The sequence below is a fragment of the Streptomyces sp. NPDC002994 genome, from assembly GCF_040611155.1.
GTDB lineage: Bacteria > Actinomycetota > Actinomycetes > Streptomycetales > Streptomycetaceae > Streptomyces.
In genome coordinates, this window is the sequence record NZ_JBEXNQ010000003.1 from 56,007 (window position 1) to 171,349 (window position 115,343).

Here is a 115,343-nt window from a genome sequence, read left to right on the forward strand (position 1 = left end):
AATCCCGGGTACGTCCGCACCCCGCTCGTGGAGCGGCAGATCGCCGACCAGGCGGCCGCCCACGGGCTGCCGGAGGAACGCGTACTCACCGACGTACTGCTCAAGGACAGCGCGATCAAGCGCCTCCTCGAACCGCAGGAGGTCGCCGAGGCCGTGCTGTACCTGTGCGGTCCCCAGGCATCGTTCATCACGGGAACTTCGCTGCCCCTCGACGGCGGCTGGACCGCTCACTAGCTGGTTGAGTGTGTCCATGTCCCACGATCAGCCACAGAGCGGCAGCGAAGTCCCGTACCTGGAACTTCTCGCGCGGGGGGCCGCCGCCGACGCCTACGAGCGGCCGGTGCTGGTCGCCCGAGCGGACGGCGCGACGCCCGAGACACTCGCCGCACTCGAAACCGCGAAGCTGCACGCCCTTCGGGTACGGGCCGAACTGGAGGGGCGGCGACGGCGTGAGGCCGAGCTGTCCGCGCTCTACGAGACCGCCCACGACCTCGCCGGGCTGCGCGACCTCGACGCCGTACTGGCGGCGATCGTCCAGCGGGCGCGGTCGCTCCTGGGCACGGAGGTCGCGTACCTGAGCCTCAACGACCCGGTCGCGGGCGACACGTACATGCGGGTCACCGAAGGGTCGGTGTCGGCACGCTTCCAGCAGCTGCGGCTCGGCATGGGGGAGGGGCTCGGCGGACTCGTCGCGCAGACCGCCCGCCCCTACGCGACCGAGAGCTACTTCGACGACCCCCGTTTCCAGCACACCTGGACCATCGATTCGGGCGTACGCGACGAAGGGCTCGTCGCGATCCTCGGCGTACCGCTCACCCTGGGCAGCCAGGTGATCGGGGTGCTCTTCGCAGCCGACCGCCGCGCCCGTGTCTTCGAACGCGAACAGATCGCGCTGCTCGGTTCGTTCGCCGCGCATGCCGCTGTCGCGATCGACACCGCGAACCTGCTGGCGGAAACACGGTCGGCGCTCGCCGAGCTGGAGAAGGCCAACGAGATCATCCGGGACCGCAGCGGTGTCATCGAGCGTGCCTCAGACGTGCACGACCGGCTCACCGAACTGGTGCTGCGCGGGGGCGGCGTCCACGATGTGGCGAGCGCGGTGTCCGAAGTGCTGGACGGCGCCGTCGAGTTCAGGGAAGCCGCCGACGGGGAACCCGCCGGGGCGGACGGACACGCGGTACGGCGCGGCGACGACTGGGTGGTCAGCGTCTCGGCCGGAGGTGAACTCCTCGGCGCGCTCGTCCTGCGCGGTCACCCCGCCCTGGACCCCGTCGACCAGCGCACGCTCGAACGCGCCGCCATGGTGACGTCGTTGCTGCTGCTGGCCAGGCGCTCGGCCGGCGAGGCGGAGCAGCGCGTACGGGGTGAACTCCTCGACGACCTCCTCGATGCCCCCGACCGCGACCCCCGCCTGCTGCGCGAACGCGCCGCGCGGCTGCGCGCCGACCTCGACGCCGCTCACGTGGTGCTGGCCGCCCGTATCGAAGCGCCGCGGGAGGCCAGCGTCGAGCGCGAGAGCGCGGACCGCAGGCGGCTCTGGTCCGCGGCCTCGCATCTGGCGGCCACCGGGCACGGCCTGGCGGCGGCCCGTGACGGCGGCACCGTACTGCTGCTGCCCCTGGACAGTGGCGACAGCGCCGCTGCCCTCGCCCGGCGGACGGCGAAGCACCTGGGCGGCGCCCTGCGCGAGCCTGTGACGGTCGGCGCGTCGGGGCCGGTGGAAGCGCCCGCGGCCCACCCGGGCGCGGTCGCGGGCGCGTACGAGGAAGCACGCCGGTGCGTCGACGCGCTGCGGCTGCTCGGCCGTTGCGGGGAAGGCGCGGCGGCGGAGGACTTCGGCTTCCTGGGCCTGCTCCTCGCGGACAGCCGGGACGGACGTTCCGGGGGCGCCATCGAAGGGTTCGTACGCCGCACCATCGGTGAGGTCGTCGCATACGACCGGCGCCGGGGAACCGACTTGGTGCGCACCCTGGACGCGTACTTCGCGTGCGGGATGAGCCCTGCCCGTACGAAGGACGCACTGCACGTTCACGTGAACACGGTGGCGCAGCGCCTGGAGCGGATCGGCAGACTGCTGGGCGCCGACTGGCAGTCGCCGGAGCGCGCACTTGAGGTGCAGCTGGCGCTGCGGCTGCACGGACTGTCGTCGGCTGTGACGCGCTGAAACCGCGTACGGGAAGCCCCGAAGAGCGTTCCCGTACGCGGTTGGATGCGTGCCGCGCGTCCGCTCAGACGGTGCGAGCACCGGCGGCCCGCATCGCGGAACCTTCCTCCTGGCCCAGCTCCGCGTCGATGTCTTCCAGGTCCCGGTGCCGGGTCTCCTTCGCGCAAGCGACCGCCACGACCGTGATCAGTACGGCGGCGATGACGTACAGGGAGATCAGGGTGGAAGTGCCGTGTTCGGCGAAGAGAGCGGTGGCGATCAGCGGCGCCGGGGCGCCGGCCGCCACCGACGAGAACTGCGCGCCGATGGAAGCGCCGGAGTAGCGCATGCGGGTCGCGAACATCTCCGAGAAGAAGGCCGCCTGCGGCGCGTACATCGCCCCATGGAAGACCAGTCCGACCGTCACGGCGAGGAGCAGGTTCCCGAACGACTTCGTATCGATGAGCATGAAGAACGGGAACATCCAGAGCCCCACCCCGACCGCGCCGAGCAGATACACGGGCCGGCGCCCGATCCGGTCCGACAGGGCGCCCCACGCGGGGATCACGGCGAAGTGGACGGCCGAGGCGATGAGTACCGCGTTGAGCGCCGTCTGCTTGCTCAGCTCCGCCGCCGTCGTCGCGTAGACAAGGATGAAGGCGGTGATCACGTAGTAGCTGATGTTCTCCGCCATACGGGCGCCCATCGCGATCAGCACATCGCGCCAGTGGTAACGGAGAACGGCGACGAGGGGCATCTTCTCGGCGACGGCCGAATCGCCCTTACGGGCCTCAGCCCGCGCCAACGCGGCTTTGAAGACCGGAGATTCATCGACAGAGAGACGAATCCACAGACCGACGATCACGAGCACACCCGACAGCAGGAACGGTATGCGCCAGCCCCATGCGAGGAAGGCGGAGTCCGAAAGGAGGGCGGTCAGCGCGGACAGCACCCCGGTGGCGAGCAACTGCCCGGCCGGCGCTCCGGTCTGCGGCCAGGAGGCCCAGAAACCGCGCCGCTTCGCGTCCCCGTGCTCCGACACCAGCAGCACCGCACCGCCCCACTCGCCACCGAGCGCGAAGCCCTGGACGAGGCGCAGCACGGTGAGCAGAGCGGGTGCGGCGAAACCGATCGAGGCATGTGTCGGCAGCAGACCGATGGCGAAGGTGGCGCCGCCCATCATCAGCAGGCTCAGCACCAACAGCTTCTTACGGCCGAGCCGATCGCCATAATGCCCGAAGACAAGCGCCCCGAGCGGCCTGGCGGCGAAGCCGACCGCGTAGGTGAGGAAGGCCAGCAGGGTCCCGACGAGGGGATCGGAGTCGGGGAAGAAGAGCTTGTTGAACACCAGAGCGGCGGCGGCTCCGTACAAGAAGAAGTCGTACCACTCAATAGTGGTCCCGATGAGGCTCGCGGCGACAATGCGCTTGAGTGAACTGGGCGTTGGCGGAGCGGTTGCTGGGGCGGCCATGAGTACCACTTCCGGACAGTTGGCGGGGACGTTTCCGTGTCGCCACACCGTAGGAACGCGCAGGTCAACGTCCCATGTGGCGGGACACCATAGTTCCGGGGGCAGCTGTACGCGCGACCACCATGACAGGCCCTTGGACGCTGCTCCGAGCACCGCGTGGAAGGCCAGCAGGTGCCTGTCTGAGTTGCACCTTTCGGCATGTTTCGGCGGCCCGGTGCTGACTCCCGTGCTGGTTTGGTGCTCACCAGAGGACGCTCGCCGTCCAACGTGCGGACATGGGGTGCCCGAGATCTATGGCGAGTACCTGAGCTGTCTGTCAGCCGCTCGGAATACCTTCCGAGGGCTCGCGCTCCGCCCGGCGGCGAGTGATGCAAGCCGCACGCTCGACGGTCGCGGCCGTGCGTGCCATCAGCGTGTTGAACAGGTGGCGTGCCTCGGCGTGCCTCGGCGAGCGTCATGGCGACCAGCCCGGCCTGGGGCGAGGCTGCTTCGTTCATCACCAGGGCGAGGACGGTGAGGAAGGCGTGGGCCGGCATCGCGAGGGTGGTCCGCCGGTGCCAGGAGGGAGCCTTCTGCCGGCGCCCGATCCGATTGACTGCAACGATCACAGGTGGGTCGGGGCGCCGATCGCAGGTCCCTACGATTGCGTAATCCGGTCGCGCAGCCAGGAGTCGACGCCGCTGAGCGCCGTCCTGGCCATTGCCGTGGGGTGGCCCGTGAAGCCGTGGGGTGACTCGGGGTAGACCCGGACCTCGACGTCATTGCCGGCCGTTGACAACCGACCTGCCAGCGCCAGGTTGTCTTCCAGCAACACGTCTGCGCTTCCGACGATCAACAGCGTTGGGGGAAGCCCGCTAAGGACGCCGTAGAGGGGAGAGATGTCGGGAACAGTGCGGTCTTCCACATGGCCGGCGTAGGCCTGGATGAAGTATTCGTCCGCGATGCAGCGACCGGCCGGGGTTCGTGCGCTCAAGTCGTAGGTGCCGAATTGGAGTGCAGCGCCGGTGAATCGGCCAACGGCACCTCTGTCTCTCAGCCGGAGCAGGGTCGCCAGGGCGAGTGTGGCTCCCGCGGAGCTCCCGCCGATAGCGAGTCGGGACGTTCCGAAGCGGGCATCGGCTTCTTCGACGAGCCAGAGCGCCGCTGCTTCACAGTCGTCGGGTGCCGCCGGCCAGGGGTGCTCAGGCGCCAGCCGGTAGTCGACGCTGACAACGGCGAGGTGCAGGGCGTCTGCGAGCTCGCGGTTGCGTGTGTCTCCTCGCGCCGCGGAGTCCATGTAGAAGCCGCCGCCGTGTATGTCCAGGTAGACGCCCCGCGGCGGACCGTCGACAGGCGTGAAGATCCTGACAGGGACGCGCGCCTCCGCGGCATCGATCGTCTCTTCGATGGCAGGCGGATCGGCGGCACGAGGAGCAGACCTCTTCGCTCGTGCCTCCTTGAGCTCCTCCAGTGTGCTGGGGCCACGGCCTGCCGCCCTCGACTTGTAGAAGTCATGAGCTTCATCGACCTGTTCCGCGGGCACGTCAGCGAACAGTGCGTCCAGCGCGAATCGCACGCGCCCTCCTCATCACTCGGGTCTCAACTCCACGCTATCGCCGACCTGGGGCGCCGGATCCGCCGCAGGCCAGGAGGCACCGCGCGTTCACCTACGCGTCTTCGGACGGACCTGACGTGGTGGCCGCGCCGCGCCCACCACACCCGAGGTGCCAGCCCAGGTCACGACCCAATCTGCGGCTGTAGTGCCAGGACCTGCGGGTGTGGGGAACATCGGCGTACGGATCGTAGTACCCGGGGCGGTGTCCCACACGCCGGCGGCGAGTGCCTGCGCGCCCGCCGCCTCCCCGCCTCGGCCATGTCCAGGCAGTCGGACAGCAACGTCACCTGGTGCGGGATTCGACACCTGCCCAAGGGCCTCATGACACGACGCGACGATCGGCCTCGATTCCGCCGCAGGGCGCCGACAGGGACAGGAGCCTCGGCTGCGTTCAGCTCCCGCATGACCTGCGCGGGTGGCACCCATGTCAGTGGCATGCCCTCGCGTCGGCGTACGGCCCAGGCAGGCGGACGGTACCCCGCGTGGGCGCGAAGGGCACCTGGGTGGGAGCAAATTTCACCGACCTCTGGTCAACGGGGTTCCATGGCGCTTAACGTGCCTCAACTCATCACCACCCCCCTCGGTTCTTACTTCCGAATGACGTGAAAGGACTTCCATGCCCTCACGCCGTATAGCCGCGGCCACCGCAACCCTGGTGGCCGCAGCACTGGTTTCTCCGCTCCTGTCCGCCGGGTCGGCCACCGCCGGCAGTGCGACGGGATCCGCCCCCCACCGGGGTGATGCGCTGGCTCGCAAGCTGGTGAAGGAGTCCACGGCCAAGGACGCCTACCGGCACCTTCGGGTGCTGCAGAAGATCGCCGACCACAACGACGGCAACCGGGTGGCCGGTTCGCAGGGGCACGAGCGGTCTGCCCAGTACGTCGAAGCCCTGATGAGACAGGCCGGCTTCCAGGTCTCCAGACACGAGTTCGACTTCGTGTACGTCGAGACGATCAAGGAGAGCCTCAAGGTCGTCTCGCCCGCGCCGCGCGATGTGCCCATCAAGCTCATGACGTACACCGCGAGTTCGCCGGCAGGCGGTGTCACCGCGCCGCTCGCCGTTACCCCCGTCGACGCCGACGGTACGAACGGCTGCGAGGCCGGCGACTTCGCCTCCGGCACCTTCACCGGGAAGATCGCCCTGATCAAGCGCGGCGGCTGCACCTTCGCGACCAAGCAGGCCAACGCCGCCGGCGCCGGCGCGGTCGGCGCGGTCATCTACAACAACACCGCAGGAGCCCTCAACGGCACCATCGGCGACCCGACGCTCGGCAAGATCCCCACCGGCGGTGTCACCCAGGCGGACGGTGAGGCGCTCGCCGCGGAGGCGGCCAAGGGGCCGGTCAATGTCACGCTGGACATCCGTGAGCTGCGCGAGAACCGCACGACGTACAACGTGGTGGCGGAGACCCGCGGCGGGGACGCGGACGACACCGTCTTCCTCGGCGCTCACCTCGACTCGGTCGCCGCGGGCCCCGGCATCAACGACAACGGTTCCGGCTCGGCCGGCATCCTCCAGGTCGCCCTGGAGCTCGCCAAGACCCACGCCAAGCCCAAGAACAAGGTGAAGTTCGCCTGGTGGTCTGCCGAGGAGTTCGGCCTGCTGGGTTCCGAGGCGTACGTCGCCTCGCTGACGGAGGAACAGAAGAAGCAGATCAAGCTGTACCTGAACTTCGACATGATCGCCTCCCCGAACGCCGGCTACTTCGTGTACGACGGCGACGACTCGGACGGCGTCGGAGCGGGCCCGGGCCCGGAGGGCTCCGCCCAGATCGAGAAGGGCATCAACGACTTCCTTGATGCCCAGCAGATCCCGCACGAGGGCACCGACTTCACCGGCCGCTCCGACTACGGACCGTTCATCGAGGTGGGTATCCCCTCCGGCGGCACCTTCACCGGCGCCGAGGGCATCAAGACCGCGGGCCAGGCGGCCAAGTTCGGTGGCACGGCGGGCGTCGCGTACGACCCGAATTACCACGCCGCCGGCGACACCATCGAGAACATCGACATGAAGGCGTTCGACGTCAACATCGACATCATCGCCGACGCCGTGGGCCACTACGCCCACGACCTCAGCCCGCTGTCCGTCCCGGTCGAGTCGGTCCCGACCGACGGCGATGCGGGCAGCGGCGGCGGCCTGCACGACGGGCACGGGCACGATGTGACCGAGTAGCCGTCGCGGATCGCAACCGCCGCGCATCGCACGAGGCCCTGGCCGTGGGCGCGTTCCTGCCCGCGGCCAGCGGGGAGGCATCACGCCGCCGTTGGGCCCGGCCGGTGATGCTGAAACACCCCCACGCCAGCGGATGCACTCAGATGTTTGCACGTGTGACCATCAGGTGGGTTCTCGTCAGCTTCGGCGTGTCCGGCTTCTGTCCTCTTCCCGGCGGCAGCGTGGGATCGCGATGGCGGCGGTGATGGCTGCCGTCCTGGCCGTGGGCGGCACACTGCCCTCTTGCTTAGGCTGCCCAGGCGTCGGAGTACGGCTCGGGTGATGTCGTACGCACGGGTCTGGACTGCCTGCTGAAGGGACGACCAGTACCCCGCCGCCCTCGCCGTCACCATCGGCCGCGACGGTCGCACCCGCAACTACACCTCCGGCGTCGCGGACCTGAAGACCGGGGCGAAGGTACCGGTCGACGCGGCCGCACGCAGCGCAACCCCGAGCGTCTTCGGCGCACCGAAGCGGCCGGGTCTTGCCGATCCCCGCCGATCCCTCCACCGCCACGACCGTGCCCGCCCCGGCCCGCGCGCCGGCCATCGCCGCCCCGAGGCGCCACAGCTCGTCCTAGCAACTGCCCGGCACCGACCCGGCCCCGTCCGGTCCCTCAGCCACCCACGGGTGGGGGCCGGCTTCGGTGTCGCGGTCGCGGCCGGACAGCTTCACGATGGCGAAGGCTTTCTCTCGGTCTCCGGGCGGCGGTCCCAGCCGCCCGCCAGGCCCACTTTCACCGTACGGCCGTGGGCAGGCCGGGCTCCACGCAGAGCGATGCGGACAGCGCGCGGGATGCCCGAAAGGCCCCGTCGGCCATCGTTGGATACCGCGCTGAGCAGGCAGAACGAACCCGGACAGCCGGACGGCGACTGCGTCAGTCCGTGCTCCTGGCCCTCGATCAGCGATTCGCTCGGTGTGCGACCGTACGACGACGTGCGTGCCCTACTGGGCCATGTTTTGCGGGTGATGAGGTGCACCGCTGGAGCGCTCGGTATGACGGGGGACAGTCTCCACCGCGTCGTACGCGTCATCCGCGGCATGCCCGGCACCCACCTTGGACGGATGCTCGCCCTGGCCGCAGCGCATGAGTACGCAGGGACGAACGAACTGAGTACGTCGCCCGATGTCCCCCCGCGCCGCCGCTGCTGGAATGAGGACCATGAGTCCTGACGCACCGCGGCGTGTGAGCATGCACCACGTCACCACCACCGGCACGGCCCTCGCCGTGGCCTTGCTGCCGCTGGCGGTCGGCGTACTACTGGCCAAGACGATGGCCGGTGATCCTTTGGCGCCGGTAAACGCGCTGATGACCAGCGGTGGGCAACGTGCGCGCATCTCACCGTCGGAATGGCGGAGATGCGGCAGGGCGGCGCTGTCCAAGTGGAAGGACGGCATACAGGCCAACGGGGCTGACACCCCGAGTCGGGATTGGTGCCGTACGTCCCCGGCGGAAGCGAAGGCGGACGACCACGCCGTATCGGACGTCTGAGAGCCGAACTGCGGAAGGCGCAAGCGGCGGTGCCCTCAACCGAGTTGTGAGGCGACGTATACCGATGGGTGCACGAGCGGCCACGGACGGCAGTAGCGAACCCGGCCTTCCGCAGCGGGAGGCTTGCAGCGTGCGGGATGCATGCGCTGGCGCAACCAGCCACAGGCCGGTGATGGGTCCCGCGCTCCTTGCATGGGATTGATGCCGTAGACCGGGTATCGGCTGCGATCAATGCAGCGGCCCAGGTTCCGCGGTCGGTTTCGATTCCGAGCACCACATCCCCAGGGGTGGCATCTTCGGGAAGGTGCTCTGCGATCAGGCTGTGCAACCGACGAACAGCACCTGGTCCCCTCTCTCCCCGCCAACCGGCGGGGGCACGGTCTGACCCTCGGCCTCGCCTCGCGGGCCTGGCGCTCGTAGTGCTCACCCACCGGTCGGCTTCTTCGGGTACCGATCTTCCACCGTTCTGGGGCTGACCGGTACACCGCCATTAAGCGCTCCAGTCGATGCCGTTCCTGCTCGGGCCCCGCAACGTGTTCGGCTGCCTCAGGACACTCAAACACCGCAGCTGTCGCGTCCGCCCCTTCACGACGGGCGACTGGGATCAGACGGCTCTGACGGCGTCCCCGCTTGGCGCGGTCGAGGGCGTTTCATCAGCTCCTCGCGGCTTCGACCTGCCCGGCACGTCCTGGTCCGTCGCCCGTTGGTACAACCCGACCTTCCTCAGCTGCCGCAGCTCACGTCGTCTGATAGACCGTCACATCACCTTCCAAGGTCGGGGTTCGGGGTTCATGGTGCAGGGAGCGGGCGGCGGCCGTGCTCTCGAGCAGGTGCTCCGAATGTCATCAGCCGTGCAGACAAACCCCGTGCGAAGCAAGATCACTGCATCGAGGTAATACCACCGCCTTATAGGGCGAGCCAGGCGCACCGGTCGTTACTGTTCCCGGGGATCTGGACGGATTCCCAGAGATTGCTCCTCTTTCTCCTCTATCACCGGTTGGCGAGCTTGTACGCCGATCAACACCATTGCGAAGGAGAGCTCGCCCGATGACCGTTGAGACCAGCCCGGCAGCACAGACGGAGCCGGACCGGCAGAGCCTGAGCACTGCGGCTGCCCGCAAACTTGCCACGACGACCAAGTCCGCCCCGCAGATGCAGGAGATCACCTCCCGCTGGCTGCTCCGGATGCTCCCCTGGGTGGAGACCAAGGGCGGCACCTACCGGGTGAACCGCCGGCTGAATTACACCGTCGGCGACGGGCAGATCGAGTTCGTCCAGGACGGTGCCGACGTCCGGGTGATCCCCCGTGAGCTCGGCGAACTGGCCCTGCTGCAGGGCTTCGAAGACGTGGAGGTGCTGACCGAGATCGCCGGCCGGTGCGTCCAGCGTGACTTCCGAGCCGGCGAGGTGCTGGTCGAGCGCGGTACTTCCGCCGAGCAGATCCACCTGATCGCCCACGGCCGGGTCAACCAGGCGTCCGTCGGCAAGTACGGCGACAAGGTCACCGTCGCCGTGCTTGCCGACGGCGACCGGTTCGGTGAGAACGCCCTTCTGGACGCCGACGGCACGTGGGACTACACCGCCACTGCCGAGACCGCCGGCACCCTGCTCACCCTGTCCCGCGCCGACTTCGCCGCCGTGCTGTCCGCGGCACCGGGGCTCCAGGCCCACATTCAGCAGTTCAGCTCGCTTGCCCTTCAGCGTCAGAACCGTCACGGCGAGGCCGAGATCGCGATGTCGGCCGGCCACACCGGCGAAGTCGAGCTGCCGGGTGCCTTCGTCGACTACGAACTCAGCCCGCGCGAGTACGAACTCTCCGTCGCGCAAACCGTTCTGCGGGTCCACACGAGGGTCGCCGACCTCTACAACGGGCCGATGAACCAGACCGAGGAGCAGCTCAGGCTCACCATCGAGGCGCTGCGTGAGCGCCAGGAGCACGAGCTGATCAACAACCGGGAGTTCGGTCTGCTCCACAACGCCGCCTTCAAGCAGCGGATCCAGACCCACTCCGGCCCGCCCACCCCGGACGACCTCGACGAGCTGCTCTGCCGCCGCCGCGGCACCAAGCTCTTCCTCGCCCACCCCAGGACGATCGCGGCGATCGGGCGTGAGTGGAACGCCCGTGGGCTCTACCCGGATCACGTCGACTTGGGCGGGCAGCATGTCCCGGCCTGGCGCGGGGTCCCGATCCTGCCCTGCAACAAGATCCCCATCAGCAAGGAGCGCACCAGCTCGATCCTCGCCATGCGAACGGGCGAGGACAACCAGGGCGTCATCGGTCTGCGCCAGACCGGCCTGCCGGAGGAGTACGAGCCGGGCCTGTCGGTGCGCTTCATGAGCATCAGCGAGCAGGCGATCATCTCGTACCTGGTCACCACCTACTACTCCGCCGCCATCCTGGTGCCCGACGCACTCGGTGTGCTGGAGAACGTGGAGATCGCCCGCAGGCGCGACTAGAGGACCCGTCCGACGGCCACGACACGGGGCCACTCCCGGCCGCGCGAGCACGCCCGGGATCCGGAAAGCCAACCCACCTCACCAAGGAGCTACGGATGCCCGATCCTGGGCTTTCCCCTCTGCAGTCGAGCCTGCCTGCCGCTGCGGACCGTTTCGGGGACCACGTCCTCGACCAGGCCCACACCGCCGGCGTCGAGGCCGATGCCGACGCCCGGCCCGCCCTGCCCGGCCCGCCCTCCGTGCCTGCCGCAGGCGCCGGGCCCGTTGCCGAGTCCGTACGTGACGACGCCCCGGGGTACGACCTGATCCCTCAGCACGTGCGGGAAGGCGCTGCCACGGTGAGGCAACCGAACCCTGCCCTGGAAAGGATCCTGCGCGGCCCCAGTGGTCTGGGCACGGAGGGCCTGTCCCTGGTCCGGCGCGAGGAGCCACCGGCGCCTCCGGCGCCCGAGGCACCGGTGGAGGGCAAGCCGATCCCCGGCCTCTACCACCACCCGGTGCCTGAGCCCGATCCGGTGCGCGTGGCCGAGGTCAGCCGCAGGATCAAGGCATGGGCGGTGGACGAGGTCCAGGCGTACCCCCCGGAGTGGGAGGATCAATTCGACGGCTTCTCCGTCGGCCGCTACATGGTCGCCTGTCATCCGGACGCGCCCACCGTCGACCACCTGATGATCGCCACGCGGCTGATGGTCGCCGAGAACGCGGTCGACGACTGCTACTGCGAAGACCACGGCGGATCACCCATCGGTCTCGGCAGTCGCCTTCTGCTGGCGCACACGGCTCTCGACCCGCTGCACACGACGAAGGAGTATGTGTCCGAGTGGGCGCAGTCGCTCCAGTCGGACGCCCCTCGGCGCGCCTACCGCTCCGCCATGGAGTACTTCTCCCAACAGGCCACCTCCTCCCAGGCCGACCGGTTCAGGCACGACATGGCCCGTCTGCACATGGGGTACGTCGCCGAGGCCGCATGGGCCGAGACGGATCACGTCCCCGAGGTGTGGGAGTACCTGGCGATGCGCCAGTTCAACAACTTCCGCCCCTGCCCCACCATCACCGACACCGTCGGCGGATACGAACTGCCGGCGGACCTGCATGCGCAGCCCGCCATGCAGCGGGTGATCGCGCTCGCCGGAAACGCGACCACCATCGTCAACGACCTGTACTCGTACACCAAGGAACTCGCCAGCCCCGGTCGGCACCTGAACCTGCCCGTGGTGATCGCCGAACGCGAGGACTGCTCCGAGCAAGACGCCTACCTGAAGGCTGTCGAGGTCCACAACGACCTCATGCACGCCTTCGAAGCCGAAGCCGCCGCGTTGGCCGCCGCCTGCCCCGTCCCGAGCGTGCTGCGCTTCCTGCGGGGAGTGGCCGTGTGGGTCGACGGCAACCACTACTGGCACCGGACTAACACCTATCGATACAGCCTGCCCGATTTCTGGTAAGAGGAGTTATCTGTGACCAGCACCGAACTCAACACCGTCAACGGCACCTCCGCGTTCGTCCCCACCCCGGCGTCTCCCTATCAGGGTGACATCGCCCGCTACTGGGACCAGGAGGCAAGGCCCGTGAACCTGCGTCTCGGTGACGTCGACGGGCTGTACCACCATCACTACGGCATCGGTGACGTCGACCACGCCGCCCTCGGGGACACCGAGGACAGCGAGTACCAGAAGAAGCTGATCGCCGAGCTGCACCGCCTGGAGTCGGCACAGGCCGAAGTCCTCCTGGACCACCTTGGCTCCATCGGGCGTGACGACACGCTTCTGGATGCCGGCTGCGGCCGGGGCGGTTCCATGGTCATGGCCCACCAGCGATTCGGATGCAAGGTCGAGGGCGTCACCCTGTCGGCCAAGCAGGCCGACTTCGCCAACCAGCGCGCCCACGAACTCGGCATCGAGGACCATGTCCGTGCTCGTGTGTGCAACATGCTCGACACGCCCCTCGAGACGGGGCAGGCCGCGGCCTCATGGAACAACGAGTCGAGCATGTACGTCGACCTGCACGACCTTTTCGCCGAGCACTCCCGAATCCTCGCGGTCGGCGGCCGCTACGTGACCATCACAGGCTGCTGGAACCCGCGTTACGGCCAGCCCTCGAAGTGGGTCTCCCAGATCAACGCGCACTTCGAGTGCAACATCCACTCCCGTCGGGAGTACCTGCGCGCCATGGCCGACAACCGTCTCGTACCGCAGGCCGTCATCGACCTGACTGCGGCGACTCTGCCCTACTGGGAGCTGCGGGCCACTTCTTCCCTGGTCACCGGCATCGAAGAGGCGTTCATCAACTCTTACAAGGACGGCTCCTTCCAGTACCTCCTGATTGCGGCCGACCGCGTCTGACCCACCTGCCGACCGCGAGGGCCGGGCCCGTCATTCGACGGACCCGGCCACCATGTTCGGACTGCCTCGACATGGAGATCTTGGGCACGACGGCCTGAGTGACCCAACATCGCCGGCTCGCTGCTCATCGGCCGGCGACGCGCGCCTGCGAACGTCGCTCGTAGAACGGCGCGGTGGAGGTGAGGCAGGCACCAGACGAACAACCCGGCGATGAGCCGGTCCGGGCGACATCGATGTGGAAGCTGCTGGGCCCTTTCGTGCGCTTCCGTGGAAGCAGCGGGGGAGCGTGACGCTCGGCTCGCAGGCGAGTTGTTCAGCGGGGGATACCGTGGCAGGCAGTCGTAAGCCCGGGGGCACTCACTGCCTGTCAGCTCCGGGACGGGGCGGCCACGGGTATGGGCTCCAGCGTTGCCGTGCGCGGGTTGGTGGCGGGGTTCAAGCGGCTGACGGCCGGGGAGGTGACGGCTGTCGTGATCAGGGCCATCAGAACCAGCATGGTGAACAACTCCGGTCCGATCACCCCGAGTTCCAGACCGATGTTCAGGACCACCAGCTCGGTCAGCCCCCGGCAGTTCATCAGCGCGCCGATGGACAATGCCTCCCGCCAGGGCCGCCCGCAGGCACGGGCCGCCCCCGCCGCGCCGCCCCATTTGCCCAGCACCGCGACACCGAGGACCGCACCCGCCCACAGCCACTGCACCGGGTCCGCCGCCAGGGCCTCGATATCCGTGCGCAGGCCCGTGTGGACGAAGAACAGTGGCAGTAGTACGGGCACGGCGACGGCGCGCAGCCGGGCGGCCGAGACTTCGATGCGCCGGGCACCGCGCGGGGTGACCACGCCGAAGAGGAAGGCCCCGAACAGGGCGTGCACCCCGATCGCGTCGGTGGCCAGCGCGGACAGACTCAGTCCGCTGAACAGCGCCACCAGGACCATCGCGTCGTTCGCCTTGCCGGCCCGGGCCTCCCACCGGGCGAGGAGCGGGCGTACCGCGTACAGCATGAACGCCGCGAAGGCGAGGGCGAGTGCGGCGGTGGTGGCCGCGTCCAGCGGGGAGCCGGCCGACGCGAGGGCGACCACTACGGCCAGCAGACACCAGGCGGTCACGTCGTCCACGGCGGCGCAGGCCATCGCGAGAGCGCCGAGCGGAGTGCCGTACAGGCCCCGGTCGATGAGGATCCTGGCCAGCACGGGAAAGGCCGTGATGCTCATCGCCACCGCGATGAACAGGACGAAAGGCAGCCTGCCGACCCCGTCCGGGGCGAGTTGCCCGTACATGCCGAGCGCCAGCAGGGCGCCGAGAGCCAGCGGCAGCAACATGCCGCCCTGGCTCACGGCGAGCGCGATCCGGCTGTGACCGCGCAGCGTGCCCAGGTCCAGTTCCAGACCGACCAGGAACATGAAGGAGAGCAGGCCGAGCTGGCCGAGTACGGAGGTGAACGGGAGTACGGCGTCCGGGAAGAGCCAGCTCTGCGCCCCCGGGGACACCCAGCCCAGCAGTGACGGCCCGAGCACGATGCCGGTGACGATCTCGCCGACCACGGGCGGCTGCCCGAACCGGCGGAAGACCGCCCCGGCCGCCTGGCAGGCGAGGATCACCACCGGTACGGCGATCAAGAGTGCGGGCAGCGGATCAGCGGCGGACACGGGCGGCTCCTTCGGACGGTATCGGCCCCGGGGCGGGCTGGGCGAAGGGCGCGGTCGCGGCGGGCGGAGCCGCCGCGGCCGCGTCGGACCAGCGGGCGTAGCGGCGCCGGCCGTAGAGCAGCGGCTGCGCCGTTTCCCGTACCGTCACCCGGCTCACCTCGGCGAACACCGCCGTGTGGTCCCCGAAGACCGCCGTCGTCACGACCGCGCAGTCCGCGACGGCGTGCGCGTCGGCGGTCAGATGCGGACCGCCCGCGCCCAGGGGCAGCCGCCACTCGGTCCGTTCGAAGCGGTCGGGTGCCCCCGACGCGAAGAGGTCCGAGGTGGGCCGCGCCCGTTCGTGGAGCAGGTTGAGGGCGAACTGGCCTTGGGCGAGCAGGGCATCGAGCGTCGGACTGGCGGTCCGTATGCACACCATCAGCGTGGGCGGTACGAGCGCGACGCTCGTCAGGGAGCTGCACGTCAGGCCGCGCGGGGAGTCCCCGGCGTCGAGCGTGGTGACAACCGAGACCCCGGAGGGGAAGGCCGCCATGAAGGGGCGGAGATCGGCCGGCTGAACGGGGGCGGCGCCGGTTGTCTCGGTCATGTCGGTGGTTCCGGCGGTTCCGGTGGTGGTGGCTCCGGGGCTACCGGTGGCCGGGGCTCCGGAGATGCCGGCGGTGCCGGTGGTCTCCGCGGTCACGACTGAGCGGTTGGCCCCTGAGGCCCCGCCGTTCTCTGCGGTTCCTGGAGACACGGGGTGCGGCCCGGACTTGGGCATGTCTGACTCCTGTGGGGTGGCTGGAGCACGGCGGCCCGGCAGCCGGCGGGAGCCGGGCTGCCGGGCCGTGGGAGCGGTGGCGGGCCGCCCCGAGGTGACGGGGCCGGCCGCGTGCGCGGGAGGCGCGACGGGGCCTGGGACGCGGACCGCCCGCACGTGACGAAGCGGTACGGACGGGGGCGCGGGCGGCGTGGCCGGCGGGGTCCCTACGCGCCGTGCAACTGCCGCAGGTAGTCGTACGCGCTGGGCAGGGTCTCCAGCAGGTTCTGCTGCTGGCGCTTGACCGTGTCGAACAGCGGCTCGGCGCCGGCCACCGAGTCCGGCTTGTGCGCGAGCGCCGGAAGCGGCGCGTCCGGAACCAGGCCGAGACCGGCGAAGATGCAGTAGTAGCTGCCGTTCGTCCAGAAGTTGCGGAACTCCGCCTCGAAGTTCCCGTAGTACGTCGACTCGTCCGTGATCGGCGAGTTGATGGGCAGACCGGCCTTGTACGCCGAGATCTTCTGCTGGATGTTGTCCGGGAGCGTCAGCTTCTTGTTGGCCTGCCAGAACGGCGTGTCGTTGCGCGGCGCGTAGAAGAAGTGCGCCTGGATGAAGTCGCGGGTGTCGTCGAACATCACCTCGATCTCGTGGTTGAAGCTGTCGATCAGCCCGTCGTTGAATGTCTTGTCCGGGAAGTGCTTGGCCAGTTGGTAGATCGCCGCGGTGATGAAGTAGATGCCGGTCGACTCCAGCGGCTCCAGGAAGCAGGACGACAGACCGATGCTGACGACGTTCTTGACCCACGCACGGCGGTTGCGCCCGACGCGGAAGCGCACGTGGTTGAACTTGGTCTCCTCGGGGTCCAGCCCCCACATCTCGGAGAACTCACGCGTGGCCTCGTCCTGGTCGGTGAACTTGCTGGAGTACACGTAGCCGGTGCCGAAGCGGCCCAGCATCGGGATCTTCCAGGCCCAGCCGGACGACATCGCGATCGCCGAGGTGTACGGCTCCACACCGTTCGCCTCGTCGTCGTGAGGGACGGCGGTGGCCACCGCGCTGTCGCACAGCAGGTGGTCGCTCATGTCGATGAACGGCTCCGCCATCGCCTTGTTGATCAGCAGCCCCCGGAAGCCCGAGCAGTCCACGAAGAAATCGGCTTCCAGAACGCGGCCCTCCTTGGTCCGCAGGGCGGTGACGTAGCCGCGTTCGTCCTGGAGGACGCGCGTCATCTCGTCCTGGACATGGTTCACACCCTGCTTCTCGGTGGCGAAGCGGCGCAGGAAGTCGGCGACGAGCTGGGCGTCGAAGTGCCAGGCGTAGCGCGTCGCCGACCGGCCGTCGAGCCAGCGCGGCGCCTTCATGGCATCCATCACCGGGGGCTCGCGGAAGCAGGCGTAGTCGAACGGCTCGGTGGTGCGGCCCTCGTACTTGCGCTTGAACCAGTAGTGCGAGAGCGGGGTCTGGTCGTAGTCCGGGAGCAGGCCGAACGGGTGGTAGAAGTGGTCCGGCCGGCCGTCGGGAAGCTCGCGTGCCCCGGCCTCGCCCTGCCCCTCAGTGCGCCAGTTCACGAACCGTACGGCCATCTTGAAGCTGGCGTTGCACTCCCGCATCCACTCGTCCTCGGCGATGCCCAGGTAGTCGAAGAAGGAGCGCTGGAGGTTGGGTACGGTCGCCTCGCCGACGCCGATGCGCGGAATCGCCGGCGACTCGAGCACGGTGATGTCGACGGTGCCCTGCAGTGCCTTGCCGAGGTACGCGGCGGTCATCCAGCCGGCCGTGCCGCCGCCCAGGATGACGACCTTCTGAAGCCGGGTGTCGGTGCTGGTCATGTAACAGCCCTCATTTCGGAATTGGCGGCAGGGGAGGCGGAGCGAGCCGGATACGTCGCCGGTCGGGGTGGGGTCGAGGCTCAGTGTGTGAAGCCGTCCTATTACGGACCTACACAGGGACGGCCCGACCGATGTAGGGCGCGCGTAGAGGCCCGGAACACACTCGCCGCAGGCACACCGGCAGCGACGGACCTCCGGGAGGAAGCGATGACCACCGCGGTGACCGAGGAAGCGCAGGCGGTTCGGATCCGCTTCCTGGGCGACTTCGAACTGACTGTGAACGGCAGTCCCGTCGAACGGTGGCGGGCCGGAAAGGCGCGCGGCCTCTTCCAGTACCTGGTGACGCACCGCGGACAGACGCTCACCCGTGAGCGGCTGTACGAGGCCCTGTGGCCCGGTTCGGACGGCGCTGCCGGCGACAGTTCCCTGAAGGTCGCGGCGCACGCGCTGCGCCGGGTCCTCGACGCACACCCCGAGCGCCCCGGCGCGTCCGGGATCCGGCTGCTCTTCCGCGACTTCGGCTACGTCCTGGACGTGGCCGACCTGTGGTCCGACGTGGACCGGTTCCAGGAACTGGTGCACGCCGGGCTGCGGGCCGCAGCCGACCACGACGCCGCCCTCGCCCGCACCCGGCTGCGGGCCGCCATCGCCCTGTACGGCGGTGACTTCCTCCGGGGCGAGAGCGCCGACTGGGTCGCCGAGCAGCGCGAGTACCTCCGGTCCCTGGCGCTGCGCGCGCTGGTCGTCCTGCGTACTGACGCCGAGGCTCGTGCGGACTTCTCCGAGCTGATCGAGATCTGCCGGCGCACGCTGGAGATCGACCGTCACCACGAGGAGACCTATCGCGCGCTGATGACGGCGCACGGCGAGCGCGGCGAACTGGCGGGCGTACGCAGCTGGTACGAGCTGTGCGCGCGCCGCCTGCGCGAGGAGCTGGCCGTGGCACCCGCGCGGGAGACCGAACTGCTGCTGCGCGCGATGCTGCCGACTGCCCGGCCCGGCGCCGCCGCGGTGCGGACGGCTTCGCCCAGGACGGGCACGGCCGTCCGCACGGCCACCTCCGTCCTGGGCGGTGCGGAGCTCCTTCCCGGCGCCCGGATCCGGCCGGTACGGCGAGCCAGGCCGGACGCCCGCGCCGCCGCCCCGGCCCGGATGGCCGGTTAGCCGTCCCGCCGAACGTCCGCCGCACACGATTCAGCGATTCAGTGAGGACCCCACCGTGACCGTGCTGACCATGCCGCAGGATTCCGGCGCACCACAGGCCGGGCCGTACGTGGCCCCCTTGCCGCCCCGTTACGACGACCAGTGGATCGGCGGCCGCTGGACCGCCTCCGACGCCGACGCCCGCCTCGTCGTGACCGACCCGAACACCGAGCGGCCCCTGGCCACCGTGCCCGCCGGAACCGCCCGGGACGCCGACGTGGCGGCCCGCGCCGCCGCGGCGGCCTTCACCGGCTGGGCGTCCACTCCCGTACGCGAACGGGCCACCCTCCTGCGCCGGGTCGTCGAAGGCATGGAGCGGCGGGCCGAACGGTTCGCCGAGGTGATCACCGCCGAGGTCGGAGCGCCCGCCCGGATGGCGCGGCAGACCCATGTCGGACTGTCCATCGGCATGGCGGCCCACTGCGTCGAGACCGCCGCCTCCTACGCCTTCGAGGAGCGCGTGGGCCACTCGCTCGTGGTGCGCGAACCCGCCGGGGTCGCCGCCTGCATCACCCCGTGGAACACCCCGCTGCTGCTCACCGTGCAGAAGATCCTCCCCGCGCTGGCGGCGGGTTGCACCGTCGTGCACAAGCCCAGCGAGATCACCCCGCTGCACGCCCGGCTGCTCGCCGAGGTGATGGCCGAGGCCGATCTGCCGCCCGGCGTCTTCAACATGGTGGTCGGCACCGGCGGCGCGGTCGGCGCCTCCCTCGTCACCCACCCGCTGGTCGACGTGGTCTCGCTGACCGGCTCCACCCGGGCCGGCCGCGAGGTGTCCGCGCTGGCCGCCGACGGCGTCAAGCGCGTCCATCTGGAGCTGGGCGGCAAGAACGCCAGCCTGGTCCTGGACGATGCCGACCTGGACGCGGCGGTACGCGCCACCGTCGACCAGATGCTCTTCAACTCCGGCCAGACCTGCCTCCAGTGGAGCCGGCTGCTGATACCCCGCGGCCGCCAGGAGGAGGCGATACGCATCGCCGGCGACGCGATGGACGGGTATGTGACCGGCGACCCGCGCGACCCGGCGACCGACCTCGGACCGCTGGTGTCGGCGGCCGCCCACGACCGCGTGACCGGCTACATCCGGCGTGGCGCTACGGAGGGCGGTGCCCGCCTTGTACGCGGCGGCCCCGAGCGCCCGGCGGGACTGGAGACCGGCTACTACGTCCGGCCCACGATCTTCGCCGACGTGGACCCGCTGACGACGATCGCCCAGGAGGAGATCTTCGGCCCGGTGCTGTGCGTCATGCCGTACGACGACGAGGACGACGCACTGCGGATCGTCAACGGGACCCGCTACGGCCTCCACGGCGCGGTCTGGTCGGGCAGCGACGCCCGTGCCGTGCGGATCGCGCGCCGGTTCCGCACCGGTCTGGTCGACGTGAACGGCGGGCAGTTCAACCCGGCCGCGCCGTTCGGCGGGTTCAAGCAGTCCGGGATCGGCCGCGAGTGCGGGACCGCCGGCCTGGCGGCGTTCCTGGAGACCAAGTCCATGCAGCTGCCGCAGGGTTGTGGCGGGCAGGTGGTCGGTCCCCGGCTGCGGGCTACCGCCCCCACCGGGCCCTCGGCGACGGAGAGGAACGAGGCATGACCGCCCCGCACACCGCACCCGCGTCCGCACCCAGCATGGGCCCCGGAGCGCCGGCCGGCGGACGGGGCGCGCTTTCGCCCCTGTTCGCGGCCCTCGACCGGTGGACCCGCGAGCGCCCGGACGAGACCGCCGTCAGCGCGGCCGACGGTGCCCTCACCTGGGCGGAGCTCACCGCCCGTACCGCCGGGATCGCAGCCGCGCTCGCCGACGGCGGCGCCGGCCCCGAAACCGCCGTCGGACTGCTGCTGGGCCGGTCCCGGGAGAGTGTGCCCGCTCTCCTCGCCGTCTGGAGTCTGGGTGCCACCGCCGTGCCGCTGGACGCCGGGCATCCCGTCGAGCGGCTCGGGCACGTGCTGCGGGACGCCGAAGTCTCCGTACTCGTGGCCGCGGACGTACCCGACGGGCTCGACCTCACCGGGATCCGCACCCTGCACCCGGCACGGGGCCACTGTGCCGACGGAGCGCTCGCGGTGACCGTGCCCGGCCCCGGCACCTGCGCCTACGTCATCTACACCTCCGGAACCACCGGCCGCCCCAAGGGAGTCGAGGTCACCTACCGCGGCCTGCTGGACACCTTCACCGGCGCGCTGGCCGGACTCGGGCTGACCCCCGGCGGACTCGGACTCAACGCCGTCTCACCCGCGTTCGACGGCTGGCTGTGGTGCACGCTGCTCTACCTCGTGCACGGCCAGGGTGTCGCACTGGTCGACCTGTCGCTCGCCGGACTGCGTGACGCCGTCGCCGAGGGCCGTGAGGCGCTGCCCGCCGGACTGCGCACGGCCTGCCTCACGCCGTCCCTCCTGGCCGCGCACGGGGACCGACTCGATTCCGCCGAGGTCGTCGTGGTGGCCGGAGAGGCCTGCCCGGCCGCGCTCGCCGAGCGGTTCGCGCGGGGCCGGCGGCTGCTCAATGTGTACGGGCCGACGGAAGTGACCATCGCGGCGACCTGGGCCGACAGCGAGCGGGGTGACGATGTGAGCGCCATCGGACGGCCACTGCCCGACTACCGGGCGTACGTACTGGACGACGAACTGCGGCCGGTGCCCCAGGGATCCGAGGGGGAGCTGTACCTCGGCGGCCCCGCCGTCGCCCGGGGCTACCGCCGAAGGCCCGGGCTGACCGCCTCCCGCTTCCTGCCGGACCCGTTCCAGGGCGGCGGAACCCGGATGTACCGTACGGGCGACCTGGTGGTGCGGCGCGCCGGCGGCGAACTGGAGTACCGGGGGCGCCGCGACGACCAGGTGAAGATCCGCGGTCACCGCATCGAACTGGGTGAGGTGGAGCGCATCGCCGCCGAGCTGCCCGAGGTGGTCGCCGCGGCCTGCTGCCCGCTGTCGTCCGGGCAGACGCTGGGCCTCGCCGTGGTGGCCGCCCCGGGAACCGATCCGGTGACGCTGGCCGGCCGTGTCACGGACCGCTGCCGCAAGCTGCTGCCGGAGGCGGCCGTCCCGGCTGTGGTGCGGGTACTCGGCCGGGTGCCGACGCTGACAACCGGCAAGGCCGACCGGGAGGCACTCGCCCGCGAACTGACCTCCACCGGGGAACAGCCCGTCCCGACGGCCGGCGCCACCGTGCGTGAGCGGGAGGTGATGGCCGTGTGGGCCGAGGTGCTGGAGCTCGAAGTACCCGGCCCGCAGGCCGACTTCTTCGAGCTGGGCGGCCACTCCCTCGCCGCCGCCCGGGCGGTGGCGGAACTGCGCCGCCGCACCGGCCTGCGGCTGACCCTCGGCAAGCTCCTGGCCCGCCCGACGGTGTCGGACCTCGCCGCCGAACTCGACCGCCTCGCCTCGGCGGACGCGTCCGCGCCCGCCGCCGAAGGAGCCTGACCCATGGGCAACTGGATCTCCACCTGGCCGGGCGGCCCCGAGGACACCGCCCTGCCCGCGCTGCTCTGCCTGCCCCCGGCGGGCGCCGGCTGCCAGCAGTTCCGCGCCTGGCAGCCGGCGCTGGCCGGTATCGCCCAGGTGTACGGAGTGCAACTGCCGGGCCGGGAGAACCGCTGGCGCGAGCCCATGCCGGACACCTTCGCCGAGGCCGTCGAGGCGATCGCGGACGCAGTGGCCCGCACCGTCGGCCCCGGCCGGCGGCTGGTCGTCTTCGGCCACAGCTTCGGCGGGCTGCTCGGCTACGAGCTGGCCCGCAGGGTCACGCCGAGGGCCCTGGTGGTGAGCGCCTGCCGGGCGCCCTGGTACTGGGACGGCGCGGGCCGGGGCATCGTGGACGACGACGGTGAGCTGGACAAGCTCTTCGACACCGCCGGACTCGACCCCGCCTTCCTGGACGAGGACACCCGGGCTCTGATGGTCGAGATGCTCCGCAAGGACGCCCAGCTCTCGCTCAGTTACGTCCACGAGCCCGGCGCCCGCTTCGACGTCCCCGTGCACGCCTGGGGCGCCGACGGCGACGAGACCGTCACGTCCGGGGAGCTGGACGACTGGGCAACCGTGACCACGGCCGGATTCCACCGCCACCGCACCGCGGGCGGCCACCACGCCGTACTGCGACGCCCCGAACCCGTACTGGCGCACCTGGCCGGACTACTCAGGGGCGACGACGCCCTGCTCTCCCGCACTTCCTGAAGCCCGGCCCGAACCACCCGCCCGAGCCCGGAGGACACCGTGCCCACCACCTATCAGGTCCTGGTCAACCACGAGGAGCAGTACGCGCTTTTCCCGGCCGCGCGCGATCTGCCCGACGGCTGGACGCCGGCCGGCTTCACCGGCACCGAGGACGAGTGCGCCGCCCATGTGGACGCGCACTGGAGCGACACCCGCCCGCTGAGCGTGCGCGCCGCCGCGGCCGGCCGGGGAGCCTGACATGCGGATCGATCTGCTCGACCCGGCCCCCTTCGGCCGCAACGACTTCTGGTCCGCCTTCACCTGGCTGCGCGCCAACGACCCCGTCCACTGGCATCCCGAACCGGGCGGCGACGGTTTCTGGGTGCTCAGCAAGCACCGCGACATCGTGAAGGTCTACGCGGACAGCGACACCTTCAGTTCGGGGGAGGGCATGCGGCTGGGCAGTGACCCGGCCGCCGTCGCCGCCGTGACGCAGCGCATGCTGATCGTCTCCGACGCGCCCCACCACACCCGTCTCAAACGGGCGCTGTACCAGGCTTTCGGGCCGCAGCAGATGCCCCGTCTTGAGGCCCTGGTCGAGATGGTCGTCGGTGAGCTGGTGACCGAGGCAGCCGAGCGCGACGAGCTCGACTTCATCGACCTCGCCAAGCAGCTGCCCAACCGTGTGGTCTGCGCGATGATGGGCATTCCGAGGGCCGACTGGGCCTGGATCGGCGCTCTCACCACGGATGCCTTCGACTCCCCGGACGAGACGGTACGCAGCAGTGCGCACTCGGAAATCTTCCTCTACTTCATCGAACTGCTCGGCGAACGCCGGGCCGTGCCCGGGGACGACCTGATCAGCCAGATCGCCCACGACACGCTCGTCGACGACGGCGACGGAACCGAACGCCCGCTCAGCGACGAGGAGATCGTGTTCAACCTCAACGGCGTGCTCTCCGGCGCCAATGAGACCACCCGCTACTCCGCCGCCGGCGCGGTCCACATGTTCGCCGAGCACCCGGATCAGTGGGAGCTGTTGCGCCGCATGGGCCCCGACGGCATCTCCCCGGCGGTCGAGGAGATCCTGCGCTGGACCACCCCCGGTGTGCACGCGCTGCGTACCGCCGTGCGCGACACCGAGATCAACGGTGTCCCTGTCGCGAAAGGCGACCGGGTGACCCTGTGGAACGTCTCGGCCAACCGCGACGAGGACGTCTTCACCGACCCGCACAGCTTCCGGGTCGACCGCCGCCCCAACCGGCACGTCGCCTTCGGCCACGGACGCCATCTCTGCCTGGGCGCCCGGCTCGCCCGTTTCGAACTCGGCGCCCTGCTGACCGAGATGCTCGCCGTGCTGGACGGTTTCGAACTCACCGGTCCGGCCGTTTTCAACTCGTCCAACTTCACGTGGGGGATCAAGAGTCTCCCGGTGCGGCTGCTGCGCAGCCGAGCCTTCGCAGAAGCAGAAAGGGCCGCGCTGTGACCACCGCACTCGTCGACTTCAACCGTACGGACACCACTTTCCCCGCCACCGGATACCCGGAGCTGTTCGCCCGGCAGGCGGCCCGCACCCCGCGGGCCCCCGCCCTCGTACAGGGCGACCGGTCCTGGACGTACGCGGAACTCGAGGCCGCCACCAACCGCCTGGCGCACGCGCTGATCGCCCACGGCGCGGGACCCGGCGAGCGGATCGGGCTGTGCTATCCGCGCAGCGCCGACTACGTCATCGGCTCGCTCGCGATCCTCAAGACGGGCGCCGCCATCGTCGCCCTCGACCCCGTCAACCCCGACGACCGGCTCGCCGCGATGATCGGCGACGCCGGGCCGCTGCTGGTCCTCACCCCCGCCGAACTCGGCGCGCGGATACCCGGGGGCGTGGTGCGGGCGGAGGTCGCCACGGCGGGCCGCGGCCAGTCCGAGGCACCCACCGGGGTCCGCACCGGCCCGGACACCGTCAGCCACCTCATCTACACCTCCGGTTCCACGGGCACCCCCAAGGCCGTACTGGAGCGCCACGGCGCACTCACCAACCTGGTGCACTGGACCGAGCGCGCATACGGGGTCCGGGCGGGCGACCGCGCCTCGTGGATGTCGACACCGGGATTCGCCGTACAGATCATGGAGTGGCTGCCCTATCTGCCGACGGGCGCCGCGATCCACATCCCGGAGGCCGGGCAGGCGCAGACCCCGGAGCAGATCCGCGACTGGCTCGTCCGGGAGCGGATCACGCACACCATGCTCGTCGCCGCGCTCGCCGAGCCGGTGTGGGGCCTCGACTGGCCGGCCGCGAGCGCGCTGCGGATCCTGGTGACCACGGCCGAACGGGTGCACAGCTGGCCGCCCACCGACACGCCGTTCCGTGTGGTGATGACGTACGGCACGACCGAGACCACCAACGTGCTGTCCTGCCTCGACCTCGGCGCCGGCGTCGACTTCACCAGCCAGGCCACACCCGAGGAGATCCGCGCCTCCCGGCAGGTGCCGGTCGGTGTGCCCATCGCCAACTTCCGGGTCCACCTGCTGGACGACGACGACCAGGAAGTCGCGCCCGGCGAGGTCGGTCGCCTGCACGTGTCCGGCGCCGGAGTCGCCGCCGGATACCACGGCAGGCCCGAGCTGACCGCGGCGAAGTTCCGCCGCAACGTGGTCCAGGGTGACCCGCATCCGGTGCTGTACGACACGGGGGACCTGGCCCGCCGCCGTGACGACGGCGCCGTGGAACTCCTCGGCCGCTCCGACTCCCAGGTGAAGATCCGCGGCTTCCGGGTCGAGCTGGGCGAGGTCGAGAACCACGTGGCACGGCTGGACGGCGTCGCCGAGGCCGTCGTCGTCACCCAGGAGCGCGGCCCCAACGACAAGCGGCTCATCGCCTACGTGTCACCGGAAGCCGGCGCCGAGCCGGACTCCGGGACGGTGCGCGCACAGGTGGCCCGTACGCTGCCCTACTACATGGTGCCCGGCACCGTCGTCGTCCTGCCCGCCCTGCCCCGGCTGCCCAACGGCAAGGTCGACCGGCGCCGGCTGCCCGAGCCCCCGGAGACCCGCGAGGGTGTCAGCGCCGGGTACGAGGCCCCGCGCGACGAGGTCGAGGACGGACTCGTCCGCCTGTGGGCCGACGCGTTCCGTACCGGCGGCATCGGCATCCACGACAACTTCTTCGAGCTGGGCGGCCACTCCCTGCTGGCCTTCCAGCTGATCGACGAGATCCGCCGCCGGTACGCCGTCGAGCTAAGCCTCTCCGACCTGTCCACCCGCCCGACCGTCGCCGAACTCGCCACCCTCATCACCACCGAACGCGTCGGCGGAAGGGGCGAGTTCGGCGGTCTTCCGGCCATCGTCCCGGATCCCGCCCGTCGCTTCGAGCCGTTCCCGCTCACCGAGAGCCAGCAGGCCCTGTGGATCGGGCGCGGCGGACTCGTGGAACTGGGCAACGTCGGCTGTCACGGGTACTTCGAGTGGGAGAGCGAGCGACTCGACGTACCCCGCTTCGAAGGTGCCTGGCGACGGCTCGTCGAGCGTCACGACGCACTGCGCACCCGCATCCTGCCCGACGGAACGCAGCAGGTGTACGAGGAGATCCCGGCGTACGACATCCCGGTCACCGACTTCGGCGGCCTCGACGACGAGACACGGGACACCGAACTCGCCGCCCTGCGGGAGCAGTTGTCGCACCAGGTGCTCGACGCGGACAGCTGGCCGCTGTTCGACGTACGGATCAGCCTGCTCGGCGGCGGCCGGGCCCGGATCCACCTGTCGCTGGACTTCCTGGTCGCCGACGCCTGGAGCTACTTCCAGGTCCTCATCCCGGACCTCGTCACCTTCTACACGGAGCCGGACTCCGACCCCGCGCCGCTGGAGCTGACCTTCCGCGACTACGTGCTCGCCGTCGGGAACTCGCTGCGCGACAGCGAGCTGTACCGCCGTTCCGAGTGGTACTGGCGCGACCGCCTCGCCACCCTGCCGCCCGCCCCCGAGCTGCCCGGGCGTCCGGTGGGCGCGCCGGAACTGCCGGTCCGGTTCGAGCGGCGCAGTCACGTCGTCGACCCGGCCCTCTGGACGCGGATCCAGGAGCGGGCGAACGCCCGCGAGGTGACCCCCTCCGGGGTGCTGGCCGCCGCCTACGCCGAAATCCTCGGCAGGGCCGCCGAGCAGGCCAGGTTCACCATCAACTTCCCCCTCTTCAACCGGCTGCCGCTGCACCCGCAGGTCAACGGGCTGCTCGCGGACACGACCACCACGCTGCTGCTCGCCGTCGAACAGCGGGACACCACCTTCGCCGGGCGCGCCCAGGCGATCCAGCGCCGGCTGTGGGCCGACCTGGAGCACCGGTACTTCAGCGGTGTGCAGGTGCTGCGCGAACTGACGAAGCTGCGGGGCTCCCTGGCGCCGGCCATGCCCGTCGTGATGACGAGCCTGGCCGGACACCCGCCGCAGTACGAGGAGACAGAGCTGGGCGTACCGGTGTACGGCATCTCCCAGACGCCGCAGGTCTCCCTCGACTTCCAGGTCTTCGAGAAGCCGGACGGGCTGACCTTCAACTGGGACTTCCTGCCCGCCGTCTACCCCGACGGCCTCATCGACGCGATGTTCGGGGACTTCGTGTCGCTGCTCGGCGCGCTCGGCGAGGCGGAGATCTGGGACCGCTTCTCGCCGCCGCCCGGTGACGAGCCGGCCGCCTCCGGCGGTCCGGGCGCCGAGGAGCGCGACACGGGCGACGCCTGGGAGCGCTACTGGGCCGGCATCGAGCGGACCGGCCGCGGCGGCGACGTCATCTGGGACGCCGACAGCGGCGAGGAGTTCCACTGGCTGCTCGGTCAGGCCGAACGGCACTTCGAGCCCGGCCTCCCGGTCATCGACCTCGGCTGCGGCAACGGCCGGTACAGCCGGGAACTCGCCCCGCACTACCCGCGCGTCGTCGGCGTCGACGTGTCCGTCAGCGCCGTCGAACATGCCAGGCGCGAGGCGGATGGCGTTCCGGGCCTCGGCAACGTCGAGTACCTGGCGATCGACATGACCGACGCCGGGCAGGCGGCGCCGCTGGGCGAGGGACCGTACAACATCTTCGTCCGCGGTGTCTTCCACGTCCTCGACAGCGCCGCCCGGGCAAGGCTCGCCACCGTCGCCGGCCGGCTGCTCGGACCCGAGGGGGTGCTGATCGTGCACGAGCCCGACTACTCCAGCAACTCCTTCGGCTATCTCGGCTTCGTCGGCGGCAAGCGCGGCCGGGCCGAGGACCTGGTCGGCCCGCTGGAGGCGGCCGGCGTCCGGCACTCGCACCGCTTCACCAGGCCCGAACTGACCGAGGCGTTCCCTGAGGCGCAATGGGAGGTCGTCGACGACGAGGCGATCGAACTGCACGCCATCGACCCGCAGTCGGACTCCGACGCCCTGCGGCTGCCCGGCTACTACGCAGTGCTGCGCCGCAGGCGCTGATGGGCGGAATCGCGCTCATGGGGCCGACCGCCGCCGTACTGGCCGGCGTCGGGGAGGTACGGGCGCTGCTGACCCGTACCGAGCTGGCGCGGGCCGACGCCCTGCGGTCGGCGGGCGACCGGGACGACTTCCTGGCCGCCCACGCCCTGGTCCGGCTGTGCGCCGGGCGGCTTCTCGGCCGCCCGGCGCACAGCCTCACCGTCGTGCAGAGCTGCGGCGAGTGCGACCGGCCGCACGGCCGTCCGGGGCTCGTCGAGGCGCCTGCCCTCGGGGTGAGCCTCTCGCACGCCCCGGGCTGGGTCGCGGCCGTCGCGGCCCACGGCCCGGTGGGCGTCGACGTCGAGAAGGACGACGGCGCGGAGCTGGACTGGCGGCTGGCCCAACGCGTCTGTGGCGAGCGGGAACTGGCCGCGCTGCGGGCCCACGCCACCCCAGGACGCGCGTTCCTGCGCCAGTGGGTGCGCAGGGAATCCCTGGTCAAGGTCGGGGCGGCCACGCTCGACGAGCCGGTCCGCCCCGGCCTTCCGGTGTACGGGCAGGATCCGCCCCGGTGGCGGGGCTGGACGTTCCAGGACCGGGGCGCCGAGGGGGCCGTCGGATGTGTGGCGGCCCGAGAACACGTACAACTGCGGCTGCTCGGCCGCGGTGCACAGTGAGAGAGTGAAACCGTGGAACAACGAAACACCGACCGGCTGCTCAGGGCGCGCGCACAGGCGATCGGCGGCGGGGTCCGGGAGCCGACGGTGGCCGCGGTCCTGGACCGCGTGCTCGCCGTACAGGCACAGGACCTCACCGCCGCGGCGCTCGGGCTGCGGGCCCGGGCGCGCGGTCTCACCGCCGCTGATGTGCACCGGGCCACCGACGTGGAACGGGTCGCTGTCCGCGGCTGGTTCATGCGCGGAACCCTCCAGCTGGTGCCGGCGGCCGACGCGCGCTGGCTGCTCGCCCTGTTCGGCCCGGTCTTTCTCGCGGCGGCCGCCCGCCGGCTGCGGGAACTCGGGCTCGACGAGGCGCTGTGCGCGCGTGCCGAGCGACTGATCACCGACGCCATCGGCGCCGAGGGGCCCCTGACGCGCGCCCGGATCACCGGCCTGCTCACCACCCTCGGTGTGGAGGCCAAGGGACAGTCCGCCTTCCACCTGATCCGCCGTACGGCGCTGGCCGGCCGGATCTGCCACGGCCCGCAGCGCGACGGGGAGGCAACCTTCGTCCTGCTCGACGACTGGCTGCCCGCGGACGGCCCCGTTCCGTTCACCGGGACGGCAGCGGCAGCCGAACTCGCCCGGCGGTACCGCAGGGCCTACGGACCCGCCACTGTCGAGGACTTCATCCACTGGTCCGGGCTGAAAACGGGGACCTGCAAGAGCGCCTGGGACGCCGTACGGGACATCGAGTGCCCCGGTCTCCCTGCCGGCGCCGGCGGGGAACCCGATGTGCGGCTGCTGCCGGCGTACGACAATTACCTGGTCGGTTACCGCAGCAGGGAATTGTCCGTGCCGACGGAGCACGAGCGCCGCGTGTGGCCGGGCGGCGGGCAGATCCGGCCCACCGTGATGGTCGACGGACGGGCCGTCGGTACCTGGTCGGGCGGCCGGCGCGGGCAGGGCCTCACGGTCGACCCCTTCCCCGGCACCGCGCCGCCGGCCGCCGCCGTCGCCACGGGCATCGCCCGGGAGAGCGCGGACGTCGCACGCTTCTACGGCGCTTCTCATACGTTGTCTACAACAGGGCTATAGCCCCCCGGATTCGTAACCGGGCGATAACTGCCGCCACATAGTTTTCATGTCGTCCGACAATTCCGTCCCCTATCAGAAAAGGGCGTCGACATGGCACTCGGTCGGCATTCCGATTTCAATCGCCTTTGGTTCGGGCAGACCGTCAGCAACTTCGGCGACAAGATCTCGCTGCTCGCGCTTCCGACACTCGCGGTCGTGTTTCTCGACGGGGGAGCGTTCGAAGTCGGCGTGCTCGGCGCGCTGCGCTTCCTCCCCTTCCTGCTGCTGGCCCCCATCGCGGGTCTCGTGGCGGACCGGGTCTCGCGCCGTACTGTCATGATCGTGGCCGACCTCGGCCGCTTCGTGGCTCTGGGCACGATCCCGCTGGCGTTCGCCCTCGACTCCGTCAGCATGACCCACGTCTACATCGTGGCCGCTGTCACCGGCTGCCTCACCACCTTCTTCGAGGTGTCCTACCAGTCCTGGCTGCCGCAGCTCATCGGCACCGAGAACCTCATCGAGGGCAACACCAAACTCCAGATCAGCCGCAGCGTCGCCGAAGCCGTCGGCGCCGGCGCCGGCGGCGCCCTGATCCAGACACTCGGTGCCGCGCGCGCGATCACGATGGACGCGTTCACCTTCCTGGTCTCGCTGGTCGCGCTGCTGGTCATCCGGCACCGGGACACCCGGGAGCGCACCGAGGAGAAGAAGGCCTCGGCCAAGGCCGAGCTGCGGGAGGGCATGCGCACCCTCTTCGGCAATCCGGTCCTGCGCGGCCTGTTCACCGCCAACGTCGTGGTCAACCTCGGTGCTGCGATGGGTGACGCGCTGCTCATCGTGTACGCGTACAAGACACTGCACCTGAGCCCCGGCCAGGTCGGTGCGGCCTTCGCCGTGATGTCGGTCTTCGTGATCGTCGGCGCGGTGCTGTCCGAGCAGGTCACCAAGGTGCTCAGCCTCGGCCGCACGCTGGTGCTGACCGCCGTCGTTCTCGGCGCGGGCTACATCCTGGTGCCGACGGGCGGCGCGGTCGCCGGCTTCGTCGGACTCATCGTGGTCCAGGCCGTCATCGGTTTCGTCTCCCCGATGTTCGACATCCACGTACTGAGCCTGGTGCAGGGTGTCACTCCGAACGAACAGATGGGACGCGTCAGCGGCACCGCGCTGTCCGCCGTGTACGGCGCCCTGTCCCTCGGCTACTTCGCGGGCGGCGCGCTCGGCGAGACGATCGGCCTCACCGGCGGTCTCGCGGTGGCCGGAGCGATCACCATCATCGGTGGTCTGACGCTGCTGACCGGCCCGGTGGCCAAGATCAAGGAGATGCCGGGCGGCGACGCACCCGAGGACGGTGCCGCCGCGGCGGACACCGCCGCGGGCGAGCGCTCCGACGGCGCCAAGATCATCGCCTAGGGGTGTCCCGACACGCGGAGGAGTGGGCGCCGGCCGACCGGCGCCCACTCACCCCGTACCGCCGCACCGAAGGTTCCACCCCTCACTGTATCCCTCTCCCGAAGACGCACGGAGGCTCAAGGTGAGCGAGTCCCTCGCCGAACGCATAGCCGCACTGCCCAAGTCCCGCCGGGCACTGTTCCAGACCCTCGCGGGCCGAGCCGGCGGGCGCGCCGCCGAGCGGGAGGACCCCGAGCCGGCCCCCAGGGACGCCGGCGATCCCGCGGTGCTCTCCTTCGCCCAGCGGCGGCTGTGGTTCATCGACCAGCTCCAGCCCGGCAGTCCCGCCTACAACGTGCCGGTGGCCACCCGCATCCGCGGCCCGCTCGACGTGCCGGCGCTGCACGCGGCGCTCCAGGAGGTCGTGGACCGGCACGAGGTGCTGCGTACGGTCTACACCGACCAGGAGGGCGCCGCCGAGGCCGTGCCCCGCGTGCTGGAGGGCTTCCGGCTGCCGCTCCCGGTCACCGAACTGCCCGACGAGGCGGCCGTCGGACCCTTCTACGCCGCCGACGCGGCCGCGCCCTTCGACTTGGCCGGCGCCGTACCGCTGCGCGCCTCCCTCGGGCGACTGGCCGCCGACGACCACGTCCTGGTCCTCAACCTGCACCACATCGTGACCGACGGCTGGTCGATGCGGCTGCTCTACCTCGAACTGGAGCGCGCTTACGCCGCACGGGTCGGAGCCGACGCCGAACGGTTGCCTCACCTCGCCCTCCAGTACGCCGACTTCGCCGCCTGGCAGCGGGGGCGCATCAGCGGCGGCCGGCTGGAGAAACTCATCTCCTTCTGGCGGGAGGAGCTGGGCGGCGCCGGACCGGTGGACCTGCCCACCGACCGTCCCCGGCCGCCCGTCTTCGGTCACGCCGGCGCGTCCCGCTACATCGACCTTCCGCCGGAACTCATCGGCCGGCTGCGGGAGTTCGGCAAGTCGGAGGGCGCCACGCTCTACATGACGATGCTGGCCGGCTTCGCCGCCACCCTGCGCCGCTGGACCGGGCAGGACGACATCGTCGTCGGCACGTCCGTCTCCGGCCGCGACCACCCGGCGTTCAGCGAGCTCATCGGCTTCTTCGTCAACACCCTGCCGCTGCGCATCAGGACCGGCGGCGACCCCGGCTTCGCCGAGCTGGTCCGCGCCACCCGCCGGACCACCCTTCAGGCGTACGCCCACCAGGAACTGCCCTTCGACCTGATCGTCGACACGCTCGGGCTGCCACGGGACCCCAGCCGGCCGCCGCTGACCTCGGTGGTGTTCCTCCTGGACGAGACCCCGGACACCGCGCCCGGGCTGGCCGGACTCGGCACGCAGCCCATCGACTTCTCCTCGCGGGCCACCAAGTACGACCTCATGATCAGTGTCCACGACACCGGTACCGCCGTACGGGCCCTGGTGGAGTACCCCACGGACCTCTTCGACGCCTCCACCGTCGACCGCCTGCTCGGCCACTTCCTCACCACCCTCGAAGGCGCCATGGCCCGGCCGGACACCCCGCTGTCCGCCCTGCCGCTGCTCACCGACGCCGAGCGCCGCGCCGCGCTCCACGACTGGAACGCCACCCGCGCCCCCTTCCCCCAGGACGCCTGCCTCCACCACCTCTTCGAGCAGCACGCCGACCGGCGCCCCGACGCTCCGGCCATAGTCTGCGGCGGACTCGGCGGCTGGGCCGTCACCTACCGGGAGCTGGAGGAGCGCGCCAACCGGCTCGCCCACCGCCTCGTCGAGGCGGGCGCCGGCCCGGACCGCACCGTCGCGCTGTGCCTGCGCCGGGGCCCCGGTCTGGTCACCGCGATCCTCGCCGTGCTCAAGGCGGGCGGGGCGTACGTACCGCTCGACCCGGACTACCCGGCCGAGCGCCTCGCGCTGCTGCTGCGCGACGCCGCGCCGCCGATCGTCGTCTCCGACTCCGAGCTGATCGGCCGCCTGCCCGTCGGCCCCGCCACCACCCGGGTGCTGCTCGACACCGACCTGCCCGCCCTCGCGGACCTGCCGACGACCCGGCCCGAAGTCCCGGTCACCTCCCGTGATCTGGCGTACGTCATCTTCACCTCGGGCTCCACCGGCACCCCCAAGGGCATCGCCCTGGAACACCGGGGCGTGGTCAACAACCTCCTGGACCTGAACCGTTCGTACGGGATCGGCCCGGGTGACGCGGTGCTCGCGCTCTCCTCGCCGAGTTTCGACATGAGCGTGTACGAGACGCTGGGCATGCTCGCGGCAGGCGGCACCCTGGTCCTTCCCGACCCGGTCGCCGCGAAGGACCCCGCCCACTGGGCCGACCTGATCGAGCGGCACGGCGTGAGCGTGTGGAACTCCGCGCCCGCCCTGCTCGACCTCCTCGTCGACCAGCTCGAGTTCGCGTCGGGGCCCCGGCTGCCCCGCCTGCGGACGGCCTTCCTCGGCGGTGACTGGATCCCCGTCGCCCAGCCGGACCGCATCCGTGCCTTCGCCCCGGACCTCCGGTTCGTGGCGCTCGGCGGGGCGACCGAGGCGTCCATCCACTCCGTGGAGTTCCCGGTCGGCCGGGTGGACCCCGCGTGGACGAAGCTGCCGTACGGGCGGCCGATGGCCAACCAGCTCACGTACATCCTCGATCCGCACGACCGGCTCGTCCCCGTCGGCGTCCCCGGCGAACTGCACCTCGGTGGTGTCGGCCTGGCCCGGGGCTATCTCGGCCGGGCGGAGCTGACCGACGAGAAGTTCGTTCACGTCGAACTGGAGCCCGGGCACGCCGAACGGCTGTACCGCACCGGCGACCTGGCCCGCTACCGCGCGGACGGGTCGATCGAACTCCTCGGCCGCACCGACTTCCGGATCAAGCTCAACGGCCTGCGCATCGAACCGGGCGAGGTGGAGAGCGCGCTGCGTGACCGGCCCGGAGTGCGCGAAGCCCTGGTCGTCGCCCGGCAGTCGGCCGGCTCGGCGCGGCTCGTCGGGTACGTCGTGCCGCAGGACGGCACGGACCTCGACACGGCGGCGCTGCGGACCGCGCTCGGCTCCCGACTGCCCCCGCACTGCGTGCCCGCCGAACTCGTCGTACTTCAGCGGCTGCCGCTCAGCCCCAACGGCAAGGTGGACCGCAACGCCCTGCCGGCCCCCCGGCGCGCGGCCCCCACCGGCTCCGTCACGCCGGTCGCGCCTGCCGGGGCCGCGGGGCCCTCCGCGTTCGGCGCGGGGCCCGCCGGGCATACCGCAGCCGCAGGCCCTGCTGGGTCCGCTGGCTACGACGGGGCCGTGGCGCCTGCCGGGTCCGCCGCCCGGTTCGGTGGGACCGTGGGATCCGAGGAGATCGCGGGATGGGCCGGGCCCGCCGCGCTCGCCGGGGGCGCCGCCCACGCGGTGTCCGACGTCGCCGACGCGCGCGGCTTGACCGCGGAGCGCATCGCCGCCGTCTGGGCCGAGGTGCTCGGCGTGCCGGGCGTGGGACCCGACGACGACTTCTTCGCCCTCGGCGGGGACTCGTTCGCCGCTGTACGTGCCGTACGCGCCGTCGCCGCCGCGCTCGGCGCGGCCGAGCTCAGGGTCGTCGACCTCTTCAGCAACCCGACCCCCGCCGGACTCGCCGCCCGTACCGCCGAACTCGCCGGCCACGGGACGGCCACGCACCGGCTGCTGCACCGGCTCACCCCCGAACGGCCCGCCGGCACCACCACCCTCACCCTGGTGTGCTTCCCGCACGGCGGCGGCGACGCCATCGCCTACCAGCCGCTCGCCGCCCACCTTCCGCCGCACATCGAGCTGCTGGCGGTCTCACCGCCGGGCCACGATCCGCTGCGGCCCGGCCCGATGCTGCCGGTGGCCGAGTTCGCGGAGCTGGCGGCCCAGGAGATCGCCCGGACCGTCCAGGGGCCGTACGCCGTGTACGGGCACTGCGCCGGAGTCGTCACCGCCCTCGAGACCACACACGTACTCGAACGCGGTGGACAGCGGCCCGTCGCCCTGTACCTGGCGGCGGCGCTCCCCGAGGACGACCCCGCGTACGCGCTGGAGATGGAACGCGTCTCCAGCGACGACGACCTCGTCGCCTACCTCACCACCATGGACGGCTTCGACGGCGTCCTCGACGACAGCGACCTCACCGCCGTACTGCGCATGGTCCGGCACGACATGACCGAGGCCGCCCGCTTCTTCGCCCGCACCCCCGACGGCTATCAACAGCCCCTGGTCACCCCGCTCACCTGCGTCATCGGCGACGCCGACGACGCCACCGAAGGCTATGAGCAGGGCCACCGCGCCTGGGCCCGGTACGCCGCCGACCTGCGCCTCGCCGTGATCCCCGGCGGCCGCCACTACTTCGCCAAGCATCTGCCCGACCGGCTCGCCGCGCTGCTGGCCGGCCTGCACCGCAACGGAGGAACTCATGTCTGACCTCGCCGAACGGCTCGGCCGGCTGCCCCAGGGGCAGCGCTCCCGGCTGCTGGGCCGGATGCGCAACCAGATGACCACCGGCGTCGGCCGCCGCGTCGAACTCAAGCGCACCGACCACGGCCAGCGCTCCCGCTCCTCGTTCCAGCAGGAACAGATGTGGTTCGTGGACCGGCTGGGCGCGGGCAAGGCCCGCAACAACATAGCGCTGGCGATACGGCTGGGCGGACCCCTGGACCGGGCCGCCCTGCACGAGGCGCTGAACGCCGTGGTGGCCCGCCACCAGGTGCTCCACAGCAAGCTCGTCGAGGTCGACGGAGTGCCGTGGCAAGAGCCCGTCCCCTCCTTCGTCCTCGGCGTCCAGAGCACCGACCTGTCCGGGAGCGACGATCCCGAGCGCGAACTCGGCGAACTCACCGCGTCCTGCGCCGCCGCCCCCTTCGACCTGGCCGCCGCCCCGCCCGTACGGGCCCACCTCGTGCGCCTGGCCGCCGACCGGCACGTCCTGCTGTGGGTCGTCCATCACGTGGTGTGGGACCCGGGCTCGACCCGGATCTTCACCGAGGAGCTGACCGCCTGCTACACCGCGGTCGCTGCCGGACGGCGCCCAGAGTGCCCCGAACTCGCCGTCGAGTACGCAGACTTCGCCGCCTGGCAGCGCGCCAAACTGGAGAACGAGGAGCACGGCCGGGCACTGGCCGCCAAGTGGCGGCAGATCCTGGCCGGCGCCCAGGCAACCGAGGTCATGCCCGACCACCCGCGCAGCCCCGAGACCCGTGGCGACGGCCGCGGTCTCAAGATCACCCTCGACCAGGCTCTGCTCGACCGGCTGAACGAAATCGCCGGGAGCGGCAGCACCACCGTCTTCACGACCCTGCTCGCCGCGTTCAACGCGCTGCTGCGGCACTGGACCCGTACCGAGGACGTGTGTGTCGGCACCGCCAGCGCCTCCCGCCCGCACCCCGACCTGGAACGGGTCATCGGCTGCTTCGTCCAGATGATCACCCTGCGGACCGAGGTCACCGACGGCCTCACCTTCCGCGAGCTCGTCGCCCGCACCGCGAGCACGGTCATGGACGCCTTCACCAACAGCGAGCTGCCCTTCGAGCAGGTCGTGGAGGCCGTACGCCCGGCCCGCGACCCGCTGCGCCACCCGCTCTTCCAGATCGAGTTCACCTCGCTCGGCCGCTGGGGCACCCACCACGCCGAGGCCGCCGGGGTCGAGTTCGCCATGGACCAGCTCCACGACGGAGCCGCCAAGTTCGACATGAGCTTCCTCGTCGGCGAGAACGACGGCCTGGAGCTGTCGCTCGAATACAACACCTCCCTCTACCGGCACGGCACCGCCGCGGCGCTGCTCGCCGCCTTCCAGCGGGTCCTGGAACAGGTCGCCGAGAACCCCGACCTCCCCATCGGCGAGCTGAGCCTCGTCGAGGAGCCCGCCGCCTCCCGGCACGCCCGTGAACTCTCCCGGGGCGGACCGGTCGACGAGGCGGCCTGGACCACCACCCTGGACCGCGCGTTCCGCGAACGCGCCACCATCAACCCGGACGCCGTTGCCGTCCGGCACGGCAGCACAAGCCTCGACTACGCCGCACTCGACCGCTGGTCGGAGGCCATCGCCCACCGGCTGCGCGACCGCGGGGTCCGCCGCGGCGACCCGGTGGCCGTCTGCCTGGGGCGCGGCCCGGCGGCCGTCGCCGGCCTCCTCGGCATACTCAAGGCGGGCGCCCACTACGTCCCGGTCGACCCGGCCGCGCCCGCCGAGCGGACGAAGACCGTACTGGCCGACGCCAAGGTGCGCCACGCCCTCGTCGACGAGGCCGCGGAGCTGCCCGTACCGCTGGAGCTCGTGCAGGCCGGCTCCACCGCGCCGGTCCGCGAAGTACCGTCCCTCGCCCCGACGTCGACGCCCGGCGACCTGGCGTACGTCCTCTACACGTCGGGCAGCAGCGGCACCCCCAAGGGGGTGATGATCGAACACCGGTCGGTCACCCACTTCTCCCGCACCATCGCCAAGGCGTACGAGATCGGCGCGGCCGACCGCGTGCTCCAGTTCGCCCCGCTCACCTTCGACGTCTCGGTCTTCGAGGTCTTCACCACCCTGCTGGCCGGCGGCGAACTCGTCATCGCCACCGACGACGAGCGCCGCGACCCGGCCCTGCTCCAGACCCGCATGCAGGAGGACGCCGTGACCGTGGCGGAACTCCCGCCCGCCCTGCTGCCGCTGCTGGACCAGGCCCGACTCCCCGCGCTGCGGCTGGTGTCGGTCGGCGGCGAGGCGTTCCCCGGCAAGCTCGTCGCCGAATGGACGGCGGGGGAGCGCCGGTTCGTCAACGGGTACGGCCCGACCGAGGCCACCGTCGCGGTCACCTTGATGGACTGCTCCGGCAGTTACGACCGCAACCCGCCGATCGGCCGCCCCATGCCCGGCCACCAGGCGTTCGTCCTCGACGAGCGGCTGCGCCCCGTACCGCCCGGCGTACCCGGCGAACTGTGCGTCGCCGGGCCCGGTGTGGCGCGTGGCTACCTGGGCCGGCCGGAACTCACCGCCGAACGCTTCACCCGCAATCCGTACGCCGACGGCCCGGAGACCGAACGTCTTTACCGTACGGGCGACCTGGTCCGCTGGCTGCCGGGCGGCAACCTGGACTTCCTCGGCCGCACCGACCGCCAGCTGAAGCTGCGCGGCCACCGCATCGAGCCCGGCGAGGTCGAGGCCGTGCTCATCGGCCACCCCTCCGTGCAGCAGGCCGTCGCCGTCGCCCGGCCCGCCGCGGGCGGCGACCGGATGCTCGCCGCCTATGTCACCGTCGAGCAGGTCGGGGCGTACGCCTCCGAGGTCGCCGACGCCGAGGGGCTGCGCTCCTACGCGGCGGCCCGGCTGCCCGGCTACATGGTCCCGGTCGTCGTCGTCCTGCCGGAACTGCCCCTCACCCCGCACGGCAAGGTCGACGTCGCCGCGCTGCCGATGCCCGCCGACCAGGCCACCGGGGACGGTACCGCTCCGCGCGACGCGATCGAGGAGCAGATCTGCCGCGACATCCTCACTCCGCTGCTCGACTGGCCGAGCCCCGATGTCGAGGGCGACTTCTTCGCCCTGGGCGGCAGCTCGCTCCAGGCCACCGTCGTGGTCTCCCGGGTACGTGCCCTGTTCGGCATCGACATCGCCCTGGCCGACTTCTTCAGCCGGCCGACCGTCGCCGGCCTCGCCGACCTGGTGCGCGACGCGAAGGAGGAAGCAGCCGGTGAGCAGGACCGGCTGCTCGCGGTCTTCGAGCAGATCGAGAACATGACCGACGAGGAAGCCGCCGAACTGCTCGGCTCCCTACAGACGCAGGACGGCCCGTGATGACCGCCACGACGGCCTCCGGCCCGTCCGGCGCGGCCCGGCTCGACGGAGCGCTCGCCGCGCTGCCCGAGCACAAACGCGAACTGGCCAGGCTGCTGCTGGCCGCCCGGCAGCCCGTTCCCGCCCGACCGGTCCCGCGCTCCGGCGCGGGACCGGTCCCCGCCACGGCCCTCCAGGCCCGGCTGTGGAACCGGGAACGGACCCACCCGGGCATGGGCACCGGCTCCCACGCGGTACGGCTCACAGGCCGCCTCGACCCGGCCCGGCTCCGGGACGCGCTGACCGGCGTACTGCGCAGGCACGAGGCACTGCGGACGCGGCTGACCGATTCGGGCGGACCCGACGGGCTCGTGCTGACCGTGGACGGCGAGCCCTGCCTGCGGCTGACACAGACCGACCTGTCCACGTACGGGAGCCAGGACCGCGAGGAGCGCACCGCGCGGCAAATCACCGAGAGCGCCGGCACGCTCATGGGGCTGGACTCCGGCCGCACCAGCTGGTTCCGTCTGCTGCGGCTCTCCCCGGACGAGCACGTACTCGTCCTCGCCTCACATCTGGCGGTCTTCGACGGCTGGTCCTCCGGGGTGTTCCTCACCGACCTCGCGGCGGGCTACCGGGACGGAGGGGGCCGCCTGTCCCCACCTGACCTGCAGTTCCCCGACTACGCCGGCTGGCAGCGCCGCTGGCTGGGCAGTCCCGACGGCGCCGCCGATCTGGCCCACCGCCGGGCGGTGTTCGCCGGTGACCCGCCCGCGCGGCGGGCGGTCGGCGGGTTCGAGCGGGGGTACCTGCCGGTCCGGCTGGCCCGCGGGCCCGTCGACGCGGGGCTCGCCCTGGGCGCCTCGCAGGGGGCGACTCCGTTCATGACCCTGCTGGCCGCGCTGGCCGTGGTGCTGGCGCGGCGGGACGGGCGTACCACCTCGGTAATCGGCACACCGGCCGCCGGCCGGTTCACCGGCGAGCTGGAGGGCGCGGTCGGACAGTTCACCACCGTCGTGCCGATCCGGATCGACCTCGCGGGAGAGCCGCCGTTCCGGGAACTGCTGCACCGCACCCGCGCGGCGGTGGCCGAAGCGCTGAGCCATCAACGGCTACCGGTGGACGCGCTGTTTGACAAGGACAGCCCGCCCCCGTACGACACCCTGTTCGCCCTCCACAACTATCCGGCCGTCCCCTTCGATCTGCCCGGGATCGAGGTGAGCCAGCTGCCCGGCCCGCCCGCCCGCCACCTGGAGCTCTACAGCCCCGATCCCGCCGCCACGACGGCCTGCGTCGGCCTGGTCGAACGCGACGGCGAGATCACGGGCACCGCCGAGTACAACCGCCGGGCGGTCACGCCCGCGTACGTGCGCGAACTGCTCACCGGGATCGAAGAAGTGCTGGACCGGGCCGTCGCCGCGCCCGCATCCCCGACCATCACCCGGCACTGAGGGAGTATCCGTGCTCACTACCGAGTTCTACCGCGCGCCCGCGGACTGCGGGCTCGTCCGGACCGGCGCCGACGTGCCCCGCACGCCCATGCGCGCCCTGCGCGAGGAGGTCCACGACATCCTCGTCGGCGCCCCGGTCGCCGAAGCCCGGCGCACCAGGGACCCCCGGCCCATCCACCGTGCGCTGGGCGACGCGGGCCTCCTCGCGCCACAGTGGCCCGAGGAGTACGGGGGGCGGGGCGTCAGCCAGGTCGCGGCAGCCGTACTGGTCGAGGAACTGGCCATGCACGACGTGCCCGACCTGCTGCACACTCTCACCGTGCAGATCGTCGGCTCCACGCTGCTCAATGTCGCGAGCCCCGGGATGAAGTCCCGGCACCTGCCGGGCTTCGCGGCCGGGACGGCCTTCGGGTGTGTGCTCTTCAGCGAGCCGCAGGCCGGATCCGACCTCAACATCCTCTCCACCCGCGCGGTGTCCGACGGCAACGGCGGCTACAAGCTGTACGGCACCAAGGTCCACTCCCTGTTCGCCCGGCTGGCCGACTACGGACTGTGCCTGGCGCGGGGCGAGAACGACGCGTTCAGCCTCTTCCTCGTACCCCTCGCCCAGAAGGGCGTCACGATCCGGCCCATTCCCGGCATCGGCGACGACGCTTTCCACGAGGTCACCCTGGACGGGGTGGCCGTCACCGCCGACGACGTCGTCGGCGAACTCGGGCAGGGCTGGGCCATCGTGGTGAAGACCCTCGCCTTCGAACGCACCGGACTCGACTACTACGTCAAGGCGCTGCGATGGTACCGCGCAGCCGTGGAACGGCTGGAAGGCCACACCGACCGGCTGGAGGCCGGCCAGCACGACCAGATCGGACTGGCCAAGCTCAACGCCCGGCTGCTCGCCGCCGGCACGCTCGTCCGCCGCGTCCTCACCCGGCTCGACCGGGGCGAACTCAACGAGGACGAAGCCGCAGCCGCCAAGTGGTACACGACCGAACTGGCCGCGGAGGTCGCCTGGTGGGCCGCCGAACTCGACGGCGACCGCAGCATGACCCTCGACGACCCCGAGGTCGACGGGGTGGCACACCCACTCGATTCGGCGATGCGTGAGGCACCCGGGATGCGGATATCCGGCGGCACCGCCGAAATGATGCTGGAGACGCTGGCCCGGTTGCGTCTCGACTCAGGGGCGGAGGTACGGCCGTGACACAGAAAGCGCTGAACCGGAAGGAAGCCGAGCGGTGGCGGGAGCGGGAGGACGAGGACTCCCTCTTCCGCCAGCTGCGGCTCACCGTGCGCCAGGGCCTGGAGATCGACGGGGACACACCCGCCGGTTCCTGGGGAGCGCTGACCCAGGTCGGTGCCTGGGAGTTCGCACTGCCCATCGACAAGGAGGGCCTGGACCTCGGGCAGGCCGTCCTCGCCATGGTGTGCGAGGAGGCGGGCAACGCGATGCAGCCCGTACCGCTGCCCGACACGCTGCTCGCGCTGGACCTGCTGTCCCGCCTCGGACCCACCGCGCGCGTGGTCGACGACCTGCTCGACCGGGTGCGGGCCGGCGAGCACCCGGTCGCGGTGCCGGGGCGGCTGCCCGACCCACGGGGCGTCGTAGCGCCGGGCGTCACCTGGAAACCCGACCCGGTCACCGGTGACGTCCTGCTGACCGGCACCGGTGGTCCGTTCGCCGCCGGTGTCGGCGCCGGCACGCTGCTGGTGACGGCGAGCGGGCCCGACGGGCCGTGCGTCGCGCTGGTATCCCTGCCCGCCGCGGGGGTCGAGGTGCGGCCGCTGCGCGACCACGGCGGCGGAGCGGTGGCCAGTGCGGTGTTCCACGAAGCGAGGGTGCCGGCCGAGGCCGCCGTACTGCGTGGTCTCGCCGCCGAGCAGGCGCTGGCCCGGGCGGGGCTGCGCACCGCCGTGCACCAGGCCTCCTTGCTGGCCGGAATCACGGCGGCGGCGCTGACCGCGGTCGTGTCCCGGATCCGGGGCCGGCAGCAGTTCGGGCAGGCGCTGGTCAAGCACCAGGGACCACGGCTGCGGGTGGCCGGGTTGCTGGCGCGGCTGGACGCGGTGCGCTGGGCCGTGGGGGACGCCGCCCGGGACCTCGACGAGGGCCGCCTGACGGCGGGCGAGGCGGCCGGACTGATCGCGCTGACGGCGGAGACCGCGCTCGATGTCACGCGCGACGCCGTCCATCTGCACGGCGCGTCAGGGCTGGTACGGGACGGGCTCGTCGCCGGATGCTACCGGCGCGCGGCCTGGGAGGCGCTGCGCTGCGGCCGTCCCGCCCAGCTGTGGGACATCGCGGCGCACACGCCGTAGGCCGGTCCGCCCGGGACCGGCCGCTGTCGGGGGAGGTGTTCGTCGCCAAGTGCCCGGCGGTGGCCTGGACCCGCACGGGGTGAAGGGGTTCCCGCCGCGGGGAGCCCTTTCACCAGGACGGGCAGCCGGGGCGCGCACGCCGTAGGCCGGTGGGACAGCGGCCGGTCCGGCGCGGGACCGGCCGCTGTCGGGGGAGGTGTTCGTCGCCAAGCGCACGGCGGCGGCCTGGACCCGCACGGGGTGAAGGGATTCCCGCCACGGGGAGCCCCTTCACCAGGACGGGCAACCGTCTGCCCGACGCGTCAGGTCAGGTCGCGACGCATCACCCAGCGATGCCGCTTGTCGCTCTTGGCCTCCGTCATCTTCATACGGCGGAAACCGGCTCGTTCGAACATCTCCATCGTGCCGACGTACGCGAGGGTCGGGTTCACCCGGCCGCCCTCCGGGTCCACGGGGTACCCCTCACCGGCCCTGGCCGTGTGGACCTCGGGTCCCGGCCCGTAACGCCGCCCGGCGTCGATCTTGCGGTGGCGCAGCAGGCCGAGCCGCGGATGGTCCGCCGCGACGCCGCGCGGCCGGGACTTGAGCCGGTCGCCGCCGATCGCGAAGCCCTGGTCCTCCAGGCGCCGCACGATCACGGCCAGGGCCGCGCCGCCCTCCTCGTCCTCGACGGCGGCGCGGTACCGGGTGACCTGGTCACCGGCGTACGGGTAGTAGCGCCCGGAGGCGTACAGGCCGTGCTCGTCCAGCTGCACCCAGAAGCCCAGGCAGGGCAGCACATCCAGATAGGCGCCCTGATAGGTCTTGTACGGGGACTTGTCGTGGGACATCCGGGTGTCCCGGACGGGGCCGAGCACCCGCACCCCGTCCGCACCGGCGAACTCCCCGAAGGCGTCGCCCAGTTCCGCGGCCAGCTCGTCCATCGGCGCCCGTACGTCGCGCTCGTACACCTCGCGGTGCCGCAGCCGCCATGCCTCCCTGGTGTTGTCGGCGGCGAGATCGGCGTACAGGCGCGGTGCCGAGGGCGGGAAGCCGCTGAAGGTCATGACAGATAGCCCGGCAGGGGATGGCGGGCGCACAGCTGCGAGACCCTGGCGCGGACCCGGTCGCGTACCACGTCGGGGAGCACACCGGCGCCGGCCCGCAGCGCCCCGAGGACGTCGGCGACCAGGCCGGCGCATTCGGTGACAGCGGTGCGTTCCATGCCGCGGGCGGCCAGCGTGTTGCTGCCCAGCCGCAGGCCGCCCGTCACCCGGACGGGGGTGGTGTCGCCCGGGACGCGGTTACGGTTCACGACGATCCCGCAGGACTCCAGGGCCTGTTCGGCGATGTCCCCGGTGAGCCCGGTTCCGCGCAGGTCGAGCAGCACCATGTGCGTGTCGGTGCCGCCGGTGACCAGGCGCAGCCCGCGCTCGGACAGGGTCTCGGCGATGGCCTGGGCGCCGTCCGCCAGCCGCTTGGCGAGCTCGGCGAAGTCGGGACCGGCCACGAAGTCCAGCGCCCGCGCCTTGGCCGCCACCGACGCCAGGTCGGGCGTGCCCTGGGTGAAGGGAAACACCGCGCGGCGCAGGGTCGCGGCGAGGGTGCCACGCTCGGGTCCCGCCCTGCGGGCGTCGCGGCCCAGCAGGATCAGACCGCCGCGCGGACCGTACAGCTGCTTGTAGGTGCTGGTCGTGGTGACATGCGCGTGGTTGACGGGGCTGGGGTGCAGCCCGGCCGCGACGAGCCCGGCGATGTGCGAGATGTCCGCGAGCAGGTAGGCGTTGGCCTCGTCCGCGATCTCCCGGAAGCGCGCGAAGTCGATGCTCCGCGGATAGGCGCTCGCCCCGCACACGATCAGCTTGGGCCGGTGGGCGAGGGCCGTCTCGCGGATCTGGTCGTAGTCGAGGAGACCTTCCCGGGTCACCCGGTAACCCTTGGCCGTGTAGTAGCGGCCGGTCACGGACGCGGGGGAGCCGTGCGTGAGATGACCCCCGCAGTCGAGGTCCAGCCCGAGCAGGGTGTCACCCGGGCTGAGGAGGGCGGTGATGACGGCCAGGTTCGCGGACGACCCGGAGTGGGGCTGCACGATGGCGTCCTGGGCGCCGAAGACCGCGCAGGCACGGTCGATCGCGAGCTGTTCGATCTCGTCGGCCACCCCGCAGCCCGCGTGATAGCGGCCGCCGGGGTAGCCCTCGGCGGTGAGATTGCCCAGTGCGCTGCCGCCGCAGGCCAGCACGGAGGGGTCGGCGACGCTGGAGGCCGCGACCATCATCAAGGTGCTGTTCTGGCGCGCCGATTCCCGGGCGAGCAAGGCGTAGAGCGACGCGTCGGTGTCCCGGAGTCTCGCCGCCGCGTGGCCGGCGAAGGCGACGAGGTCGGGCCCGGACGGCTTCTGGACGGTGCCCGAACCAGCGTCGCCGGACGGCTCCGTGACGGGCCCGGGCAGGGTGAGGCTCATGACTGTCCCCTCTCGGACGTGTCGGTGGTGTGCGTGCCGTCCTGAGCCGAGGCCGCCGCGGCGGTCTCATCGGGGGCCAGCTCGCCGAACGCCTCCGCCGCCGCGACGGCGCCTTCGCCGTGCTGCTCGTCCGCGGCGATCTTCTGGGCGAGTTCGCACACCAACGGGTTCTGGAACACCGTCTTCACGGGTACGGGCACGCCCAGCAGCTCCTGGAGGAGACCGGCCAGCCGGGTGCCGCTGAGCGAGTCACCGCCCAGCTTGAAGAAGTTGTCGCCCGGCGCCACCCGGTCGAGGCCCAGGATGTCGGCGACGGCCGCGCACAACACCAGCTCGAGGGCGCTGCCCGGCTCGTCCCCGTCGTCCTGGGGAGCGCTGTCCTCGGCGGACTGCTGCTGCCCGGCCGTGGCGGCGAGCAGCAGCCGGTCGACCTTGCCGTTGCGGGTGAGCGGCAGCTCCTCCAGCACGGTCAGCGTGGCGGGGACCATGTACGAGGGGAGTTGCTCGGCCAGCCGGGCCAGGATGCGCTCGGACGCGTCCGTACGGTCCGTCACCGCGAAGGCGTGCAGTCGGCGAACGCCGTGGGCGCTGGCCGGCGCCACCACCACGGCCGCCGTCACCCGCTCGTCCTGGCGCAGGGCCGCCTCGATCTCGCCCAGCTCGATGCGGTGGCCCTGCACCTTCACCTGGAAGTCGTCCCGGCCCAGGATCTCGATGCTCCCGTCCGGCAGATAACGTCCCAGGTCGCCGGTCAGGTAGGCGCGTTCACCGGTCTCGGGGAGGCTGATGAAGCGGCTGCGCGTACGTTCCTCGTCGTTCCAGTAGCCGAGGGCCAGACCTACGTCGCTGGCCACCGCCATCTCGCCGACGACGCCGAGGGGGCGTTCGTACGCCGCCGGGTCGACGATGTAGTAGTGCTGGTTGGTGATCGGCCTGCCGTACGGGATGCTCGTCCAGGACGGGTCGACCTCGCCGATCGGCTGGAACAGCGACCAGCAGATCGTCTCCGTCGGTCCGCCCGAGCCCACCACCTGGATCCGGGGGCTCTGCGCGCGCAGCCGGTCGGGCAGCGTCAGCGGAATCCAGTCGCCCGAGAGCACCGAGAGGCGCAGCGACTCCAGCGGCCGGCCGCCGCCGCGCCGCTCCCGCACCTCCGCCTCACCGACGAGCAGTTCCATCAGCACCGGTACGGAGTTCCACAGGGTGACCTGCTCGGCGGCCACCAGATCCGCCCAGACGTCCGGTTCCGCATGCTCGAACGGCGGCGGGATCACGACGGTGCCGCCTTGCGTCAGCACGCCGAAGACGTCGTAGATCGAGGCGTCGAAGTGCAGCCCGGAGATGGCCAGCAGCCGGTCGGCGGCGCCGACTCCGAAGCGCTCGGCCACATCGCGCACCAGGTTGACCACACCGATGTGGTCGACCATCACGCCCTTGGGCTCCCCGGTCGAGCCGGAGGTGAAGATGGTGTACGCGAGGTCCGCGGGCGTCTGCGCGGTGTCGGGACGCGTGGCGTCGCCGACCTCGAAGTCGAGGTCCACCCGGTAGCGGTGCGCGCCGGGCGGCCAGCCGATCCGGGTGTCGAGACGCGACTGGGTGAGGATCTTGTCCACACCGGCCTCGTCGAGGAGCCGGCGCAGGCGCTCCGGCGGAACGGACGGGTCCAGCGGCAGATAGGCGGCGCCGGAGGCGAGGATGCCGTACACCGCCGCGTACTGTTCCCAGCCCTTCTCCATGACGACGGCGATCAGCTCGCCGGGCGCCGCTCCGTGGGCGCGCAGAATACGTCCGATCCGCCAGGAGTACGCGGCCAGTTCGGCGTAGGTCAGGCGGCGCTCGGCGTCGACGACGGCCTCGGCGTCGGGCGTACGGGCGGCCTGCCCGGCGAACAGCTCGTGCAGGGTGGTGTACGGAATGCGCCCGGCCGTGTCGTTGACCTGCCGCCGCAACTCCCTCTCCGCAGGCGGGATCAGGTCGAAGCGCCTGACGTGCAGGCTGTCCGGCTCGTCGGTCAGCCGCCGCAGGAGGGCGACGTACACGCTGAAGGCCGCGTCGATGAAACCGGGCGCGAACGCGCCGTCGACGAAGTCCCAGATGACGCGCAGTTCCCCGTCGAGTTCACGGAGCTGGACGTCCAGCGAGACCTGCGGCGTCTGCGAGATCGAGTACACCTCCCGGCCGAGGTCGGTCACCGGGCGGCGGGCCGGGCAGTCCAGCAGGCTGGTCACGACCACGGGCATGCCGGCCTGCGCTCCCATTCCGTGCAGCCGCGTCAGCTCACGCAGCACCCGTACGCCGTTGAACGCGCCGTTCTCCATGTCCCGGCCGAGCTGGTCGCGCAGGGCGTGCGCCCGGTCCAGGAAGGTCTCGCCGGAACTGTCGGTGGCCAGCATGACCGCGTTGGTGAAGTCCCCGAGCACACTGCCGATGCCCTCGTGCACCGGCGGACGCTGGAACACCGGGTAGTTGAGGGTGAAGTCGGCCTCCTGCGCCCAGCACCGGATCACCTCGGCGAACGCGGCGGTGAGCAGCAACGACGGCGTCAGCCCGGCCTCCCGGGCCCGGGCGGCGAACCGCTGCCAGTCGGCGGGGGAGAGCCGGTGCTCGCGTCGGTCGAAGCGCACGTCACCGTCGCGGGGGCTGCCCGTGGGCAAGGACGGGGCCGGCGGCAGGTCGGGGACGCGCGCCAGCCAGTAGTCCCTGGCCGTACGGAAGGTCTCGGTGTGGGGCAGCGCGTCGGCCCGCCACCGCGCGTACTCGGCGAACGTGATGCCCGGGTCGTGGAGTTCGGCGTCTGGGTTCTCGTACAGGTCGATCAGGTCGGGGAAAAGGACCTGGAAGGCGCTGGAGGCGTCCAGCACCTGCAGGTCGATGCCCAGGTGGATCCGGCCGGGGGCGTTCTCGCCGGGCATTCGGATGATCCGCAGGTCGAACAGCGGCCAGCTGCCCACCGGGAAGACCACATGGCTCATCTCGGCGCGCAGCTCCGCGAGCCGCCGCCGCGCCGCCTCCTCGTGGAGACCGTGCAGGTCCAGGACCGGTATGTCGTACGGCGGCGGCTCGGCCGGCACGTACTGGGTGCCGTCCGTGCGGGCGACCGCCCGGAGCATGTCGTGGCGGGCGACCACCCGGCGCCAGGCAGTCGCGAGCCGCTCCGGATCGAGGCCGTCGCGCTCCCACTCGAAGTAGCCGTAGCAGCCGATGCTGCCCAGCTCGACGGCTTCGCCACGCCCGATCATCAGTGCTTGCTGCGTCTCGGTCATCGGGAAGGACTCGGCGCTGTCTGCGCGGGTGTGCAAGAGGTCGGTCATGGTCCAACTCCACTCGCGGATATGGAAACAAGGGCCGGGACTGTGCGCCGCGGCTTCGTGTGCCGGGCGTTCGAGCGCGGGCGGGGCGAGGCTAGGGGCGGCTGGTTAGCCGCCGGTTACGTTCCTCGGGCCCGTTGCCGGCGCCGGGCGGCTCGCTCACCGCGGGCAGGGAGAGGGCGAACAGCCGGACCAGCGGATGGAACAGGTAGCACGGCTGCCCCCACTCGTCGGCGCCGCTGACCTCCAGCAGCGCGGCGTCGGCGAGCGCCTCCAGCAGACGTTCGGCGTCCGGCTCCGGCACATCCAGCAGTACGGCCGCCTTCAGCGCGGGGAACGGGTCGGTCCCCAGCTCGGCCAGTGCCGGAAGCACTTCCCGCACCTCGGGGTCCAGGGCACGCCATGACGGCAGCAGCGCGGTGTACACGTCCAGGTCGCCCGAGTGCAGTTCGCGCAGCCGGGTGGCCGGATCCGCCAGCCGCCGGGCCAGCCGGTCCGGCGCGCAGTGCGGCCGGGCGGCTATCCGGGTGCCGATGATCCGCAGTGCCAGCGGCAGGCCGGCGCAGTGCTCCACGATCGACGACGCCGCGCCCGGCGCGGCGCTCACCCGGTCGGGTCCCGCTGCCGCGGCGAGCAGTTCCAGCGAGGACCGGGCGCCGAACGGCTCCAGGGCGACGGTGTGCGCGCCGGCGACCGTGGGCAGCGCGGTGCGGCCGGTGATCAGTACGGCGGGCTCGGGAGTGTTGGGCAGCAGCGGGCCGAGCTGGGCGGCGCCCAGAGCGTTGTCCAGCAGGATCAGCAGCCGCCGTCCCCTGGTCCGTTCGCGGTAGAGACGGACCAGCTCGTCCAGATCCTCGGTGGCCGACACCTCGGTGGTCGACACCTCGGCCGGCCGGCCGAGGGCGCGCAGCAGATGCAGCAGTACGCGGGAGGGGTGCTGGGGTGTGCCGTCCGGCGCCCGGAGGTCGGCGTAGAGCTGCCCGTCGGGGAAGTGGCGCTGACAGCGGTGCGCGGCGTGCACGGCGAGGGCGGTCTTCCCGAGCCCCGCCATGCCGGTGACCAGTACACGGCGGGGGCGGTCGGCGGCTGCGGCGTCCGGTGTCAGCGCCCGGCACAGGACACTCAGCTCGCGCTCCCGGCCGGTGAAGTCGACGGTGTCCGGTGGCAGCATCGCGGGTACGGCGGCCCGCGGGCCGCCGTCCGCCACGGGGGCCGGGGCGGTCCGCCGGCCGGCCGGTGGTGCGCCGGGCTGCCGGTCGAGGCTGCCGTCGAGCAGCGCCTGGTACGTGGCCTTCAGTTCCTCGCCGGGGTCGACGCCCAGCTCGTCGGCGAGCACCTCACAGCCGTGGTGGTAGAGGCGAATGGCATCGGCCTGCCGGCCGGAGCGGCACAGGGCGGTCATGAGCTGGCTGCGGAGGTGCTCACGCAGCGGGAACTCGGCGACCAGACCGACCAGTTCGGCGGTGATCTGCTCATGCCTGCCGAGCCGCAGATCCGCGGTGACGCGGTGTTCCAGGGTGACCGTCCGGGCCTCGGTGAGCCGGGTGGCCTCGGCGTCGGCGAGGTAATCCGTGGTGTTGGCGAAGGGGAGTCCGTTCCACACACCCAGCGCGTCGCGCAGCAGATCCGCCGCCTTTTCGAAGTCGCTTTCGGAAAGTGCTTTCCGCCCGTCGCGGTCGAGCCGTTCAAATGCGAACAGGTCCAGCGTGGAATCGCCTATGGCCATGGCATATCCGGGAGGCCTGCGATCGATGAGGACTTCTTCGCCGAGTATTTTCCGCAGCCTGGAAACATACGTGTAGAGCTGGGCGCTCACGGTGGCCGGCGGTGTCCAGCCCCACAGCAGCCGGCTGAGCCGTTCGTCGGAGACGACCTCTCCGCGGGCCAGCAGCAGGGCCGCGAGGACGGTGTGCAGCTTCGCCCCGGAGAGCGGGATCCTGCGCCCGTCCCGACGTACCTCGACTGGCCCGAGCACTCGGAATTCCATGAGCAGCCCCGTTCGTGATTCATGGGAAGAATCTGCGAACGACGCTAGATGGGTGCGTTGTTCTCTCGATATCGTGGCGATTTCACGCGGTCCCCTGCGCACGAAATCCGAGGGACAAAGAATTGAAAGGAGGCGTCCCTACTGTTCCGTTCGTACCGCACCAGCGGCAATGACGGTCCACCGATGAGGGGATTCCAGATGCGCAGCACTCGTACGGCGAAGAGATCGACCACGGCCTGCCTGGTCGTGCTCGCAGGTCTGTTCGTGGGAGCCGGCGGCGTGACGAACGCCTCCGCGTCCCCGGCGCATGTCGCGGGTCCGCAGGACATGCCGTGGGGCGTCGTCAAGATGGTGAGCCCGCCGTTGGCCGGCGAGGACGGGGACATGCCGTGGGGCTGACCGGCCGCCGTACGCCGGGCAGGACCTCAGCCCGCCGGGCCGGCCAGCAGTAGATTCAACTCGGCGGCCGTGAAGGAACGTTGCGGCGAATCGCCGGCACCCTTCCCGCTTCCGCACTCGCCCGTGTCGCCGGCCACCGCGGCGAGCAGCCGCGCCGCCCGCGCCCGCCAGGGCTGCGCCCCCACTTCGCCGAACATGGCATGGGCCCGCCCGAACCTCTCCGCCGCCGCCGCGCTCCGGCCGCCGATCGCCTCCACGCAGCCGAGATCGGTCTCCACCCGGGCGCAGAGAAAACGGTCCGCCAGCTCCTCCGTGATCTCCAGGGCCTGCTGCAGCGTCCCCCCCGCCGCCGACAGCAGGCCCTGGCTCCACTGCGTCTGGCCCAGCCCGCGCAGCGCATGGGCCTCGCCCACCCGGTCGCCCTCCTTGCGGGTGAGCTGGAGCACCTCGCGGAACGAGTCCGCCGCCTCGGCCGGCTCCCCGGCCCGTAACCGGGCCTCGGCCAGCCGGTAGACGCTCTGCGCTTCGGCGCGTACGGAACCGGTACGCCGGCTCAGCGCCACCGCCTCGGCGGCGAGCGGCAGCGCCCGCTCCACCTCGCCGCGGTCCAGCTCGATCTGGGCGAGGAACCCCAGCAGATGGGCCTCGTTGCCGGTGTCACCCACCGCGTGGAAGCCCTCGAGCGCCGCCCGGCAGTACTCCAGCGCCCGGTCCCAGTCGCCCTGGAACCGGGCGCACATGGCCAGATTGCGCTGCGCCAGGGCGGCGCCGGGTCTCTCTCCGGTTTCCCGCAGCAGCCGCAGCGCCGCGGTGTTCCAGCCCTCGGCCTGCTCGTACCGTCGCTGATAGATGGCGAGTGACCCCAGCAGCCTCAGCATGGTCGCCTCGCCCGAACGGTCGCCGGTGCGCCGTGCCGACGACAGGGCCAGTTCGGCGCAGCGCTGCCAGTCCTCCAGATAGTTCCTGGTCTCGAAGTGCGGTACGGCGCTCTCGGTCAGAGCCCAGGCGTACCGCGCCCTGCCGGTCTCCGCCGCGTGCGCGACGACATCCGTGACGGCCGCGCGCTCGGACTCGAACCAGTCCAGCGGCGCGGTGAGCAGCTCATCGGCCAACTCCGGCAGGAATCGCGGTGCGGGAGCGGGTGCGCGGCCGACGGGGAATTCCCGCCCGTCCAGCCGCCGGTGCGCTTCCTCGGCGAGCCACAGCCAGGCGGCGAAAGTACGCTCCAGCGCCGCGTCGCACTCCTCTTCCGGCTCGTCCGCCTCCGCGCGCTCCCGGGCGAACAGCCGCAGCAGGTCCTGGAAGCGGTAGCGGGCCGCACGCCCGGGCTCGGTGTCGGCGACTTCCAGCAGCTGCGCGTCGACGAGCTGGTCGATCAGCGCCTCCGCGTGCCAGACGTCGGTGTCGAGGACCGCCGCTCCGGCCCAGGCCGCGAAGTCGGCGGTGCGCAGCAGCCCGAGCCGGCGGTACAGCCGGGCCGTTTCCTCGGGGAGGTCGCGGTACGTGAGCCGGAACCCCGCGCGCACCCCGCCCTCACTGGGGCTGAGCTCGTCCAGCCGCCGCCGCTGATCCCGCAGGCGCTCCACCAGGCCGCGTACGCTCAGATTGGGCTTGGCGGCCAGCCGGGCGCCGGCGATCCGCAACGCCAGCGGAAGACAGTCGCAGAGCGCGCTCAGCTGTTCCACGGCCACCGGATCGCTGCCGAACCGGTCGGCTCCGGCGATCTTCGTCAGCAGGGTGGTCGCCTCGCCAGGTTTCAGGACCCGCAGTCTGATCCGCAGCGTCGTGTAGTCGCCGGTCAGATCGTCGAGCGTCTCCCGGCTGGTGGCCAGCACCACGCTGCGGCCGCCTCCTGGAAGGAGCGGTCTGAGCCGGGCGAACGAACGCACGTTGTCGAGAACGATCAATGTCCTGCGCGTGCTGAGGATGCTGCGGAACAGCGCGCCCCGCTCGTCGGGATCCCCCGGGATCTGCGGGGCGGGCACCCCGAGAGCGCGCAGAAAGCGGTCGAGTACGGCAGCCGGGGAGACCGGGGCGTGCTCCTCGTCGTATCCGCGCAGGTCGGCGAAGAGCTGACCGTCCGGGAACCGCTCCGTGGCCTGGCTGGCCCAGTGCACCGCCAGGGCGGTCTTCCCCACGCCGCCCACGCCGACGATGGTCGCCACGGCCGGCGCGTGGAGGTTGTACTGGTCCTTCAACAGGCGGTCCAGAGCCGCCAGTTCCTCCTGACGGCCGGTGAATCCCATGACGTCCGCAGGCAGCTGCGCCGGAACGGTCTGCGGCGCCACGGGTCTCATCTGCCTGGCGTCCGGGGGCCGGGTCAGCTCAGGGGAGTCCCTGAGGATCAGGTCGTGCAACTGCTGCAGGGCGGGGCCCGGTTCGATCCCGAGTTCCTCGCAGAGCAGCCGTCGTCCCTGCCGGAAGACGTCCAGAGCCTCGGCGCGCTGTCCGCAGCGGTACAGCGCCAGCATCAGCTGCTCACGGGTCTGCTCGCGCAGCGGGTACTGCTGGACCAGTTCGGTGAGTTCCCCCGTCAGGGCGCGGTGCCGGCCGAGCTCCAGCATGAGCCCGGCCCGTTCCTCGATCAGGTCGAGCCGCAACTGCTGCAGGCGGGTCGCCTCCGCCTCGATCCGCTCCCCGGTCAGCTCACCCAGCGCCGGCCCCCGCCACGTGCTGAGTGCCTCCTCCAGCAGAGCGCAGGCTTCTTCGGCCCGCCCCTGCCGCGCGGCCTCGCGACCGCGCTCCGCCTGCTCCATGAACTCGCGTACGTCGATACGGTGCTCGCCCCTGGCCAGCACATAACCCGGGGGAGAGGTGACCAAGAGGTCGGTCACCCCGGCCTGTTTGAAGTTCTTGCGCAACGTGGCGATGCAGATCGCGATCTGATTGCGGGCGGTCGCGGGAGGGGAATCAGGCCAGACCGCGTCCACGAGGCTGTCGACGGAAACCGTACGGTCCGCGGACAGCAACAGCATCGCGAGAACGGTGGACTGTCGCCGCCCATTGATGCGCAGCGGCCCTTCGTCGGTCTGGACGAGAAGCGGACCCAGCATTCTGAAGACGAACTGATTCAACAGACCCCCCGGCCCCAGCTGCCTGCTCGAGGGCGGTAACGGTACAGCAAGGAAGCGCACTTGATGAGGGTCCGAACTTCAGCTGGGAGTAGGGAATTCAAGCCGTTCGACAGCCCCGGCGGTTTATGGCACGCGGTGTGGCAGGACCGGAGTCCGGCGGTTGCCGACGTACGACGCACAACGCTGTTCAGGTCGGACGGCGCCGGATCGGCCGGTCAGGCGGACGCGGGGCCGGCCACTGGGCGCGTGGCGGCGGCGTCTTCGCCGAAGGTGACCGAGTGCAGCCCGAGCGAGAGTTCGCGCAGCAACTCGACGGCCCTGCGGAACTCGTCTTCCCCACCGAGGGCCTCACGCAGGTCCCGCGCGAGAACGGCGTGGCCCGCGTCGACCTGGCGCATGGCGGCCACCCCCTCGTCGGTGGCCGTAAGGAGTTTGGCCCGCCGGTGGGCCGGATTCTCCCGGTAGAACGCCAGCCCCTGCTCCACAAGGAGGTCCGCTATACGTTGCACGCTCTGCCGGGTGAGACCCACACTGCGGGCGATGCCTGAGACGGACATCGGTTCGGTCGTCACCACGCTCAGTATCTGCCACCGTGCCGCGCTCAGTCCGCACGGGTGCGCCAGCTGGTCGAGTACGGCCGTGAACCTGCCGTTCAGCCGGAAGACGGCCACGGCGGCGCGGCTGAACGCGTCGACGTCACGCATGCCACCGCGGGTGGCCTTGCCGGACTCAGCGATATTCACCATGGCCCCTTCCACAGGACTCCTCCGTCCCGGTCGGCCCCGGCGCCGGAGACGACGGCGGTCTCGTGGCGACTACCGCGGCGTGAGGTACGACCCCCCGCCGGATCGGACCGCTGAACAGTACATGGCAAGTCGTTGCCCGCGCCCGAGGTCGGACCCATTCCGTTCGTGATGACGCGAGGGCCCCTTGGGGGACCGGCGACACGAGGAGGCGGCATCGTTGCCTGCAAGTGAAGGTGGCCATCGGCCGGAGAGGTTCGTGGTGGAGAAGGGCCCCACCTCCTGCCAACCCCCCTGGCTGTACATCAGGATGTGTTGCCCGGTACGCCAGTCGGGTCAGCCGGCTCCCACAGCCAGAAAGTGAACCGGGCTCGTCGAAACGGAAGAACCGCGAGGGCCGTCGCCCGCTCCCGCGCGGTGAGCGCGTCGGCGGCAGAGCTCTCCAACAGCTCCTCGCACCAGTGGCCGGACCTTGTACGCCCAGGTGGTGAAGAGGTCGGCCAAGGTCCGTACCCGCGAGCCGGCTTCAGCGGATTCGGGCACTCCGTCATGCAGCACGCGCCTGACGTGGAGACGGATGGCGTGCAGCATGTAGCGGCGGCCGATGAACCGGTGGAGGACTGACGCCGCTTGCGCGGTGTCGTGCACGCCGAATCTTCTCACCAGGTACTGTTCCGGCTCGCTCGCCACCATGGGCATGAGAACGTTCAAGCCCTTCGGGACGGCTTGGTCGTCGTCCGGGACAAGGTCGCGGAAACGCGCTGTCGATGTCGGTGGAGTCCAGTACCGCCAAGGGGCGACGCAGCCGGCGCAGCACCACGTCCGCGGCCTCGTCCCGTGTTCCGACCGGCTCCAGGGCCTGCAATTCCCGGTCCCGGTGTTCGAGGAAGAAGAGTCAGGGCCGTCACCCTGGTGACATGTGGTGTGGAGGTCGTCCACGCCAGCCCGAGCGCGTCCGCGTCGAATCCCCAGCGCGTGATGCTGGTCGCAGCGACGGCAGTGTGTCGCGCAGTGCGGTCAGGGTGGCTGCGGCGTAGCCGTAGAAGAACCGCATGCCATTGGGCTCGGCGAGCCGCGCCACCAGACCATCCACCCAGAAAATCCCAGAAGCATGGCGAAGACCCGGCCGTCATCCCCTCCCGGATCCCAGGACTCCTCGCCGAGGAGAGTCAGGCGGATCGCAGCCACAGGCAGCGGTTCGGTGCACGGGCCGGCCGGACCGGCAGGCATCGGAGCGCCCGCTGGTAAACTGGCCGCACGCTTCGACACCGCCGGGGCCCGTACCGAGGGGTACGGGCCCCGGCGCGTTCCGGGCGCCAGATCGAGGAAGGTTCCCCATGAACGCGAAGCCGCCGGCTCCTGGACTGTCCCGTTCCGGCAAGCCCCGGCGTGTGACAGCGCCGCAGGGTGAACTCTCGACCCCGCAGACGGTGGCCCCCGGCCTGCCGCCCTCCGAGTCCTTCGACGCACTCGGGCTGCCTCCTGAGCTGATGAAGACGATGACCGGCCTCGGGGTGACCGAGCCTTTCCCGATCCAGGCGGCGACCCTGCCCAACGCGCTGGCCGGCCGCGACGTCCTCGGCCGCGCGCGGACCGGCTCCGGCAAGACGCTTGCTTTCGGGCTCGCGCTGCTCGTCCGGACGGCGGGCCTGCGAGCGGAGTCGAAGCGGCCGCTGGCACTGGTCCTCGTGCCGACCCGGGAACTCGCGCAGCAGGTGAGCGACGCGCTGGCGCCGTACGCGCAGGCGCTGAACGTGCGACTGGCGACGGTGGTCGGCGGGCTGTCGATCAACAAGCAGTCGGCGCTGTTGCGGGCCGGTGTCGAGGTGGTCGTCGCAACGCCGGGGCGGCTGGCCGACCTGGTGTCGCGTCGGGACTGTCACCTGAATCAGGTGCGGATCACGGTGCTGGACGAGGCGGACCAGATGTGCGACCTGGGGTTCCTGCCGCAAGTCTCGGACATCCTGGACCAGGTCCGCCCCGACGGGCAGCGGCTGCTGTTTTCGGCCACGCTCGACCGCAACGTCGACCAGCTGGTGCGGGGCTACCTGCACGACCCGGTGCTCGCCTCGCTCGACCGGGTGGCGGGCTCGGTCACCACGATGGAACACCATGTGCTGAACATCCACGCCGCCGACAAGTACGCGACCGCGACCGAAATCGCCGCGCGGGACGGCCGGGTACTGATGTTCCTGGACACCAAGGCCGGCGTGGACCAGTTCACCCGTCACCTGCGGGCCTGCGGTGTACGGGCTGCCGCCCTGCACAGCGGGAAGTCGCAGCCACAGCGCACGCACACGCTCGACCGGTTCAAGGACGGTGAGATCACCGTGCTGGTGGCCACCAATGTCGCGGCGCGGGGCATACACATCGACGCGCTCGACCTTGTCGTCAACGTCGACCCTCCGGCCGACGCCAAGGACTACCTGCACCGCGGCGGGCGCACGGCGCGCGCCGGGGAGTCCGGGAACGTGGTCACCCTGGTCACCCCCAACCAGCGGCGCGATGTGAACCGGATGATGACCGACGCCCGCATCCGGCCGACTGTCACACAGGTGCGCTCCGGCGAGGAGAAGCTGGCCACCATTACCGGGGCGAAGCGCCCGCCGTCCCCGGCGAAGCCCAGCAGCGGCAACGCCCCCTTCCGCGGCATCGGTACGCGTCCGGGCCGCCCCGCGAAGGAGTCCCGCAAAGCCGCCGAAGCTCGCCAGACAGCGGAAGCCCGCGCAGCGGCCCGGGTACGCAAGGGCGGCCACTGACGACGCCGGACGGATCGGCGACGGCACCCATGAGGTCGTCCGGCAGGACTACGGCTGCACGTGATCTGCCCCGGTCTGCTACTGACCGCTTGTACCGGCCTGCCGCCGGCGTCCAACGGGGTTGGTGGTGGTCGGCCCAGAGGTACGTATAAGCTCCCCGCCATGGTTGCGGCCCGGCCAATCCTCAAGGTGCTGCGGTCCCGTTCCTACGCAGCGGGCCCGTGGCGCACGTCGGTGTTGGCTGTGCTACTCCTCGCACTGATGTACACACACGGTGTCAGTGGGGAGAGCGCCGCAGGCCACGCCCACCCCGGGGCGTCCACCTCCGCGACCCAGCACGCCACTGCGGCAGCGCACCATCACGACGGGCTCGGCTCACACTCCGACCAGCGGCACTCCGACCACGACGATGCCCCGGAGTCCGAACACGCGGCTCACCAGTGTGTGTCCGGCCACCCCGAGCAGGGTGTCGCGCTGCCTGCCCCGTGCGAAGCTCCGATGATCCGGTCTCCGCACGCGCACGCGTACGCACACAACGACGGTCGACCCGGCGCTGCTCGCTGGGCGGCTCCCCCGTTGCCGGACTCAACGGTCCTCCGTATCTAAATCTTCTGGATCTTCGCGCCTGGGAACCCCCGACGACTCGTTGGGCACACCCCGTGCTGCCTCCCCCTGCGTGAGGCAGCGGTTCCGCCATGCCGCGCGGGCGCTCCTTCCGCTGGCCGCACGCAAACAGCGGCGCGGAGCCGTGGGCCGGCCTCGCGTTCCGCTGTTCCCACGCAATCCGGCCCTTCGGCCCCGAATTGCCTGCCCTCATGTCTCCGCGAGAGGTCCAAGGCGATCAGTGCAGTCCCCATGCCCTACCGAACCCACCCTTGAAAGGCCAGCAGCTCTTGTCCTCCGTATCCGGTCTCGCCACCACCCCGCCCCCGACCCCGCCGCAGCCGGCCCCCAGCCATCGCCGTTCCGCCAGGAGCCGGGAAGGCGCTTCCCTCCCGTGGCGCTACCTCGGTTACGTCGGCTACTACGTGGGTGCCGGACTCATCAGCGGCGCGGTCGTGCACCACCCCATGGATCCGACCCGCTATTCGATAATCGCTGGATCCGGCGTGCTGGTCTTCCTGGTCGCAACCGTTCTCAACGACATCGTCCTCGCCACCGAGAAGCCCGCCCTGTCACGCATGGTGCGGGTGCTGGGCACGTCGACCATGCTCTCGTTCGGCCTCGGCATGCTCAGCGGCGGCATGCAGCACTTCGCGGACCTGCCGGACCGCTGTGCCGTCCTGATACCGCTGGGGATCGTCCTGTCCTTCGTCGCCTACTTCCTGAAGGAGGACAAGAGGCCGTGGCGGCGCATCTTCGGCCTCATGGGCCTGGCGGTCCTGATCGTCACAGCCCTCACCTTTGCCGGCCTGCGCCACATTGCCCCCACCATGGCCGAGGGAGCCGGTGGCGGACACAGCCACAGCGATGTCGAGACCGAGAAGGGCAGCGACCAAGGACCTGAGGGCGACCACGGCACCGGCACCGGCACCGCCGGTCCGACCTCCGAGCCCACCCCGCCCGCGAAGGACACTCGCCCCAGCGAGGAGCCCGGGCACGAAGACGGCCACAGCCATTGAGCGTCAGCCGGCGACGCGTGCCGTGTAGTCCCCGGCCGATTCCACCGCTGCCAGGAGAGCCGCGGTGTCCACGTCGGTGCCCTCCTCAAGACGCACGACGCTGCGTCCGGCGCGTACGTCCGTGGCGGCCGAACGCACACCGGGGAGGTCCTCCAGTTCGTCGTCGATCAGCAGGCCGCAGCTGTTGCAGTGCATGCCCTCGATGAGGAGTTCCACCTGCGGGCCGCCGGTTTCACGCTCGGACTTGTTCTTACGGCCGAACAGTTTCACGACAGGTCCTTCTTGAACTCGATGGTGCCGGTCTGCATACCCATGGCGCAGGAGAAGAGGAGCGTGCCGGGCTTACGGGTGCCCAGGTCGACCTCCGTGTCACCGTCGCGCTTGACGATCTCCGAGACCCCGAGTTCGGGGATGGTGAACGCCCTGGCGCACCCGCCCGAGTCGTTCCCGCGCAGTACCAGCGTGGTGGGCACACCGGCCTCAGCGGTGAACTGCGTCGGGACGTAGAAGTCCGTCACGGTCAAAGTGACGATCTGCTTCCCGGACGCGTCCGTACGTACTGGAGCGTCGGCCGGGGGCGTCTCCTCACCCTTGGTACCGGAATCGCGGGCCGCGGCACTTGATTCGCCGCCCTCGACGATGAACGGCCCCCTGGCGGCCGCCTCCTTGTCGGGGGCGTCGAAGGACATCCAGCCGCCCGCTTGCAGCGCGGCAGCCACCGTCCATACGGCGATGCTGAGCACCATGACGCCGGTCAGGGCGGCCAGCCGTCCGGACAGCGCCTGGCTACCGCGGCGGAACAAGTAGCCGAGGGCGGCGAACAGCGGTGCGGTGCCGAGGACGAACCCGGCCATCACCGCGGCCCCGGCCACCGGGGAGCCGGAGGTGATGGCGAGCAGCTCCATCGAGAGCGTCACACCGCAGGGCACCAACACGGTGGCGAACCCGATGAGCGCGGGAGTGGCGACCGAGTCGGTCCGGGCGCTTCGCCGCATGAGTCGTCCGAACGAGGCCGGGGGCCGGGGCACCAGCCGCCCCACGCCCTTGACGCCGAACAGGTCCAGCGCGAACAGCACCATGAGCAGCCCTGCGGCCAGCAGGAGTACGGCCTGGGTACGGGGGCTCGGCTGCAGCGCGTCACCGAAAACGCCCAGCAGCGCGCCGAGCAGCGTGTGGGAGACCAGCTTCCCGGCCAGAAACGGCCCGACCGGAGCCAGCGGCGCAGCGGCTTCTTCGACGGCGGATTTCCCGGCGCCGGCGGAGGTACGGCGGCGGGTCACCGCGCCGGCGAGCAGACCCCCCTGAACGGCGGCGCACGAGGCGCCACCGGCGAGCAGACCGGTGCTCGCACCGGTGATCAGCAAAGCGACGGACGACGGCATGCGTCGTTACTCCAGTTCTGCGACGACGGCACGCGCGCACGGATATCCGGGCGTGCCGAGGCGGACGTGAGGGAACGCGGTGTCCCGCAAGGCATCAACCTCGCGGGCGGCGAGTCGTCACGTCCGCGACACGCACAACCGGTGCAGATCAGGAGGAGCCACCATCGGTGGCGGGGCATGGGGCCGCGTCATCACCAGCGCGGGGGAGCATGCCGTCGCCGGCAGCGTGGCCGCGGACACCTGGCCCGACGGACCGCCCTGCCCGAGCGTGGCCGCCGGCGCCGCACACTGTTCCTCGGCCGCCGGGCAACGCGGACTGTGGTCCGGAGACGACTCCGCTACGGCCGAAGGCGCAGCATGCCCACGATGCTCCGCATGACTGGCCGGATGACTGGCTCCGGAGTGCGGGGCCATCCGCAGGGGTCCTGGCATTGCCGTCGCGGGACGTGCCAGCCCCGACAGACAGACGAACAGCGCGCACACCAGCAGTGCCCCGGACCAGGTCCGGAGCGGCAGCGGCACGCGTCGCGACATGCGCGCCATGCTAAGCCATCACGGACCTGCGGAAGTTGCGCCTGGCGATCGACCCGTCGGCGGGTCAGAGGGGCGCCGATTAGGATGCCGGTATGAGACAGCACGCGTGGTACGAGGCCCGGCCCGGTGGGCTGCGGGCGCACGTGCTGCTCGTGCTGGCTGTGCTGGTGGGTGTGGTGGCCATGCACGGACTGGGCCCTGCTGTCTCTCCGGTGTCGTACGCCGCCGAGCCGGAAATCCGCCATGCGGTCACGGCTGCGGCCTCTTCGCACGCCGGCGCGGCGAGCGGCCCGGCAGCCGGGTGTGAGGACTGCGTCCACGTCGGTCATGACGACGGCGGTGCCGGTGGACATGCCGAGCACGCCGACGCCACCTGTGCTGCCGGCGGTACGAGCGGAACGCCCGCACTGCCTGCCCCGGCTCTGGCCGGGGCGGTTACTTGCCCGACTGCCGACGTACCCGCACCCGCCCCCGCGGCCGCGCTCGGCGGGCGGGCCCCGCCCTCATTGAGCGAACTGCAACTCCTGCGCATATAGGCGGCCCCGGCACGCCCGAGCCCTTCGGCCGGTAGCGCCGGCTGAAAGCCATGCCTGAATCAGCGCACACACAGGAGTCGCACCACCATGACCGCACACCGTTCCATGATCCGCCGTGCCGCCGCTGTGGCGGCCGCGGCCACCGCCGCCGTCGCACTCGCCGCCTGCGGCGGGGGAAATGACAGCTCGGCCGGCCACGACGGCCACGACAAGACCTCCTCGCCGAGCGCGTCGGCCTCTGCCCAGCACGGCGAGCAGAACGCCGCCGACGTCGCCTTCGCGAAGGGGATGATCCCGCACCACCGGCAGGCGGTCGAGATGGCCGAGCTGGCGGAGACCCGGGCGCAGTCCGCCGAGGTCAAGAAGCTGGCCGCGGAGATCAAGAAGGCGCAGGACCCGGAGATCAAGACCCTGTCCGGGTGGCTCACCTCATGGGGCGAGGACGTGCCCACGGAGGACGAGAGCGCGGAGCACGGCGGGCACTCCATGTCCGGGATGATGACGCCCGAGGAGATGGACGAGCTGGAGAAGTCCTCCGGCGCGGCGTTCGACACCGCGTTCATGGAGATGATGATCAAGCACCATGAAGGCGCGATCGAGATGGCCGAGACCGAGCAGTCCGACGGTGCCTACCAGCCCGCCAAGGACATGGCCGGTGACATCATCGCCTCGCAGAGCGCCGAGATCACCCGCATGAACAAGCTGCTCGGCAAGAGCTGACCGTACGCGCCGCAACGCGGGGGGCGGCCACCAGTCGCCCCCCGCGTTCCCTGAGACTGGAAAGCGAGAGGGAGGACGTCATGGATCACGATCACGCCGACCATGGTCACGGCGGGCACGTGGGGGCCGGTGGGGCTTCCTGGGGTACCGCTGCGCGGGCGACGGCTCACTGCCTGACCGGGTGCGCGATCGGCGAGATCCTGGGCATGGCCATCGGCACCACCCTGCTCTGGGGCAACGTCCCCACCATGGTGCTGGCGATCGCCCTGGCCTTCCTGTTCGGCTACTCCTTCACCCTGTACGCGGTACGCAGGGCGGGCCTCGGGCTCAAGGCCGCCATCCGCGTCGCCCTCGCTGCCGACACCGTGTCCATCGCCGTGATGGAATTCGTGGACAACCTGATCATCGCCCTTACTCCCGGTGCCTTGGACGCCCACCTGTCCGACGGGCTGTTCTGGGGCGCGCTCCTGGGAGGCTTCGCCGTCGCGTTCGTCATCACCACGCCGCTGAACAAGTGGATGATCGGTCGCGGCAAGGGCCACGCGGTGGTTCACGCCTACCACTGACCCCTGCGGCTGAGCCCATGGCGGCCTGTCCCGCATCCGGGCCGTTCCCCCGATGCGGGCCCTTGGCGTTTGCGCCGATACCGCGCTCGATTTCCGGCCACGGCACGGCAGTTGGCAGCCGTGCTTCACCTGCGCTGTTGCGTCTGAGTGTGCGTTGTACGGCCCGATGCGCGCGTCGTGTTCGCGACCGGGGCGGTGGGGAGCCGCCTGGACGAGCCGTTAGGATCACGGCATGGTCACGGCTTGGTCGTCTTCCCGCATGTCGCGGGCCCGCTCGTCAGCGGGTCAGCTGCGCGTGCTGTGGGTGGCGATGACGCTGTTCGCCTTTGTGTACGCGCACGGCGTGAGCGCCGAGGCCGTCACCGGCCATCTCGACGCAAGCGCGGCGGCGCCGGCAGTGGCTGCCCTGCATGACCATGCCGTCGAGAACGCCCCGGTGGATCACCCCGGCGGTGGGCAGCACCTCCCGTCCCATCCGGCTCAGGAGTGCGTGCCCGGTCAGCCCCAGCAGACGCCTGCTCTGGACGCCCCCGGTCTCTGCGCCCTCGTCGAGCAGGACCCGAACGACCTGCCGCCGTCTGTGCTGGTCGCGTTTGGTGACGTGGCGTCGGCCAAGCAATTGCCGAGCACGTCGATAAGAGCCACAGTTCTGCAGATCTAGGATCCGGCGAACTCTTCGCCGGCCCCTCGACGCCCTCCCCTGGTCACGACTCCGGGACAGCCCATCGCGGCTGCGGGCCCGATGCGGCCAGCCATCGCCGCGACCAGCCTCACCTCCTCGCCCGCACGGCGCACGTCGCCCGGTGAGACAGGTTTCTGCGGCGGTGCACTGACACTGCCCGTCCCGCCCGCCGTTTCGCTGCGCCTCTTGGCGTACGACGGCCGTCTGCGGAGGAACTGTGCTCTCACCGTCCCGCATTCCCCCACGCCCCGCCGCTTCCTCTGCGCAGCGCAGACTGCTCGCCCTGCTCCTGAGCGGCCTGCTGTTGCTCGTACTCGACTGTGCCCAGCTCCTGCACGAGTCCGGCGATGCTCACCGCTCAGTCCATACGCTCTCCGACGTTCGACCCGGCGCCCAGTACATGCCACCGGCCGACTCATCCTGCTCGCCGACCGGTTCGGACACAGAGCCGGCTGGACGGCAGCAGGTACGTACGCCGATGCCCGCCGCGGCTGCGCCCGCAGTGATACCGACGCGCACGACGGCACGTGGCAGGGGTGCGCGGCCCGTGTCCGGGGAGGCCCGAAGAACAACGTCCGGACGCTTCACTCTGTGCGCCCTGAGCCGGTGGCGGACGTAGGCCATGCCCTTCGAGCCGCAGCATGCCGCGGCCGCCGCCCTGCCCTGAGACCGGGCCCCGGTCCGGGGAGAGCGGCGTGCGAGAGATCAGCACCCGACGCGCCAATCAACGATTGATGAGAGCCGACTGATGCACTCTCCGAACACCACCCCCCTCGCCAAGCCGGGCCACGCAGCCTTGTCCGGCCTGGTCGGCAACACGCCCGTCCTGCACGTCAGCGAGCCCTTCGCTCCTGCGGGCCGGGGATTCTGGGCGAAGCTGGAGGGCTTCAACCCCGGCGGCATCAAGGACCGCCCCGGCCTGCACATGGTCGAACGCGCTCGCGCCCGCGGTGATCTGAAGCCCGGAGCCAGGATCATCGAGTCCACCAGCGGCACCCTCGGCCTCGGGCTCGCCCTGGCAGGCATGGTCTACGGCCACCCGGTCACCCTGGTCACCGACCCGGGCCTCGAGATGTCCATGACCCGCCTGCTCACCGCCTACGGCGCCCAGGTCAACGTCGTCTCCGAACCGCACCCCACCGGCGGCTGGCAGCAGGCCCGACGCGACCGCGTCACCCAGTTGATGCGGCAGCACCCGGATTCCTGGTGCCCCGACCAGTACAACAACCCTGACAACACCACCGCGTACACCCCCCTCGCCCTGGAACTCGCCACCGAACTCGGCCACATCGACGTGCTGGTGTGCAGCGTCGGCACCGGAGGCCATTCGGCGGGCGTCTCGCGGGTCCTGCAGCAGCTCTACCCCGACCTCAAGCTCGTCGGCGTGGACACCATCGGCTCCACGATCTTCGGACAGCCGGCCCGTCCCCGTCTGATGCGGGGACTCGGATCGAGCATCTATCCCCGGAATGTCGCCTACGACAACTTCTCCGAGGTGCACTGGGTCGCCCCCGCCGAAGCGGTGTGGTCCTGCCGGCAGCTGGCCGCCTCGCACTACGCCACCGGAGGGTGGAGCGTCGGCGCGGTCGCCCTGGTCGCCGGATGGCTCGCCCGCACGATGCCCGAGGAACCACGGGTCGCGGCGATCTTCCCCGACGGGCCGCAGCGCTATCTCGGCACGGTCTATGACGACGACTACTGCGCTGCCCACGGCTTGCTCGATTCCCCGCCAACCCCCGAACCGGAGGTGATCGGCCGCCTGGACGAGAAGGAAGTCACCCGCTGGACCCGGTGCACCAGCGTCGTCGACCCGCTCACGGTCGCCCACGACGCCGGGACAGACGTTGCGGAGGGCCGGTGAAGAGCACCGTCGCGCAGGTCCGCACGTACGAGCGCAGCGTCCAGCTGCTGATGGTCAATCAGTTCACCATCAACCTCGGCTTCTACATGCTGATGCCGTACCTGGCCACGCACCTGGCGGGGCCCCTAGGCCTGGCCGGCTGGCTCGTCGGCCTGATCCTCGGGGTGCGCAACTTCAGCCAGCAGGGCATGTTCCTGATCGGCGGAACACTGGCCGACCGCCTCGGGTACAAGCCGATGATCATCGCAGGCATGGTGCTGCGCATCGGTGGCTTCGCGACCCTGGGGCTCGTCGACTCGGTGCCCGCGCTGATCGCCGCTTCCGCCGCGACGGGATTGGCCGGGGCGCTGTTCAACCCGGCCACCCGGGCCTACCTCGCGGCGGATGCGGGGGAGCGGCGGGTAGAGGCGTTCGCGTTGTTCAACGTCTTCTACCAGGCGGGCATCCTGCTCGGCCCGCTGGTGGGGATGGTGCTGACCGGTATCGATTTCCGCATCACGTGCCTGACGGCGGCCGGCATCTTCGCGGTCCTGAGCATCGTGCAGATCCGGGCCCTGCCGGCGCGCCGAGCCGACGACACCGAGGTCAACGCGGACGGGCGGCGGGAGAGCGTGCTGTCGCAGTGGCGGAGCATCCTGGCCAACCGGCCGTTCCTGCTGTTCTCGGTCGCCATGATCGGCTCGTACGTGATGTCCTTCCAGGTCTACCTCGCACTGCCACTGGAGGTGCGACGCCTGGGCGGCGAGGGCGAGTTCGGCACGGCGGCGGTGGCGGTGCTGTTCGCCGTTTCCGGTCTGAGCACCATCCTGGGCCAGACCAGGGTGACCGCCTGGTGCAAGGCCCGCATGGAGCCGGGCCGCGCGCTCGTGTGGGGCCTGCTGACCATGGGAGTGGCGTTCGTACCGCTGCTGCTGGCCACGGCCATGCCAGTCCCGGAGGGCGGACTCGGACTGTGGCTGCTCGCCGCAGTGCCGCCCGCTCTGGCCGCACTGCTGCTGGCCCTGGGCACGATGATCGCGTACCCGTTCGAGATGGACACCATCGTCCGCCTCTCCGGTGACCGCCTTGTCGCCACCCACTACGGCCTCTACAACACCATCTGCGGCGTCGGCATCACCCTGGGCAACCTCCTCACCGGCGCCGCACTGGACACGGCTCGTAACGCCGGAGTGTCCGCCCTGCCGTGGATCGTCCTGCTGCTGCTGGGCCTCGCCTGCGCTGCAGCGCTGTACGGGCTGGACCGCACCGGCCGGCTCGCAGCCCCGGCACCCGCCGACCGTCCGGAACCTGCCAGGGCCTGACGCACCGCCCGCAACGCAAGGGAGGCCGGGCCGCCACCCGCCCTCCCTTGCACAGCGCTTCTCGGTTTTGAGCCGTGGAGTGCGACGTCAGACTGCGGCCGGGGTCTTGTCGGGCTCGGCGAGGTTCTCGGCGGTCTCGGTGTCGGCGAGCGCTGCAAGGTAGCGCTCGGCGTCGAGGGCGGCCGCGCAGCCGGAGCCGGCGGCGGTGATGGCCTGGCGGTAAGTGTGGTCGACGACGTCGCCGGCGGCGAAGACGCCGGGGATGTTCGTACGCGTCGAGGGGGCTTCCACTTTGAGATAGCCCTCGTCGTCCAGCTCGAGCTGGCCCGTGAAGAGCTCGCTGCGCGGGTCGTGGCCGATCGCGATGAACAGCCCGGTGGCGTCCAGGTCGCGGGTCTTGCTGGTGATGACGTCGCGCAGGGTCAGGCCGGAGAGCATGCCGCCCTCGTCCTTGATCTCCGCGATCTCGCTGTCGAAAGCGAGCGGTTCTGCATGACGTGGGAGGCCCGCAGAGTGGAGCGTCGGTGGACGACGGTGACCGACTTCGCGAAGCGGGTGAGGAAGGTTGCCTCCTCCATGGCGGTATCGCCACCGCCGACGACCACGATGTCGCGGTCGCGGAAGAAGAACCCGTCGCACGTGGCGCACCAGGACACGCCACGGCCGGAGAGGGCATCCTCATTCGGAAGGCCGAGCTTGCGGTAGCCGGAGCCGGTCGCGACGATCACGGCCTTGGCCCGGTGAACGGTGCCCTCGGAGTCCGTGACCTCCCCGCATGTTCTCCATGAGGACGGGACCGTCGACGCCCACGGGGAAGCCGGGGAAGTTCTCGACTTCGGTCGTGGTCGTCAGGGAACCGCCGACAAAGATGGAGCTGCCGAACAGCAGGGGCTCCAGCTGGGCCCGGCACGTCGGGGGCAGTGCTTACTTGGCGGTCTCGGGCGCGATCTCCTTGATCAGGCCCTCGATGAGCGTCTTGATCTCGTCGCGGATCGGGCGTACGGCCTCGACGCCCTGGCCCGCCGGGTCCTCGAGCCGCCAGTCGAGGTAGCGCTTGCCGGGGAAGACGGGGCAGGTGTCGCCGCAGCCCATCGTGATGCAGACGTCGGACTCCTTGACGGCGTCCACGGTGAGGATCTTCGGCGTCTCGGCGGAGATGTCGATGCCGACCTCGCGCATGGCCTCGACGGCGGCCGGGTTCACGGCCTTGCCGGGGTTGGATCCCGCCGAGCGGACCTCGACGCGGTCTCCGGCCAGGTGGCTGAGCCAGGCGGCGGCCATCTGGGAGCGGCCGGCGTTGTGGACACAGACGAACAGCACAGAGGGCTTCTCGGACATCAGGAGGTCTCTCTTGTCTCACGACGGAATCAGGCGCAAGTGACATCAGCACCCGGTGGTGTCAGCGGCCACTGATGTGAGAGTATCAGCCCATGATGACGTCAGTCGACACTGAACTGATCCGGGTTCTGGCCGATCCGCTCAGGCTGCAAATCGTGACCCTGCTGGCCCACGAGACGCTCTGCACCACGCACCTGGTCGAGGAGACCGGTGCCAAGCAGACGAACCTCTCCAACCACCTGCGCGTCCTGCGCGAGGCCGGGGTGGTGGAGACGGAGCCGTGCGGGCGCTTCACGTACTACAAGCTCCGGCCCGACGTCATCGAAGCCGTGGCGAACTCCTTCAGCGATCTCGCCGCCGCTGCTCGAACCACCCATGCCGCCGACACGAAGAGGGCCTGTCCGTGACCAGCACCGAACCGACCACCACCCCACGCGTAGAACCCGGCGGTGACTCGGTCGTCGCAAAGCTCTCCACACTGGACCGCTTCCTGGCCGTGTGGATTCTTCTTGCCATGGCGTTGGGACTGGGCCTCGGCCGGTTGATCCCCGGCCTGAACGACGCCCTCGCGAAGGTCGAGATCGGCGGCATTTCGCTGCCCATCGCCGTCGGCCTGCTGATCATGATGTATCCGGTGCTGGCGAAGGTCCGCTACGACAAGCTCGACGCGGTCACCGGCGACAAGAAGCTCATGATCTCGTCGCTGGTCGTCAACTGGATCGCCGGTCCGGCGATCATGTTCGCGCTGGCCTGGATCTTCCTTCCCGACCTGCCCGAGTACCGCACCGGCCTGATCATCGTCGGTCTGGCCCGTTGCATCGCCATGGTCATCATCTGGAACGACCTGGCCTGCGGCGACCGCGAGGCGGCTGCCGTCCTCGTCGCCCTGAACTCGGTCTTCCAGGTCATCGCGTTCGGCCTGCTCGGCTGGCTCTACCTCGACCTGCTGCCCGGCTGGCTCGGACTCGGCGAGGGCGAGCACCTCGACATCTCCATGTGGAAGATCGCGCTGAACGTCGTCATCTTCCTCGGCATCCCGCTGCTGGCCGGCTTCCTGACCCGCCGCCTCGGCGAGAAGAAGATGGGTACGGCGACGTACGAGAACACCTTCTTGCCGAAGATCGGCCCTTGGGCGCTGTACGGCCTGCTGTTCACGATCGTCATCCTCTTCGCCCTGCAGGGGAAGACCATCACGTCGCAGCCGCTGGACGTGGCTCGCATCGCGCTGCCGCTGCTCGTGTACTTCGCCCTGATGTGGTTCGGCACGTTCCTGCTCGGCAAGGCCATCGGTCTGAACTACGACCGGACGGCGACGCTCGCCTTCACGGCCGCCGGCAACAACTTCGAGCTCGCCATCGCGGTCGCCATCGCCACCTTCGGCGTGACGTCGGGTCAGGCGCTGTCCGGCGTCGTCGGCCCGCTCATCGAGGTGCCGGTCTTGGTCGCGCTCGTGTACGTGTCCCTGGCGTGGCGCAAGAAGTTCGCGCCGACGGCCGTCACCACCACCCGGTAGGGAGCACCCATGCAGTGCCTCGACTGCCGTACGGAGAGCAAGGACACGCACCCCGTCGGCAAGGTCTGCGCAGCGGCGAAGGCACTGAGCGCGGCAGTGGTGACGCCGTGAGCGCGGCGACGACCGATGTAGTGGTGATCGGCGGCGGCCAAGCAGGGCTCGCCGCCGGTTACCACCTGCGCCGCCTCGGCCTGGACTTCGTGATCCTCGACGACCGGGCCGGGGCGGGCGGCGCCTGGCAGCACGCCTGGGACTCGCTGCACCTGTTCTCCCCGGCTGCGTACTCCTCACTGCCGGGCCGCCCCATGCCCGTACAGGCGGGGAAGCTCTACCCGGACGCGTCCCACGTCGTCGGCTACCTCACGGCGTACGAGCAGCGTTACGAGCTGCCGGTCCACCGCCCCGTGCGCGTCGCGGGCGTCCACCGCGACGCTCAAGTCCTGCGCGTGGAAACCGACTCCGGCAGCTGGCGCGCCCGCGCGGTGATCAGCGCGACCGGCACGTGGTGGAGGCCCTTTTTGCCCGCCGTACCCGGCCGGGGCGTCTTTCGTGGCCGTCAGGTGCACACGGTCGAGTACCGAAGCCCGGCCGACTTTGCCGGGCAGCGCGTGGTCGTGGTCGGCGGCGGCAACTCCGGCGCCCAGATCGCCGCCGATCTCGCGTACGACACCGAGCTGACGTGGGTCACCCGGCGCCCGGCCCGTTTCCTTGCCGACGACATCGACGGCCGAGCCCTTTTCGACGCGGCCACCGCCCGCCGCCGCGCACTCGACGCCGGGACGACCGACACCGGCGGCGTCGCGTCCCTCGGGGACATCGTCGCTGTACCACCGGTGCGCGAGGCCCGGGACGCGGGACTTCTCAAAGCCCAGCCGATGTTCACCCGACTCACCGCGGACGGCGTCGAGTGGGCCGACGGTACGAGGGCCGAGGCCGACGCGGTGATCTGGTGCACCGGCTTCCGCCCAGCCCTCTCCCCTCTCGCCCCGCTCGGGCTGCGTGGCTCACGAGGCCACATCCCGACGGTCGGCACCCGTGCTGTCGACGAGCCCCGCCTCCACCTGCTCGGCTACGGCGACTGGACCGGCCCCGCCTCCGCCACCCTCATCGGCGTGGGCCGCCCCGCGCGCGACGCGACCCGCGAGATCGCCGAACTCCTGGGCGTCACGCCGACTGCAGGTCCTCGCCCTGTCGCGCGCCGTAAGAGGGATCTCTAGAAGGCATCACACGACTCGAGAGCTACGGCGCTCCAGGAGCAGGACGTCACGCCAAACGCCTTGATGGCGGCCGATGCGTTCTCGGGTGCCGATCACGCGGAAGCCGGCCCGCTCGTGGAGGGCGAGGCTGGCCCTGTTCTCGGGGAAGATGCCGGACTGGATCGTCCAGATGCCGGCAGCTTCGGTGGAATCGACGAGGGCGTCGAGGAGGGCACGGGCTACGCCCTTGCCGCGTGCCGTCGGATGTACGTACACCGAATGCTCGACGACTCCGGCGTACGCGCAGCGGTCGGAGACCCTGGAAGCGGCGACCCAGCCGAGCACCCTCGCGTCATTCGGGTCCTTGGCGGTGAAGCGGTGCCCGGGCAGCTTGGCGGCGTCGAACTCGGTCCAGGTCGGAGCCTGGGTTTCGAAGGTGGCGTTCCCCTCGTCGATGCCCAACTGGTAGATCGCCAGGACCTGTTCGGCGTCCGCGGTGGTCAGCGGCAAGATCTTCGGTGCGTCAGCAGGCATGGTCCGCCTCCTGCCCCAGGATCGCGCGGACCGCGGCCGGGAAGCACGCGAGGCAGGCGGCGTTGACTGTGTACCGGGTTGAGGTGCCCTGCCGCTCGGGGAGGACGAAGCGGACGTCGGCAAGGATCTTCAGGTGGTGGGACACCGTCGACTGCCCGATGGGGAGCCGCTCGACGATCTCGCCGACCGCCATCGGCCGGCGCTCGGCGGAGAGCAGGTTCAGTACGCGTACGCGCATGGGGTCGGCGAGCGCCTTGAACCAGTCGGCGTAGGTGACGGCGTCTTCGTGGCTCAGTGGCCCGGGTCTGCGCTCAGTTCTATTCATCGATAATCGACGATAGTAGATGAAGCGGTGTCGCGCTTGTGGACGGCTCAGGCGGTGACGTACTTGCCCAGGATGTGGCCCATGGTGGCGAGCACGGACGGCTCGACCCGGTAGTACACCCAGGTTCCGCGCCGCTCAGAGGTGAGCAGGCCCGCTTCCTTCAGCTTCTTCAGGTGGTGCGAGACGGTCGGCTGGGAGACGCCGACGTCCGAGATGTCGCAGACGCACGCCTCGCCGCCCTCGTGCGAGGCGACCGCCGAGAAGAGCCGCAGGCGAACCGGGTCGCTCAGGGCCTTGAACATCGCGGCGGTGCGTACCGCTTCATCCTCGGTGAGGGGGCGTTCATTCAGCGGCGGGCAGCAGGGGGCCGTGTCCGGCTCCAGCAGGGGCAACACCTTCGCGTTCGACATACGTCTATGTTGACACACATCGAACCAATGGGGCGGGAAGGCGGTCGGATTCGACACTTGTCTATGTTGACATCAGTCGATACAGGTGCGAGGGTCGGTGCATAGACAAGCATCGAATCAAGGGATTCTTGATCCGAACCCCTACCCCGCCTCCCGCGCAGCCCGTCATCAAGGAGAAACAGTCATGAGCGAGCAGAAGCTTCCGGTCGTCGTGATCGGAGCCGGCCCGATCGGCCTGGCCGCCGCCGCCCACCTGGTCGAGCGCGGCATCGAGCCCCTGGTCCTGGAGGCCGGAGCCGGCGCGGGGAGCGCCGTCCGTGAGTGGTCGCACGTCCGGCTCTTCTCGACCTGGTCCGAGGTTGTCGACCCGGCGGCCGAGAAGCTGCTCGCCCCGATCGGCTGGACCGCGCCCGACGGAGCGACGTACCCCTCCGGTGGGGACTGGGCCACGGACTACCTCCAGCCGCTGGCCGACGTCCTTGGTGACAAGGTCCGCTTCGGTGCCCGCGTCACGGGTGTATCGCGCCTGGGCCGTGACCGGGTCGTGGACGTCGACCGTGAGCAGCAGCCGTTCACCATCCATGTCCTGAATGCCGACGGCTCCGAGGAGCGGATCACCGCCCGCGCCGTCATTGACGCCTCCGGCACGTGGTCCACCCCCAGCCCGATCGGTGGCGACGGCCTGCCCGCCCTCGGCGAGCGCTCGGCCGCCGACCGCATCTCCTACCGCGTGCCCGACCTCAAGGACCCGGCTGTACGGGCCCGTTACGCCGGCAAGCGCACCGCCGTGATCGGCTCCGGCGCCTCCGCGTTCACGGCCCTCGCCTACCTGGCCGACCTCGCCAAGGACGCGCCCGGAGCGCATGCGGTGTGGGTTCTGCGGCGTGGGATCGGCGGCTCCACGTTCGGCGGCGGCGAAGCCGACCAGCTGCCCGCACGCGGCGCGTTGGGCCTCGCGGCCAAGGCCGCAGTGGAGGACGGGTACGCCTCGGCTGCCACCGGCTTCCGTACCGGCGTCGTCGAAAAGTCCGGCGACCAGCTGGTGCTCGTGGCCGAGGGCGGCCGGCGACTCGACCCCGTCGACGAGGTCATCGTCCTCACCGGCTTCCGCCCCGACCTGTCCTTCGTCTCCGAACTCCGCCTCGGCCTCGACGAACGACTCCAGGCCCCGACGGAGCTCGCCCCGCTGATCGACCCCAATCAGCACTCCTGCGGGACGGTCTACCCGCACGGCGTGAAGGAGCTGTCCCACCCGGAGCAGGGCGTCTACCTGGTCGGCATGAAGAGCTACGGCCGCGCCCCGACGTTCCTCGCCATGACCGGATACGAGCAGGTCCGCTCCATCGCGGCCGCCCTCGCCGGGGACCAGGAGGCAGCGGAGCGCGTCGAGTTGACCCTTCCGGAGACCGGAGTCTGCGGCGGCGCGGGCCTCTTCGACGAGCCCGACGCGGCCGACTCCGAGTCCGAGGGTGGCGGTGGCTGCTGCGCCGCTCCCACCACCGTCCAGATCGGCGTAGGAGCCCCGGCAGCTTCCGGCGGCTGCTGAGCCCTGACCCACCTACCCATCCATCCATCCAGCAGGAGGCACGCCATGTCCCGCGTACAACTCGCCCTCCGAGTCCCCGACCTCGCCGCGTCGGTCACCTTCTACAGCAAGCTCTTCGGCGCCGAGCCCGCCAAGCTCCGTGACGGCTACGCCAACTTCTCCATCGCGGAGCCCCCGCTCAAGCTCGTCCTCATCGAAGGCAAGGCGGGCGAGGACACCCGCATGGACCACCTCGGCGTCGAGGTCGAAACCACCGAAGCCGTGCATGCCGCCACCACCCGCCTGAGCGATGCGGGCCTGGCCACGGCCGAAGAGAAGGACACCACCTGTTGCTACGCCCTCCAGGACAAGGTCTGGGTCCATGGACCCGGCCAGGAACCCTGGGAGGTGTACGTCGTCAAGGCCGACGCCGACACCCTGGCCAAACAGGAAGGCAGCACCTGCTGCGCCACTCCGGCCACCGCCGAAACGGACACCGTCGAAACCGGCACCGGCGCAGGCCGGCCTGTAGCCGGCAGCTGCTGCTGACCCGACGACGACCGACTTCCACGCCAGCGAGGCCGCGACCGGAACAGGGGACCGGTCGCGGCCTCGCTGGCGTCGTCCTGCTCCCACGTCTGACCGTCGACACCGGCCGGCCGATGCGCGGCCGGGAAACCTCACGGTGCTGCGCAGGATGGTCGCCAACGTTCAGGGCGACGGTAACTCCTCGTATTCCAGCCGGACTTCAGGGCAAACCGGCTGCACCCGCCACGCCGGACCGCGACAATGAGACACCCGCCCCGCCCGGGCTTCGCGTCTGGAGGCACCCCCCATCATGAGAAGACTCATCGGCACCCTGCTGGCTGGCACCCTGGCCCTCTCCGGGCTCGCCGCCACCGGCACGACGCCCGCGGCCGCCGCAGACCCCTCCGGCGGTGCGTTCAGCGTCCTCACGTACAACGTCGCGGGCCTGCCGCAGGGGCTGAGTTCCGGCAACCCGGCTACCAACACCCCGCTGATCTCCCCGCGTCTCGGCGCGTACGACATCGTGAACGTCCAGGAGGACTTCAACTACCACGCGGCGCTGTACGCGGGCGACGACCACCCGTACCGCACCGCGACGAGCGGCGGCGCCGGCCTCGGTGACGGTCTCAACACCCTGTCCGACTACGCCTTCGAGGACTTCGAGCGGGTCGACTGGAACAGCTGCACAGGCACCGACTGCCTGACCCCGAAGGGCTTCACGCAGGCCCGGGTCCGGCTGGCCGAGGGGGTGTTCGTAGACCTCTACAACGTCCACACGAACGCGGACGTGACGGAGGCGGCACTGGCCGCCCGCCGCGCCAACATCGAGCAGCTCTCGGACTTCATCCAGGCGAACTCGGCGGGCAACGCGGTGATTGTCATGGGCGACACCAACACCCGCTACACGCGCTCCGGTGACAACATCCGCACGCTGGCGACCGAGAACGGCCTGACCGACGCGTGGGTCCAGCTGGTCCGCGGCGGTAGCGCCCCGGCCCAGGGCAGTGACGCGATCGTCTGCCCCAAGACGGCTCCGACGAACGACTGCGAGGTGGTGGACAAAATCCTCTATCGCGGCAGCAACCTGGTGAACCTCTCCGCCACCCGTTACAGCAACGAGTGGGCGTCTTTCCTCGGCCCCAGGGGCGACAACCTCTCCGACCACTTCCCGCACATGGCCGACTTCTCCTGGACGCTGCCCTCGACGCTCCGGGCCGGCGACTTCTTCGGCGGCCCGCACGGCACGGCGTTCAACGATGCGGACAACCTCCCGTCGCCGCTCGCGCCCCGCACGCTGACCCTGCGAGGCGGCGCCCGCCTCGACGCGGTCGCGCTCGCACATGACGGCGGTACGTCGCTGACTCACGGCGGTACGGGCGGCACCGCCGCGTCCCTGACCCTCGCGCCGGGCGAACACCTCACCTCGGTGACGCTCACGCGAGGGCAGAAGGACGGCCACACCCGCCTCTTCTCGGCGGCCTTCACGACAGACAAGTCTCGTACCCTGAAGTCCGGTTCGGCCACGAAGGACACCGTGACCTACGCAGCACCCTCCGGCTGGCAGATCGTCGGCTTCAGGGGCCGCGCGGGCGACGGGATCGACAAGCTGGGGGTGCTGTACGCGCCGATCGGCTGACATCTCCTAGTCACCGGACAGCTTCTGTACCGCACGGGTGCGGCGCTCGCCGGGCAACTCGGCAGCGAACCGGTGGAATTCCCCGGAGGGCACATCGGGTGCCACGAGCATCCGGCCGCGTTCGCGCAGTTGCTCGCACGAACGTTGCTGACCTGACCAAAAGTCCGGCTCGACGCCGCCAACGGCGTCGCGCCGGACTTTCGCTTTGAACGGGCCGGTCAGTCCGTGCCGAACTCCATCGCGGCGCGGTCCAGCATCTCGTCGTCACCGGAGACCGCACCACGGGAGGCGATCGCCTCGGCGCCGCCCTCCGGCATGGTGCCGATCAGCCCGGTCGCCGCCGCCTGGGCGGCACCGATGGTGGGACTGGTGGTGCCGATGAGGCCGAGCCCGGCGTACTGCTCCAGCTTCGCGCGCGAGTCGGCGATGTCGAGGTTGCGCATGGTGAGCTGGCCGATCCGGTCCACCGGGCCGAACGCGGAGTCCTCGGTGCGTTCCATGGACAGCTTGTCCGGGTGATAGCTGAACGCCGGGCCTGTGGTGTCGACGATCGAGTAGTCCTCGCCGCGCCGCAGCCGCAGCGTCACCTCGCCGGTGACCGCCGAGCCGACCCAGCGCTGCAGCGACTCCCGGATCATCAGTGCCTGCGGGTCGAGCCAGCGGCCCTCGTACATCAGCCGGCCCAGGCGCCGTCCCTCGTTGTGGTACTGGGCGAGGGTGTCCTCGTTGTGGATCGCGTTGACCAGGCGCTCGTACGCCGTGTGCAACAGGGCCATGCCGGGCGCCTCGTAGATGCCGCGGCTCTTGGCCTCGATGATCCGGTTCTCGATCTGGTCCGACATGCCCAAGCCGTGGCGGCCGCCGACGGCGTTGGCCTCCATCACCAGCTCGACGGGGGAGGCGAACTTCTTCCCGTTGATCGTCACCGGGCGGCCCTGGTCGAAGCCGATCGTCACGTCCTCGGTGGCGATCTCGACCGAGGGGTCCCAGAACCGCACGCCCATGATGGGCTCCACGGTCTCCACGCCGGTGTTCAGGTGCTCCAGCGTCTTGGCCTCGTGGGTGGCGCCCCAGATGTTGGCGTCGGTGGAGTACGCCTTCTCCGTGCTGTCGCGGTAGGGCAGGTCGTGGGTGAGAAGCCACTCCGACATTTCCTTGCGGCCGCCGAGCTCGGTCACGAAGTCCGCGTCCAGCCAGGGCTTGTAGATCCGCAGGTGCGGGTTGGCGAGCAGGCCGTACCGGTAGAACCGCTCGATGTCGTTGCCCTTGAAGGTCGAGCCGTCGCCCCAGATCTGTACGTTGTCCTCGAGCATCGCCCGGACCAGGAGGGTGCCCGTGACGGCGCGGCCGAGCGGCGTGGTGTTGAAGTAGGCACGCCCGCCCGAGCGGATGTGGAACGCCCCGCAGGTGAGTGCGGCCAGCCCCTCCTCGACCAGCGCCGCGCGACAGTCGACCAGGCGCGCGATCTCGGCACCGTAGGTCTTCGCACGGCCGGGGACCGAGGCGATGTCGGGCTCGTCGTACTGGCCGATGTCGGCGGTGTAGGTGCACGGGATGGCGCCCTTGTCGCGCATCCAGGCGACCGCGACCGAGGTGTCGAGGCCGCCGGAGAAGGCGATGCCGACGCGCTCGCCGGCGGGAAGGGAGGTGAGGACCTTAGACATAGGAAGAGTATGCATCAGTGCGCATGGTCATGCAAAGACGTGAGGTGCTGGTTGTTGGACTTTTCTGTCGCGACTCTTGCGGCGGTCGCCGCGCGCCAATAGAAAGAAAAGGCTCCTAACCGTCGAGCGGTGGGCGCTCGGCCAGGCGCGAAAGGGAGCACATGCCCCTTCCTCCTACGAGAAGCGCGTCCGCGCGGAGGCCGGGAATCGACGACTCGACGGTGGTCTATGCCCTTCCGACGCCTGCGACGGCGCGGTGATCGCGCACAACACCCTGCTCGGCAACGCCGGAACGCTCTCGGGCGAGACCCGGGACTACGAGCCCCGGGACGTGGTCATCGCCGACAACCTCCTGGTCGGCAGCGCCGGCAGCCTGGTCGCCATGGGGAAGACCACCGGGTTCACCTGGCACCGCCGGGTCGACCCGCTCCTCCGGCAGGAGTCTGACGGGGTATTCCGTCTGTCGGCGGGCAGCCCGGCGATCGGCACGGCGACGCTGGGCAGCCTGTCCGTGGGCGATGACATCGACGGCCACTCGCGCGGCACCACCCGTGACATCGGCGCCGACGAGTACGCGACACCGGCTCCTCTCCGCCGTCCCCTCACGGCGGCGGATGTGGGTCCGAACGCATCCTGAGCGGCCCGGCCCGGCCCGGCCCGGCCCGCCGGCTTGGCGGCCTTGCCCGGGTGGTCAGTCGGACGCACGCTGGTCTTATGGCTGCGCACGCCGGCCCCACGCTCATCACTTCCGTACAGAGAGCCTTCCGCCTCTTGGAAGCGGTGGCCGCGCACGGCGGCGGCGCGCCGGCGAAGCAGTTGGCACGCGAGACCGGCCTGCCGCTGGCCACCACCTACCACCTGCTGCGGACACTGGTCCACGACGGGTACGTACGGAAGCTGGACGACGGCGGGTTCGTCATCGGGGACCAGTTGGGCGCGCTGCATTCCGGAAGCCGCGGGCAGGCGCTGCTCAGCCGTATCCGTCCCACGCTCGCCGCTCTGCGGGACGAACTGTCGGCCGCCGCTTACCTGACCTTCTACGAGGACGGCGAGATCCGGGTCGTCGAGATCGTCGACAGCCCCCGGGCCCAGCGGGTCGACCTCTGGGTGGGATTCGAGGACGCCGGGCACGCCACCGCGCTCGGGAAGTGCGTGCTGCGCGAGCTGGACGACGAGTCCCGCAACGACTACCTCTCCCGGCACGCCCTCGCCGACCTCACGCCCCGGACCATCACCCAGCGTGCCGAACTGATCCGGCGACTCGAGTCGTCGGCCGGCGCCCCGGCCGTCATGGACATGGAGGAGTACTCCATCGGTACGGTCTGCCTCGCGGTGCCCGTCTACAGCGGCGACGTACTCGGCTCGCTCGGTGTCTCCATGCGGGCGGACCGGCTCTCGCGCATCGACGAGGTGCGAGAGCGTCTGCTGCCCACGGCCAGTCGCGTGACCAGGGGCCTCTCGCTCACTATCTGAAATCCCTGTCCTTGTGGCGCCCGCACGAACCCTGTTCTCTGAATGAAACGGACATTTAGGCGTCCGTACTGCCACCAGGAGAGGGCTGCGGACCACACATGAGTCAGGCGCGAGACCATGAAGGCAGCCGGTGGCCGGCGTGGCCCTTCACGAAGCCCCGGACCGGAACCGCAACGCATTTCGCCGCCGTCGCGCCCGTGCTGATCGTCTCCGTCGTTGTACTCCTGGGCCTCGTCAGCGGAGCCGCGATGACCTGGCTGCCCCTGCTCGCCGCCGGACCGGCGCTGGCCGCCACCACCAGTCGGCCGTGGGGAGTGCTCTGTGTCGGCCTCCTCGCCGCCGTTCTGGGCGCCGTGCTCGGGATTCGTGACGGTGTCCCGGGTCACGAGCTGGCAATCGTGCTCTCCGCGCTGGTCGCCGTGACCCTGGCGAGCGGCCTGGCCAGCGCGCTGCGCGTGCGCCGCGAACGGGTACTCGCCGCCGTGCGCTCGGTCGCCGAGGCCGCCCAGCACGCCCTGCTCAAGCCCGTGCCCGCCACGGTCGGCCCGTTTCAGGTGGCCGTCCGCTACAGCGCCGCCGACGCGGAGGCCCGCATCGGCGGGGACCTCTACGCGCTGGTGCCGACGCCGTACGGGGTCAGGCTGATCGTCGGCGACGTACGCGGCAAGGGGCTGCCCGCGGTGGGGACCGCCGCTCTGGTGCTCGGCGTCTTCCGCGAGGCCGCCTACGACGAGCCCGACCTCCTCGATGTCGTCGGCAGGATCGAGCGAAGCCTGGCGCGCAATCTGGGTCCGGACGATTTCGTCACCGCCGTGGTAGCCGGATACCCCGGGGCCGGGCGCATGGAGGTGGTCAACTGCGGGCACGCCCCGCCGCTGATGGTCCGCGACTCACACGTCATGGCGGTCGCGCCGACGCATCCGACGCCACCGCTCGGGCTGCGGGCCCTCACCGGCGAGACCCCGAGCCTTCAGACACTGCCCTTCACCGACGGCGACCAGCTGCTCCTCTACACCGACGGTGTCACCGAGGCTCGCAACCACGAGCGTGAGTTCTACCCGCTCGCCGAGCGGGTGGCGCGGCACATGTCGGACGAGCCGTCCCGTACCCTCGCCGCGCTCCATGACGAGCTGCTGGCGTACGTCGGCGGTCGGCTCCACGACGACGCGGCGCTGCTCCTGCTCCGGAAACCGGCCGCCGTCGGCTCGGCGCCCGCCGCGGAGAGCCGGGCTTCGGTCGGAGAACCGACGCGACCATCACTGCTCCAGTGAGCATGGTGAGTGAAGGACACCTCCGGAGGATCAGCGCCGGGCGGTCCGGCCCGCGGCCGCGTCCCACGCCGCCCGGTCACCCGTCGGTTCGTAGCGCCTGAGAGGCTGCGTCCCGGCGATCAGGCGGCGCATCGCGGCCCGGTCGCCGAGCAGACCCCCGGCCCTCGCCTGCACCAGGACGTTGCCCAGCGCCGCGGCTTCGGCCGGCCCCGCGACCACGGGCAGCCCGCAGGCGTCGGCGGTGAGCCGGCACAGGAGCTCGTTGCGGGCCCCGCCGCCGACCACATGGACGACGTCGACGGGGTGGTCCGCGAGCCGCTGCGCGTCGTCGACGGCACGCCGGTGCGCCAGCGCCAGGGAGTCCAGGACGCAGCGCGTGACCTCCGCGGGCGTGGAGGGCACCGGCTGACCGGTGGCGCGGCACGCGTGGGCGATGCGCTGCGGCATCCGGCCGGGTGCGAGAAAACCCGGGTCACCCGCATCGACCACCGACCGCAGGGGCGCCGCCCCGGCCGCCTCCCGGAGCAGCGGCGCCAGTTCCGGCGACCCCCATTCCCGCAGGCACTCCTGGAGGAGCCACAGACCCATGATGTTGCGCAGGTAGCGGATCGTGCCGTCGAGCCCGAGTTCGTTGGTGAAGTTGGCGCCGCGGCTCGCCTCGCTGAGGACCGGGGCGTCCAGTTCCAGGCCCGCCAGCGACCAGGTGCCCGTGCAGATGTAGGCGAACCGTTCCCCGTCCGTCGCGGGTACGGCGGCGACCGCCGAGGCGGTGTCGTGCGAGCCGACGGTCGTCACCGGCACGGGGCCCAGCAACCGGGTCTCCTCCAGCACGTGGGGGAGCAGGGTGCCCGCCGGGTCCCCCGGGCGCCGCAGCGGCGGGAACAGCGAGAGGTCGATGCCCAGCCGCCCGGCCGGGCCACGGGCCCAGTCGCCGGTGCGCGGGTCGATCAGCTGGGTGGTCGAGGCGTTCGTCAGCTCCGTGCCCTGGAGGCCGGTGAGCCAGTACGCGATCAGATCGGGGATGAGCAACAGGCGCCGGGCGGCGGCGAGGTGGACAGTGTCCTGCGCCGCCACCAGCTGATAGAGCGTGTTGAACGGCGCGTACTGAATGCCCGTCACCGCGTACAGCTCGGACGCCGGTACACGCGCCCACACCCGCTCCGCCACGTCTTCGGTCCGGCCGTCCCGGTAGTGCACCGGGTTGCCGAGCAGTGTTCCGTCCGCGTCGAGCAGGCCGTAGTCGACCGCCCAGCTGTCGATGCCGACCGAGTCGGCCTGCCCGGCCGCGCGGAGTCCGGCGATGACGCCGGCGTACAGCCCGAGGACGTCCCATCGCAGTCCTTCGGCGAGCCGCACCGGCTGGTTGGGGAAGCGGTGCGCCTGCGTCAGCTCCAGCGACTCGGCCCCGGCGGGCCCGGCCGCGATCCGGCCGACCATGACGCGCCCGCTGGACGCGCCGAGGTCGACCGCCGCGTACGACCTCGTACCTCTCATCGCAGGAACGCGGCGGCCACGCCGGCGTCGACCGGAACGTGCACCCCGGTCGTGTGCGTCAAGTCCCCGCCCGTCAGAGCGAACACCGCGTTCGCGACATGCTCCGGCAGCACCTCCCGCTTGAGCAGGGTCCGCTGGGCGTAGAACGCGCCGAGCTTGTCCTCCTCCACCCCGTACACCGCCGCCCGCTGCGCGCCCCAGCCGCCCGCGAAGATTCCGGAGCCGCGCACCACGCCGTCGGGGTTGACGCCGTTGACCCGGATGCCGTGCTCGCCGAGCTCGGCCGCCAGGAGGCGCACCTGGTGCGCCTGGTCGGCCTTGGTCGCCGAGTACGCGATGTTGTGGGGGCCCGCGAAAACGGCGTTCTTGGACGCGATGTACACCAGGTCACCGCCCAGACCCTGCGCGATCATCACCCGAGCGGCTTCCCGGGAGACCAGGAAGGAGCCGCGGGCCATGATGTCGTGCTGCAGATCCCAGTCCTTCGCCGTGGTCTCCAGCAGCGGCTTGGAGATGGAGACGCCGGCGTTGTTGACGACCAGGTCGACCCCGCCGAACGCCAGCACCGCGGTCTTGAACGCCTCGGTGATCTGTTCCTCGGAGGTGACGTCCACGGTGACGGCAACGGCCTTGTCGAAGCCGCCCAGTTCGCCGGCCACCGCCTGCGCGCCTTCGGCGTTCAGGTCCGCGACGACGACGCACGCGCCCTCGGCCGAGAGCCGCCGCGCGATGGCCCTGCCGATGCCGCTGCCGGCGCCCGTCACCAACGCCACCCGCGCGGCCAGTGGCTTGGGCTGCGGCATCCGCCGGAGCTTGGCCTCCTCCAGGGACCAGTACTCGATGCGAAACTTTTCCGACTCCTCGATCGGGGAGTACGCCGAGACCGCCTCGGCGCCGCGCATGACGTTGATCGCGTTGACGTAGAACTCGCCGGCGACGCGCGCTGTCTGCTTGTCCTTGCCGAAACTGAACATGCCCACGCCCGGTACGAGGACGATCGCCGGGTCCGCGCCGCGCATCGGCGGCGAGTCGGCCACCGCATGCCGCGTGTAGTACGCCGCGTACTGCGCGCGGTACTCGGCGTGCAGTTCCCCCAGCCGGGCGACCACGTCCTCCAGCGGTGCGCCGGGCGGCACGTCGAGGAGCAGGGGCCTGACCTTCGTACGGAGGAAGTGGTCGGGGCAGGACGTGCCCAGGGCCGCCAGGCGCGGGTGCTCGGCGCGGGCCAGGAAGTCGAGGACCGTATCGGAGTCGGTGAAGTGGCCGATCTGCGGACGGTCCTGCGAAGCCACGGCGCGGATGTGGGGCGCGAGCGCCGCGGCCCGCTCCCGGCGCTCGGCCTGCGGCAGCGCCTCGTAACCCTCGATCACCGGGCCGAAGGGATCCGGTCGGCCCTTGTCGGCGAGGAACGCCTCCGCGGTGCGGATGATGTGCAGCGAGTTGCGTTCGCACTCCTGCGAGGTCTTGCCCCAGGCGGTGATGCCGTGGCCGCCCAGGACGCAGCCGATGGCCTGGGGGTTGGCCTCTTTGACCGCGGCGATGTCGAGGCCCAGCTGGAAGCCGGGTCGCCGCCACGGCACCCACACCACCGTGTCGCCGAAGCACTCGGCGGTCAGCTTCTCGCCGTCGGCGGCGCAGGCCAGCGCGATGCCCGAGTCCGGGTGGAGGTGGTCGACGTGCGGCGCGTCCACCAGGCCGTGCATCGCCGTGTCGATGGACGGGGCGGCGCCGCCCTTGCCGTGAAGGCAGTAGTCGAACGCGGTGACCATCTCGTCCTCGCGCTCCACTCCCGGATAGACGTCCTTCAGCGCCCGCAGCCGGTCCAGGCGCAGGACGGCGAGACCCGGCGCGGTGAGCGTGCCGAGGTCGCCGCCCGAGCCCTTGACCCACATCAGCTCGACGGCGCCACCGGTCGCGGGGTCCGTACCGGTGCCCTTCGCGGAGGCGTTGCCGCCCGCGTAGTTGGTGTTGCGCGGGTCCGCGCCCAGGCGGTGCGAGCGCGCCAGCAGGGCGGCCGGCGCGGGATGGAGTGCGGAGGGCATGTGTCGTCCTTCGGGCCGGGAGAGAGAGGGGAGCGAGATAGGGCGAAAACAGGTGTGTGCCGGTAGCGGGCGCGCCGCTCAGGCGCCCCAGCCCGCTTGTTCACCGCCGACCCGTTCCTCGGCGGTCTTCTGTGCCCAGCCCGAGCGCCGGTAGGCGGCGACGGGCTCCGGGTCGAGACCCGACTCCTCGCGGAGCTCGGCGAGTAGCGGGCGGACGTCGGTGTTGTAGGCGTCCATCAGTACAGCGTTCGCGCCCAGTACGTCGCCGGCCCGCTGGGCGGCGGCGAGTGCCTCCCGGTCGACCCGCAGGGCCTTGGCGGTGGCCTCCTGCACGTTCATCACGGAGCGGATGATCGCGGGGATCTTGGCCTCGATGTTGTGGCACTGGTCGAGCATGAAGGCGACTTCCGCGCTGAGACCGCCGCCCGCGACCACCTCGTACATGATCCGGAAGAGCTGGAAGGGGTCCGCGGCACCCGCCATGAGGTCGTCGTCGGCGTAGAAGCGGGAGTTGAAGTCGAAGCCGCCGAGTTTCCCCTCGCGCAACAGCGTCGCGACGATGAACTCGATGTTCGTGCCCGGCGCGTGGTGCCCGGTGTCCACCACCACCTGCGCCTTGGGGCCGAGCTTCAGGCAGTGCGCGTAGGCGGTGCCCCAGTCCGGGACATCGGTGGTGTAGAAGGCGGGCTCGAAGAACTTGTACTCCAGCAGTATCCGCCGGCCCTCGCCCAGCCGGTCGTACACCTCCCGCAACGCTGCGGCCAGCCGGTCCTGGCGCTCCCGGACGTCGTCCTGGCCGGGGTAGTTGGTGCCGTCCGCGAACCACAGCTTCAGGTCCCTCGAACCCGTGGCGTCCATGACGTCCAGGCACGCGAGCAGATGGTCCACGGCCTTGCGGCGCACCTTGGCATCGGGGTGGCACACACTGCCGAGCCGGTAGTCGTCGTCCTGGAAGGTGTTGGAGTTGATCGTGCCCAGCCGTACGCCCCGCTCTTCGGCGTACGCGGCCAGCGCGGCGTAGTCATCGACCTTGTCCCACGGGATGTGCAGCGCGACCGTCGGGGCGGCCCCGGTGAACTCGTGGACCTTCGCCGCGTCGTCCAGCTTCTCCCACGGGGTGCGCGGGACACCGGGCTGGGCGAACACCTTGAAGCGTGTGCCGGAGTTGCCGTAGGCCCAGGAGGGCGTCTCGACGGCCTGGGCTTTCAGGGCGGCCTTTACAGCCGTGTTCTCGTCAGTCATAGCCACCTCGAAGTGAATCGATTCACCGGGAGACTAGGCGTAAGGGTTTGGCTGGTCAAGAGCGAGGGACGGTTAAGTATGAATGGATTCAACGGGCTGATCTCGGCTACGCGTGAAGCGAGTCCGCACGCCCAGCCGGCGGTTCAGCAGGGCTTCCTTTCGCAGGGAGCAGCCGTCCGCATGGCGTCGGAGACGGATTTCGCGCCGCCGTGCGCGGTGTAGCCGCCGTCGACGGGGATTTCGGCACCCGTGACGAACGACACGGCGTCGGAGAGGAGGAAGACGACGAGGGGGGTGATGTCGTCGACGGTTCCGGTACGGCCGAGAGGTGTCTCGCGCACACTCACGTCCCGGAACGCCGGAGCTGCCGAGGCGGTCATCTCGGTCTCGATGAAGCCGGGGTGAATCGTGTTGACGCGGATGCCGCAGGGGCCGAGTTCCGTGCACGCGGTCCTGGACAGGCCGCGCAGGGCCCATTTGCTCGCGGTGTAGGCGACCGGGTAATGGCCGGTGAGAGCGGCGGAGGAGCCGACGTTGACGATGGAGCCGCCGGGCGGCATCAGCGGTGCGAGGTGCTGGATGCCGAGCAGGGGGCCGGTGACGTTGACGGCGTGGACGCGGCCGAAGTCGTCGGCGGTCACCTCGCCCAGGCGGGCCCGCCAGGTGATGCCCGCGTTGTTGACCAGGCCGTGGAGCTGGCCGTGGTCGCGGCGCAGCCGGGCGGCGAGCGCGGCCCACTCCGCTTCGCTGGTGACGTCGAGGCGCAGGCAGCCCGGTGCCCCGGTCACGTCGGTGGCGATGACGGTGGCGCCCGCCGCCGTCAGGGCTTCGGCTTCGGCGGCGCCTTGGCCCCTGGCCGCACCGGTGACGACCACGACCTTTCCTGCGAGCGGATTCATGGCCGCGTGGTTCATGGGCGCAGCCTGGGGCGGCTGCGGGCGGTGGGCAGCGGAACCGGATCCACACCGGGTACGACGGTGTTGGATACGGTCCCGATGCCTTCGACGGTGAGCGTGACGGTGTCACCGGGCTTCAGCGGTGGGGGAGTCTGCCTGCCTCGTACGCCCCAGAGTTCGGCGAGGCAGCCGCCGTTGCCGCAGGTGCCCGAGCCGAGGACGTCACCGGGCATGACGTAGGTGCCGCGGGAGGCGTAGGCGACCATCTCCTCGAAGGTCCAGCTCATGTTGGAGAGCAGGTCCGTGCCGACGACCTCGCCGTTGACCTCGGCGGTGAGCGCCAGGCGCAGGAAACCGTCGCTGTCGCGGTAGGTCTCCATTTCGTCGGCCGTGACGAGGAGGGGGCCGAGCGTGGTCGCGGTGTCCTTGCCCTTGCAGGGGCCGAGGCCGACCCGCATCTCGGCGGACTGGAGGTCCCGGGCCGACCAGTCGTTGAAGACGGTGTAGCCGACGATGTGGTCGCGGGCCTGCTCGGGCGTGAGGTCGCGGCCCTCGCGCCCGATGACGGCGGCGACTTCGAGCTCGAAGTCCAGGACCGACGAGCCGGGCGGCATCGGCACGTCGTCGTGGGGGCCTATGACGGCGTACGGGTTGGTGAAGTAGAAGGTGGGGGCCTCGTACCACTGGCCGGGCACGCCCTCGGCCCCGCTCACCGAGCGGCGTACACCCTCGACGTGCTCCTCGAAGGTGACGAAGTCCCGTACGGTCGGCGGCTGGAGCGGCGCGAGCAGGTCCACGTCGCTCAGCCGCGGCCCGCGCGGTACGTCAAGTGTGGTGGCGCCGGCGTCGTGCAGACGGCCGGTGCGGATCAGGCCGAGCAGGGTGTCGTGGCCGGGGACGGGGTAGAGGTGGCCGTCGTCCTCGGCGACGCCGACATGGCGACGGCCGAGGTGTTCGTACGAGGCGAAACGCATGGGGGCACTCCGGGCGGGGGCTGGGGGGAGGGGGAGGCGTCAGACCGGCGGGGCGACGAAGCAGCCGTGGTCCGGGTCGTTGAACGACTCCTTGGCGACCAGTTCGTTCATGGCGTTGGCGGTGCCCCACTGGTCGGTGACCTCGGGCTGCGAGAAGTCGTACACGTGCGGGTGCCAGGTGTCTTCGTCGAGGTCTTCGAGCTCGGTGGTGTACTCGACGGTGTTGCCGTGCGGGTCGAGGAAGTACGTGAAGGTGTTGTCGCCCGCCATGTGCCGCCCCGGCCCCCAGACCTTTTGGAACCCGGCGCGCATGACACGGCCGGAGCCGCGCATGTACTCGTCGATGCCGCGCATCTCGAAGGAGACGTGGTGCAAGGAGGTGTGCGGTCCCTGGGCAATGGCCATGGAGTGGTGCTGGTTGCTGATCCGCATGAAGTGCATGACCTCGCCCATGTGCGGCGAGCTGAGCGTGTCGGAGAGACGGAAGCCGAGGTGGCGCTCGTACCACGCGCGAGTGCGGTTCAGGTCGGGGGAGTTGAGCACCACGTGGGACAGCTTGACCGGGATGGACTCCTTCTCCTCGATCTTGCGGTGCTGCCGGACCTCGACGTCGGCGGAGACCTCGATGGTGCGCCCGTCGACGTCGAAGAAGCGGAAGCCGTAACCGCCACCGAGAGTGTCGACATTTCCCGGGCGGGAGACCAACTGGACGCCGCCCGCGAGGAGTTCCTCGGCGAGGGTGTCGACATCGGCCGGGGTGGCGGCGCCGTACGAGACGAGATCGAGGCGCTTCTCGTCGGCCTTGCGCAGCCGTACGACGTACTGCTCCGGGCTGCCCTCGGCGGCGAGGAAGGAGATCCCGGAGTCGTCGGCGACCTTGGTCAGGCCCCAGACACCCGCGTAGAAGTCGAGCTGCTTGTCGTAGTCGGGCACGGCGAGGTCGACGTGCCGCAGATGGGTGAGCAGACGGTTGCCCATGACGGTTTCCTTCGCGGTCGGGAGCATCAGGTCAGCGGGTCAGGTGGAGCAGCGTGGCCGCGTTGCCGCCGCGTACGGCGTCGAACTCGGCACCCGGCAGGTGCGCGGCACGCAGTGCGCCGAGCGGATCCTCGCTGCCCATGTCGAAGGGGAAGTCGGAGCCCAGCAGCACCCGGTCGGCGCCCGCGAGCTGGACCAGCGAGCGCAGGACGTGCGGGCTGTGCACGAGTGAGTCGAAGTACAGCCGCCGGAGATAGGTGCTGGGCGGGTGGGCGCAGGAGGCGCCCGCATCCGGGCGGGTGGACCAGGCGTGGTCGCTGCGGCCGATGTGGGTCGGAAGGTAGCCGCCGCCGTGGGCGGCCACGATGCGCAGTTCGGGGTGGCGGTCGAGGACGCCGGAGAAGATGAGGTGGGACAGCGCGACGGCGTTCTCGGTGGGCTGGCCGACGGTGTTGGACAGGTACCACTGGTCCAGCCGCTCGTCGAGCGTGCATCCGAAGGGGTGCAGGAACAGCACCGCACCGGTCTTCTCGGCCCGTGCCCACAGGGGTTCGTAGGCCGGGTCCGACAGTTCGCGGCCGGGCGCGTGACTGGAGATCTCGACTCCGAGCAGCCCCTGTTCCAGGGCATGGTCGAGTGCCTCGACGCACGCCCCGGGATGCTGCAGGGGTACGAGCCCGAGGCCGCGCAGCCGGTCGGGTGCCTGAGCGCAGTGGGCAGCGGTGGCTTCGTTGGCCAGCCGGTACACCTTCTCGGCCGTCTCCTCGTCGGCCCAGTAGTGGTAGTGCGAGGGGGACGGGCTGACCAGTTGCACGTCCACGCCCTGCATGTCCATCGTGGCGAGCCGGGCGGCGACATCGGTGAGCCGGGGAACGCGTGCGGCGACCATGGGGCCGCTGACGGCCAGCGCCGCCGGTCCGTTGCGCCGGGCGTCCAGCTTCTTGGCCTCGGCCAGAGCGGGCAGGCCCGCGACCAGCCCTTCGACGCCGGGCAGCAGGACGTGGGCGTGGACGTCGACAGTGGGTGTCGTCACGGCAGTTCCTTCAGCATCGTCATCGTGCGGCCCATCAGCCCGGGCACGTCCGCGTCGCGGACCCCGTCGAGCTGCCACTGGCCGATCTGGACCGACGCCTCGACCACGGCTCGTACGCGGGGGATGCGGCGTTCGTAGTAACGCTGGAGCAGGTCGTCGTCCCAAGCGTCCCAAGCGTCCGAAGCGTCCCAAGCGTCGGAAGCGGTGAGCAGCTCGGCGAGGACGAGCGCGTCCTCCAGGGACATGGCGGCGCCCTGGGCGATGGTGGGCGGGCAGCAGTGGGCGGCGTCACCGACGAGGACGACCCGTCCACGGTGCCAGGAGCCCTCGACCAGCATGCGGTCGAACCAGGTGTAGTTGACCTTCTCCGGGTCGGTGATGCTCGCGGCGATCGCCGGCCAGGCGCCGCCGTACCCGGACGCCAGACGGCGCATTTCGTCCGCGTACGTCTCCGGGGCGATCGAGGCCCGGTCGCGGTTCTTCTCGACGACGTACGCGTAGAGCGTGGTGTCGCTGGTCGGGCAGTAGCCGGCGATGAACACCGGGCCGCCGTAGGCGAGGTCGGTACGGGTCACTCCGGTCGGGCGCGGCGCGGCCACCCGCCAGATGGCCATGCCCGTGGGTTCGGGCTTGTCGCTGATGCCGATGGCGGCGCGGGTGGCGGAGCCCAGGCCGTCGGCGGCGACGACCAGGTCGTAGCGGCCCTCGCTGCCGTCGCTGAACCGCACCGAGACACCCGCGGAGTCCTGGCCCATGATCTCGGCGGTGGTTCCGAGACGGACCGAGGCGCCGCTCGCGCGGACGGCTTCGATGAGGATCTGCTGCAACTGAGGACGCTGCATGCCCACCGTGGCGGGCAGGTCGTCACCGCCGGCGCGGATGTCGCGGGCGACGTGAAGGACCGTACCGTCGACAGCGGTGATCCCCACGGACCCGAAGCCGAAGCCCGAGGACTTCACCTGTTCCCACACACCCAGCTCGCGCAGTACGCGCAGCGCGTTGCCCTGCAAGGTGATGCCGGAACCGGCGGTGGCGTTCCAGTCGGCCCTGGCCTCGACGAGGTCGACCGCGATGCCTGAGCGACGCAGCAGGACGGTGACGGCGTTCCCGGCTGCTCCACCGCCGATGACGAGGACGGAACGGGAACGGGGACGGGCTTGCGTATCGGTATCGGTCATGTCGGGGGTCCTCCCGCGAGGCCGCGCGGCTCGGGCGTCGGCGATGACGAAATGGATGTACGGCGGCTACTTGACCGCGACGGGGTTGACGGGCGAGCCGACCGCCCCGGTGATGGGCAGGGGCGCGGCGGTGAGCCAGAACGCGTACGCGCCGTCGTCGGCGCAGTCGCCGGCCAGCGCGTCGAGGTCCCACATCTCGCCGATGAGCAGGCCGATGTGGGGAATCACCACCTGGTGCAGGGGCTGGAAGGCATGGTCGAACTCGTTGGGCCGCACCTCGAAGCCCCAGGTGTCGGTGGCGATCGCGGCGATCTCGGTACGGTGCAGCCAGCCGGCGGTGGTGAAGGAGAGGCCGGGAGCGTGCCCGCCCGCGTAGTCGCCCCACCCTTCGCGCCGGGCGCGGCTGAGCTGCCCGGTGCGTACGACGACGATGTCGCCGCGGCCGACGGTCACACCGTGGGCGTCGGCGGTGCGCTCCAGGTGTTCCTCGGTGATGGCGAAGCCGTCGGGCAGTTCGCCGTCCTCACCCACGACACGGCCGACGTCGAGCAGCACTCCGCGTCCGGCGACGTACGGAGCCATGTGCTCAATGCCCGTGACCAGGTCGCCCTCGGAGGTGACGACCTTCTCCGCGGCCCGCCCGTTCCACGCTTTGCCGTGGTCGAAGATGTGGCCGAGGCCGTCCCACTGGGTGGAACACTGCAGCGGCATGGCGATCACGTCGTCGGCGCCGCCGATGCCGTGCGGGAAGCCCTGGTTGCCGAGAGCCGCGTCCACGCCCGTGTCGAGCATGGTGTGGACCGGGTTGGTCCGCCGACGCCAGCCCTTCTGCGGGCCGTTCATGTCGAACGCCTGGGACAGCGAGAAGCTCACGCCGCGCCGGACCAGTGCGGCGCCCTCGCGGCGCTTGGCCGCGTCCAGGAAGTTGAGGGTGCCCAGGACGTCGTCCTCGCCCCAGCGCCCCCAGTTGGAGCACGCCCGGGCTGCCTCGGCTATCTCCCCTTCGGGGTCCCGGCGGTCGGGGCTCATGACGCTTCCGCCACGCAGCGGGTGCGCTGGGCGCCGAGACCGGTGATCGAGCCGTCCATCACGTCACCGTCGCGCAGCAGCCGGCCCCAGTGCATGCCGTTGCCGGCGGGGCTGCCGGTCAGCACCAGGTCGCCGGGCAGGAGACGGGCCGACTGCGAGGCGTACGACACCACGCGGGCCACGGAGAAGATCATGTCCTTGGTGGACTCGTCCTGCATGGCCTCGCCGTTGAGCTTGAGCGTGACGCGCAGGTCGCCCGGGTCCGCGATCGATCCGGCGGGCACGATCCACGGGCCGAGCGGCGTGAAATCGGGAGCGTTCTTGCTGCGCAGCCAGTCGGTGCCGATCTGCGGCATGTCACGGCGGAAGACCGTGGCCCGGTCGGTCAGGTCGTTGGCGATCGTGTAACCCGCGACGTACTCCAGGGCCTCCTCGACCGACACCTGGTAGGCGGGCTTGGAGACGACCGCCGCCAGCTCCAGCTCCCAGTCGGGCTGATCAGCCCAGGCGGGCAGTACGACGTCGTCGTACGGACCCGTGATCGCGCTGGGAAGTCCGATGAACACGTACGGCAGGTCTTCCGCCGCACGCCGGTCCATCACCGCGGCGGCCTCCTCCCGCGCCTCCTCGACCGTGCGGGTGTCGTCCGGCGCGCGGTGTGCGACGTGCAGGTCGATCACGTGCTGCCGGTAGTTGGCGCCGGACTGGAAGACCTGCCGGGGCTCAATCGGAGCGTGTACGCGCAGACCCTCCAGTGGCTGCCATGCCTGACCCCGATCGCCGGCCAGCTCGTGCAGCCGGGGCAGGACCTCGTCCCAGCGCTCCAGCAGCGAACGGATCGTCAACTCCGGCTGAGCGAAGGCTGGGCACAGGTCGATCACCTTGCCCTCCGCAACGGCGAGCGCGGGGAAAGGGGCCTGTCCGGGAACGGAGGGAGTGCCGAGCGCGAAGGGGCCGGCGAAGGGCGCGGATATGGCTGCGGGTTTCACGGACATGTCCTCCTGTAGTGCGTGGGGACTAATCTGGACCCGCCGACCTGGATCAGGGAAATCGATTCTGTGGATAGGAAGCATCCATGCTGTTTATGCCCGACGACGTTCGCCGGCCCGCGCGGGGCCGGCAATGAACCTGGCCAGCCTCGACCTCAATCTGGTCGTCGCGCTGCGGGCGCTGCTGGAGGAGCGCAACGTCACCCGCGCCGGAAAACGGGTCGGTCTGAGCCAGCCCGCGATGAGCGCGGCCCTCGCCCGGCTGCGCCGCCACTTCGACGACGACCTGCTGGACCGGGTCGGCGGCCACTACGAGCTGACCGCCCTCGGCCAGGTGCTCCTGGACCGCACCTCCACGGCATGTGACCTGCTGGAACGGCTCTTCACCAGCCAGGCGGACTTCGACCCGGCCACCGAGTCGCGGGAGTTTTCGCTGATCGCCTCGGACTACGCGGTGGCCGTCTTCGGCGCCGAGCTCGCTCGGGTCGTGCACACCGAGGCCCCGGGAATCCGCCTTCGCTTCACACAGACGCCGCCCACCGTCGTCGACAACACCGCCACCCTCCTCAGTGCCAGCGACGGCTTGCTCATGCCGCACGGAGTCATCAGCGACATGCCGTTCAGCGATCTCTACGAGGACGCGTGGGTCTTCCTGGTCGCCGAGGGCAATCCGGAGGTCGGCGAGCGGCTCACCAAGCAGGATCTGGCCCGCCTGCCGTGGGTGACCTACCAGCGCACGTACGACGCTCCAGCCGTACGCCAGCTCGGCATGCTCGGCATCGAACCGCGGGTGGAAGTGTCCGCCGACAGCTTTCAGAGCCTGCCCTTCCTGGTCTCCGGGACCCGGCGCGTCGCGCTGGTGCAGAGCCGCCTCGCCCACCTGCTCAGCGGGGTCGCGGCCGTCCGCGTCCTGCCGCCGCCCTATGAGGCCGTCCCGCTGCGCCAAGCCCTGTGGTGGCACCCGGTGCACACCCACGACGCGGCGCACATCTGGCTCCGTGAGACCGCCGTCCGCGTGGGCGCCGGACTCAGCGACGTACCGGCGGAAACCTCCCGTCCGACGGAGGGCTGAGCGCGGAGCCCGCGGCTCAGGTGTTTTGCGTGCCGGGCGCTCGGTACTGGACTTCCCGGGCCTTGCGCAAGGCGTCCATCGTTTCGTCAACGGTCAGCAGCACCGTCGTTTCGAACGAGCTGAGTGCCCGGCCTCCCGTGATCGCCAGCGCGACCGCCGCCATGGAGACGTTGTCGGGGGCTTCCCACAAGGTGTAGCCGTCGTGCGAGCCGAAGGCGTACCAGAACCCGTGGAGCGTCCCACCGACCGACTCGACGTACTGTTGAGCGGCTCTTCCACGGTCTTCCGGATTGGCGATCAGCCTGGCCCAGGTCTCCGGTGTGTAGCTGAACCTCGTGAGATAGAGCGGCATCATCTCTCCCGTTCGCTGCTGCGTGTCACGGCCGATGTGGCGGAATCATCACGGTTTGGCTGAGACCTCGCCCTGGGATAACCGACTGCTTAGCATGGTGGCCTCCCGAGGGTGCCGTACAGGGCGACTCGCCGTGGTGTTCTCGCACGTCCCATCCGTATGGAGGGCCCATGCACACCAATGCCGTCCCCGGCAGCGTTCGCCCGGAGCGGGCGCGCGGCCATGACGTCGCCGTCGGTGGTCCGTCGGCCGCCGGCGCCGTGGAGTCCTCGCCTGTCCAGCTCTTCCACCGGGCCTGTCGGCGGCTGCTGGGACGCGGCACGGAATTCACGGACGCCGTGGTGGAGAAGATCCGCGCCGAGGTGCCGTACTACGCCGACCCGGTGCTCGCGCCGGCCGACCTGCCGCGGTCCGTGGGCACCGGCGTCCGCCACGGGCTGGAAGCCGGACTGGATCCGGGGAACTTCGTGGACGTCGAGCGGTACACCAGGGAACTGGGCATCCGACGCGCGGAAGAGGGCCGTCCGCTCGACGAGGTGATGCATGCCTACCGCGTCGCCGGCTCGGAGGTCTGGAGCGGGATCATCCGCGCGGTGGAGCGGGACGGGCTCGGTGACACGCGCCAACTGGTGCACGTGGCCGAGCTGGTGTGGAAGCACAACGACCGCGACGCCGTCCTGGTCGCCGACGCCTACCGGCAGGTCGCCAAAGGCGTCGCCAGCCGGCACGGCGAACGCGTCCGCCTGATCCTCGCCGCCTTGCTGGAGAGCCGCAACGAACCCGAGTTCACCCGGGACGCGGCGGCGATCCTCGGTCTGCCGCTGGACGGACGGTTCGCGGTCGCGGTGGTAGGAGCCACGCCGCCGTACGGCCGGCTGCCGGAGGCCGTTCCCGAGGTGCGCGGCATCCGGATCCTGCGCCACACCCGCGGGCAGCGTGCCGTGCTCGTCGCCCACCTGGGCGACCGGCCCCTGGACGCGCTCGTGTCGGGCCTGGCCGCCGGTACCGGACTCCGCATCGGTGTCAGCCCGGTCGTCCAGGGTCTGCACAGCCTGCCGCGGGCGCGTGACATGGCCGGACTCGCGCTGCGCACGTGCCGGGCCGAAGGCGAGATCGCCCGGCTCGACTCCCGCCTGCCCGACGGTCTCCTGCTCTCACGCCCCGACCTGTCCGCCGAACTGACCCTCCAGGTGCTCCAGCCCGTCTACGCCCTGGAACCCGCTGACCGGGAAACGCTGTTCGACACCCTCGGTGTCTGGATCGAGAAGGGCGGCTCCGCCGTCCAGACCGCCCGGCACATGCTCTGCCACCGCAACACCGTGCTCAACCGGCTGCGCCGCTTCGAGCAGATCACGGGCCTCGAGCTGTCCCGGCCCCGCGATCTCGTACAACTCACCCTCGCCCTCGACGCCCTGCGCCTGCTCGGGCCGGCCGCCGCACTCGGCGCCCCTGACGCATCGCGTACTCCGCCGGCCCTTTGACGACGCGTTTGCTCGTGGGCGGCGGCCGGCTGAGTGGGCATCAGCACAGTGACTCCGTAGCCGCGTTGGGCGTGGACAACAGCGCGCTCAGACCGCATCGACGGGCCTGGCAGTACGTGCTCTGGTGAGCGCGCATCGCGGGTGATCCGCCCGCGGTCCCGCCCGTCGCCGGGAGACCGTCATGGCCCAACAACATGCCCACCGGCTTCGTCATCGACCACAGCCGCACCGCCCAGGCAAGTCCTTAGCGGTGGTCAATGGGCTGACCTTCGGCGTACATCTGCTGCTCGCCCTCGCCGCCGCCGAGTTCATGGCCACCCGTACCTGGGGAGAGACGAGCATCGGCATGCTGGCACTCCTCGTCCAGGCTTCGCTCCTGCTGCGGACGGCCGCGCGGTACGACCGCCATGCCGATGTGGAGCACTGATGACGACCGCCGAGGTTTTGTTCGCCGGGTGGCAGCCTCCTGCCTGCTGCCGGCGCTGGTGTACTCGCTCTTCTGGAGCGGCTACACCCGTACCGGACTCCTCTGCACGCTGTACGGAGGCCTGTGCTGCGGCGTCGTGGGAAAGCGGCGGCTGCCGGCGGTCGCCGACCGTCTGGTGGTCCCACGGTGACGCCTCATCCACGGGGCGGATGAAGCTGATCCGGGATATCGATGGGGCGGGGGCTATGCGGGGCTTCCGGCCTGGCTCATAGTCGTGGCAGTTCCCCACGCGAGGCGTGGCGTAACCCTGGCCGTGACGCGGCCTGTTCCCCCCTGCCAGCGCCAAGTGGAGCTTCCGCATGCCCGCATCTGATTCCCCCTCCGCAGCGCACCGGTTGCGCGTAACACTGCTGATGGCCGGCAGCTGTCTGCCGATTCTGGGCGCTGTCCTGATCGCTCCGGTGCTGCCGAGGATGCAGGACCACTTCGACGGCGTGGCCGGTGCGAAGGTGCTGGTTCCCGTCGCGCTGACGATCCCGGCCCTCGCACTCGCCCTGCTCGCCCCGTTTGCCGGGGTGATCGTGGACCGGCTCGGCCGCAAACGGCTGCTGGTCGTCGCGACCGTGCTCTACGCCGTCTTCGGCACCGCCCCGCTGTGGCTGGATTCCCTCGGCGCGATCGTGGCGAGCCGCGCGCTGGTCGGCGTCGTCGAGGCGGCGATCATGACCTGCTGCACCACGCTGATCGGCGACTACTACAGCGGCCGCGTACGCGATCGCTACCTCGCTCTGCAGACGATGTGTTCCTCGGCCTCCGCGACGGTCTTCTTCGTACTCGGTGGAGTGGCGGGTTCGGCAGGCTGGCGGGCCCCGTTCTGGATCTACGCCGTCAGCCTGCTGATCGCTCCCGCCATGGCCGCCTTCCTCCCGAGGCCCCGGTCCGGCGGCGCGACCGCCTCCGACGCCGGTGCGGCGCAGCCGCGGACGCCCTTCCCCGTGCGGCGGCTGGCCGGGATCTGCGGGCTGACCGTGTTCGGCGCCATGGTGTTCTACACCGTTCCGGTCGAAATGGCGTACCTGATGGACGACTTGGGCGTCGACTCGACCGGCGCCATAGGTCTGGCCACCGCGATCGCCAGCGCCGCCACCGTCGCCGGCTCCATCGCCTTCACCAAGTTCTCCGGCACACCGGCACGCAGGCTCCCCGCCGTATTCGCGCTGTGCGCGGCCGGATTCGTGGTGATGGCCCTCGCCGACAACCCCACGGTCCTGGTCGCCGGGGCGGTCCTCAACTGCTTCGGTACGGGCGTCCTCCTGCCCTCCCTTCTCACCCTGGCGATGTCCCGGCTCGACTACGCGGACCGAGGCCGGGGCACCGGACTGTGGCTGGCGGCATTCTTCGGGGGCGCGTTCGTGTGCCCGCTCGTACTGCTGGCGCTGGAAGGCGTCGTAGGCAGCCTGGCCGCGGCCGTCGGCCTCCTCGGCCTCGCGTCCGCGCTGGTGGGCGGCGCGCTGCTGCTCTTCGCGCGTCGCGGGGCGGCGGTCGCGGTGGGAGCCCCGCAGGAATAGCAGGTCACTCACGCAGGTCATCCATCAAAACAAGGAGCGTTCGCGCTGTGTGTGATGTCGTCGCCCGGGTTCTCGGCCAAGGGGCTTCCCTGCCCGAGTCCAGCCGCCGCAGGTTCCTCCAGGCACTCGGAGCCACCACCGTCGGCGGGCTGGCGGCGGCAGGGGCCGGGGCGCAACCAGCCGCCGCACTGACCGCGAAGCGCCCCGGAGCCTCCGGGCACCGGACCAGGCTCGTGCTCCTGGGGACAGCGGGCGGGCCGGCCTGGCTCGACGGTGACCGGTGCGGCACCTCCAGCGCCCTGGTCCACCGGGACCGGGTCTACCTCGTGGATCTGGGGGCGGGGGCTCAGCAACGCCTGGTGGCGAGCGGTCTCGGCGTACGCAGCGGCCTCGGTTCCTCCCTGTCGGCCGTACGGGCCATCTTCCTGACCCACCTGCACAGCGACCACGTCACCGACTGGCCCGCTCTCTACGCGACGGCACCCATGAACACCGTGGGGCGCACACTGCCCGCCATCGAGGTGTTCGGCCCGGGGGACCGGGGCACCCTGCCGCGGCTGTTCCCGGCGGGCAGGCCGGCGCCACCGGTCTTCAGCCCGGACGACCCCACGCCTGGGATCGCCGGCATGACGGGATATCTGCGGCAGGCGTTCGGACACGACTTCAACGACCGGGCGAGGGACAGCAATTTCACGAGTCCGGACGCCCTGTTCTCCGTACACGACATCGACCTGTCCGGTACGTGGAACATCGATCCCGAGGGCAAGCCGCCGCGGCTCACATCTCCCCTCCCGGTCTGGGAGGACGGTGATGTCCGGGTGACGGCCACTCTGGTCGACCACCACCCCACCGCGCCCGCCTTCGCCTACCGCTTCGACACCCCGGACGGTTCCGTCGTCTTCTCCGGGGACACCGGCGTCAGCGAGAACCTCATCGACCTGGCCCGCGGCGCCGACTACCTCGTGCACGAGGTCATCGACCCGGAGTTCGTCGACCGCCTCGTCGGTACGCTGCCGCCGGAGACCGGCGGTCCGCTGCGCGAGCACCTGCTCGCGGCCCACACCACCATCGAGCAAGTGGGCCGCGACGTGGCGGAGCCGGCCGGAGTCAAGAACCTCGTACTGAACCACCTGGTCCCCGGCAACAATCCGGCCGAACGCTGGAGGGCCGCGCAGCGCGGCTACTCCGGCCGGATCGTCGTCGGCGAGGACCTGCTCCAGCTCCCGGTGGGCCGGCCTCATTGACCGGCAATCTCAGCCTTCCGTTGACGTACGCCGACGTACGCCGACCGCGGCGAGGACGGCGCCGGCCACGCACAGCACGCCGGTGACGAGCGCCGCGGTGTGCACACCGTTGATGAACGCCTGGCCGCTGCCTTCGATCACCGCCGCCCCGATCTGCGCCGGCATGTCACCGGAGACGGGTGAAACGCCCATCGCCACCGCGTCCTTGGCTTCGTGCAGTCCCTGTGCCATCGGCGCCGGCACCCCGGCGGAGGTGAGCTCGCCGGTCAGGGTCGAGCCGACCCGGCTGCTGATCAGCGACACGAGCACGGAGGTGCCGAGCGCTCCGCCGATCTGCAGCGCGGTGGCCTGGAGCCCGCCCGCCACACCGGCGTCCTTGACGGGGGAGTTGCCCACGATGGCGTCGGAGGAGGCGGCCATCACCATGCCGACGCCGAGGCCGAGCGCGACGAAGGGGGGCCACATCGCGGCGTACGGCGAATGCACGCCCCACGCGAGCATCCCGAAGGCGGCGCCCGCCTGCAGCACCATGCCCAGCGGCATGGACAGCCGCGCGCCGAACTCCTCGGTGAGCTTCGCGCCGAGGGGTGAGGCGACGACGGACGCCAGGCTGAGCGGCAGGGTGCGCACGCCGGCCTCGACGGGCGTGAAACCGCGGACGTTCTGCAGGTAGAGCATGACGAAGAAGATCACGCCGAGCAGGACGAAGAAGTTGACCGCGGTGATGATCGTGCCGATGGTCAGCGCCGGGCTGCTGAACAGCCGCATCGGCAACAGCGGGTGCTCGACGCGCGTCTCGTACCAGCCGAACAGCAGCAGGAGGAGAAGCCCGGCGGTGAGGGTGCCCAGGGTGGTGCCCGAACTCCAGCCCCACGTCTCGCCCTTGACCACGCCGAACACCACGACGAGCAGCCCGAGTGCCAGCAGGACGACACCGGGGACGTCGAAGCGGTGGCGGTCACCGGTGGAATTCTTGCTCTGCGGCAGCACCGTCGCGCTGAAGACGAGCGCGACGACACCGATCGGCGCGTTGATGTAGAAGACCGACTCCCAGTTGACGTGCTCGACGAGCAGCCCGCCGACGATGGGGCCGAGCGCGGTGGACACGGATGACACCATCGCCCAGATGCCCACCGCCATGCCGAACTTCTTCGGCGGGAACACCGCGCGCAGCAGTCCGAGCGTGTTGGGCATCAGGAGCGCGCCGAAGAAGCCCTGCGCGGCGCGGAACGCGATGACGCCCTCGATCGATCCGGCCAGGCCGATGGCGACCGACGCGAGGGTGAAGCCGGCGACGCCGACCAGGTAGAACGTGCGCCGGCCGAAGCGGTCGCCGAGCTTCCCGCCGAGGATGAGTGCGGCGGCCAGGGCCAGCAGGTAGGAGTTGGTGACCCATTGCAGGTCGGCGGTGGACGCGTTCAGGTCCCGGCCGATCTCCGGGTTGGCGATGGCGACGACGGAGCCGTCCAGGCCGACCATGAACAGGCCGAAGGCGACGGCGGCGAGCGTCAGCCAGGGCTTGCCACGGCGGCCGGCCGGAGCGTCGGGTGGGCTGTGTGCGGGCAGGGGTGAGCGATCCACGACGGTGGAGGGCATGGAGGTGCCTTGCTTCCTCGTAAAGATGGGGATGTACGGCTGCGCAGCGGCTGCGGCTGCGCGAGCACGCCGTCAGCCGGCGGCGGGGTGAATCTGCCGCGCCAGGCCCCGCAGAGCGCCGAGCGCCGATCCGATGGCGTCGAGATCCCCGTCGGTGAGGGTCCGCAGCGCGTCGACGACGTACCCCTCCATGAGATGCGCGACCTCGGCGAGCCGGTGGCGGGCCTCGGCCGTCAGGTGCAGATGCGCGACCCGCTTGTCCGCCGGATCCTGCCTGCGCTCAAGCAGCCCCTGGCCCGCCAGCTGGGTGACCAAGGCGCTCACATTGTTCGGCTTCATCAGCAGTACGTCGGCTGCCTCGCGCACGGTGGCCCCGTCCCGCTCCCCGACGAGCCGCAGGAGCGCCAGCTGGCCCTCGGGGGGCTTCGGATACGGAAAGTCCTGGGCGACACGGCGGTCAAGCGCCCGGTGCAGCGCGGGCAGGACGGCCGACATCGCTGACGCGATGTGTCGGAGGTCCTGTTCGGACGCGCTGGGGCGGGGCATGCGGACAGCATAGGTATGGCTAGATACCTATGTCAACATACATAAGTAAAACTTGAAGCCGCCTGCCATACCTAGGATGATCAGCGACTCCAGTACCCGTGGTGGGCAAGGGAGTTCCGATTCGTCCGGTCCCATCCAGTTGCTGCTCCCCGTCCTGCTCGACCTCACCCTCCCTGAGGATCTATGACGCCACACATACCGGAGGCGGTGATCTGGTGCCTTGCGGCCGGCGCCCTCCCGGGCTCGGTTCTGTTGGTGCGCCAACACCGGCTCACCGCCGCGCTACGCCGACGCCTGACGGCGCTGGAAGGCAGCCTGCGCGCTCGTGACGAGGAGGCCGCCCACTTGGTCGAGGCCCGCCTCTCCGCGTTGGCGCACGACCAGCCGCAGCCCGTACCCAGGCCCGGACTGCTCGATCCGCGGCTGGCCGCAACGGCGTACGGGCAGAGCCTGCAGCAGGTCGAGGACCTGTTCACCACGGCCGTCGGCACGGCACGGTCCCGAGCCGATCAGTCGGCGAGAGCAACGCTCAAGGCGGCGATGCGCGCAGTCCAAGCCCTCGCCAACGAACAGCAGTTGTCCATCTCTGACATGCAGGACCGGCACGACAGTCCCGATGTGCTCCAGGACCTGTTGGAGATCGACCACGCGAATGCGCAGTTCGGCCGCAGGGCGCAGGCGATCGCCGTTCTCTGCGGTTCCTGGCCGGGACGGCAGCGGGTCGCCTCACCTCTGATCGACGTCGTACGCGGCGCGACATCGCGGATCCGCGACTACCGGCGCGTGAACGTCCACTCGCGGGTCGACATGGACGTGGTGAGCCGGGCGGTGGAGCCCGTGGTCCTCGCGGTCGCCGAACTGCTGGACAACGCGGCCCGCCACTCGCAGCCCAACACGACGGTCGAGGTCAGCGTCCAGCCCGCGCACAACGGCATCTGCGTCGTCATCGACGACGCCGGGGTCGGCATGGACGCGCGCGAGACCGAGGAGGCGGGCCGGCGTCTGTCGGGCAAGGAAGACATCGACATCAACCGGCTCGGCGACCCGCCCCAGTTCGGGTTCGCCGCCATCGGCGTGCTCGCCGCCCGGTACGGGTTCACGGTCTCCGTCGACACCCGGTCGCCCTATGGGGGAGTGCGCGCCGTGCTGTTTCTCCCTCATACGCTCCTCAATCGCGTACGCGCTCCCAAAACGGCGATCCCGCCGGAGCCCGAGCCGGTGGCCGCACCGGTGCCCGCGACGGTTTCCGCTCCCGCCGCGGCCCCCGAGGCGGACCTCACGTCCGACGCGCCGGAAGCACGGCCGAGTCCTGAGCGGGCGCCGGCCCCGGCGGCCGCTCAGACGTCCACCGCGGGCGGCCTCCCCAAGCGCCGCCGCCGCGCCGCCCAGGACAACGCGACCAGCTCCCAGGAACCCGCCGCCACACCCCCACCCGGCGACGGTCACACCCCGGTCCGCCCGGCCGCCGAGACCGCCTCCCGCATGGGCGCGTTCGCCCGCGGCACCCGCTACGGGCGCGCCGCCTCCCAAGACGACGAAGGGAACCCGCAGGAATGAACGACCACATGGCCAACGAACTGGGCTGGATGCTCGACGAGGTCCTCAAGGTCCCGGAGGCCCGCCACGCGATCCTGCTCTCCGCCGACGGCATGCTCCGGGCGCACTCCCAGGGCATCGCGCGCGACGAAGCGGAACGGCAGGCCGCCGCGCTGTCCGGCCTCCAGTCGATCAGTCGCAGCACCGCCGAGTTCTGCGCCGAGGAGTCCTCTCCCTGGCAGCAGACACTGGTCGAGTTCGCCGACGGGTACGTCTTCCTGGTCGCCGCCGGCGCGGGCGCCTATCTGGCGGTCTCCGCCACCCAGAACGTCGACATGGAGGCGGTCACGTACGGCATGCACAAGCTGGTCGACCGGCTGGGCAAGGAGCTCACCAGTCCGCCCCGGCCAGGCACCAGCCGCCCGGCATGAGCCCGCCGGACAGGCGTGAACGGGGGCTCGTACGCCCCTATGTCGTGACGGACGGCCGCTCCCGTCCGACGCGAAACACGCTCGACCTGGTGACGCTCGTGACGGTCGCCGCCAACCGGCCACTCACCGGGCTGAGCCCGGAGAAGCGCCGCGTCATGGAGCTGTGCCGAGGCGGAGCGCTGTCGGTCGCCGAAGTGGCGGGTCACCTGGCGCTGGCGATCAGCGTCACCAAGGTCCTGCTCAGCGACCTGATCGACAGCGGCCACATCACCACCAGGCCCCCCGTCCCCAGGGCCCAGCTCCCCGCCGACCAGCTTCTGCAGGAGGTGCTTGATGGACTCCGCTCCAGGCTCTGACCAGCGGTATGTCCCCGACACGGTCAGGACCGCTGTCAAAATCCTGATCGTCGGTCACTTCGCGGTCGGCAAGACCACGTTCGTCGGCACGCTGTCCGAGATCCGGCCGCTGCGTACCGAAGAGACCATGACGCAGGCCAGTGAACCGACCGACGACCTGGCCGGGAGCCCGGACAAGAGCACCACGACCGTCGCCATGGACTTCGGCCGTCTCACGCTCAGCGAGCAACTGGTGCTGTACCTCTTCGGCGCTCCCGGGCAGAAACGCTTCACCGCGCTCTGGAAAGACATGCTGAACGGGGCCCTGGGCGCTCTCGTGCTCGCGGACACCCGGCGACTCGACCAGTCCTTCGACATCATGGGCCTGCTGGAGGAACACGGCATGCCGTACGCGGTCGCCGTCAACCAGTTCGACGACGCGCCGCTCTTCCCGGTCGCGGAAATACGCGAGGCCCTCGACCTCCTCCCCGAAACCCCCCTCGTCACCTGCGACGCGCGGAACACCGCATCCTCCACCGAGGCGCTGATCTCCCTCGTCGAGTACCTCCAGACCCGCACCTCCGAGGAGCACTGATGGCCACTCCCCAGCCCGCGCCGGGCACCGCGCCGCCGCCGCCCGGTTGTCCGGCGCACGCGGGTCGCATGTCGCTGTACGGACCGGAGTTCGCCGCCGACCCGGCCGCGACGTACGAACGGCTGCGTACGTACGGCTCCGTCGCACCCGTGGAGATCGCCCCCGGTGTCCACGCCTCGCTCGTCACCGGCTACGAGAGCGCCCTCGAGGTGCTGCGCAGCCCGGAGCGGTTCTCCAAGGACCCGCGCCGCTGGCGGGCACTCGCCGACGGGACGGTGCCCGCGGACAGCCCGGTCGTACCGATGATGATGTACCGGCCCAACGCGCTGTTCACCGACGGCGACGAGCACGCCCGGCTGCGCGGCGCGATCACCGACAGCCTCAGCCGTGTGGACCCGAACGCGCTGCGCGGGTACGTCGAGCAGAGCGCCGACACCCTCATCGACCGGTTCGGCCCCAAGGGGCAGGCCGATCTTCTCAGCGAGTACGGAGCGGTCCTGCCGCTGCTCGTCTTCAACCAGCTCTTCGGCTGCCCGCCGGAAACCGGGGACAAGCTCGTCCAGGGCATGTCCGGGATCTTCGACGCCAACGCCGACTCGGAGAAGGCCAACGCGGTTCTCACCGAGGGCGTCGCCGAGCTGGTCGCTCTCAAGCGGGAGCGGCCCGGAGCGGACGTGACGTCCTGGCTGATGGCCCATCCCGCGCGGCTCACCGACGAGGAAATGATGCATCAGCTCGTCGTCCTCATGGGCGCGGGCACCGAACCCCAGCAGAACCTGATCTGCAACGGGCTGCGGCTGCTGCTCTCCGACGACCGGTTCGGCGGTGACCTCGCCGGCGGCAGCATGCCCGTCGAGGACGCGCTCGACGAGGTCCTGTGGACGGACCCGCCGATGGCGAACTACGCCGTCCACTACCCGCTCCACGACCTGGAACTCGACGGAACCCCGCTGCGCGAGGGCGAGCCCGTCCTGATCAGCCTGGCCGCCGCGAACACCGACCCCGCCCTGGCCGGCGACCGGCGCGGCGGCAACCGCGCCCACCTGGCATGGAGCGCCGGTGCGCACACCTGCCCGGCGAAGAGCCCCGCCCGGCTGATCGCCGCGGTCGCCGTCGAAAAACTCCTCGACCGGCTCCCGGATGCCGAACTGGCCGTCGGGGTAGGTCGGTTGGAGTGGCGGCAGGGCCCCTTCCACCGGGCGCTGGCCGCCTTGCCTGTGCGCTTTCCCCCGATCACCGTGCCGGTCGTCACCACGGACAAGACCTCTGGAGCCCGTACATGGAACACGAATCCCGCCCCCTCGTCATCGACCCCTCCGGTGCCGACATCCACGCAGAGGGAGCCCGCATCCGGGAACGGGGGCCGGCAGCGCTGGTGGAGCTCCCTGGCCAGGTGGTGGCGTGGGCAGTAAGTGACCAGGCCCTGCTCAAGGAACTGCTCACCGACCCCCGCGTGTCCAAGGACCCCCGCCGGCACTGGTCCGCGTGGATCGACGGGGAGATAACCCCGGACTGGCCGCTGTTCGCCTGGGTCGCCGTGACGAACATGTTCACCGCCTACGGAAGCGACCACAGGCGGCTGCGGAAGCTGGTCTCCACGGCCTTCTCCGCGCGCGCCACCGAGGCCCTGCGCCCGCGTATCGAGCGTATGACGGCTGATCTGCTCGACGGTCTCGCCGCAACCCCTCAGGGACAGGCGGTGGATCTGCGCGAGGAGTACTGCTATCCGATCCCCATCCAGGTGATCTGCGAGCTGTTCGGCGTCAGCGACGAAGGCACCCGCAAGGAACTGCGCCGCCTGGTGGACGGCATCTTCAACACCGCCGCCACCGCGGAGGAGGCCGCGGCCACCTTCGAGAGCATCCACACCGTGCTGTCCGACCTCGTCGCGCTCAAGCGGCAGGCCCCGGGCGACGACATGACCAGCATCCTGATCGCCGCCCGGGAGGAGGACGGCTCGCGGCTGTCGGAGGCCGAACTGGTCGACACCCTGCTCCTGGTGATCGGCGCCGGGCACGAGACCACGGTCAATCTGCTGGACAACGCCGTCCACACCCTGCTGACCCACCCGGAACAGCTCAAACTGGTCCGGACGGGCGCGGCCTCCTGGAACGACGTGATCGAGGAGACGCTGCGCTTCGAGTCGCCGGTGGCGAGCCTGCCGCTGCGCTACGCGGTCGAGGACATCGAGACCCGGGGCGTGACGATCAAGAAGGGCGAGGCGATCCTTGCCGCGTACGCCGCCGCAGGGCGCAACCCCGCGCTCCACGGCGAGGACGCGGACCGGTTCGACGTCACCCGTGTGAACAAGGAACATCTCGCGTTCGGACACGGCGTTCACTTCTGCCTCGGAGCGCCGCTGGCCCGGCTGGAGGCCCAGATCGCCCTGCCGGCCCTCTTCGAGCGCTTCCCCGACCTGGCCATGGCCGTCCAGGCGGACGATCTGCGGCCCGTGGAGTCCTTCATCTCCAACGGCCACCGCAGCCTGCCGGTCCACCTGACCGGCTGAGCAGTAGGGGGAGGGCGGAGGGCCGGCACAGCGGCCCTCCGCCCTCCTGCCGGGGCCACCGGCCGCGCCGAGGCAGGTGATTCCGCCGATGCCCGCGTGCCGGACGTACCGCGACAGTGGCACCGCCAACGAACACGGCGGTGCCCGCCCCGGTACGACCGGCCGCAGCCCTCGGTAACGAGTGCGCTGCCCGGCCCGGCGTGGCGGCTCCGCCACGACCGAGAGGACGACTCAGTCGTGCAGCCGTACAACAGCGAGAACAGCTCCCGCACCCGCCGCCGCCACGCGAAGGGCCGCCTGCGGCCGCTCATGGCCGGCTTGGCGGCGCTCCTTGTCGCCGGTGGCCTCAGCTCCGCCACGACGCCCGCCGCCCAGGCGGCCGACAATCCGTACGAACGCGGACCCGCCCCCACCACAGCCAGTATCGAGGCGCCCACCGGCTCTTACGCGGTGTCGCGGACCACCGTCTCCTCCCTCAGCGTCACCGGCTTCGGCGGCGGGACCGTCTACTACCCGACCTCCACCAGCGACGGCACCTTCGGCGCCGTGGCGGTCTCTCCCGGCTACACCGGCACCCAGTCCTCCATCTCCTGGCTCGGTCCGCGCCTCGCCTCCCAGGGCTTCGTCGTCTTCACCATCGACACCCTTTCCAGGTACGACCAGCCCGACAGTAGAGGCCGTCAACTGCTCGCCGCCCTCGACTACTTGACCGACCGCAGCTCCGTACGCGGCCGGGTCGACAGCAGCAGGCTCGGCGTGATGGGCCACTCGATGGGCGGCGGCGGCTCGCTGGAAGCGGCCAAGAGCCGGCCCTCGCTCCAGGCCGCCATACCGCTCACCGGCTGGAACACCGACAAGACCTGGCCGGAGATCCAGACCCCGACCCTGATCGTGGGCGCCGACGGTGACACGGTCGCGTCGGTCGGCTCGCACTCCGAGCCCTTCTACGAGAGCCTGCCGTCCTCGCTCGACAAGGCGTACCTGGAACTCAACAACGCGACGCACTTCACGCCGAACTCGTCCAACACGACCATCGCGAAGTACAGCATTTCCTGGCTCAAGAGGTTCATCGACAACGACACCCGCTACGAGCAGTTCCTGTGCCCGCTGCCGCGCCCGAGCCTGACCATCGAGGAGTACCGGGGCAACTGCCCGCACACCTCCTGACGTCGACCGACATCGGTGCCGGCCGCGCGCCCCGCGGCCGGCGCCGGCACGCGCTTTCCCGGTGCCGTGTGCGCGGGCACAAACGTGGCCCGCCAACGCTGGGCGCGCGCCCAGGGCGCACCCTGCGTACGCGGCAGTAACGTGACAGGCGTGACCGGAATACGACCATGAGAAGTCCGCTCCGGCTGTACGGCCGGCATGCTGAACTGGAAGCCGTGGCAACCCTGTCGGACCGGCTGCGGTCCGGGCACGGCGGCGCGCTGCTGTTCGCCGCGGAGCCCGGATTCGGCCGCACCGCTCTCCTGCGCCGGGCCGCCCAGGACTTCGAGGCCGGTCCCGTCCTGCAGACCAGGGCCGTACCGGCCGAGAGCCGGCTCCCGTACAGCGGACTGCACGCGCTGCTGTGTGCCGCCGGTGATGTGCTGGGCGCCGCGCCCGCCGGCTTCCTGAGCTCGGGCCTCGGGCCCGGTGACCTGCTGGAGTTGCTGCGCGGACTCGCCGCCGGGCGGCCCCTGCTGGTGTGCGTCGACGACGCGCACCTGTGGGACGACCGGTCGCGCGCCGCCCTCGGCTTCGCCGCCCGCCGCGCGGAGGCCCTGCTCGGCGTCGGACTGCTGCTGTCCGTGACCGGACACCGGGCGCAGGACCCCGACTTCGCGGGGCTGCCCGTCGTCCACCTCGCCCCGCTCCCCGAACACGCCGCGCGGGACCTGCTGCACGAGGTGGCCGGGAAGAAGACGGAGCGTACGGATCCCGCCGTACGGGAGGCACTGCTGCACGAGGCCGAGGGCAACCCGGCCCTGCTGGAGGCACTCGTGCGACGGCTGTCACCCGCCCAGCTCTCCGGACACGCCCCGCTGCCCAGGCCGCTCTGCGACGGTGACACCCTGCTCCGTACGGTGGGTGACAGGCCGGCAGCCCTGCCGCCGGACACCGCGTTTCTGCTGCTGCTGGCGGCCGCCGCGCAGGAGCAGACCCCCGAAGCCGCCGGAGCGGACGCCGCCCTGGTCCTGCGCGCCGCCCGGGCCGCCGGTATCGGCCCGGAGGCGCTGGACTCGGACGAGGCGGCGGGAGTGGCGCGCAGCGACGGGGACGTGATCCGCTTCCACAGCTCGCTGTTACGACGCGCCGTTCACGCCGGTGCCACCCCCGCGCGGCGGCGCGCCGCCCACCAGCTGCTCGCCACCGTCCTCGCCGGTGACCGTTGCCGCCTCCCACGCCTGCTGCACCGCGCCATGGCCGCCGACGGCCCCGACCCTCGTCTCGCCGCCGACCTGGCAGCGGCCGCGGCCGCTCCCGACCCGTGGATACCCGGCCTGCAACGCTCCCTGGCCTTCGCCCGCGCGGCCGAGCTCACCACGACCGACGACAACGCCCGCATGTCCCGCATGACCGCCGCCGCGGAGCAGGCCCGGCTGGCAGGCCACCCGCACCGGGCGCGGGAGCTGCTGTCCGCCGCGCGTGCGGGGTCGGTCCACGACGCCGTACGAGGCAGGGCCGAACTCGTCGCAGGCGCCCTGGCGCTGGGTGACGGCCCCGCCGGCGACGCGTACGGGGCGCTGCTGGTGGCCGCCGGCCTGCTCGGCCCGTACGACCAGGAGCGCGCTCTCGACGCCCGGCTCGGCGCGCTGGAAGCCGCGTGGGCCGCGGGCGACGTCCCGGCCTGCGTGGCCGCGCTCGACGGCGGCGACAAGGACCGGGAAGAAGCCGCCGTACGCCAGGGTCTGTGTCCTCACGGCCCGCCTGTGCAGGCAGCCTTGCCCATCGCCGGTGAGGGCGGGGCGTGCCGCGACTACCGGGCCGGGATGCTGGCCGCCCTCGCCGCCCGGCCCGGCGAAGCCCGGGGACCGCTGCGGCGCGTCCTTGACCGGGCCGCGAGCGACGACGATCCGGTGCGGCTGCTGCGTGCCGGGGCGGCCGCGCTCGTCCTCGGCGACATCGCGGCCGCATGCCGCCTCAACGCGCGCGGCCTGGCCGTCGGCCGGGCCAGGGGGCTCGTCGCCCTCGTGCCCCGGCTCCTGGAACACCTGGCCTACGCCGAGTTACGGGCCGGACGCCACGCCCGGGCCGGAGCTCACGCGCGGGAGGGACTGCGCGCCGCCCACCGCGCCGGCCAGCGCAACGCCGTCGCCCATCAGCACGCGATCCTCGCCCTCGTCGCATCGGTCGAGAGCGACGCCGCGACCGTGGCCGGACACGTCGCCGCCGCCATGGCGACAGCCGGCCCGCACGGGCTCGCCCAGGCCACCACGCTGGCGGAATGGGCCTGTGGCAGAGCTGACTTGGGGCGCGGCCGGGTCTTCGAAGCCGCCGCCCGGCTCGGCCCGCTGGTACGGGCGGGGCCGCGACGCGGGCACTTCGCCGTCCGTATGCTGGCCGTTCCGTGCTTCGTCGAGGCCACCGCACTCGCCGGGCAGCCCGATGACGCACGGGCCGCCGCCGAGGAGTTCGCCGCCTGGGCGGCCACGGGCGGCGATCCGCAGGCCCCCGCGCTGCTCGCCCGCTGCCGGGCGCTGCTCGCGGGCCCTGAGGAGGCCGACGCCCTGTACGCCCATGCCCTGGCCGCACACGAGCTGGCCGACGGCGACTTCGAGCGGGCCCGCACCCACTTGCTGTACGGGAAGTGGCTGCGGCGCCGGCGCCGTCCGCGTGAGGCCAGGGGCCGCCTGAGGGACGCGCTGGTCGGATTCGAGCGCTCGGAGGCCCGTACGTGGGTGGACCAGACGCGAGCGGAGCTGCGGGCCACCGGCGACGTGGCCGGCGGAGAACCGGCGGGGGCGCTGTCGTGCCTGACGCCTCAGCAGCTTCGGATCGCACACTGTGTCGCCGAGGGCGCGACCAACCGCGAGGTGGCAATGCGGCTGTCCGTCAGCCCCCGGACCGTCGACCATCACCTGCGCAATGTCTTCGCGCTGCTGGGTGTGCGCTCCCGGGTGGAGTTGTCCCGGCTGGTGGACCGGGCCGGCCGCAACTGACGCACGCTCCTCGGGACGACCGCGCGGGCGTATCGGTTGAACTCCGATATGGCTTCCGGTCCGCAACGGTCGGCGCCGTGAATACCACGTACCGATCGCGGAGGCAACCACTCCATTTCCCGGCGTGGCTGGTTATGATCTGCACTCCTCACGTCTCACAGCGGCCGGGCCGGCCTTCCCCAAGGTCCCCCAGCCTTTTGCCTGGCCTGGTCGCTTGTCTGTTTTTCCGCTCTCCCCGTCCCGAGGACAGATGTCTCCCATAGAACCCGAAGGCCCACGAGATACGTCGAGATTTCGACGGCGGCTTCGTCGGCGCCTTCGTAGTCGGCGAACCGTCCGCCTGCGCACCCTGCTCATCTGTCTGGCGGTAGTCCCCACCGTCGCGATGAGTGCCCAAGTCGTCGTGACGGTCGACCGGTCGCTGGACCAGTCGGCGCACCTGCGCTCCGATGTGGCGGTCGGTGAGCGGATCGGCGTACCCGCGTACCAGCTCATGGTCGCGTTGCAGGCCGAGCGGACGATGACGGCCGCGCGGTGGGCGGGCTCCGCGGTGTCCGACGGCGAACTGCACCAGCGGCGCGCGGCCACGGACCGGGCCGCGGACGAGTTCCGCCGGAAGGCGGACGGAGCTCTGGCGGCGACCGGGTACGTCGCGGAGCTGAAGCGCAGCCTCGCGGATCTGGCCGCGTTCCGCGAGCGCGCGGACGCCCGCAGCGGGGGCGCGGATCGGACGATCGGCTACTACTCCGACCTCGTCGACACCATCATCCGGGTGTACCAGAACCAGTTCAGCCATGCGGAAGACGCCGAGCTCATCCAGGAGAGCGGCCTGGTCGTGACGGTGTTCACGGTGTCCGAGATGGTGGCACGCGAGACCACCATCCTCGCCACGGCCGGGCCGTCCAGGCGTCTGAGCCCTTCCGGGTTCGCCGAATTCGTCAACTCCGTCGGATCCCAGCGGTACCAGTACGACGAGTGGGTCGCGCCGTATCTGACGGCCGAGGACAAAGCGGCCTACGACCAGGTCTTCGCCTCGGACGGCTGGAAGACGAAGGTCCGCATCGAGGACGCGGTCATCTCCGACCACCAGAACACCGCGTCCGGCATCAAGCTACCCAAGGAGGCCGACGCCTGGGGGGCCGCGTATGACAAGTTCGCGGGGCGCGTTGCCGCGCTCGACGCGAAACAGGGGCGAGCACTACTCGTGCACGCCGACGCCAAGGCCACGCAGCTGGAGAACGAAGTCATCTGGCTGATCGCCGGAAACGGCGCAGTCCTCTTTGCCGTCGCGGGGGTCGTCGTGTTCACCACCCGCTCGGTGCTGCGCCGCCTGCGCGGTCTGCACGAGAGCACGGTGGCCATCGCTGAGGAGACGCTGCCCGACGTCGTGGCCCGGCTCCAGCGCGGGCAGCCCGTCGACGCCGACGCGCTGCCCAGCCCGACCGGGGCCCAGGACGAGGTCGGGCGTATCAACGACGCGTTCGCCCGGGTCGTCGCCGTATCCGTCGACGGGCACCGGCAGCTCTCGGACGAGCGGCACGGCTTCGGCATGTTCGCCGCGGGCATCGCCTCACGCACCGGGAACCTGGTCAGCCGCCAGCTGAGCCTCACCGAGGACCTTCAGGACACTTTCGGCCACAACGAAGCACTCCTTGCCCAGTTGATGCGATCCGACCAGTTGACGGTGGGTATGCGACGGCAGATCGAGAACCTGCTCATCCTGGCCGGCGGCGAGATCCCGGACCCGCACACCGAGCCCATGCGTGTCGCCGACCTGCTGCGCGAGGCCGCCGCGGAGGTCGAGGACTTCCGGCGGATCGACCGGCAGGCCCTGGACGAGATCAGCGTGGAGCCGCGGGTGATCAGCCAGATCAGTCACCTGCTGGCGGAGCTGCTGGACAACGCCACCCGGTTCTCCCCGCCGAAGTCGAAGGTCGTCATCCGGGCCGAGCTGGTGGCTGACGGCCTTCTCGTCGAGATCGAGGACCGCGGCCCACGGGTGACGCCCGCGAGCTACGAAGAGATGAACCGGCGGCTGCACTCCGCTCCGCCGTACGCCGTCCTGGCACAGAACGCGCACCGGCTCGGCCTCTTCGTGGTCGGCCACCTCGCCGATCAGCTCCCGGCCACGGTCACGCTGCGCCGCTCGGTGTACGGCGGGACATCGGCGGTGGTGATCATCCCCGGGGAGCTGCTCGTACCGACGGAGCGGGAACCGGCACCCAAGCCCGAACCGGTCGTACGGGCGAAGCCGGAGCCGGCCGTGCGGGCGAAGCCCGAGCCGGCCCCGCGGGCGAAGTCGGAGCCGGCGAACCGCCGGCCGCCCGCCGCGGAGCGGTCGCCTGACAGCGCGCGCCCGCTCCGGGCCGTGGCACCGGCCGGCACCCCCCGCCCGACCCTCCCCGAGCGCGTGCCGCACACCCACATCGCCGAGCAACTCCGCGACCCGCGCCCACCAGCAGAAGCAGCGGCCGGTCAGGAGGCGACGACACCCGAAGAGGTGGCCGACGCCTGGGCCGACTACGAACAAGGGACCCAGAAAGTGGAAGCAGAGCTCCGACAGGACCAGCCATGACGACGACATCGAACGACATGATCTACAGCATTCTCGACAACAACCTCAGCAGGATCGCCGGCATCCAGGGCGCCGTGCTCCTGTCCAACGACGGGATCAATCTCAGCGCGTACCTGCTGGAACGGGACCAGGCGGAGCGCATGGCCGCGGCGTCCTCCGGGATCGCGGCCACGATGAAGGCGATATCCAGGGAAATCAACGGCGGCCAGGTCATCCGCCAGCTGGTCGAGATGGACGACCGCTATCTCTGCATCGTCGGGTGCGGGGAGGGTAGCACGCTCATCGTCGTCACCTCCCGCAAGGCACGCCTCGGCGAGCTGGGCGGTGAGGCCGTACGGACCGCCCAGGCCCTCGGCGAGTGGCTGGGCACACCCGAGCGGACCCAGGCGCTCCCGTCGTAATGCAGGACGATCCGCAACACCGGGACCGCCGCCGGACGCGGCTGTACGCCCTGACCGACGGGCGTACAGCCACTCCGCACACCGTCCTCACCATGGACACCATGATCACGGCGGCGGTCGCCGCGGACGACCACGGCGGCCTGCCCACCGAGTGGCAGGCCATCCTCGCCATGTGCCCGGCTCCGAACGGGCGGGCGGTCGCCGAGATCGCCGCCCGGATGCACATGCGCCTCACCCCGATGGCGGTCCTGCTCGGCGAACTCGTGGATCGCGGGCTGATCCACCACCGGCCGCCCCTGGAAGGCGCCGAGACCAGCAATGTCCACCTGCTCATGAGAATCAGGGACAGCCTTGCCCACCTATGACACACCTGCCCAGGAAGCGGCGCCGGTCAAGATCCTCATCGCCGGCGGCTTCGGCGTCGGCAAGACGACCCTGGTCGAGACGGTCTCCGAGATCGAGCCGCTGCGCACGGAGGAGCGGCTGACGGCCGCCGGCGTCGGCGTCGACGACCTCGACGGCATCGAGTCCAAGACGGTGACCACCGTGGCGATGGACTTTGGCCGGATCACGCTCACCGACGCCGGAGTCGTCCTCTACCTGTTCGGGACACCGGGCCAGGAGCGGTTCTGGTTCATGTGGGACGACCTGCTGAACGGGGCGCTCGGGGCGATCGTGCTGGTCGACACGCGGCGCCTGGACCGCAGCTTCCCGGCGGTCGACTTCTTCGAGAGCCGCGGGCTTCCGTTCGTGGTCGGCGCCAACTGCTTCCACGGCGAGCAGCTGTACACCGCCGAGGAGATCGGGGCGGCGCTGCGGCTGCGTGACCCGAACACGCCCGTCCTCATGCTCGACGCCCGCTCCCGTACGGACGTACGCGGCGCCCTGCTTTCCCTCCTCGACCTGCTCATCGCCAAGGCACGGACCACGGCGGGGGTCTAGAAGGGACAGAACTTCCCGCTTGGCTTTCTCGGCGTGCGCCCGACCGCGGTCGGACGGAGTATGAAGCCGATGAGCGGAGGAGCTGTGACCAAGGGAGATCCGACGGCGGGCGGGGACGACGCCCTCGTCGTGCTGAAGAACGTCAACAAGCACTTCGGCGCGCTGCATGTGCTTCAGGACATCGACCTGACCATCGCCAGTGGCGAGGTCGTGGTCGTCATCGGACCTTCCGGGGGCGGGAAGTCCACACTGTGCCGCGCCATCAACCGTCTGGAGGCCATCGACTCGGGCGAGATCTTCATCGACGGCAAGCCGATGCCGGCCGAGGGTCGTGAGCTGGCCGGACTGCGGGCCGATGTGGGCATGGTCTTCCAGTCCTTCAACCTCTTCGCGCACAAGACCGTGCTGCAGAACGTGACGCTGGGCCAGATCAAGGTCCGCAAGAAGGACAAGAAGGCCGCCGAGGAGCGGGCGCGCTCGCTCCTCGACCGGGTGGGTGTCGGCAATCAGGCGGACAAGTATCCCGCCCAGCTCTCCGGTGGCCAGCAGCAGCGCGTGGCGATCGCCAGAGCGCTGGCGATGGACCCGAAGATCATGCTCTTCGACGAGCCGACCTCGGCGCTCGACCCCGAGATGATCAACGAGGTGCTGGAGGTCATGCAGCAGCTCGCCCGCGACGGAATGACGATGGTCGTCGTCACGCACGAGATGGGCTTCGCCCGTTCGGCCGCCAACCGAGTGGTCTTCATGGCGGACGGACGGATCGTGGAAGAGACGACGCCCGACCAGTTCTTCAGCAACCCGCGCAGCGACCGCGCCAAGGACTTCCTGTCGAAGATCCTTCACCACTGAACAGGGAATGATCACCATGAAGATTCTCAAGGCCACCGCCGCGGCCGCCGCCGCGCTCGCACTGTCCCTGAGCGCCACGGCCTGCGGCTCCGACGACGGCGACGAGAGCGGTACGGGCGGCGGCGGGGACAAGCTCACCGTCGGTATCAAGTTCGACCAGCCGGGCCTCGGCCTGAAGACGCCGGACGGCAAGTACACCGGATTCGACGTCGACGTGGCG

General features: G+C 70.9%; 92 protein-coding genes and 2 pseudogenes (2 of these 94 cut by a window edge). 61 read left to right on the forward strand and 33 right to left on the reverse strand.

Translation table 11 applies throughout. The annotated features are described in order from the left end of the window. Positions 1–234, forward strand: the 3' portion of a protein-coding gene (locus ABZX79_RS04090; RefSeq protein ID WP_355251235.1) for a 3-hydroxybutyrate dehydrogenase. The gene continues 564 nt to the left of window position 1, outside the view; the window shows 234 of its 798 coding nt (coding positions 565–798); the start codon falls outside the window, past its left edge; it ends in the stop codon at positions 232–234. 16 nt (positions 235–250) lie between these two features. Next, positions 251–2,164, forward strand: coding sequence for a helix-turn-helix domain-containing protein (locus ABZX79_RS04095; protein WP_355251238.1), 1,914 nt, complete (start codon positions 251–253; stop codon positions 2,162–2,164). Between the two features lie 64 nt (positions 2,165–2,228). On the opposite strand, the gene ABZX79_RS04100 is transcribed toward ABZX79_RS04095, so the two are convergent. Further along, positions 2,229–3,614: an MFS transporter gene (locus ABZX79_RS04100; protein WP_355251241.1), complete on the reverse strand. Its 1,386-nt coding sequence runs from the start codon at positions 3,612–3,614 to the stop codon at positions 2,229–2,231. A gap of 637 nt (positions 3,615–4,251) precedes the next feature. Further along, positions 4,252–5,169 carry an alpha/beta hydrolase fold domain-containing protein gene (locus ABZX79_RS04105; protein WP_355251244.1) on the reverse strand — a complete coding sequence of 306 codons (918 nt, stop codon included), beginning with the start codon at positions 5,167–5,169 and terminating at the stop codon, positions 4,252–4,254. 655 nt (positions 5,170–5,824) lie between these two features. Between ABZX79_RS04105 and ABZX79_RS04110 the strand changes: the two genes are divergently transcribed. The 5 genes from ABZX79_RS04110 (at position 5,825) to ABZX79_RS04130 (ending at position 13,708) form a co-directional block, all read left to right on the forward strand. Continuing rightward, a complete protein-coding gene (locus tag ABZX79_RS04110) occupies positions 5,825–7,381 on the forward strand; it encodes a M28 family metallopeptidase (RefSeq protein WP_355251247.1) in 1,557 nt (518 codons plus the stop codon). Between the two features lie 1,201 nt (positions 7,382–8,582). Next, entirely contained in the window at positions 8,583–8,912 is a 330-nt protein-coding gene (locus tag ABZX79_RS04115; RefSeq protein WP_355251250.1) for a hypothetical protein, read from the forward strand. Positions 8,913–9,959: 1,047 nt separating this feature from the next. Then, the gene (locus ABZX79_RS04120; RefSeq protein ID WP_355251253.1) at positions 9,960–11,369 is read left to right on the forward strand and encodes a family 2B encapsulin nanocompartment shell protein; all 1,410 of its coding nucleotides are present in this window, start codon (positions 9,960–9,962) and stop codon (positions 11,367–11,369) included. Between the two features lie 95 nt (positions 11,370–11,464). Then, entirely contained in the window at positions 11,465–12,811 is a 1,347-nt protein-coding gene (locus tag ABZX79_RS04125) for a family 2 encapsulin nanocompartment cargo protein terpene cyclase (RefSeq protein ID WP_355251256.1), read from the forward strand. A 12-nt stretch (positions 12,812–12,823) separates the two neighbouring features. Next, the gene (locus ABZX79_RS04130) at positions 12,824–13,708 is read left to right on the forward strand and encodes a geranyl diphosphate 2-C-methyltransferase (protein ID WP_355251259.1); all 885 of its coding nucleotides are present in this window, start codon (positions 12,824–12,826) and stop codon (positions 13,706–13,708) included. 367 nt (positions 13,709–14,075) lie between these two features. On the opposite strand, the gene ABZX79_RS04135 is transcribed toward ABZX79_RS04130, so the two are convergent. The 3 genes from ABZX79_RS04135 to ABZX79_RS04145 all read right to left on the reverse strand — a co-directional run bounded on the left by ABZX79_RS04135 (position 14,076) and on the right by ABZX79_RS04145 (position 17,921). Next, positions 14,076–15,353 carry a cation:proton antiporter gene (locus tag ABZX79_RS04135; protein ID WP_355251262.1) on the reverse strand — a complete coding sequence of 426 codons (1,278 nt, stop codon included), beginning with the start codon at positions 15,351–15,353 and terminating at the stop codon, positions 14,076–14,078. After that, positions 15,340–16,035, reverse strand: coding sequence for a flavin reductase family protein (locus ABZX79_RS04140; RefSeq protein WP_355251265.1), 696 nt, complete (start codon positions 16,033–16,035; stop codon positions 15,340–15,342). The genes ABZX79_RS04135 and ABZX79_RS04140 overlap by 14 nt, the downstream gene beginning before the upstream one ends. Before the next feature lie 284 nt (positions 16,036–16,319). Then, positions 16,320–17,921 (reverse strand): tryptophan halogenase family protein, encoded by a 1,602-nt coding sequence (locus tag ABZX79_RS04145; RefSeq protein WP_355251268.1) that lies wholly within the window; start codon positions 17,919–17,921, stop codon positions 16,320–16,322. Positions 17,922–18,128: 207 nt separating this feature from the next. On the opposite strand from ABZX79_RS04145, the gene ABZX79_RS04150 reads away from it, so the two are divergent. The 15 genes and pseudogenes from ABZX79_RS04150 to ABZX79_RS04220 all read left to right on the forward strand — a co-directional run bounded on the left by ABZX79_RS04150 (position 18,129) and on the right by ABZX79_RS04220 (position 43,337). Further along, positions 18,129–19,085, forward strand: coding sequence for a BTAD domain-containing putative transcriptional regulator (locus tag ABZX79_RS04150; RefSeq protein WP_355251271.1), 957 nt, complete (start codon positions 18,129–18,131; stop codon positions 19,083–19,085). A gap of 55 nt (positions 19,086–19,140) precedes the next feature. After that, on the forward strand, positions 19,141–20,715 hold the full coding sequence (locus tag ABZX79_RS04155; protein WP_355251274.1) for an aldehyde dehydrogenase family protein: 1,575 nt from the start codon (positions 19,141–19,143) through the stop codon (positions 20,713–20,715). Continuing rightward, on the forward strand, positions 20,712–22,541 hold the full coding sequence (locus ABZX79_RS04160) for a non-ribosomal peptide synthetase (protein ID WP_355251277.1): 1,830 nt from the start codon (positions 20,712–20,714) through the stop codon (positions 22,539–22,541). The genes ABZX79_RS04155 and ABZX79_RS04160 overlap by 4 nt, the downstream gene beginning before the upstream one ends. Positions 22,542–22,544: 3 nt before the next feature. Next, on the forward strand, positions 22,545–23,294 hold the full coding sequence (locus ABZX79_RS04165) for an alpha/beta fold hydrolase (protein WP_355251280.1): 750 nt from the start codon (positions 22,545–22,547) through the stop codon (positions 23,292–23,294). A 36-nt stretch (positions 23,295–23,330) separates the two neighbouring features. After that, positions 23,331–23,531, forward strand: a pseudogene (locus ABZX79_RS04170) (MbtH family NRPS accessory protein); the annotation flags it as partial. A 1-nt stretch (position 23,532) separates the two neighbouring features. Next, positions 23,533–24,759 carry a cytochrome P450 gene (locus ABZX79_RS04175; protein ID WP_355251283.1) on the forward strand — a complete coding sequence of 409 codons (1,227 nt, stop codon included), beginning with the start codon at positions 23,533–23,535 and terminating at the stop codon, positions 24,757–24,759. Continuing rightward, entirely contained in the window at positions 24,756–28,709 is a 3,954-nt protein-coding gene (locus ABZX79_RS04180) for an amino acid adenylation domain-containing protein (RefSeq protein ID WP_355251287.1), read from the forward strand. The genes ABZX79_RS04175 and ABZX79_RS04180 overlap by 4 nt, the downstream gene beginning before the upstream one ends. Positions 28,710–28,726: 17 nt before the next feature. Continuing rightward, positions 28,727–29,365, forward strand: a complete 639-nt coding sequence (locus ABZX79_RS04185) for a 4'-phosphopantetheinyl transferase superfamily protein (protein ID WP_355251290.1) — start codon at positions 28,727–28,729, stop codon at positions 29,363–29,365. A gap of 12 nt (positions 29,366–29,377) precedes the next feature. Next, positions 29,378–30,445, forward strand: coding sequence for a winged helix DNA-binding domain-containing protein (locus tag ABZX79_RS04190; RefSeq protein WP_355251293.1), 1,068 nt, complete (start codon positions 29,378–29,380; stop codon positions 30,443–30,445). A 90-nt stretch (positions 30,446–30,535) separates the two neighbouring features. Then, positions 30,536–31,834, forward strand: a complete 1,299-nt coding sequence (locus ABZX79_RS04195; protein WP_355251296.1) for an MFS transporter — start codon at positions 30,536–30,538, stop codon at positions 31,832–31,834. Positions 31,835–31,955: 121 nt separating this feature from the next. Continuing rightward, a complete protein-coding gene (locus ABZX79_RS04200; RefSeq protein ID WP_355251299.1) occupies positions 31,956–36,242 on the forward strand; it encodes an amino acid adenylation domain-containing protein in 4,287 nt (1,428 codons plus the stop codon). After that, entirely contained in the window at positions 36,235–39,591 is a 3,357-nt protein-coding gene (locus tag ABZX79_RS04205) for an amino acid adenylation domain-containing protein (protein ID WP_355251302.1), read from the forward strand. Before ABZX79_RS04200 ends, ABZX79_RS04205 begins: the two co-directional genes overlap by 8 nt. Then, positions 39,591–41,021, forward strand: coding sequence for a condensation domain-containing protein (locus ABZX79_RS04210; protein ID WP_355251305.1), 1,431 nt, complete (start codon positions 39,591–39,593; stop codon positions 41,019–41,021). Before ABZX79_RS04205 ends, ABZX79_RS04210 begins: the two co-directional genes overlap by 1 nt. A 10-nt stretch (positions 41,022–41,031) precedes the next feature. Beyond that, positions 41,032–42,222 carry an acyl-CoA dehydrogenase family protein gene (locus tag ABZX79_RS04215; protein WP_355251307.1) on the forward strand — a complete coding sequence of 397 codons (1,191 nt, stop codon included), beginning with the start codon at positions 41,032–41,034 and terminating at the stop codon, positions 42,220–42,222. Beyond that, positions 42,219–43,337: an acyl-CoA dehydrogenase family protein gene (locus tag ABZX79_RS04220; protein WP_355251309.1), complete on the forward strand. Its 1,119-nt coding sequence runs from the start codon at positions 42,219–42,221 to the stop codon at positions 43,335–43,337. The genes ABZX79_RS04215 and ABZX79_RS04220 overlap by 4 nt, the downstream gene beginning before the upstream one ends. A 302-nt stretch (positions 43,338–43,639) precedes the next feature. Here the strand turns inward: ABZX79_RS04220 and ABZX79_RS04225 are convergent, their stop codons facing one another. The 4 genes from ABZX79_RS04225 to ABZX79_RS04240 form a co-directional block, all read right to left on the reverse strand. Further along, entirely contained in the window at positions 43,640–44,383 is a 744-nt protein-coding gene (locus ABZX79_RS04225; protein ID WP_355251313.1) for a DUF2461 family protein, read from the reverse strand. After that, positions 44,380–45,777 (reverse strand): serine hydroxymethyltransferase, encoded by a 1,398-nt coding sequence (gene glyA / locus ABZX79_RS04230; protein ID WP_355251316.1) that lies wholly within the window; start codon positions 45,775–45,777, stop codon positions 44,380–44,382. The genes ABZX79_RS04225 and glyA overlap by 4 nt, the downstream gene beginning before the upstream one ends. Beyond that, positions 45,774–49,088 carry an amino acid adenylation domain-containing protein gene (locus tag ABZX79_RS04235; RefSeq protein WP_355251319.1) on the reverse strand — a complete coding sequence of 1,105 codons (3,315 nt, stop codon included), beginning with the start codon at positions 49,086–49,088 and terminating at the stop codon, positions 45,774–45,776. Before ABZX79_RS04235 ends, glyA begins: the two co-directional genes overlap by 4 nt. A gap of 91 nt (positions 49,089–49,179) precedes the next feature. Next, a complete protein-coding gene (locus ABZX79_RS04240) occupies positions 49,180–51,072 on the reverse strand; it encodes a BTAD domain-containing putative transcriptional regulator (protein WP_355251322.1) in 1,893 nt (630 codons plus the stop codon). Positions 51,073–51,270: 198 nt separating this feature from the next. Between ABZX79_RS04240 and ABZX79_RS04245 the strand changes: the two genes are divergently transcribed. Then, positions 51,271–51,471: a hypothetical protein gene (locus ABZX79_RS04245; RefSeq protein ID WP_355251325.1), complete on the forward strand. Its 201-nt coding sequence runs from the start codon at positions 51,271–51,273 to the stop codon at positions 51,469–51,471. 26 nt (positions 51,472–51,497) lie between these two features. Here the strand turns inward: ABZX79_RS04245 and ABZX79_RS04250 are convergent, their stop codons facing one another. Both ABZX79_RS04250 and ABZX79_RS04255 read right to left on the reverse strand, forming a co-directional pair. Next, positions 51,498–54,524, reverse strand: coding sequence for a BTAD domain-containing putative transcriptional regulator (locus ABZX79_RS04250; RefSeq protein ID WP_355251328.1), 3,027 nt, complete (start codon positions 54,522–54,524; stop codon positions 51,498–51,500). A gap of 236 nt (positions 54,525–54,760) precedes the next feature. Continuing rightward, positions 54,761–55,249, reverse strand: a complete 489-nt coding sequence (locus ABZX79_RS04255) for a MarR family transcriptional regulator (RefSeq protein WP_355251980.1) — start codon at positions 55,247–55,249, stop codon at positions 54,761–54,763. A gap of 1,376 nt (positions 55,250–56,625) precedes the next feature. On the opposite strand from ABZX79_RS04255, the gene ABZX79_RS04260 reads away from it, so the two are divergent. The 3 genes from ABZX79_RS04260 (at position 56,626) to ABZX79_RS04270 (ending at position 59,669) form a co-directional block, all read left to right on the forward strand. Further along, complete coding sequence (locus ABZX79_RS04260) at positions 56,626–58,047, forward strand: DEAD/DEAH box helicase (RefSeq protein WP_355251331.1); 1,422 nt, start codon at positions 56,626–56,628, stop codon at positions 58,045–58,047. Between the two features lie 162 nt (positions 58,048–58,209). After that, positions 58,210–58,653 carry a DUF6153 family protein gene (locus ABZX79_RS04265; protein WP_355251334.1) on the forward strand — a complete coding sequence of 148 codons (444 nt, stop codon included), beginning with the start codon at positions 58,210–58,212 and terminating at the stop codon, positions 58,651–58,653. 287 nt (positions 58,654–58,940) lie between these two features. Continuing rightward, positions 58,941–59,669: a hypothetical protein gene (locus ABZX79_RS04270; protein ID WP_355251337.1), complete on the forward strand. Its 729-nt coding sequence runs from the start codon at positions 58,941–58,943 to the stop codon at positions 59,667–59,669. A gap of 3 nt (positions 59,670–59,672) precedes the next feature. Here the strand turns inward: ABZX79_RS04270 and ABZX79_RS04275 are convergent, their stop codons facing one another. Further along, entirely contained in the window at positions 59,673–59,939 is a 267-nt protein-coding gene (locus ABZX79_RS04275) for a cation transporter (RefSeq protein ID WP_355251340.1), read from the reverse strand. Continuing rightward, entirely contained in the window at positions 59,936–61,051 is a 1,116-nt protein-coding gene (locus ABZX79_RS04280; RefSeq protein ID WP_355251343.1) for a sulfite exporter TauE/SafE family protein, read from the reverse strand. Before ABZX79_RS04280 ends, ABZX79_RS04275 begins: the two co-directional genes overlap by 4 nt. 626 nt (positions 61,052–61,677) lie before the next feature. On the opposite strand from ABZX79_RS04280, the gene ABZX79_RS04285 reads away from it, so the two are divergent. The 4 genes from ABZX79_RS04285 (at position 61,678) to ABZX79_RS04300 (ending at position 64,068) form a co-directional block, all read left to right on the forward strand. Next, positions 61,678–62,121: a DUF6153 family protein gene (locus ABZX79_RS04285; RefSeq protein WP_355251346.1), complete on the forward strand. Its 444-nt coding sequence runs from the start codon at positions 61,678–61,680 to the stop codon at positions 62,119–62,121. Positions 62,122–62,208: 87 nt separating this feature from the next. Further along, positions 62,209–62,841, forward strand: a complete 633-nt coding sequence (locus ABZX79_RS04290; RefSeq protein ID WP_355251349.1) for a DUF305 domain-containing protein — start codon at positions 62,209–62,211, stop codon at positions 62,839–62,841. A gap of 80 nt (positions 62,842–62,921) precedes the next feature. Next, the gene (locus ABZX79_RS04295; RefSeq protein ID WP_355251352.1) at positions 62,922–63,407 is read left to right on the forward strand and encodes a DUF4396 domain-containing protein; all 486 of its coding nucleotides are present in this window, start codon (positions 62,922–62,924) and stop codon (positions 63,405–63,407) included. A gap of 232 nt (positions 63,408–63,639) precedes the next feature. Next, positions 63,640–64,068, forward strand: coding sequence for a hypothetical protein (locus ABZX79_RS04300; RefSeq protein ID WP_355251355.1), 429 nt, complete (start codon positions 63,640–63,642; stop codon positions 64,066–64,068). Positions 64,069–64,312: 244 nt separating this feature from the next. Here the strand turns inward: ABZX79_RS04300 and ABZX79_RS04305 are convergent, their stop codons facing one another. Beyond that, positions 64,313–64,444 carry a hypothetical protein gene (locus ABZX79_RS04305; RefSeq protein ID WP_355251358.1) on the reverse strand — a complete coding sequence of 44 codons (132 nt, stop codon included), beginning with the start codon at positions 64,442–64,444 and terminating at the stop codon, positions 64,313–64,315. A 393-nt stretch (positions 64,445–64,837) separates the two neighbouring features. Between ABZX79_RS04305 and ABZX79_RS04310 the strand changes: the two genes are divergently transcribed. Continuing rightward, positions 64,838–65,950 (forward strand): PLP-dependent cysteine synthase family protein, encoded by a 1,113-nt coding sequence (locus tag ABZX79_RS04310; RefSeq protein ID WP_355251361.1) that lies wholly within the window; start codon positions 64,838–64,840, stop codon positions 65,948–65,950. Then, positions 65,947–67,251, forward strand: a complete 1,305-nt coding sequence (locus ABZX79_RS04315) for an MFS transporter (protein WP_355251364.1) — start codon at positions 65,947–65,949, stop codon at positions 67,249–67,251. The genes ABZX79_RS04310 and ABZX79_RS04315 overlap by 4 nt, the downstream gene beginning before the upstream one ends. A gap of 87 nt (positions 67,252–67,338) precedes the next feature. Here ABZX79_RS04315 and ABZX79_RS04320 read toward each other — a convergent pair. Further along, a pseudogene (locus ABZX79_RS04320) lies at positions 67,339–68,172 on the reverse strand (FAD-dependent oxidoreductase). Between the two features lie 3 nt (positions 68,173–68,175). Beyond that, entirely contained in the window at positions 68,176–68,589 is a 414-nt protein-coding gene (locus ABZX79_RS04325; RefSeq protein ID WP_355251367.1) for an arsenate reductase ArsC, read from the reverse strand. Between the two features lie 92 nt (positions 68,590–68,681). Between ABZX79_RS04325 and ABZX79_RS04330 the strand changes: the two genes are divergently transcribed. From ABZX79_RS04330 to ABZX79_RS04340, 3 genes are all read left to right on the forward strand, one after another. Further along, positions 68,682–68,996, forward strand: coding sequence for a metalloregulator ArsR/SmtB family transcription factor (locus ABZX79_RS04330; RefSeq protein WP_355251370.1), 315 nt, complete (start codon positions 68,682–68,684; stop codon positions 68,994–68,996). Next, positions 68,993–70,102, forward strand: coding sequence for an ACR3 family arsenite efflux transporter (gene arsB, locus ABZX79_RS04335; RefSeq protein ID WP_355251373.1), 1,110 nt, complete (start codon positions 68,993–68,995; stop codon positions 70,100–70,102). The genes ABZX79_RS04330 and arsB overlap by 4 nt, the downstream gene beginning before the upstream one ends. 107 nt (positions 70,103–70,209) lie before the next feature. Then, positions 70,210–71,319 carry an ArsO family NAD(P)H-dependent flavin-containing monooxygenase gene (locus ABZX79_RS04340; RefSeq protein ID WP_355251376.1) on the forward strand — a complete coding sequence of 370 codons (1,110 nt, stop codon included), beginning with the start codon at positions 70,210–70,212 and terminating at the stop codon, positions 71,317–71,319. A gap of 6 nt (positions 71,320–71,325) precedes the next feature. On the opposite strand, the gene ABZX79_RS04345 is transcribed toward ABZX79_RS04340, so the two are convergent. Genes ABZX79_RS04345 through ABZX79_RS04355 form a run of 3 tightly spaced genes read right to left on the reverse strand, consistent with a single transcriptional unit; the run spans position 71,326 to position 72,567 of the window. Further along, on the reverse strand, positions 71,326–71,832 hold the full coding sequence (locus ABZX79_RS04345) for an N-acetyltransferase family protein (protein WP_355251379.1): 507 nt from the start codon (positions 71,830–71,832) through the stop codon (positions 71,326–71,328). Then, positions 71,822–72,157 (reverse strand): metalloregulator ArsR/SmtB family transcription factor, encoded by a 336-nt coding sequence (locus tag ABZX79_RS04350; RefSeq protein WP_355251382.1) that lies wholly within the window; start codon positions 72,155–72,157, stop codon positions 71,822–71,824. Before ABZX79_RS04350 ends, ABZX79_RS04345 begins: the two co-directional genes overlap by 11 nt. A 47-nt stretch (positions 72,158–72,204) precedes the next feature. After that, positions 72,205–72,567: a metalloregulator ArsR/SmtB family transcription factor gene (locus tag ABZX79_RS04355; RefSeq protein WP_355251384.1), complete on the reverse strand. Its 363-nt coding sequence runs from the start codon at positions 72,565–72,567 to the stop codon at positions 72,205–72,207. Positions 72,568–72,751: 184 nt separating this feature from the next. Between ABZX79_RS04355 and ABZX79_RS04360 the strand changes: the two genes are divergently transcribed. The 3 genes from ABZX79_RS04360 to ABZX79_RS04370 all read left to right on the forward strand — a co-directional run bounded on the left by ABZX79_RS04360 (position 72,752) and on the right by ABZX79_RS04370 (position 76,256). Continuing rightward, a complete protein-coding gene (locus ABZX79_RS04360) occupies positions 72,752–74,113 on the forward strand; it encodes an NAD(P)-binding domain-containing protein (protein WP_355251387.1) in 1,362 nt (453 codons plus the stop codon). Positions 74,114–74,158: 45 nt separating this feature from the next. Then, entirely contained in the window at positions 74,159–74,641 is a 483-nt protein-coding gene (locus ABZX79_RS04365) for an ArsI/CadI family heavy metal resistance metalloenzyme (protein WP_355251390.1), read from the forward strand. Positions 74,642–74,930: 289 nt separating this feature from the next. Continuing rightward, positions 74,931–76,256, forward strand: a complete 1,326-nt coding sequence (locus ABZX79_RS04370) for a jacalin-like lectin (RefSeq protein ID WP_355251393.1) — start codon at positions 74,931–74,933, stop codon at positions 76,254–76,256. A 218-nt stretch (positions 76,257–76,474) separates the two neighbouring features. On the opposite strand, the gene argG is transcribed toward ABZX79_RS04370, so the two are convergent. Next, a complete protein-coding gene (gene argG, locus ABZX79_RS04375) occupies positions 76,475–77,920 on the reverse strand; it encodes an argininosuccinate synthase (RefSeq protein WP_355251396.1) in 1,446 nt (481 codons plus the stop codon). Between the two features lie 256 nt (positions 77,921–78,176). Between argG and ABZX79_RS04380 the strand changes: the two genes are divergently transcribed. The 3 genes from ABZX79_RS04380 to ABZX79_RS04390 all read left to right on the forward strand — a co-directional run bounded on the left by ABZX79_RS04380 (position 78,177) and on the right by ABZX79_RS04390 (position 80,664). Beyond that, the gene (locus ABZX79_RS04380) at positions 78,177–78,557 is read left to right on the forward strand and encodes a hypothetical protein (protein ID WP_355251399.1); all 381 of its coding nucleotides are present in this window, start codon (positions 78,177–78,179) and stop codon (positions 78,555–78,557) included. A gap of 77 nt (positions 78,558–78,634) precedes the next feature. Next, positions 78,635–79,393 carry an IclR family transcriptional regulator gene (locus ABZX79_RS04385; protein WP_355251402.1) on the forward strand — a complete coding sequence of 253 codons (759 nt, stop codon included), beginning with the start codon at positions 78,635–78,637 and terminating at the stop codon, positions 79,391–79,393. A 248-nt stretch (positions 79,394–79,641) separates the two neighbouring features. Continuing rightward, a complete protein-coding gene (locus ABZX79_RS04390) occupies positions 79,642–80,664 on the forward strand; it encodes a PP2C family protein-serine/threonine phosphatase (RefSeq protein ID WP_355251983.1) in 1,023 nt (340 codons plus the stop codon). A 30-nt stretch (positions 80,665–80,694) separates the two neighbouring features. On the opposite strand, the gene ABZX79_RS04395 is transcribed toward ABZX79_RS04390, so the two are convergent. From ABZX79_RS04395 to ABZX79_RS04440, 10 genes are all read right to left on the reverse strand, one after another. Further along, positions 80,695–82,158 (reverse strand): FGGY-family carbohydrate kinase, encoded by a 1,464-nt coding sequence (locus ABZX79_RS04395; RefSeq protein ID WP_355251405.1) that lies wholly within the window; start codon positions 82,156–82,158, stop codon positions 80,695–80,697. Beyond that, positions 82,155–84,200 carry a bifunctional aldolase/short-chain dehydrogenase gene (locus ABZX79_RS04400; RefSeq protein ID WP_355251407.1) on the reverse strand — a complete coding sequence of 682 codons (2,046 nt, stop codon included), beginning with the start codon at positions 84,198–84,200 and terminating at the stop codon, positions 82,155–82,157. The genes ABZX79_RS04395 and ABZX79_RS04400 overlap by 4 nt, the downstream gene beginning before the upstream one ends. A 78-nt stretch (positions 84,201–84,278) precedes the next feature. Next, the gene (gene rhaI / locus ABZX79_RS04405; RefSeq protein WP_355251410.1) at positions 84,279–85,442 is read right to left on the reverse strand and encodes an L-rhamnose isomerase; all 1,164 of its coding nucleotides are present in this window, start codon (positions 85,440–85,442) and stop codon (positions 84,279–84,281) included. Positions 85,443–85,585: 143 nt separating this feature from the next. Then, positions 85,586–86,356: an SDR family oxidoreductase gene (locus tag ABZX79_RS04410; protein ID WP_355251413.1), complete on the reverse strand. Its 771-nt coding sequence runs from the start codon at positions 86,354–86,356 to the stop codon at positions 85,586–85,588. Beyond that, entirely contained in the window at positions 86,353–87,312 is a 960-nt protein-coding gene (locus ABZX79_RS04415; protein WP_355251416.1) for a fumarylacetoacetate hydrolase family protein, read from the reverse strand. Before ABZX79_RS04415 ends, ABZX79_RS04410 begins: the two co-directional genes overlap by 4 nt. A 39-nt stretch (positions 87,313–87,351) precedes the next feature. Further along, positions 87,352–88,290: a VOC family protein gene (locus tag ABZX79_RS04420; RefSeq protein ID WP_355251418.1), complete on the reverse strand. Its 939-nt coding sequence runs from the start codon at positions 88,288–88,290 to the stop codon at positions 87,352–87,354. Between the two features lie 31 nt (positions 88,291–88,321). Continuing rightward, positions 88,322–89,323, reverse strand: a complete 1,002-nt coding sequence (locus ABZX79_RS04425) for an amidohydrolase family protein (RefSeq protein ID WP_355251421.1) — start codon at positions 89,321–89,323, stop codon at positions 88,322–88,324. Further along, positions 89,320–90,501, reverse strand: coding sequence for an FAD-dependent oxidoreductase (locus ABZX79_RS04430; RefSeq protein WP_355251424.1), 1,182 nt, complete (start codon positions 90,499–90,501; stop codon positions 89,320–89,322). Before ABZX79_RS04430 ends, ABZX79_RS04425 begins: the two co-directional genes overlap by 4 nt. Positions 90,502–90,567: 66 nt before the next feature. Beyond that, the gene (locus tag ABZX79_RS04435; RefSeq protein ID WP_355251426.1) at positions 90,568–91,530 is read right to left on the reverse strand and encodes a cyclase family protein; all 963 of its coding nucleotides are present in this window, start codon (positions 91,528–91,530) and stop codon (positions 90,568–90,570) included. Then, positions 91,527–92,525 (reverse strand): fumarylacetoacetate hydrolase family protein, encoded by a 999-nt coding sequence (locus tag ABZX79_RS04440; protein WP_355251428.1) that lies wholly within the window; start codon positions 92,523–92,525, stop codon positions 91,527–91,529. The genes ABZX79_RS04435 and ABZX79_RS04440 overlap by 4 nt, the downstream gene beginning before the upstream one ends. Positions 92,526–92,652: 127 nt before the next feature. Here ABZX79_RS04440 and ABZX79_RS04445 point away from each other — a divergent pair, with 127 nt between their 5' ends. Further along, the gene (locus ABZX79_RS04445) at positions 92,653–93,591 is read left to right on the forward strand and encodes a LysR family transcriptional regulator (protein WP_355251431.1); all 939 of its coding nucleotides are present in this window, start codon (positions 92,653–92,655) and stop codon (positions 93,589–93,591) included. A gap of 16 nt (positions 93,592–93,607) precedes the next feature. Here the strand turns inward: ABZX79_RS04445 and ABZX79_RS04450 are convergent, their stop codons facing one another. Further along, complete coding sequence (locus tag ABZX79_RS04450) at positions 93,608–93,943, reverse strand: GYD domain-containing protein (protein ID WP_355251433.1); 336 nt, start codon at positions 93,941–93,943, stop codon at positions 93,608–93,610. A gap of 170 nt (positions 93,944–94,113) precedes the next feature. Between ABZX79_RS04450 and ABZX79_RS04455 the strand changes: the two genes are divergently transcribed. The 5 genes from ABZX79_RS04455 (at position 94,114) to ABZX79_RS04475 (ending at position 98,663) form a co-directional block, all read left to right on the forward strand. Further along, positions 94,114–95,424, forward strand: coding sequence for a helix-turn-helix domain-containing protein (locus tag ABZX79_RS04455; RefSeq protein WP_355251436.1), 1,311 nt, complete (start codon positions 94,114–94,116; stop codon positions 95,422–95,424). 181 nt (positions 95,425–95,605) lie between these two features. Continuing rightward, the gene (locus ABZX79_RS04460) at positions 95,606–95,851 is read left to right on the forward strand and encodes a hypothetical protein (RefSeq protein ID WP_355251439.1); all 246 of its coding nucleotides are present in this window, start codon (positions 95,606–95,608) and stop codon (positions 95,849–95,851) included. A 28-nt stretch (positions 95,852–95,879) separates the two neighbouring features. Next, complete coding sequence (locus ABZX79_RS04465) at positions 95,880–96,041, forward strand: hypothetical protein (RefSeq protein ID WP_355252034.1); 162 nt, start codon at positions 95,880–95,882, stop codon at positions 96,039–96,041. 169 nt (positions 96,042–96,210) lie between these two features. Beyond that, positions 96,211–97,419, forward strand: coding sequence for an MFS transporter (locus tag ABZX79_RS04470; RefSeq protein ID WP_355251442.1), 1,209 nt, complete (start codon positions 96,211–96,213; stop codon positions 97,417–97,419). Positions 97,420–97,466: 47 nt separating this feature from the next. Continuing rightward, positions 97,467–98,663, forward strand: coding sequence for an MBL fold metallo-hydrolase (locus tag ABZX79_RS04475; RefSeq protein WP_355251445.1), 1,197 nt, complete (start codon positions 97,467–97,469; stop codon positions 98,661–98,663). Positions 98,664–98,672: 9 nt separating this feature from the next. Here ABZX79_RS04475 and ABZX79_RS04480 read toward each other — a convergent pair whose 3' ends face one another. Together ABZX79_RS04480 and ABZX79_RS04485 are read right to left on the reverse strand one after the other, a co-directional pair. After that, positions 98,673–100,259: an MFS transporter gene (locus tag ABZX79_RS04480; protein WP_355251448.1), complete on the reverse strand. Its 1,587-nt coding sequence runs from the start codon at positions 100,257–100,259 to the stop codon at positions 98,673–98,675. A gap of 72 nt (positions 100,260–100,331) precedes the next feature. Then, the gene (locus tag ABZX79_RS04485) at positions 100,332–100,805 is read right to left on the reverse strand and encodes a MarR family transcriptional regulator (protein WP_355251451.1); all 474 of its coding nucleotides are present in this window, start codon (positions 100,803–100,805) and stop codon (positions 100,332–100,334) included. A 183-nt stretch (positions 100,806–100,988) separates the two neighbouring features. On the opposite strand from ABZX79_RS04485, the gene ABZX79_RS04490 reads away from it, so the two are divergent. From ABZX79_RS04490 to ABZX79_RS04555, 14 genes are all read left to right on the forward strand, one after another. After that, the gene (locus tag ABZX79_RS04490) at positions 100,989–102,362 is read left to right on the forward strand and encodes an ATP-binding protein (RefSeq protein WP_355251454.1); all 1,374 of its coding nucleotides are present in this window, start codon (positions 100,989–100,991) and stop codon (positions 102,360–102,362) included. Beyond that, entirely contained in the window at positions 102,359–102,772 is a 414-nt protein-coding gene (locus ABZX79_RS04495; protein WP_355251457.1) for a roadblock/LC7 domain-containing protein, read from the forward strand. Before ABZX79_RS04490 ends, ABZX79_RS04495 begins: the two co-directional genes overlap by 4 nt. Beyond that, positions 102,769–103,128, forward strand: coding sequence for a DUF742 domain-containing protein (locus ABZX79_RS04500; protein WP_355251460.1), 360 nt, complete (start codon positions 102,769–102,771; stop codon positions 103,126–103,128). The genes ABZX79_RS04495 and ABZX79_RS04500 overlap by 4 nt, the downstream gene beginning before the upstream one ends. Beyond that, positions 103,106–103,702 carry an ATP/GTP-binding protein gene (locus ABZX79_RS04505; protein ID WP_355251463.1) on the forward strand — a complete coding sequence of 199 codons (597 nt, stop codon included), beginning with the start codon at positions 103,106–103,108 and terminating at the stop codon, positions 103,700–103,702. The genes ABZX79_RS04500 and ABZX79_RS04505 overlap by 23 nt, the downstream gene beginning before the upstream one ends. Beyond that, positions 103,702–105,114, forward strand: a complete 1,413-nt coding sequence (locus tag ABZX79_RS04510; protein WP_355251466.1) for a cytochrome P450 — start codon at positions 103,702–103,704, stop codon at positions 105,112–105,114. Before ABZX79_RS04505 ends, ABZX79_RS04510 begins: the two co-directional genes overlap by 1 nt. Next, positions 105,096–106,211: a cytochrome P450 gene (locus ABZX79_RS04515; RefSeq protein ID WP_355251469.1), complete on the forward strand. Its 1,116-nt coding sequence runs from the start codon at positions 105,096–105,098 to the stop codon at positions 106,209–106,211. Before ABZX79_RS04510 ends, ABZX79_RS04515 begins: the two co-directional genes overlap by 19 nt. 309 nt (positions 106,212–106,520) lie before the next feature. After that, on the forward strand, positions 106,521–107,378 hold the full coding sequence (locus tag ABZX79_RS04520) for a dienelactone hydrolase family protein (protein ID WP_355251986.1): 858 nt from the start codon (positions 106,521–106,523) through the stop codon (positions 107,376–107,378). 167 nt (positions 107,379–107,545) lie between these two features. Next, positions 107,546–110,353 carry a LuxR family transcriptional regulator gene (locus tag ABZX79_RS04525; RefSeq protein ID WP_355251472.1) on the forward strand — a complete coding sequence of 936 codons (2,808 nt, stop codon included), beginning with the start codon at positions 107,546–107,548 and terminating at the stop codon, positions 110,351–110,353. A gap of 385 nt (positions 110,354–110,738) precedes the next feature. Next, positions 110,739–112,928, forward strand: a complete 2,190-nt coding sequence (locus ABZX79_RS04530; RefSeq protein WP_355251475.1) for a nitrate- and nitrite sensing domain-containing protein — start codon at positions 110,739–110,741, stop codon at positions 112,926–112,928. After that, complete coding sequence (locus tag ABZX79_RS04535; protein ID WP_355251478.1) at positions 112,925–113,329, forward strand: roadblock/LC7 domain-containing protein; 405 nt, start codon at positions 112,925–112,927, stop codon at positions 113,327–113,329. Before ABZX79_RS04530 ends, ABZX79_RS04535 begins: the two co-directional genes overlap by 4 nt. Then, a complete protein-coding gene (locus ABZX79_RS04540; protein ID WP_355251481.1) occupies positions 113,329–113,694 on the forward strand; it encodes a DUF742 domain-containing protein in 366 nt (121 codons plus the stop codon). The genes ABZX79_RS04535 and ABZX79_RS04540 overlap by 1 nt, the downstream gene beginning before the upstream one ends. Beyond that, positions 113,681–114,271, forward strand: a complete 591-nt coding sequence (locus ABZX79_RS04545; protein ID WP_355251484.1) for an ATP/GTP-binding protein — start codon at positions 113,681–113,683, stop codon at positions 114,269–114,271. Before ABZX79_RS04540 ends, ABZX79_RS04545 begins: the two co-directional genes overlap by 14 nt. Positions 114,272–114,340: 69 nt before the next feature. Beyond that, positions 114,341–115,123 (forward strand): amino acid ABC transporter ATP-binding protein, encoded by a 783-nt coding sequence (locus tag ABZX79_RS04550; RefSeq protein ID WP_355251486.1) that lies wholly within the window; start codon positions 114,341–114,343, stop codon positions 115,121–115,123. Between the two features lie 16 nt (positions 115,124–115,139). Further along, on the forward strand, positions 115,140–115,343 hold the start of the coding sequence (locus ABZX79_RS04555; RefSeq protein ID WP_355251489.1) for a glutamate ABC transporter substrate-binding protein. The gene runs 636 nt beyond the window's last position; 204 of the gene's 840 nt are visible here — the first part of the coding sequence; the start codon lies at positions 115,140–115,142; its stop codon lies beyond the right edge, outside the window.

What these genes read in the sequence shown, in the direction of transcription:
- ABZX79_RS04095 (WP_355251238.1), top strand. Translation starts at nt 251, where the DNA reads ATGTCCCACGATCAGCCACAGAGCGGCAGCGAAGTCCCGTACCTGGAA.
- ABZX79_RS04100 (WP_355251241.1), bottom strand. Translation starts at nt 3,614, where the DNA reads ATGGCCGCCCCAGCAACCGCTCCGCCAACGCCCAGTTCACTCAAGCGC.
- ABZX79_RS04110 (WP_355251247.1), top strand. Translation starts at nt 5,825, where the DNA reads ATGCCCTCACGCCGTATAGCCGCGGCCACCGCAACCCTGGTGGCCGCA.
- ABZX79_RS04115 (WP_355251250.1), top strand. Translation starts at nt 8,583, where the DNA reads ATGAGTCCTGACGCACCGCGGCGTGTGAGCATGCACCACGTCACCACC.
- ABZX79_RS04120 (WP_355251253.1), top strand. Translation starts at nt 9,960, where the DNA reads ATGACCGTTGAGACCAGCCCGGCAGCACAGACGGAGCCGGACCGGCAG.
- ABZX79_RS04125 (WP_355251256.1), top strand. Translation starts at nt 11,465, where the DNA reads ATGCCCGATCCTGGGCTTTCCCCTCTGCAGTCGAGCCTGCCTGCCGCT.
- ABZX79_RS04145 (WP_355251268.1), bottom strand. Translation starts at nt 17,921, where the DNA reads ATGACCAGCACCGACACCCGGCTTCAGAAGGTCGTCATCCTGGGCGGC.
- ABZX79_RS04150 (WP_355251271.1), top strand. Translation starts at nt 18,129, where the DNA reads ATGACCACCGCGGTGACCGAGGAAGCGCAGGCGGTTCGGATCCGCTTC.
- ABZX79_RS04160 (WP_355251277.1), top strand. Translation starts at nt 20,712, where the DNA reads ATGACCGCCCCGCACACCGCACCCGCGTCCGCACCCAGCATGGGCCCC.
- ABZX79_RS04165 (WP_355251280.1), top strand. Translation starts at nt 22,545, where the DNA reads ATGGGCAACTGGATCTCCACCTGGCCGGGCGGCCCCGAGGACACCGCC.
- ABZX79_RS04175 (WP_355251283.1), top strand. Translation starts at nt 23,533, where the DNA reads ATGCGGATCGATCTGCTCGACCCGGCCCCCTTCGGCCGCAACGACTTC.
- ABZX79_RS04185 (WP_355251290.1), top strand. Translation starts at nt 28,727, where the DNA reads ATGGGGCCGACCGCCGCCGTACTGGCCGGCGTCGGGGAGGTACGGGCG.
- ABZX79_RS04195 (WP_355251296.1), top strand. Translation starts at nt 30,536, where the DNA reads ATGGCACTCGGTCGGCATTCCGATTTCAATCGCCTTTGGTTCGGGCAG.
- ABZX79_RS04205 (WP_355251302.1), top strand. Translation starts at nt 36,235, where the DNA reads ATGTCTGACCTCGCCGAACGGCTCGGCCGGCTGCCCCAGGGGCAGCGC.
- ABZX79_RS04210 (WP_355251305.1), top strand. Translation starts at nt 39,591, where the DNA reads ATGACCGCCACGACGGCCTCCGGCCCGTCCGGCGCGGCCCGGCTCGAC.
- ABZX79_RS04225 (WP_355251313.1), bottom strand. Translation starts at nt 44,383, where the DNA reads ATGACCTTCAGCGGCTTCCCGCCCTCGGCACCGCGCCTGTACGCCGAT.
- glyA (WP_355251316.1), bottom strand. Translation starts at nt 45,777, where the DNA reads ATGAGCCTCACCCTGCCCGGGCCCGTCACGGAGCCGTCCGGCGACGCT.
- ABZX79_RS04235 (WP_355251319.1), bottom strand. Translation starts at nt 49,088, where the DNA reads ATGACCGACCTCTTGCACACCCGCGCAGACAGCGCCGAGTCCTTCCCG.
- ABZX79_RS04240 (WP_355251322.1), bottom strand. Translation starts at nt 51,072, where the DNA reads ATGGAATTCCGAGTGCTCGGGCCAGTCGAGGTACGTCGGGACGGGCGC.
- ABZX79_RS04245 (WP_355251325.1), top strand. Translation starts at nt 51,271, where the DNA reads ATGCGCAGCACTCGTACGGCGAAGAGATCGACCACGGCCTGCCTGGTC.
- ABZX79_RS04250 (WP_355251328.1), bottom strand. Translation starts at nt 54,524, where the DNA reads ATGCTGGGTCCGCTTCTCGTCCAGACCGACGAAGGGCCGCTGCGCATC.
- ABZX79_RS04255 (WP_355251980.1), bottom strand. Translation starts at nt 55,249, where the DNA reads ATGCGTGACGTCGACGCGTTCAGCCGCGCCGCCGTGGCCGTCTTCCGG.
- ABZX79_RS04260 (WP_355251331.1), top strand. Translation starts at nt 56,626, where the DNA reads ATGAACGCGAAGCCGCCGGCTCCTGGACTGTCCCGTTCCGGCAAGCCC.
- ABZX79_RS04265 (WP_355251334.1), top strand. Translation starts at nt 58,210, where the DNA reads ATGGTTGCGGCCCGGCCAATCCTCAAGGTGCTGCGGTCCCGTTCCTAC.
- ABZX79_RS04280 (WP_355251343.1), bottom strand. Translation starts at nt 61,051, where the DNA reads ATGCCGTCGTCCGTCGCTTTGCTGATCACCGGTGCGAGCACCGGTCTG.
- ABZX79_RS04285 (WP_355251346.1), top strand. Translation starts at nt 61,678, where the DNA reads ATGAGACAGCACGCGTGGTACGAGGCCCGGCCCGGTGGGCTGCGGGCG.
- ABZX79_RS04290 (WP_355251349.1), top strand. Translation starts at nt 62,209, where the DNA reads ATGACCGCACACCGTTCCATGATCCGCCGTGCCGCCGCTGTGGCGGCC.
- ABZX79_RS04295 (WP_355251352.1), top strand. Translation starts at nt 62,922, where the DNA reads ATGGATCACGATCACGCCGACCATGGTCACGGCGGGCACGTGGGGGCC.
- ABZX79_RS04300 (WP_355251355.1), top strand. Translation starts at nt 63,640, where the DNA reads ATGGTCACGGCTTGGTCGTCTTCCCGCATGTCGCGGGCCCGCTCGTCA.
- ABZX79_RS04310 (WP_355251361.1), top strand. Translation starts at nt 64,838, where the DNA reads ATGCACTCTCCGAACACCACCCCCCTCGCCAAGCCGGGCCACGCAGCC.
- ABZX79_RS04325 (WP_355251367.1), bottom strand. Translation starts at nt 68,589, where the DNA reads ATGTCCGAGAAGCCCTCTGTGCTGTTCGTCTGTGTCCACAACGCCGGC.
- ABZX79_RS04330 (WP_355251370.1), top strand. Translation starts at nt 68,682, where the DNA reads ATGATGACGTCAGTCGACACTGAACTGATCCGGGTTCTGGCCGATCCG.
- ABZX79_RS04345 (WP_355251379.1), bottom strand. Translation starts at nt 71,832, where the DNA reads ATGCCTGCTGACGCACCGAAGATCTTGCCGCTGACCACCGCGGACGCC.
- ABZX79_RS04350 (WP_355251382.1), bottom strand. Translation starts at nt 72,157, where the DNA reads ATGAATAGAACTGAGCGCAGACCCGGGCCACTGAGCCACGAAGACGCC.
- ABZX79_RS04355 (WP_355251384.1), bottom strand. Translation starts at nt 72,567, where the DNA reads ATGTCGAACGCGAAGGTGTTGCCCCTGCTGGAGCCGGACACGGCCCCC.
- ABZX79_RS04360 (WP_355251387.1), top strand. Translation starts at nt 72,752, where the DNA reads ATGAGCGAGCAGAAGCTTCCGGTCGTCGTGATCGGAGCCGGCCCGATC.
- ABZX79_RS04365 (WP_355251390.1), top strand. Translation starts at nt 74,159, where the DNA reads ATGTCCCGCGTACAACTCGCCCTCCGAGTCCCCGACCTCGCCGCGTCG.
- ABZX79_RS04370 (WP_355251393.1), top strand. Translation starts at nt 74,931, where the DNA reads ATGAGAAGACTCATCGGCACCCTGCTGGCTGGCACCCTGGCCCTCTCC.
- argG (WP_355251396.1), bottom strand. Translation starts at nt 77,920, where the DNA reads ATGTCTAAGGTCCTCACCTCCCTTCCCGCCGGCGAGCGCGTCGGCATC.
- ABZX79_RS04385 (WP_355251402.1), top strand. Translation starts at nt 78,635, where the DNA reads ATGGCTGCGCACGCCGGCCCCACGCTCATCACTTCCGTACAGAGAGCC.
- ABZX79_RS04390 (WP_355251983.1), top strand. Translation starts at nt 79,642, where the DNA reads ATGACCTGGCTGCCCCTGCTCGCCGCCGGACCGGCGCTGGCCGCCACC.
- ABZX79_RS04395 (WP_355251405.1), bottom strand. Translation starts at nt 82,158, where the DNA reads ATGAGAGGTACGAGGTCGTACGCGGCGGTCGACCTCGGCGCGTCCAGC.
- ABZX79_RS04400 (WP_355251407.1), bottom strand. Translation starts at nt 84,200, where the DNA reads ATGCCCTCCGCACTCCATCCCGCGCCGGCCGCCCTGCTGGCGCGCTCG.
- rhaI (WP_355251410.1), bottom strand. Translation starts at nt 85,442, where the DNA reads ATGACTGACGAGAACACGGCTGTAAAGGCCGCCCTGAAAGCCCAGGCC.
- ABZX79_RS04410 (WP_355251413.1), bottom strand. Translation starts at nt 86,356, where the DNA reads ATGAACCACGCGGCCATGAATCCGCTCGCAGGAAAGGTCGTGGTCGTC.
- ABZX79_RS04415 (WP_355251416.1), bottom strand. Translation starts at nt 87,312, where the DNA reads ATGCGTTTCGCCTCGTACGAACACCTCGGCCGTCGCCATGTCGGCGTC.
- ABZX79_RS04420 (WP_355251418.1), bottom strand. Translation starts at nt 88,290, where the DNA reads ATGGGCAACCGTCTGCTCACCCATCTGCGGCACGTCGACCTCGCCGTG.
- ABZX79_RS04430 (WP_355251424.1), bottom strand. Translation starts at nt 90,501, where the DNA reads ATGACCGATACCGATACGCAAGCCCGTCCCCGTTCCCGTTCCGTCCTC.
- ABZX79_RS04435 (WP_355251426.1), bottom strand. Translation starts at nt 91,530, where the DNA reads ATGAGCCCCGACCGCCGGGACCCCGAAGGGGAGATAGCCGAGGCAGCC.
- ABZX79_RS04440 (WP_355251428.1), bottom strand. Translation starts at nt 92,525, where the DNA reads ATGTCCGTGAAACCCGCAGCCATATCCGCGCCCTTCGCCGGCCCCTTC.
- ABZX79_RS04445 (WP_355251431.1), top strand. Translation starts at nt 92,653, where the DNA reads ATGAACCTGGCCAGCCTCGACCTCAATCTGGTCGTCGCGCTGCGGGCG.
- ABZX79_RS04450 (WP_355251433.1), bottom strand. Translation starts at nt 93,943, where the DNA reads ATGCCGCTCTATCTCACGAGGTTCAGCTACACACCGGAGACCTGGGCC.
- ABZX79_RS04455 (WP_355251436.1), top strand. Translation starts at nt 94,114, where the DNA reads ATGCACACCAATGCCGTCCCCGGCAGCGTTCGCCCGGAGCGGGCGCGC.
- ABZX79_RS04460 (WP_355251439.1), top strand. Translation starts at nt 95,606, where the DNA reads ATGGCCCAACAACATGCCCACCGGCTTCGTCATCGACCACAGCCGCAC.
- ABZX79_RS04470 (WP_355251442.1), top strand. Translation starts at nt 96,211, where the DNA reads ATGCCCGCATCTGATTCCCCCTCCGCAGCGCACCGGTTGCGCGTAACA.
- ABZX79_RS04480 (WP_355251448.1), bottom strand. Translation starts at nt 100,259, where the DNA reads ATGCCCTCCACCGTCGTGGATCGCTCACCCCTGCCCGCACACAGCCCA.
- ABZX79_RS04485 (WP_355251451.1), bottom strand. Translation starts at nt 100,805, where the DNA reads ATGCCCCGCCCCAGCGCGTCCGAACAGGACCTCCGACACATCGCGTCA.
- ABZX79_RS04490 (WP_355251454.1), top strand. Translation starts at nt 100,989, where the DNA reads ATGACGCCACACATACCGGAGGCGGTGATCTGGTGCCTTGCGGCCGGC.
- ABZX79_RS04495 (WP_355251457.1), top strand. Translation starts at nt 102,359, where the DNA reads ATGAACGACCACATGGCCAACGAACTGGGCTGGATGCTCGACGAGGTC.
- ABZX79_RS04500 (WP_355251460.1), top strand. Translation starts at nt 102,769, where the DNA reads ATGAGCCCGCCGGACAGGCGTGAACGGGGGCTCGTACGCCCCTATGTC.
- ABZX79_RS04505 (WP_355251463.1), top strand. Translation starts at nt 103,106, where the DNA reads ATGGACTCCGCTCCAGGCTCTGACCAGCGGTATGTCCCCGACACGGTC.
- ABZX79_RS04510 (WP_355251466.1), top strand. Translation starts at nt 103,702, where the DNA reads ATGGCCACTCCCCAGCCCGCGCCGGGCACCGCGCCGCCGCCGCCCGGT.
- ABZX79_RS04520 (WP_355251986.1), top strand. Translation starts at nt 106,521, where the DNA reads ATGGCCGGCTTGGCGGCGCTCCTTGTCGCCGGTGGCCTCAGCTCCGCC.
- ABZX79_RS04525 (WP_355251472.1), top strand. Translation starts at nt 107,546, where the DNA reads ATGAGAAGTCCGCTCCGGCTGTACGGCCGGCATGCTGAACTGGAAGCC.
- ABZX79_RS04530 (WP_355251475.1), top strand. Translation starts at nt 110,739, where the DNA reads ATGAGTGCCCAAGTCGTCGTGACGGTCGACCGGTCGCTGGACCAGTCG.
- ABZX79_RS04535 (WP_355251478.1), top strand. Translation starts at nt 112,925, where the DNA reads ATGACGACGACATCGAACGACATGATCTACAGCATTCTCGACAACAAC.
- ABZX79_RS04540 (WP_355251481.1), top strand. Translation starts at nt 113,329, where the DNA reads ATGCAGGACGATCCGCAACACCGGGACCGCCGCCGGACGCGGCTGTAC.
- ABZX79_RS04550 (WP_355251486.1), top strand. Translation starts at nt 114,341, where the DNA reads ATGAGCGGAGGAGCTGTGACCAAGGGAGATCCGACGGCGGGCGGGGAC.